Source organism: Corynebacterium epidermidicanis (assembly GCF_001021025.1).
GTDB classification, from domain to species: domain Bacteria; phylum Actinomycetota; class Actinomycetes; order Mycobacteriales; family Mycobacteriaceae; genus Corynebacterium; species Corynebacterium epidermidicanis.
Map to the genome: position 1 here is coordinate 2,302,021 of NZ_CP011541.1, position 113,904 is coordinate 2,415,924.

At 59.3% G+C, this 113,904-nt stretch carries 103 protein-coding genes, 1 tRNA gene and 1 pseudogene (2 of these 105 cut by a window edge); 49 read left to right on the top strand and 56 right to left on the bottom strand.

The features are described from left to right. The 6 genes in view from CEPID_RS10555 to CEPID_RS10580 are tightly spaced (each overlapping or abutting the next) and all read left to right on the top strand, a layout consistent with a single transcriptional unit that may run on beyond the window. Positions 1-2,009: the 3' portion of a Na+/H+ antiporter subunit A gene (locus tag CEPID_RS10555; protein WP_047240921.1), read on the top strand. It extends 886 nt beyond the left edge of the window; only the last 2,009 of its 2,895 coding nucleotides appear in the window; its start codon lies beyond the left edge, outside the window; its stop codon occupies positions 2,007-2,009. Further along, positions 1,999-2,490, top strand: a complete 492-nt coding sequence (locus CEPID_RS10560; protein WP_047240922.1) for a Na(+)/H(+) antiporter subunit C — start codon at positions 1,999-2,001, stop codon at positions 2,488-2,490. Before CEPID_RS10555 ends, CEPID_RS10560 begins: the two co-directional genes overlap by 11 nt. Further along, positions 2,483-4,186 (top strand): Na+/H+ antiporter subunit D, encoded by a 1,704-nt coding sequence (locus CEPID_RS10565; RefSeq protein ID WP_047240923.1) that lies wholly within the window; start codon positions 2,483-2,485, stop codon positions 4,184-4,186. The genes CEPID_RS10560 and CEPID_RS10565 overlap by 8 nt, the downstream gene beginning before the upstream one ends. Further along, positions 4,183-4,704 (top strand): Na+/H+ antiporter subunit E, encoded by a 522-nt coding sequence (locus tag CEPID_RS10570; protein WP_236684240.1) that lies wholly within the window; start codon positions 4,183-4,185, stop codon positions 4,702-4,704. The genes CEPID_RS10565 and CEPID_RS10570 overlap by 4 nt, the downstream gene beginning before the upstream one ends. Beyond that, positions 4,701-4,976 (top strand): monovalent cation/H+ antiporter complex subunit F, encoded by a 276-nt coding sequence (locus CEPID_RS10575; RefSeq protein ID WP_047240924.1) that lies wholly within the window; start codon positions 4,701-4,703, stop codon positions 4,974-4,976. Before CEPID_RS10570 ends, CEPID_RS10575 begins: the two co-directional genes overlap by 4 nt. Next, positions 4,973-5,320: a monovalent cation/H(+) antiporter subunit G gene (locus CEPID_RS10580; protein WP_047240925.1), complete on the top strand. Its 348-nt coding sequence runs from the start codon at positions 4,973-4,975 to the stop codon at positions 5,318-5,320. Before CEPID_RS10575 ends, CEPID_RS10580 begins: the two co-directional genes overlap by 4 nt. On the opposite strand, the gene CEPID_RS10585 is transcribed toward CEPID_RS10580, so the two are convergent. Genes CEPID_RS10585 through CEPID_RS10595 form a run of 3 tightly spaced genes read right to left on the bottom strand, consistent with a single transcriptional unit; the run spans position 5,317 to position 7,330 of the window. Beyond that, complete coding sequence (locus CEPID_RS10585; RefSeq protein ID WP_047240926.1) at positions 5,317-6,447, bottom strand: glutamate--cysteine ligase; 1,131 nt, start codon at positions 6,445-6,447, stop codon at positions 5,317-5,319. The two genes, CEPID_RS10580 and CEPID_RS10585, sit on opposite strands and share 4 nt — an antisense overlap. A gap of 9 nt (positions 6,448-6,456) precedes the next feature. Further along, entirely contained in the window at positions 6,457-7,071 is a 615-nt protein-coding gene (locus CEPID_RS10590; protein WP_047240927.1) for a LytR C-terminal domain-containing protein, read from the bottom strand. 40 nt (positions 7,072-7,111) lie between these two features. Beyond that, a complete protein-coding gene (locus CEPID_RS10595; protein ID WP_330217763.1) occupies positions 7,112-7,330 on the bottom strand; it encodes a DUF3263 domain-containing protein in 219 nt (72 codons plus the stop codon). Positions 7,331-7,358: 28 nt separating this feature from the next. Between CEPID_RS10595 and CEPID_RS10600 the strand changes: the two genes are divergently transcribed. Together CEPID_RS10600 and CEPID_RS10605 are read left to right on the top strand one after the other, a co-directional pair. Then, the gene (locus CEPID_RS10600; RefSeq protein WP_047241528.1) at positions 7,359-7,988 is read left to right on the top strand and encodes a peptide deformylase; all 630 of its coding nucleotides are present in this window, start codon (positions 7,359-7,361) and stop codon (positions 7,986-7,988) included. Positions 7,989-8,154: 166 nt separating this feature from the next. Further along, positions 8,155-9,099 (top strand): N-acetylglutamate synthase, CG3035 family, encoded by a 945-nt coding sequence (locus CEPID_RS10605; RefSeq protein WP_047241529.1) that lies wholly within the window; start codon positions 8,155-8,157, stop codon positions 9,097-9,099. A 25-nt stretch (positions 9,100-9,124) separates the two neighbouring features. On the opposite strand, the gene CEPID_RS10610 is transcribed toward CEPID_RS10605, so the two are convergent. After that, positions 9,125-9,715, bottom strand: a complete 591-nt coding sequence (locus tag CEPID_RS10610; RefSeq protein ID WP_047240929.1) for an RDD family protein — start codon at positions 9,713-9,715, stop codon at positions 9,125-9,127. A gap of 210 nt (positions 9,716-9,925) precedes the next feature. Between CEPID_RS10610 and CEPID_RS10615 the strand changes: the two genes are divergently transcribed. Genes CEPID_RS10615 through cls form a run of 3 tightly spaced genes read left to right on the top strand, consistent with a single transcriptional unit; the run spans position 9,926 to position 13,413 of the window. Beyond that, positions 9,926-11,059: an HNH endonuclease signature motif containing protein gene (locus tag CEPID_RS10615; protein WP_047240930.1), complete on the top strand. Its 1,134-nt coding sequence runs from the start codon at positions 9,926-9,928 to the stop codon at positions 11,057-11,059. 33 nt (positions 11,060-11,092) lie between these two features. After that, entirely contained in the window at positions 11,093-11,911 is an 819-nt protein-coding gene (locus tag CEPID_RS10620) for an exodeoxyribonuclease III (protein ID WP_047240931.1), read from the top strand. Positions 11,912-11,916: 5 nt separating this feature from the next. Then, complete coding sequence (cls, locus tag CEPID_RS10625; protein WP_047240932.1) at positions 11,917-13,413, top strand: cardiolipin synthase; 1,497 nt, start codon at positions 11,917-11,919, stop codon at positions 13,411-13,413. Here the strand turns inward: cls and CEPID_RS10630 are convergent. Continuing rightward, complete coding sequence (locus CEPID_RS10630) at positions 13,385-14,584, bottom strand: multidrug effflux MFS transporter (RefSeq protein ID WP_047240933.1); 1,200 nt, start codon at positions 14,582-14,584, stop codon at positions 13,385-13,387. The two genes, cls and CEPID_RS10630, sit on opposite strands and share 29 nt — an antisense overlap. 121 nt (positions 14,585-14,705) lie before the next feature. On the opposite strand from CEPID_RS10630, the gene CEPID_RS10635 reads away from it, so the two are divergent. Continuing rightward, complete coding sequence (locus CEPID_RS10635) at positions 14,706-15,932, top strand: Na/Pi symporter (protein WP_047240934.1); 1,227 nt, start codon at positions 14,706-14,708, stop codon at positions 15,930-15,932. Here CEPID_RS10635 and CEPID_RS10640 read toward each other — a convergent pair. Genes CEPID_RS10640 through CEPID_RS10650 form a run of 3 tightly spaced genes read right to left on the bottom strand, consistent with a single transcriptional unit; the run spans position 15,929 to position 18,175 of the window. Then, complete coding sequence (locus tag CEPID_RS10640) at positions 15,929-16,711, bottom strand: ABC transporter permease (RefSeq protein ID WP_047240935.1); 783 nt, start codon at positions 16,709-16,711, stop codon at positions 15,929-15,931. The genes CEPID_RS10635 and CEPID_RS10640 overlap by 4 nt on opposite strands. Next, positions 16,711-17,655, bottom strand: coding sequence for an ABC transporter ATP-binding protein (locus CEPID_RS10645; RefSeq protein ID WP_047240936.1), 945 nt, complete (start codon positions 17,653-17,655; stop codon positions 16,711-16,713). Before CEPID_RS10645 ends, CEPID_RS10640 begins: the two co-directional genes overlap by 1 nt. A gap of 25 nt (positions 17,656-17,680) precedes the next feature. Further along, positions 17,681-18,175 (bottom strand): NUDIX domain-containing protein, encoded by a 495-nt coding sequence (locus tag CEPID_RS10650; protein ID WP_047240937.1) that lies wholly within the window; start codon positions 18,173-18,175, stop codon positions 17,681-17,683. 106 nt (positions 18,176-18,281) lie between these two features. Here CEPID_RS10650 and CEPID_RS10655 point away from each other — a divergent pair, with 106 nt between their 5' ends. From CEPID_RS10655 to CEPID_RS10665, 3 genes are read left to right on the top strand one after another with little or no spacing between them, the layout of a single operon-like run. Beyond that, entirely contained in the window at positions 18,282-19,727 is a 1,446-nt protein-coding gene (locus CEPID_RS10655) for a hypothetical protein (protein WP_047240938.1), read from the top strand. Next, entirely contained in the window at positions 19,727-20,716 is a 990-nt protein-coding gene (locus tag CEPID_RS10660) for a glutamate ABC transporter substrate-binding protein (protein WP_047240939.1), read from the top strand. Before CEPID_RS10655 ends, CEPID_RS10660 begins: the two co-directional genes overlap by 1 nt. Positions 20,717-20,722: 6 nt before the next feature. Continuing rightward, positions 20,723-23,098, top strand: coding sequence for a serine/threonine protein kinase (locus CEPID_RS10665; protein ID WP_047240940.1), 2,376 nt, complete (start codon positions 20,723-20,725; stop codon positions 23,096-23,098). Positions 23,099-23,399: 301 nt separating this feature from the next. Here CEPID_RS10665 and ccsB read toward each other — a convergent pair whose 3' ends face one another. The 6 genes from ccsB to hemL form a co-directional block, all read right to left on the bottom strand. Next, entirely contained in the window at positions 23,400-24,371 is a 972-nt protein-coding gene (gene ccsB / locus CEPID_RS10670; RefSeq protein ID WP_047240941.1) for a c-type cytochrome biogenesis protein CcsB, read from the bottom strand. 95 nt (positions 24,372-24,466) lie between these two features. Beyond that, on the bottom strand, positions 24,467-26,053 hold the full coding sequence (locus tag CEPID_RS10675) for a cytochrome c biogenesis protein ResB (RefSeq protein ID WP_047240942.1): 1,587 nt from the start codon (positions 26,051-26,053) through the stop codon (positions 24,467-24,469). Between the two features lie 17 nt (positions 26,054-26,070). Next, positions 26,071-26,868 carry a cytochrome c biogenesis CcdA family protein gene (locus tag CEPID_RS10680; protein ID WP_047240943.1) on the bottom strand — a complete coding sequence of 266 codons (798 nt, stop codon included), beginning with the start codon at positions 26,866-26,868 and terminating at the stop codon, positions 26,071-26,073. A 13-nt stretch (positions 26,869-26,881) separates the two neighbouring features. After that, complete coding sequence (locus CEPID_RS10685) at positions 26,882-27,496, bottom strand: TlpA family protein disulfide reductase (RefSeq protein WP_047240944.1); 615 nt, start codon at positions 27,494-27,496, stop codon at positions 26,882-26,884. After that, positions 27,496-28,104 (bottom strand): histidine phosphatase family protein, encoded by a 609-nt coding sequence (locus CEPID_RS10690; protein ID WP_047240945.1) that lies wholly within the window; start codon positions 28,102-28,104, stop codon positions 27,496-27,498. The genes CEPID_RS10685 and CEPID_RS10690 overlap by 1 nt, the downstream gene beginning before the upstream one ends. Then, positions 28,105-29,427, bottom strand: coding sequence for a glutamate-1-semialdehyde 2,1-aminomutase (gene hemL, locus CEPID_RS10695; protein ID WP_407921599.1), 1,323 nt, complete (start codon positions 29,425-29,427; stop codon positions 28,105-28,107). 302 nt (positions 29,428-29,729) lie between these two features. Here hemL and CEPID_RS10700 point away from each other — a divergent pair, with 302 nt between their 5' ends. Then, positions 29,730-31,373, top strand: a complete 1,644-nt coding sequence (locus CEPID_RS10700; RefSeq protein WP_052843541.1) for an LGFP repeat-containing protein — start codon at positions 29,730-29,732, stop codon at positions 31,371-31,373. A 19-nt stretch (positions 31,374-31,392) separates the two neighbouring features. Then, on the top strand, positions 31,393-31,824 hold the full coding sequence (locus tag CEPID_RS10705) for a hypothetical protein (protein WP_047240947.1): 432 nt from the start codon (positions 31,393-31,395) through the stop codon (positions 31,822-31,824). 501 nt (positions 31,825-32,325) lie between these two features. On the opposite strand, the gene CEPID_RS10710 is transcribed toward CEPID_RS10705, so the two are convergent. The 10 genes from CEPID_RS10710 to CEPID_RS10755 all read right to left on the bottom strand — a co-directional run bounded on the left by CEPID_RS10710 (position 32,326) and on the right by CEPID_RS10755 (position 44,303). Beyond that, entirely contained in the window at positions 32,326-33,720 is a 1,395-nt protein-coding gene (locus CEPID_RS10710; protein WP_047240948.1) for a protoporphyrinogen oxidase, read from the bottom strand. A 10-nt stretch (positions 33,721-33,730) separates the two neighbouring features. After that, positions 33,731-34,810 (bottom strand): uroporphyrinogen decarboxylase, encoded by a 1,080-nt coding sequence (hemE, locus tag CEPID_RS10715; protein WP_047240949.1) that lies wholly within the window; start codon positions 34,808-34,810, stop codon positions 33,731-33,733. A 57-nt stretch (positions 34,811-34,867) separates the two neighbouring features. Then, positions 34,868-37,504, bottom strand: coding sequence for a heavy metal translocating P-type ATPase (locus tag CEPID_RS10720; protein ID WP_083984452.1), 2,637 nt, complete (start codon positions 37,502-37,504; stop codon positions 34,868-34,870). Then, a complete protein-coding gene (locus CEPID_RS10725) occupies positions 37,504-37,995 on the bottom strand; it encodes a hypothetical protein (protein ID WP_047240950.1) in 492 nt (163 codons plus the stop codon). The genes CEPID_RS10720 and CEPID_RS10725 overlap by 1 nt, the downstream gene beginning before the upstream one ends. Before the next feature lie 50 nt (positions 37,996-38,045). Then, a complete protein-coding gene (locus CEPID_RS10730) occupies positions 38,046-38,621 on the bottom strand; it encodes a hypothetical protein (RefSeq protein ID WP_047240951.1) in 576 nt (191 codons plus the stop codon). A gap of 49 nt (positions 38,622-38,670) precedes the next feature. After that, positions 38,671-39,693, bottom strand: coding sequence for a porphobilinogen synthase (gene hemB, locus CEPID_RS10735; RefSeq protein WP_047240952.1), 1,023 nt, complete (start codon positions 39,691-39,693; stop codon positions 38,671-38,673). Between the two features lie 41 nt (positions 39,694-39,734). Beyond that, entirely contained in the window at positions 39,735-41,486 is a 1,752-nt protein-coding gene (locus tag CEPID_RS10740) for a bifunctional uroporphyrinogen-III C-methyltransferase/uroporphyrinogen-III synthase (RefSeq protein WP_144413518.1), read from the bottom strand. Between the two features lie 200 nt (positions 41,487-41,686). Next, a complete protein-coding gene (gene hemC / locus CEPID_RS10745; protein WP_047240954.1) occupies positions 41,687-42,580 on the bottom strand; it encodes a hydroxymethylbilane synthase in 894 nt (297 codons plus the stop codon). Positions 42,581-42,588: 8 nt separating this feature from the next. Continuing rightward, on the bottom strand, positions 42,589-43,965 hold the full coding sequence (locus CEPID_RS10750) for a glutamyl-tRNA reductase (RefSeq protein WP_047241532.1): 1,377 nt from the start codon (positions 43,963-43,965) through the stop codon (positions 42,589-42,591). Positions 43,966-44,054: 89 nt separating this feature from the next. Beyond that, a complete protein-coding gene (locus CEPID_RS10755; protein ID WP_047240955.1) occupies positions 44,055-44,303 on the bottom strand; it encodes a glutaredoxin family protein in 249 nt (82 codons plus the stop codon). Positions 44,304-44,433: 130 nt separating this feature from the next. On the opposite strand from CEPID_RS10755, the gene CEPID_RS10760 reads away from it, so the two are divergent. After that, a complete protein-coding gene (locus tag CEPID_RS10760) occupies positions 44,434-45,483 on the top strand; it encodes an HAD-IB family hydrolase (protein WP_047240956.1) in 1,050 nt (349 codons plus the stop codon). A 415-nt stretch (positions 45,484-45,898) separates the two neighbouring features. Here the strand turns inward: CEPID_RS10760 and CEPID_RS12975 are convergent, their stop codons facing one another. The 5 genes from CEPID_RS12975 to CEPID_RS10780 all read right to left on the bottom strand — a co-directional run bounded on the left by CEPID_RS12975 (position 45,899) and on the right by CEPID_RS10780 (position 49,528). Further along, positions 45,899-46,000, bottom strand: coding sequence for a 30S ribosomal protein bS22 (locus tag CEPID_RS12975; protein ID WP_003855542.1), 102 nt, complete (start codon positions 45,998-46,000; stop codon positions 45,899-45,901). Between the two features lie 318 nt (positions 46,001-46,318). Then, the gene (locus tag CEPID_RS10765) at positions 46,319-46,510 is read right to left on the bottom strand and encodes a helix-turn-helix domain-containing protein (protein ID WP_047240957.1); all 192 of its coding nucleotides are present in this window, start codon (positions 46,508-46,510) and stop codon (positions 46,319-46,321) included. A 238-nt stretch (positions 46,511-46,748) separates the two neighbouring features. Then, a complete protein-coding gene (gene proC / locus CEPID_RS10770) occupies positions 46,749-47,621 on the bottom strand; it encodes a pyrroline-5-carboxylate reductase (RefSeq protein ID WP_083984453.1) in 873 nt (290 codons plus the stop codon). Between the two features lie 64 nt (positions 47,622-47,685). Further along, positions 47,686-48,585, bottom strand: a complete 900-nt coding sequence (locus tag CEPID_RS10775) for a hypothetical protein (RefSeq protein ID WP_047240958.1) — start codon at positions 48,583-48,585, stop codon at positions 47,686-47,688. 13 nt (positions 48,586-48,598) lie between these two features. Next, positions 48,599-49,528 carry a Ppx/GppA phosphatase family protein gene (locus CEPID_RS10780; RefSeq protein WP_047240959.1) on the bottom strand — a complete coding sequence of 310 codons (930 nt, stop codon included), beginning with the start codon at positions 49,526-49,528 and terminating at the stop codon, positions 48,599-48,601. Positions 49,529-49,562: 34 nt separating this feature from the next. On the opposite strand from CEPID_RS10780, the gene CEPID_RS10785 reads away from it, so the two are divergent. Then, positions 49,563-50,471, top strand: coding sequence for a hypothetical protein (locus tag CEPID_RS10785; RefSeq protein ID WP_047240960.1), 909 nt, complete (start codon positions 49,563-49,565; stop codon positions 50,469-50,471). On the opposite strand, the gene CEPID_RS10790 is transcribed toward CEPID_RS10785, so the two are convergent. The 4 genes and pseudogenes from CEPID_RS10790 to mshA form a co-directional block, all read right to left on the bottom strand. Further along, positions 50,468-51,157: a response regulator transcription factor gene (locus CEPID_RS10790; RefSeq protein WP_047240961.1), complete on the bottom strand. Its 690-nt coding sequence runs from the start codon at positions 51,155-51,157 to the stop codon at positions 50,468-50,470. The genes CEPID_RS10785 and CEPID_RS10790 overlap by 4 nt on opposite strands. Continuing rightward, positions 51,154-52,390: pseudogene (locus CEPID_RS10795) on the bottom strand (sensor histidine kinase). Before CEPID_RS10795 ends, CEPID_RS10790 begins: the two are co-directional and overlap by 4 nt. 42 nt (positions 52,391-52,432) lie before the next feature. Beyond that, positions 52,433-53,179, bottom strand: coding sequence for a phosphoglyceromutase (locus tag CEPID_RS10800; RefSeq protein WP_047241534.1), 747 nt, complete (start codon positions 53,177-53,179; stop codon positions 52,433-52,435). 68 nt (positions 53,180-53,247) lie between these two features. After that, positions 53,248-54,516, bottom strand: a complete 1,269-nt coding sequence (mshA, locus tag CEPID_RS10805; RefSeq protein ID WP_047240962.1) for a D-inositol-3-phosphate glycosyltransferase — start codon at positions 54,514-54,516, stop codon at positions 53,248-53,250. Between the two features lie 147 nt (positions 54,517-54,663). Between mshA and CEPID_RS10810 the strand changes: the two genes are divergently transcribed. Next, positions 54,664-56,379, top strand: a complete 1,716-nt coding sequence (locus tag CEPID_RS10810; protein ID WP_047240963.1) for a long-chain-fatty-acid--CoA ligase — start codon at positions 54,664-54,666, stop codon at positions 56,377-56,379. Positions 56,380-56,500: 121 nt separating this feature from the next. Beyond that, complete coding sequence (locus CEPID_RS10815; RefSeq protein WP_047240964.1) at positions 56,501-58,219, top strand: long-chain-fatty-acid--CoA ligase; 1,719 nt, start codon at positions 56,501-56,503, stop codon at positions 58,217-58,219. Positions 58,220-58,225: 6 nt separating this feature from the next. On the opposite strand, the gene CEPID_RS10820 is transcribed toward CEPID_RS10815, so the two are convergent. After that, positions 58,226-59,341, bottom strand: coding sequence for a UDP-N-acetylmuramate dehydrogenase (locus tag CEPID_RS10820; RefSeq protein WP_047240965.1), 1,116 nt, complete (start codon positions 59,339-59,341; stop codon positions 58,226-58,228). A 24-nt stretch (positions 59,342-59,365) separates the two neighbouring features. Between CEPID_RS10820 and CEPID_RS10825 the strand changes: the two genes are divergently transcribed. From CEPID_RS10825 to CEPID_RS10835, 3 genes are read left to right on the top strand one after another with little or no spacing between them, the layout of a single operon-like run. Then, a complete protein-coding gene (locus tag CEPID_RS10825) occupies positions 59,366-59,866 on the top strand; it encodes a DUF2505 domain-containing protein (RefSeq protein WP_047240966.1) in 501 nt (166 codons plus the stop codon). Between the two features lie 40 nt (positions 59,867-59,906). Beyond that, the gene (locus tag CEPID_RS10830) at positions 59,907-60,710 is read left to right on the top strand and encodes a class I SAM-dependent methyltransferase (protein ID WP_047240967.1); all 804 of its coding nucleotides are present in this window, start codon (positions 59,907-59,909) and stop codon (positions 60,708-60,710) included. Positions 60,711-60,737: 27 nt separating this feature from the next. Then, positions 60,738-61,541, top strand: coding sequence for an LmeA family phospholipid-binding protein (locus CEPID_RS10835; RefSeq protein ID WP_158408047.1), 804 nt, complete (start codon positions 60,738-60,740; stop codon positions 61,539-61,541). Here the strand turns inward: CEPID_RS10835 and deoC are convergent. From deoC to CEPID_RS10850, 3 genes are all read right to left on the bottom strand, one after another. Continuing rightward, positions 61,516-62,163 carry a deoxyribose-phosphate aldolase gene (gene deoC / locus CEPID_RS10840; protein WP_047240968.1) on the bottom strand — a complete coding sequence of 216 codons (648 nt, stop codon included), beginning with the start codon at positions 62,161-62,163 and terminating at the stop codon, positions 61,516-61,518. The two genes, CEPID_RS10835 and deoC, sit on opposite strands and share 26 nt — an antisense overlap. Before the next feature lie 50 nt (positions 62,164-62,213). Then, entirely contained in the window at positions 62,214-62,504 is a 291-nt protein-coding gene (locus CEPID_RS10845) for a DUF2516 family protein (RefSeq protein ID WP_047240969.1), read from the bottom strand. Between the two features lie 130 nt (positions 62,505-62,634). Beyond that, positions 62,635-63,894 carry a DUF445 domain-containing protein gene (locus CEPID_RS10850; RefSeq protein ID WP_047240970.1) on the bottom strand — a complete coding sequence of 420 codons (1,260 nt, stop codon included), beginning with the start codon at positions 63,892-63,894 and terminating at the stop codon, positions 62,635-62,637. Positions 63,895-63,916: 22 nt separating this feature from the next. Between CEPID_RS10850 and CEPID_RS13200 the strand changes: the two genes are divergently transcribed. Beyond that, a complete protein-coding gene (locus CEPID_RS13200) occupies positions 63,917-64,186 on the top strand; it encodes a hypothetical protein (RefSeq protein WP_144413520.1) in 270 nt (89 codons plus the stop codon). 9 nt (positions 64,187-64,195) lie between these two features. Here the strand turns inward: CEPID_RS13200 and CEPID_RS10855 are convergent, their stop codons facing one another. The 4 genes from CEPID_RS10855 to CEPID_RS10870 are packed head-to-tail and all read right to left on the bottom strand — an operon-like array spanning position 64,196 to position 68,117. Beyond that, positions 64,196-64,543: a membrane protein gene (locus CEPID_RS10855; RefSeq protein WP_047240971.1), complete on the bottom strand. Its 348-nt coding sequence runs from the start codon at positions 64,541-64,543 to the stop codon at positions 64,196-64,198. 42 nt (positions 64,544-64,585) lie between these two features. Beyond that, positions 64,586-65,335, bottom strand: coding sequence for a succinate dehydrogenase/fumarate reductase iron-sulfur subunit (locus CEPID_RS10860; RefSeq protein ID WP_047240972.1), 750 nt, complete (start codon positions 65,333-65,335; stop codon positions 64,586-64,588). Then, complete coding sequence (locus CEPID_RS10865; RefSeq protein ID WP_047240973.1) at positions 65,335-67,341, bottom strand: fumarate reductase/succinate dehydrogenase flavoprotein subunit; 2,007 nt, start codon at positions 67,339-67,341, stop codon at positions 65,335-65,337. Before CEPID_RS10865 ends, CEPID_RS10860 begins: the two co-directional genes overlap by 1 nt. A gap of 20 nt (positions 67,342-67,361) precedes the next feature. Next, the gene (locus CEPID_RS10870) at positions 67,362-68,117 is read right to left on the bottom strand and encodes a succinate dehydrogenase cytochrome b subunit (RefSeq protein WP_047240974.1); all 756 of its coding nucleotides are present in this window, start codon (positions 68,115-68,117) and stop codon (positions 67,362-67,364) included. Positions 68,118-68,646: 529 nt separating this feature from the next. Between CEPID_RS10870 and ramB the strand changes: the two genes are divergently transcribed. Further along, positions 68,647-70,074 (top strand): acetate metabolism transcriptional regulator RamB, encoded by a 1,428-nt coding sequence (gene ramB, locus CEPID_RS10875; RefSeq protein WP_047240975.1) that lies wholly within the window; start codon positions 68,647-68,649, stop codon positions 70,072-70,074. 105 nt (positions 70,075-70,179) lie between these two features. Here ramB and lpdA read toward each other — a convergent pair whose 3' ends face one another. Further along, on the bottom strand, positions 70,180-71,574 hold the full coding sequence (gene lpdA, locus CEPID_RS10880) for a dihydrolipoyl dehydrogenase (RefSeq protein WP_201775201.1): 1,395 nt from the start codon (positions 71,572-71,574) through the stop codon (positions 70,180-70,182). A gap of 569 nt (positions 71,575-72,143) precedes the next feature. Here lpdA and CEPID_RS10885 point away from each other — a divergent pair. From CEPID_RS10885 to CEPID_RS10905, 5 genes are all read left to right on the top strand, one after another. After that, the gene (locus CEPID_RS10885; protein ID WP_047240977.1) at positions 72,144-73,205 is read left to right on the top strand and encodes an alpha/beta hydrolase; all 1,062 of its coding nucleotides are present in this window, start codon (positions 72,144-72,146) and stop codon (positions 73,203-73,205) included. A gap of 442 nt (positions 73,206-73,647) precedes the next feature. Continuing rightward, positions 73,648-74,145, top strand: coding sequence for an SRPBCC domain-containing protein (locus CEPID_RS10890; RefSeq protein WP_158408048.1), 498 nt, complete (start codon positions 73,648-73,650; stop codon positions 74,143-74,145). A 49-nt stretch (positions 74,146-74,194) separates the two neighbouring features. Continuing rightward, entirely contained in the window at positions 74,195-76,195 is a 2,001-nt protein-coding gene (locus tag CEPID_RS10895; RefSeq protein WP_047240978.1) for a prolyl oligopeptidase family serine peptidase, read from the top strand. Next, entirely contained in the window at positions 76,192-77,601 is a 1,410-nt protein-coding gene (locus CEPID_RS10900; RefSeq protein WP_047240979.1) for a M1 family metallopeptidase, read from the top strand. The genes CEPID_RS10895 and CEPID_RS10900 overlap by 4 nt, the downstream gene beginning before the upstream one ends. Before the next feature lie 3 nt (positions 77,602-77,604). Continuing rightward, a complete protein-coding gene (locus CEPID_RS10905) occupies positions 77,605-78,816 on the top strand; it encodes a polysaccharide biosynthesis protein (protein ID WP_047240980.1) in 1,212 nt (403 codons plus the stop codon). Between the two features lie 6 nt (positions 78,817-78,822). On the opposite strand, the gene CEPID_RS10910 is transcribed toward CEPID_RS10905, so the two are convergent. Continuing rightward, positions 78,823-80,172, bottom strand: coding sequence for an HNH endonuclease signature motif containing protein (locus CEPID_RS10910; protein ID WP_047240981.1), 1,350 nt, complete (start codon positions 80,170-80,172; stop codon positions 78,823-78,825). 163 nt (positions 80,173-80,335) lie between these two features. On the opposite strand from CEPID_RS10910, the gene CEPID_RS10915 reads away from it, so the two are divergent. From CEPID_RS10915 to CEPID_RS10930, 4 genes are read left to right on the top strand one after another with little or no spacing between them, the layout of a single operon-like run. After that, entirely contained in the window at positions 80,336-81,154 is an 819-nt protein-coding gene (locus CEPID_RS10915) for a glycosyltransferase (protein ID WP_047240982.1), read from the top strand. A 28-nt stretch (positions 81,155-81,182) separates the two neighbouring features. Next, positions 81,183-81,893, top strand: a complete 711-nt coding sequence (locus CEPID_RS10920) for a glycosyltransferase family 2 protein (protein WP_047240983.1) — start codon at positions 81,183-81,185, stop codon at positions 81,891-81,893. Next, positions 81,890-82,246: a DUF2304 domain-containing protein gene (locus tag CEPID_RS10925; protein ID WP_047240984.1), complete on the top strand. Its 357-nt coding sequence runs from the start codon at positions 81,890-81,892 to the stop codon at positions 82,244-82,246. The genes CEPID_RS10920 and CEPID_RS10925 overlap by 4 nt, the downstream gene beginning before the upstream one ends. Further along, the gene (locus tag CEPID_RS10930) at positions 82,246-83,085 is read left to right on the top strand and encodes a DsbA family protein (protein ID WP_047240985.1); all 840 of its coding nucleotides are present in this window, start codon (positions 82,246-82,248) and stop codon (positions 83,083-83,085) included. Before CEPID_RS10925 ends, CEPID_RS10930 begins: the two co-directional genes overlap by 1 nt. Here CEPID_RS10930 and CEPID_RS10935 read toward each other — a convergent pair. The 6 genes from CEPID_RS10935 to dnaK all read right to left on the bottom strand — a co-directional run bounded on the left by CEPID_RS10935 (position 83,082) and on the right by dnaK (position 88,908). Then, positions 83,082-84,014: an NAD-dependent epimerase/dehydratase family protein gene (locus tag CEPID_RS10935; protein ID WP_047240986.1), complete on the bottom strand. Its 933-nt coding sequence runs from the start codon at positions 84,012-84,014 to the stop codon at positions 83,082-83,084. The two genes, CEPID_RS10930 and CEPID_RS10935, sit on opposite strands and share 4 nt — an antisense overlap. Positions 84,015-84,044: 30 nt before the next feature. Continuing rightward, on the bottom strand, positions 84,045-84,440 hold the full coding sequence (locus tag CEPID_RS10940; RefSeq protein ID WP_047240987.1) for a heat shock protein transcriptional repressor HspR: 396 nt from the start codon (positions 84,438-84,440) through the stop codon (positions 84,045-84,047). 70 nt (positions 84,441-84,510) lie between these two features. Beyond that, on the bottom strand, positions 84,511-85,695 hold the full coding sequence (gene dnaJ / locus CEPID_RS10945; protein ID WP_047240988.1) for a molecular chaperone DnaJ: 1,185 nt from the start codon (positions 85,693-85,695) through the stop codon (positions 84,511-84,513). Between the two features lie 195 nt (positions 85,696-85,890). After that, entirely contained in the window at positions 85,891-86,268 is a 378-nt protein-coding gene (locus tag CEPID_RS10950; RefSeq protein ID WP_047240989.1) for a YciI family protein, read from the bottom strand. 172 nt (positions 86,269-86,440) lie between these two features. Next, positions 86,441-87,073 carry a nucleotide exchange factor GrpE gene (grpE, locus tag CEPID_RS10955; RefSeq protein WP_047240990.1) on the bottom strand — a complete coding sequence of 211 codons (633 nt, stop codon included), beginning with the start codon at positions 87,071-87,073 and terminating at the stop codon, positions 86,441-86,443. Then, the gene (gene dnaK / locus CEPID_RS10960; protein WP_047240991.1) at positions 87,073-88,908 is read right to left on the bottom strand and encodes a molecular chaperone DnaK; all 1,836 of its coding nucleotides are present in this window, start codon (positions 88,906-88,908) and stop codon (positions 87,073-87,075) included. The genes grpE and dnaK overlap by 1 nt, the downstream gene beginning before the upstream one ends. A gap of 329 nt (positions 88,909-89,237) precedes the next feature. Between dnaK and CEPID_RS10965 the strand changes: the two genes are divergently transcribed. The 9 genes from CEPID_RS10965 to CEPID_RS13370 all read left to right on the top strand — a co-directional run bounded on the left by CEPID_RS10965 (position 89,238) and on the right by CEPID_RS13370 (position 101,059). After that, positions 89,238-90,617: an AI-2E family transporter gene (locus tag CEPID_RS10965; protein WP_047240992.1), complete on the top strand. Its 1,380-nt coding sequence runs from the start codon at positions 89,238-89,240 to the stop codon at positions 90,615-90,617. A gap of 104 nt (positions 90,618-90,721) precedes the next feature. Beyond that, positions 90,722-92,284, top strand: a complete 1,563-nt coding sequence (locus CEPID_RS10970; RefSeq protein ID WP_052843547.1) for a TIGR03773 family transporter-associated surface protein — start codon at positions 90,722-90,724, stop codon at positions 92,282-92,284. Positions 92,285-92,297: 13 nt separating this feature from the next. Continuing rightward, positions 92,298-93,806, top strand: coding sequence for an anchored repeat ABC transporter, substrate-binding protein (locus CEPID_RS10975; protein ID WP_047240993.1), 1,509 nt, complete (start codon positions 92,298-92,300; stop codon positions 93,804-93,806). Between the two features lie 41 nt (positions 93,807-93,847). Continuing rightward, positions 93,848-94,804 (top strand): choice-of-anchor M domain-containing protein, encoded by a 957-nt coding sequence (locus CEPID_RS10980; RefSeq protein WP_083984454.1) that lies wholly within the window; start codon positions 93,848-93,850, stop codon positions 94,802-94,804. Positions 94,805-94,806: 2 nt separating this feature from the next. Continuing rightward, complete coding sequence (locus tag CEPID_RS10985) at positions 94,807-95,553, top strand: anchored repeat-type ABC transporter ATP-binding subunit (protein ID WP_201775223.1); 747 nt, start codon at positions 94,807-94,809, stop codon at positions 95,551-95,553. Further along, positions 95,550-96,437 (top strand): anchored repeat-type ABC transporter permease subunit, encoded by an 888-nt coding sequence (locus CEPID_RS10990; protein WP_047240995.1) that lies wholly within the window; start codon positions 95,550-95,552, stop codon positions 96,435-96,437. The genes CEPID_RS10985 and CEPID_RS10990 overlap by 4 nt, the downstream gene beginning before the upstream one ends. A 2-nt stretch (positions 96,438-96,439) precedes the next feature. After that, a complete protein-coding gene (locus CEPID_RS10995) occupies positions 96,440-97,891 on the top strand; it encodes a choice-of-anchor M domain-containing protein (RefSeq protein WP_047240996.1) in 1,452 nt (483 codons plus the stop codon). Between the two features lie 95 nt (positions 97,892-97,986). After that, positions 97,987-100,677, top strand: a complete 2,691-nt coding sequence (locus CEPID_RS11000; protein WP_047240997.1) for a (Fe-S)-binding protein — start codon at positions 97,987-97,989, stop codon at positions 100,675-100,677. A gap of 241 nt (positions 100,678-100,918) precedes the next feature. Continuing rightward, positions 100,919-101,059, top strand: coding sequence for a hypothetical protein (locus CEPID_RS13370; protein WP_158408049.1), 141 nt, complete (start codon positions 100,919-100,921; stop codon positions 101,057-101,059). 25 nt (positions 101,060-101,084) lie between these two features. Here the strand turns inward: CEPID_RS13370 and CEPID_RS11005 are convergent, their stop codons facing one another. Beyond that, on the bottom strand, positions 101,085-101,693 hold the full coding sequence (locus tag CEPID_RS11005; protein ID WP_047240998.1) for a GNAT family N-acetyltransferase: 609 nt from the start codon (positions 101,691-101,693) through the stop codon (positions 101,085-101,087). Between the two features lie 104 nt (positions 101,694-101,797). On the opposite strand from CEPID_RS11005, the gene CEPID_RS11010 reads away from it, so the two are divergent. Continuing rightward, positions 101,798-103,060, top strand: a complete 1,263-nt coding sequence (locus CEPID_RS11010) for a pyridoxal phosphate-dependent aminotransferase (protein ID WP_047240999.1) — start codon at positions 101,798-101,800, stop codon at positions 103,058-103,060. 84 nt (positions 103,061-103,144) lie between these two features. Continuing rightward, complete coding sequence (locus tag CEPID_RS11015; RefSeq protein WP_047241000.1) at positions 103,145-104,365, top strand: YibE/F family protein; 1,221 nt, start codon at positions 103,145-103,147, stop codon at positions 104,363-104,365. Positions 104,366-104,423: 58 nt separating this feature from the next. Here the strand turns inward: CEPID_RS11015 and CEPID_RS11020 are convergent, their stop codons facing one another. Continuing rightward, positions 104,424-105,740: a UDP-glucose dehydrogenase family protein gene (locus CEPID_RS11020; protein WP_201775224.1), complete on the bottom strand. Its 1,317-nt coding sequence runs from the start codon at positions 105,738-105,740 to the stop codon at positions 104,424-104,426. 49 nt (positions 105,741-105,789) lie between these two features. Next, complete coding sequence (dcd, locus tag CEPID_RS11025; protein WP_047241539.1) at positions 105,790-106,353, bottom strand: dCTP deaminase; 564 nt, start codon at positions 106,351-106,353, stop codon at positions 105,790-105,792. Positions 106,354-106,495: 142 nt separating this feature from the next. On the opposite strand from dcd, the gene CEPID_RS11030 reads away from it, so the two are divergent. Next, positions 106,496-106,566, top strand: a tRNA-Gly gene (locus tag CEPID_RS11030). A 75-nt stretch (positions 106,567-106,641) separates the two neighbouring features. Here the strand turns inward: CEPID_RS11030 and CEPID_RS11035 are convergent. Continuing rightward, positions 106,642-107,382: a TatD family hydrolase gene (locus tag CEPID_RS11035; protein ID WP_052843548.1), complete on the bottom strand. Its 741-nt coding sequence runs from the start codon at positions 107,380-107,382 to the stop codon at positions 106,642-106,644. Then, positions 107,382-108,161: a tRNA threonylcarbamoyladenosine dehydratase gene (locus CEPID_RS11040; RefSeq protein WP_047241003.1), complete on the bottom strand. Its 780-nt coding sequence runs from the start codon at positions 108,159-108,161 to the stop codon at positions 107,382-107,384. Before CEPID_RS11040 ends, CEPID_RS11035 begins: the two co-directional genes overlap by 1 nt. Positions 108,162-108,475: 314 nt before the next feature. Between CEPID_RS11040 and CEPID_RS11045 the strand changes: the two genes are divergently transcribed. Both CEPID_RS11045 and CEPID_RS11050 read left to right on the top strand, forming a co-directional pair. Further along, positions 108,476-110,956 carry a GNAT family N-acetyltransferase gene (locus tag CEPID_RS11045; RefSeq protein WP_047241004.1) on the top strand — a complete coding sequence of 827 codons (2,481 nt, stop codon included), beginning with the start codon at positions 108,476-108,478 and terminating at the stop codon, positions 110,954-110,956. Positions 110,957-110,966: 10 nt separating this feature from the next. Further along, complete coding sequence (locus CEPID_RS11050; protein WP_047241005.1) at positions 110,967-112,109, top strand: arginase family protein; 1,143 nt, start codon at positions 110,967-110,969, stop codon at positions 112,107-112,109. A 33-nt stretch (positions 112,110-112,142) separates the two neighbouring features. Here CEPID_RS11050 and CEPID_RS11055 read toward each other — a convergent pair whose 3' ends face one another. Both CEPID_RS11055 and CEPID_RS11060 read right to left on the bottom strand, forming a co-directional pair. Further along, complete coding sequence (locus CEPID_RS11055; protein WP_047241006.1) at positions 112,143-112,889, bottom strand: SDR family NAD(P)-dependent oxidoreductase; 747 nt, start codon at positions 112,887-112,889, stop codon at positions 112,143-112,145. Between the two features lie 20 nt (positions 112,890-112,909). Then, a protein-coding gene (locus CEPID_RS11060; RefSeq protein WP_047241007.1) for an acyl-CoA dehydrogenase family protein crosses the window boundary here: on the bottom strand, positions 112,910-113,904 show its 3' portion. The gene runs 199 nt beyond the window's last position; the window shows 995 of its 1,194 coding nt (coding positions 200-1,194); its start codon lies beyond the right edge, outside the window; the stop codon is at positions 112,910-112,912.

Genomic DNA, 113,904 nt, shown 5'->3' on the forward strand with positions numbered 1-113,904 from the left:
TTCTGGCCTACGGCACGGTCTCCCAACTTGGTTTCATCATCGCGGTGGTGGGCATCGGGTCACCGGCGGCGCTCCAAGCTGGACTAGCGTTAACGTGTGCGCACGCCATGTTCAAAGCCACGCTGTTTATGCTGGTGGGCGCTATTGACCATGCTGCGGGCACGCGGGACAAGACCAAACTTTCCGGATTGGGCAGGAAGCAGCCCGGCCTGGCTGTCCTGGCGTTGGTGAGCGCGGGGTCGATGGCGGGGATTCCGCCACTCTTCGGGTTCGTCGCCAAGGAGACGGCACTGACGGCGGTGTGGAAAGAAGAAATGCTCATCGGCATGCCGTCGAAAATGATGTTGGCGGCGCTGGTTGCGGGCTCGATTCTCACCATGGCTTACAGCCTGTACTTCCTCCACTCGGCCTTCGCCACTAAGCCCGGCGGGATATCGGTAGCGGTCCGCGAGATGCACCCAGTTTCGCTGTGGCTGTGGCTTCCGCCGACGATTCTTACTGGATGTACGGTGCTGTTCGGCCTGTTCCCTGCGCTTATCGACGCCCCGATCAACACCCACATTTCGGCACAGTTTAGCCACCCGCATGTCTCACACCTGGCGCTTTGGCATGGGTTCACTCTGCCGTTGCTATTGTCGGCGGTGATAATCGTCGTTGGGTCGGTGTTGCATTGGCAACGCCGACTGCTCAGCAAGTTGTACTTTGAAAAGCCAGCCTTGGGCAGTGCGGATGCCGCCTATGACCGGGTGTTGGAAACCCTGCGCACGATTTCGCTGCGGATGACCGCGTCCACGCAGCGCGGTTCCCTCCCTATCAACGAGGCGGTCATTTTGGGCACGCTTGTGCTGGTGCCGCTCATTTCCCTGATTACTGGCGAACGGACTGCGGTTCGGATGCAGTTGTGGGATTCGCCAGTTCAGGGTTTCATCGGGGTGCTGGTGATCGTTGCTGCCCTAGCGGCCACCGTGTTGGACAATCGCATCTCGGCCCTGATCATGGTGGGGATGACTGGTTACGGGATCGCCACCATTTTCGCCCTCTATGGCGCCCCCGACCTGGCGCTCACGCAGCTGCTGGTGGAGACCATTTCGGTGGTGGTTTTTATGCTGGTGCTGCGCAAGCTGCCACCAACGACCGATCCGAAACAAGCCGGCGGATTCAAGCGGCTGCGGGCATGGCTGTCGGTAGCGGTTGGGGTGACTGTTGTCGTCGTCGCGACCTTCGCGATGAATGCCCGCCGCAGCCAACCCATTTCCCTCCATATTCCGCAGTTAGCCAAAGACATCGGCCACGGCGCGAACGCGGTGAACGTGCTACTCGTGGACATTCGTGCCTGGGATACCTTCGGCGAGATCTCGGTCCTGGTCGTGGTGGCCACCGGCGTGGCTTCCTTGGTCTACCGCACCCGGGACTTCCAGCGGGCGTCGAGACGCCCAACGCTGCAGTCAGAAGGTGGCCGGTGGCTGGCAACCTCGACGAATGACCGGGCCCGAAACCGCTCGCTGCTGGTCGACGTCGTCACCCGCCTCCTCTTCCCCTCCATGATGGCTCTGAGCTGCTACTTCTTCTTCGCCGGACATAACGGACCGGGCGGGGGCTTCGCGGGTGGCCTGGTCGCAGCACTTGCGTTGACCTTGCGCTACCTCGCGGCCGGGCGCGAAGAGCTTGAGGAGACCCTTCCCGTCGACCCTTCCAAGCTGCTCGGCACCGGCCTCGCCCTGGCTGCCCTGCCGACTTTCCTCCCGTTATTCTTCCACGCACCACCGCTGACCAGCACCTACCGCGAATTCCACCTTCCGCTCATCGGGGACCTCGCGGTAGTTTCCCCGCTGCTTTTCGACGCCGGGGTGTACCTCATCGTGCTGGGGCTAATCCTGCAGATCCTGCACAGCTTGGGCAGCCAGCTGGATCGAGATGAAGAAATCCGCAAGCAACGAGCCCGCGACCGCGTCCGAAGAATGCGACGCAAGCAGCAGGCAGCAAAGGAGGCAACTACTTATGGTCGCTAACCTATTTTTGCTGCTTACCTCGGCGGTTCTCATCAGTGCGGGTGTTTACCTGCTCCTGGAGCGCGCCATGACCAAGATGCTCATGGGTCTGCTGCTGATGGGCAACGGTACCAACTTGCTCATTCTCACCGCTGGGGGAGGCGCCGGCGCACCGCCGATTCAAGGGCGGGATTCGGCGGTCGTCGCTCAAGACGCTGACCCGCTGAGTCAAGCGATGATTCTTACTGCCATCGTGATCTCCATGGCGATGACCGCATTCATCCTGGCATTGGCGTTCCGCCAGTATCGTTACCGCACTGCTGACTTCCTGCAGGACGATACCGAAGATACGGCCGTCGCAAAGCGCCCGCCAACGGCGATCGCCGCACCAGACCACGATGCTTCAGACGATCCGGCTACCGGGCGCCCAACGTCCAGCGGTGACACTTTCGGTCCCCGCAGCTTCGAACAACCAGTGCAGGAGGGCAACAGCGATGATTAATTCACTCATCGACAGTGCCGTCCCAGCGCTGCCTTACCTGGTTGCGCTGCCGGTCATTTTGCCGGCGGTCGCGACGGCGCTCGCGTTGCTGAATGGTTCGCGTCCGCGTGTCCAACGCTCCATTGCCTTGGTCTCGCTGTTTGCCCTGATTGTGCTCTGCGTAGTGCTGGTGGTGGTCGTGGACCGCAACGGTATTCACACCCTGCAGGTCGGCGGTTGGGACTCCCCAATCGGCATCACGTTGGTGGCGGACCGGCTCGCTGCCGTGATGCTCGCGGTGAGTTCACTAGTGCTGTTCTGCGTCATGTGGTTCGCGATTGGCCAAGGCATGCGCGACGGCACCGAGGAAGAACCAGTCGCAGTCTTCCTACCGGCCTATTTGTTGCTCACGATGGGCGTGAACATGGCCTTTCTGGCCGGTGACCTGTTCAATCTTTATGTCGGGTTTGAGGTGCTGCTGGTCGCTTCCTACGTGCTACTGACTGTAGGAGCTTCCCCAGGTCGCGTGCGCGCGGGTGTGTCCTACGTGATGGTGTCCATGCTGTCTTCGGTGATCTTCCTGTTGGCGTTGGCGCTGGTCTACGCCTCGGTGGGAACTCTGAACATGGCGCATATTTCGGTGCGTATGGCCGAAGTTCCCTCCGGCACGCGCACAGCTATCTTCGCGGTATTGCTCGTGGCCTTCGGCATCAAAGCGGCCGTATTCCCACTCTATTCCTGGCTTCCGGACTCCTACCCCACGGCACCGTCGCTGGTCACGGCGGTTTTCGCAGGGTTGTTGACCAAGGTGGGCGTGTATTCCATCATTCGGGCCCGCACCATCCTCTTTATCGACGGCCGGTTGGACACCCTCCTCATGTGGGCGGCTGCGCTGACGATGATCCTCGGCATTCTAGGCGCCATGGCACAGAATGACATCAAGCGATTGTTGTCATTCACGCTGGTCAGCCACATCGGCTACATGATAATGGGGATTTCCTTTTACTCGATTCAGGGCATGTCTGGCGCGATCTTCTACGCAGTACACCACATCCTGGTGCAGACCGCCCTGTTCCTGGTCGTGGCCCTCATCGAACGCCAGGCCGGTTCTACCTCGCTGCGCCGGTTAGGCTCGCTTGCCTACGTTTCCCCGGTACTGGCGGCCCTCTACCTGGTGCCAGCCTTCAACTTGGGTGGAATCCCACCGTTTTCTGGGTTCCTCGGCAAGGTGGTGCTCATCGAAGCCGCCGCCGACCATGGTGGATTCATGGCGTGGCTGCTGGTGGGAGCGGCAGTGGTCACCTCCCTGCTGACGCTCTACACGATGGCAATCGTATGGTCCAAGGCGTTTTGGCGTGACCGCGCCGACGCTCCAGACGGCCACCTGGCGAATTCCCGGCCTACTCCGCTGACCGACATTAGTGATTCCGTCCTGCTGAGCGAGCGCGACGACGTTGGGCGGATGCCGCTGGGCATGGTCGCTCCCACGGCGCTGCTGGTCATGGCTTCTCTCGCCGTAACCCTGTTGGCTGGGCCACTTTCCGCGGTGACCACGCGGTCGGCGGAATCGATCACCAACGTGGAGATCTACCGCGAAGCGGTGCTGGGCGTGGGCTACCAAGCTGAGGTGCACGAGCCAGGGCGCTCCGAGACATTGAACCCCGCCTCTGGCGAACTTTCCCGCGACCATGCCGACATGATCGGAGAAGGCCAATGATGCTCCCTGGACTTCGTCGACGCCTACACCCCTGGTCTGTGGTGTGGATCGTGTTCATGTGGAACGTGCTCTCCGGAGAATTTAGCTGGGGAAACACCATTGCAGGTTTCTTGGTGGCTGTGGTGGTCATCCTCGGTTTGCCACTGCCTCAGCTACCTGTCTCCGCCTTGCGGATCCGCTGGTTGCCATTACTGCAGCTCGTGGTAATTTTCGCCTGGGACCTGCTTGTTTCCTCGCTGCGCGTGAGCTGGCTGGCGATCCGCCCACAACCACAACCCCCGAGCGCGATAGTCACCGTACCGATGCGGGTGCAGGAAGACCTCGTGTTCGCCTTCGCGGTCGCGCTGCTCAACCTGACTCCCGGAGGCACGGTCACCGATCTCGATATCGCAAACCGAATGCTCACGATGCATATCCTTGATGCACGTTCCACCGCTGTTCTTGATAAGACCATCGCAAGTATCGCCACCTTGGAACGACTGCTGATCCGCATTTTTGAAACGGAGGTCAAAGCATGAATCCCGCGCTCTACGAACTGCTCTTGCAGGTGGCCACCATCATTTTCGCCGTCGCGTTCTTGATCAACGGCTACCGTCTGTTAGCCGGCCCCAACTCGCTGGATCGACTGCTGAGTTTGGATGCCACCGTAGCGATGATCCAATGCGCCCTCGCGGTGTACATCTGCTGGTCGCTCGATACGACCGTGGCATACGCCATGCTCGTCGTGGCCTTGCTGGGCTTCATCGGCTCGGTGTCGGTGACGAAGTTCCGTAAGGCGGACGACGCATGAGCCTGCTTTGCGACATCATCTCGATTACGTGCATTTTCGCCGGGGCATTCCTAGTACTCGCCACGGCGATAGGCATGGCGCGGTTTAGGGACACCGTCTCCCGGCTCCACTCCGTCACCAAACCGCAGACTCTGGGCCTGATTCTCACCGTCATCGGCGCAATCGTGCGAATCCTTGGCCGTGGCGATCTCACCCCGGGGAACAAGGGTGATCTCGGCACCCTAGTCCTGGTCATTCTGTTCGCGCTCTGCACCGCGCCAGTCGTCGGCCAGCGCATCGGCCGCATCGCCCGTCGTGAGCAGCTTTACGACGCCACCCAGTTAGCTCGAAACGATCGCTCCTAGCGGGGCGGGCGCATGGTGGCCAGTTCCGCGCAGGTCTGGTCCACTACCTTCTCCCAGGAGCCGGTGTCTTCGTAGGTGCGACGCTGGCGTTGGTAGGCCGCACCGGAGCGCATGATCTCATTGACCAGCTCGATCTCGTCGACACAGTCCAACTCTTCAGCGATGGGTGCGAGCTCGGCTAGGAGTACCGGCAGTTCGTCGCGGAGTAGCACTTCGTCGGTGTCGCGGGTCGTGATGATGATGGCGTCCATGCCATAGCGAGCGGCTCGCCACTTGTTTTCGGTGTTGTGCCAATGCGGCAAGCTAGGCAACTCCTCACCGCGGTCTAGCTTGTGATCGTAGTAGACGACCAAGCAATGCGTGAGCGCTACCAGGGCCGACAGCTCGCGGAGGTTGGAAGGGGCATCAGAAATGCGCAGTTCGATCGTGCCGTACTTTTCGTTCGGGCGGATGTCGAAGTGCATGGCAGATTCTTCACTGATGACTCCGGACTTTCGCTGGTCTTCAATGTAGGAAGACCAATGATCCCAATCCTCAAACTCATAGGGGATGCCGGCGGTCGGCAGCTGCTGGTAGAGCATAGTGCGATTGGAGGCGTAGCCGGTGTCTTTACCCAACCAGCCTGGGGAGGATGCCGAGAGTGCGAGCAGGTGCGGGAATTTGGTCATCAGGGCGTTAATGATCGGCCAGACCCGGTCGCGCTCGATGATGCCGACGTGGATGTGGACGCCCCAAATGAGCATTTGGTGGCCCCAGTATTGGGTGCGCTCGATGATCTCGTTGTAGTGTTCTTTGTCCGAAATATCGGACTCTTCGGAGACCGCGAACGGGTGCGAGCCAGCTGCCCACACATTGGCCCCCAGGTCTTCGGCAGCTTGGCGCACCGCTGACAGGCCTGCCGAGATTTGCCCTACCGCTTCCCGAGCCGTGGTGCATACCCCGGTTACGATTTCCACGGTGTTACGCAACAATTCCCGTTCCAGGCGCACCGGAAGCGATTGTTGAGTTGCCTTATCAATAACTTCTTCGGCAAGCGGAACTAAATTGCGCGAAGCTGGGTCAACCAGCGCGACTTCCCACTCCACTCCAAGGGTGTGGTTATCAGTTCCGTTGTATGTAAGGGCCATGGGGCAAGTCTAGCGGTTTAGCTCCTCAGTGATAACTAGGACAACTCCGGCTGGGGTGTCCTTAACCGAGTCGTTACGTGGCTGCGCCTTAATGCCCAGGTTATAGGCAATTGCTTCTGCAGCTTTTTGCTCCGCGGCGTTTCCAGGCGTGTAAAAAACTACCGAATTGGGCAGTACCTCGTTCGGGAAATTGCCGGATTCCACTTGGGAGAAGCCCTGCTTCTTCAGCGTGTCTGCCACTCGGTTGGCCAAGCCTTGCACAGTGGAATTGTTCAGAGCATGGATCTTGACCGCCGTTGGATCGACATCATTGCCCGCAGCTGGAACAGCTGGATTCGCCGAAGCCTGAGCCTGGTTAGACGTGGCCGGGGTCGCGGGAGCTGGGGTGACTGGTGCCTGACCAGTCTGTGCCGGGTTTACCGGGGCCTGATTTGCTGGCGCTGGCGTGCCGGTGGCCTGCTGGGTCTGCACGCTCTTCGGCTTCGTCACTACGTTGTCACCAGAAGAATTAGTCATCGAGTACACACCCCAGGCCAACAACAGCACTGCCACAGCCAGCAGAATCATGGCGATGCCACGGATAGGGATACGGGAAGGTTCCGGAGCTTGAGGAGATTCATTCATAGACACGTTGCTAATCCTACGTACTTAGCTGCGCGTGATGTCAATCGGCGCGCTGCTGACGTAAACGACGCAAACGAGCAGTGAGCTGCGGGAATTCGCTTGCGGCCGCCGGGGCGTCGATAAGCAGGTTAAGCCGGTGATAATAGCGCAGGGGGCTCATCCCCAATTCACGACGGATCCGCTCCTCCTTCAGCCCAATGTTCCGAGGCGCTGACTGCTCGAAACGCAAAAGATCGCGGTCTAAGTCCGTTAATTCCATGGCTCTAAAGCGTATATGCTTAAGCACTATGACTGTGCGCCCCATCGTAATTCACGGCGACCCCGTGCTTCACCACCCCACCGAACCCGTCACGGAAAGCCCCGCGGAGCTCGCCGAGCTTATTGACGACATGTACGAAACGATGGATGTCGCGCACGGAGTCGGCTTGGCGGCGAACCAAGTGGGCGTCGGCAAGCGCCTGTTCGTATATAACTGCCCAGACGTCGAAGGCCCGGACGGTGCTCTCAAAACTGAAGAGGAAATCGAAGCTCAGGGCGGCGAGTACCGTCGTGGTTGCGTGATTAATCCCGTCCTGGAGACCTCGGAGATCCCGCAGACGATGCCACGTGTCGACGGTTCCGACGACGAAGGTTGCCTCTCGGTACCAGGGAAATCTTTCCCAACTGGCCGTGCCGACTGGGCTCGGGTAACCGGCACCGACGAACATGGCAACCCCGTCACTGTCGAAGGCTACGGCTTCTTCGCGCGCTGTCTCCAACACGAAGTAGGGCACCTCGACGGTTTCCTCTACACGGACGTGCTCATGGGGCGCTGGAAGCGAGCAGCCAAGAAGCATATTAAAGCGGAAGGCTGGCTAACCGGAGGACAAACCTGGCTCCCAGGTGTGGACGCAGACCCGTTTGGACACGACGATTAACGCTGGCTTTGATGGTGCAGGCTCCGGTGGGCGTGGTGGTGCTGGTTTGAGCGGTGGTGGGCGTGGCGGGCGTGGCTTTGGTGGGCGTGGCGGGCGTGGCTTTGGCGGGCGTGGCTTTGGCGGGCGTGGCTTTGGCGGGCGTGCGCCGCAGGTTGGGGACCGGGTCATTGTGCGTCGGCGTCTTCCCGACACCCCGGGACATCTCACCGATGTTATCGGCCACGTCGTTTCGTTAGATCCACTTGTGGTGCGTCCGCAATCCGTGGGCGGGTTTGTATCCGATGCGGAAACGGTGGAAATTCCCGCCGAGTTAATTCAGGTGGTGAAGGTCCTGCCACCGCGTCGCGTGCGTAATTCGGAAATCCGTGCCGTTGAGATCGCCACGGCGGCGGCTTTTCCCGGCATCGAGCATGTGGAGATTGACGGTTGGCTGCTGCGGGCCGGCGACGGAATTACTGAGAGGTCCAACTCGGCGGCTCCGCTGGGGGCGTCGGCAGGCTTTAGCCCGGTGCCGATCGCCGCTATCCAGGACTTTTATCAGCGTCACGGCCTGCCACCGAGTATTTTGGTCCCTGATCGCATCGCGCCGACTGCGCTGCAGTTCGCGCGGGCAAGCGGTTGGAGTTTCGGTCCGGAGATCGTTGTCATGACGCGCAGTTTGCAGCCCGCGCCGTCATTTTCTCCACCAGCGGGTTTTCATTTCGAGGTACTGGACGCCCCAACGCCGGACTGGCTCGACCTCTATCATTTCCGCGGTCAGCCGCTGCCCGAACATGCGTTACGTCTGTTGCAGCAAGAGATCGAGGGGCACCTGGGATTCGGCGCGATCCGATCCGACAGTGGCGAAATCGTGGCCATCACCCGCGCCACCATCACTGCAGGCGGCGACGAGCAATACCTGGGCTATTCGGCCGTGGAAGTTGCTGCTGCTTATCGACGCCGCGGCCTCGCCAGCGCGCTCGGCGCAGCAATGCTGTCCTGGGGAGCGCAGATGGGAGCTACCCAGGCATATCTGCAGGTCGTCGCTACCAACGAGGCTGGTCTTGGCCTCTACGACAAGTTAGGCTTCACCGAACACCATCGGCACCGATACGCACATAGCCCGCAATAGGTCGTCGTTTAGCGCTGCAGGTGGTTTAGCGCTGGACCACCCGGGTGCGGGCATGCCGGTCATGGGGCGCCACGCCAAAAGCGTCTGCCTTAGCGACGCCCGAGAACCACAAGCCAACGCCAACCGCAGCCACCGGCCCAGCAACCGGGATCAACGGCAGCAACAACCAGGCATTTCGCTTGGCTGCTTGCCCGAAATCCACCGGTGTGTGAGCGGGGCCAACTACACGCAGGCCCATCGTCCGCTTGCCGATCGTCCCGCCCGTGGCATCAAAAACTGACTGGCTTAAGAAGAATCCCAGTGGCAATGCGAGAATCAGGGCCAACAGCCACGGCTGCCCCAAGGCGATCGAAAACGCAACGATAATCGTCAACATCGAACCCAGGTAGATCGCCAAATCAATAGCTAGTGCGCCAATCCTGCGTACCACCGGCGCATTGTCTACTGACCTCAAACCGGTATTGCGCCCAGGAAGAAACGCCTGGTAGGTCTCCATTTCGCCGTATTGAATGGGAGGCTGGAGGGCGTCGTTAAGCTCGCTGCGCAGTTTCCGGCCAACCTTATGGACCGGGCGGGGTTCCGCGTGCGCCGGGCGTTGTGGCTGCGGGCTGGACATGTTACCTCCATGAAATGACGGCGCGTGGAATGGTCTCCATTGGGTCAACGGGCTGGGAGGAGTTTTGGTTCCCGCGGTGGGCTTGACGGTTTTCAACGTCGCACAAGTGTTTGTTTTTCTCATCTTTCACAGCTGTTTCAACTTTAGTTTTCGCTCTTGCGTTCTATTCCCTGTGGGGTAAAATAGTGGTTGTAGGGAGGAGGTGAAATCATGATTCAGGCAGCTAAAGACCTGCTCAAGCAGGCGCTTATCGACGGCCCGTTATTCCATGATTTCGCCTGCCTTCTGGAGATTAAAGAGCTGGTAGGGCGCCTAGAAACTGAGATGGCTCGCGATCATGAGCGCTTTGAGCTCGAAGAAGAGGGCGCTTCAGCTCGAACCGCGCGGATCATCAAGCGTCGCGCAGACCATGAATGGGACGATGCCGTATCTGTCGAACACCAGGACGCAATACTGTCTGCGCTCGAGCGTCTGACTAACACATCTGATCGACGCTCTGGCATTTATCGTTTGGGTGCCACCGCAGCCGCAGAGTCCTCGGTAAAACAGACGCACGAATATGTAAAGAAGCTAGTCCGGGAGGAGAACGAACGGCTGGCCAAAGACCCCTTCGAGGCCCATCACCAGCGCCGTTTCACCCTACGCTCCCAAGACGAACACGGCGGATGCAGCTTCTTCGGTTACGCTCCGGCGAAAACCGCTGCGCTGCTCAAGGCGATGCTCGATCGAGCTTTCCACGCCGAGAAAGACGAAGACACCCCGCATCGGACTGTCGCCCAGCGCAACCTCGACGCCTTCCATCAAGTACTCAAGTGGGCCTCGAGCGATCGCGTCGTCGCAACTGGACATGCCAGCCTCGTCATTTCCGTCACCGATGCCGATAATTTCGATTGGCGCACCAAATTTGGCACCAACGTTGGGATCGACCTGAACATCTTTGACATCGCCAACCTGGCCGGCGATCGCATTAGCGACTACATCGCTGTCCACGACCACAACGGCGCGATCATATCCCTCAGCACAGGCGAACGCTGCGCGAACTTTTACCAGCGAGTAGCGCTGCTGGCCCGAGACTTCGTCTGCCAGCACCCCGGATGCGGAGAGCCCGTCAGCCGATGCGACTCCCACCACGTCATCCCCTGGTCCCGAGGTGGCCCAACAAGCATCGACAATCTCGCACTCCTGTGCCCCAAACACCATCGAAGAAACGACGACAGTCACCAAAAACAACACCTAGAAATGCACGACGGAATCCCCATCTGGTTCAACAACCAACGGATCCCGAAACGCAACAACTCACCCGGAGCCAAACGCGCCGGTGGGCGAAGATCCAAACCCACCTAAACCACACCGCCCGCACACGCTAAGGTAGTGGTCATGCGCATTGCCACGTGGAACATCAACTCAGTCCGCACCCGAATCGACCGGGTAACGGACTTCCTCGCGCGCCATGACATCGACGTGCTCGCACTGCAAGAAACCAAAGTGTCCGACGACAAATTCCCACACCAAGCCTTCACCAACGCCGGCTACGAAGTTGCCTACCACGGACTCAACCAATGGAATGGCGTAGCCATCGCCTCCCGGGTAGGCCTCGAAGACGTCGAAAAACACTTCCCACAACAACCCGGCTTCGACAAAGACCTCACCAAACCACAAGCCCGCGAAGCACGCGCCATAGGTGCCACCTGCGACGGCGTGCGGATCTGGAGCCTCTACGTCCCCAACGGGCGCGAAATCGCCGACCCGCACTACGACTACAAACTGCGCTGGCTCGACACCCTCGCAAACGAAGTCGAAAACACCCTCGCCCACCAGCCAGAAAAACAACTACTCCTCCTCGGCGACTTCAACATCGCCCCCCTCGACGAAGACGTCTGGGACATCAGCTTCTTCGACGGAAAAACCCACGTCACCGAACCCGAACGCGCCGCCTTTGACAGCCTCCTCGAAGCAGGACTCACCGACGTCACCCGCAACCTCATCCCCACCGGCTACACCTACTGGGACTACACCGCCATGCGCTTCCAACGCGGACAAGGCATGCGCATCGACTTCCACCTCGCCTCCCGCACCCTCGCCACCGGCGCACAACGCGGCTGGATCGACACCGAAGAACGCGCCACCAAAGGCGCCTCCGACCACGCCCCCGTCATCGTCGACTACCACACCGCCCGCCTAGACGACGTCCGCTAAACCCCATGCTCGACTTCCTCGCACTACCGGACCCCGCCTGGCTCCAAACCACGTTCCTCATCCTCGACTACGCCATCAAAATTATCGCCGTCGGCACCGTGCCCGAGGGCCGAAAACCAGCCGCCTCCAGCGCATGGCTGCTCGCCATCCTGGTGATACCGCTCGTCGGCCTGCCACTCTTCCTCCTCATGGGCAGCCCCTACATCAACCGACGCCGCCACCGCATCCAACAAGAAGCCGACACTCACATCCGCGACGTCCAACGCGAAGCCCCCGACTTCCCCGACCACTGGACACTCACCCCCGAACTCGAATCCATCATCAAACTCAACCGACGGCTCACCCGCCTCCCCGCAGTCACCGGCCACAGCAAAGGCTTCTACACCAACTACCACGAAGCCATCGCAGCCATGACCGCAGCCGTCGACCGCGCCGAACACAGCGTCCACGTCGAGATCTACATCGTCAGCTGGGACACAACCACCGAGCCCTTTTTCCGAGCCCTCGAACGCGCCGTCCAGCGCGGCGTCAAAGTACGCCTACTCTTCGACCACGTCGGCTCCTGGAAATACCCCGGCTACTGGACCCTCGGCCGCAAACTCACCCGCATCGGCGTCGAATGGCACGTCATGCTCCCCCTCCAACCATGGAAGTGGCGCTTCCGCCGGCCAGACCTACGCAACCACCGAAAAATGCTGCTAATCGACGGCCACACCGGTTTCATCGGCAGCCAAAACCTCATCGACTCCTCCTACCTCCTCCGCGGGAACCGACGACGCGGCCTCAACTGGGTCGACCTCATGGTCGAACTCACCGGCCCCGTCGTCTCCTCCATGGAAATGATCTTCGCCACCGACTGGTTTGCCGAAACCAATGAAGCCCTCACCACCGAAGACATCATGGCTGGCCCACCCGTGCCACTCAACAGAGGATCCTCAACAAATGTGCTGCAGCTTGTCCCCTCCGGCCCCGGCTACACCACCGAACCCAACCTGCGCCTGTTCAACTCACTGGCCCACCACGCCAAAGAACGTCTCGTCCTATGCAGCCCGTACTTCATCCCCGACGAAACCCTCCTAGAGTCCGTCACCACCGCATGCTACCGGGGGGTTAGGGTGGAACTCTACGTCAACGAGAGCAGCGACCAGTTCATCGTCTCCCACGCCCAATCCAGCTACTACCGGGCACTTTTGGAAGCCGGAGTCCACATCTATCGCTACCCCGCCCCCGCCATCCTGCACTCCAAGTACATGCTGGCCGACCCCGACACCGACAACGCCGTAGGAGTACTCGGCTCCTCCAACATGGACATGCGAAGCTTCGGCCTAAACTACGAAGTTTCACTCCTCGTAGCCCACGGCGACCTCATCGAACAACTCGCCGAACTCACCACCCGCTACCAGGAACGCTCCACCCAACTCACCCTCGAACAGTGGAGCAAACGCAACATTGTGCTGCGCTACATCGACAACGTTATGCGACTGACTTCCGGCCTCCAATAGCAGCACCGAAATTAGCTAAGCTCGCGCACACCACCATGCCCAACGCCATGCTCAACGCCGTATTAGAGCCCAAAACCACCAGCGGGCTCACGAGGCTCGCCGTCAAAAACTGCGCAGCGCCCATCACCGCTGAACCAGTGCCCGCAATCCGACGCACCTGAGAAGTACCCAGCGCAGTCGCATTGCCCATCACAAAACCGATCTGCGAAACTGCCACAAAAAGCACCGGAATGACCACGAACAAATGCGGGCCAACGAGGGCGTCGATAAGCAAGGCCACGGCGCACAGCAACATGCCGAGCAGCGCACGTCGCAAAATGGCGTGCGGATCAGTCTTTTCTACCAGTCGGGCGTTAAGAAAGGAGGCGATCGTAATGCCGGCCGCATTCATTCCGAAGCACAATCCGTACTGCAGCGGCGACAACCCAAGTTCAGTCTGGAACAAGTACGCCGAAGCGGCAATGTAAGAAAACATGGTGCCAAACCCCGCGCCGAAAGCCAGGGTATAGCCCAAAAACGCCCGGTTGCCCAACGCGGTGCGGAAGTTGCGCCCCAGCTGCGCCAAACCGGACTGACTGCGCGCAGACACCGGCAACGACTCCCGAACCAACAGCACCGCCACGGCAAGTTGGGCCGCAGCGACCCCGGTTAGCACCCAAAACAGTCCTCGCCAACCAATAGGCTCCACCAAAACGCTGCCCACCACCGGAGCGAGAATAGGTGCCACACCCATGATCATCATCAACAGGGAAAACGCCTTGGCAGCCATTTTCCCCTCGGCAAGATCGGCAACCGACGCACGCGAAAGCACCACGCAGGCACCCATACCCAGCCCCAAGGCAGCGCGAGCCCCAATCAGCACGGCGATATTCGGCGCGAGCGCACAGGCTGCACTTGAAACCACCGCCAGCACCGCCGAAATTACGAGCAACTTATGCCTACCCAAGGAATCCGAAAGTGGCCCGATAAACACCTGGCCTGCAGCCATCCCCAGCATGAACGAGGACAACGTCAGCTGAACCGCCGCGTCCGAGGTCCCCAAATCAGCGGCAATACGAGGCAGACCCGGCAGATATAGGTCGGTGCCGAAAGGACCTCCAGCAGAAAGCAAAGCCAAGCCTGCAAGCAGTGGCCAGGTCAATGTTTGGCGTGGTTTTTCAGCTGAAGCCATCGCTTTACAAACTCCTCTTTTCCCGCAACGTCAAGCTCACTGCAGCTATCCTAGCCCAACACCCACCATTTGTTGAACTATCAACAAATATCAGTTTTGAAGGGTGCGATAAACTGGGACAATGTCCACCCCGCTTAATACGCGACCCAGCTTCCCCGGGACAATCCACTACATCAACCCCAAAGTAATCCCGGAAAGCGAAGACGAAGTCCTCATCTCCAGCTTCAACAAACTTGTCAGATGGATCGTGGTCTGCCTGGCAATTTACGTCGCAATCGTGGGCATTAACCTCATCATGGACGGGATTGCAGGACTCGGGTTCGCTAACCTCAGCGCACTCATGGAAAAGGCCCAAAACCCCTTGCTCTGCCTCATGGTCGGGATCCTGGCCACCTTCCTCGTCCAATCGTCCACAGCCTTTACGACCGTAACCGTCGCAGCCGTCGGCGGCGGACTCCTCCCCCTCGAAGCAGCCACTGCCTTGATCATGGGCGCCAACATCGGCACCTGCTTCACTGCACTCTTGGTGGCATTTGGCTACGTCAGCCGACAGGATGAACTCCCCAGAGCCCTTGCCGCCGGACTCACCCATTGGACATTCAACGTGCTCTCTGTGGCGATCCTCCTGCCCCTGGAGCTGGCTTTTCACCCCCTAACGAACACCGCCCGGTGGCTATCAACCACCTTGTTTGGCGAGTCCTCCCCCACCTTTTCCAGTGGCACCCTCGTAGCATGGTCCACCGGCCCGCTTGTCGACGCCTTCGGCACCCACACCATCGCCCGAGTCATCGATTCCCCCGTCGTCGTCGCCATACTCGCCGGGTTGATCGGGATTGCCTTCATTGCGATCGCCGTCCAGATCCTCACCGTACAGCTCCGCTCACTGATGGCTTTTCCATCGCAAGTGCTGCTCAAACGCTCCGTGAGCCCATCAAAGTCTATGGGGGCGGAATTCGGCGTCGGCCTCGGGCTCACCCTACTGACCCATTCATCTTCCGCCACCACCTGCGCAACCGTCCCCTTTGCCGGCGCAGGCACACTGAGCACCCGTAGCGCCCTAGGAGTGATTCTCGGCGCCAACCTTGGTACGACGTTCACCGCAGTCGCTGCCGCTTTTGCCATTCCGGGCGATCTAGGAACGATGGCGCTACAAACAGCGTTCGTGCACGTGCTTATCAACCTCATCGGCGCCATCGTCGTCTTGGCGTTGCGCCCCGCGGCAGACTTCATCATCTGGATCTCAGAAGTCTTAGCACGGAAAACCGCTAAGCGCCGCGCACTCGGATTGCTGCTGTGGCTCGCAACCTATCTAGCGGTGCCAGCTGCGTTTATCTTGTGGCTGAATTAGGCATCGCGGCGGCGCAGCAACACCATGCCGACCACAAACAAGCCAACCGCCCACGCCAGGAAGTAGAACAACGAACCGGTAGTGTCCCACGGGGTACCAGTCAAATCCTTGTCCCGGAAGAACGCGCCCAGGTTGGACAGCGGCCCATAAGGATGGATTTTCTCACCGACCTTAGGCAGCATCGGGATCACCATGATCTCCAGCACCATGTACCACACCAGCATGATGACGATGGAGCCCGCCGAGTTGCGCACAATCCAAGCCACTGCCTGCGCTAGCAATACCAACAGCACGGTGTACAGCGGCACAACCCACAGCATTCGGGTAAATGCGTCGTTGCTGAAATTGAAGTTTGCCGTCGCCTCAGCACCTGAAAATACTCGGTAACCCAAAACGCCAAGCCCGATTGCAATCAGGCTCAACACCACTGCTATCACCGCCATGAGCAGGAGTTTTGCTAACGCCACGCCCAGGCGGTTCGGCACTGCCTGAAAAGTCATAGCAGCGTACTTATGGCCGTACTCGGTTGTGACCGCAAGGATCGCCACAATGATGAGGATGAGGCCGCCGCCCTGGGCCACCATCTCCCCAACCATGCCGGTATCTGCCGGCATCTTCGGCAGGCCTTCGGATACTAGGTTCTTCTGCGCGTCGTTGTATGCGTAGATGTTGAGAGCTAAGAACCCCAGGACCAGGACGAAGTAGCAGACCAGATTCCACCACAGGCCCTTAGTGGTAGATAGTTTGGTCCACTCCGCCTTCAGTGAGTTGAGAAACATTAGTTGCCTTCCTGGTTCGAAGCGGCTGGCACTGCAGCATGGTATTGCACGGCATGCCCGGTCATCTGCAAGAATGCGTCCTCCAGGGAGGCGCGACGCTCGGAAAGCTCGTACAGCATGACCCCAGTGGAATAGGCGAGCGCGCCGATGTGATCAGTGGTGCTATCAGAGATAACCAGCACAGGTCGCTGTTCGGCGTCAGTCTCCATCTCGAAGCTAATCTGTTCTTCTTGCAACACCTTTTGAAACTCTGCAAGATGCCCAGTGCGCACCACGACAGAAGTGTGTGAGTTGTTTTTCACGAAGTCATAGGTCGGGGTATCTGCCACCAACTGGCCACGGCCAATCACGACGAGGTGGTCGGCCGTCATAGCCATTTCCGAGAGCAGGTGCGAGCTCACCAGAATGCTGCGGCCTTCGGCAGCCAACGCTTTAAGGAAATCACGCACCCACCGAATACCTTCGGGGTCCAAGCCATTCACTGGCTCATCGAGGATGAGGGTGTGGGGGTCCCCAAGCAGCGCCATCGCTAAGCCGAGGCGCTGCCCCATACCGAGTGAGAAGCCGCCGGCGCGTTTCTTCGCTACATCGGCCAAGCCCACCAACCCAAGTACTTCATCCACACGAGAGGTAGGGATGCCATTGGACTGCGCGATCCACTTCAGGTGGTTTCGGGCGCTGCGCGCCGGGTGGAGAGCTTTAGCGTCGAGAAGCGCCCCCACTTCTCGTAGGGGATTCTTTAGCTCGGAGTACTTCTTCCCGTCGATAAGCGCGGAACCCGCGGTCGGCTGGTCGAGACCGAGAATCATCCGCATAGTGGTGGATTTACCCGCGCCGTTCGGCCCTAGAAAACCGGTGACGATGCCCGGCTGCACGCTAAAAGATAAGTCCTCAACCGCGCGCACCGCCCCATAGTGCTTGGTTAATCCAGAAACTTCAATCATGCATTCCAGTGTGACACAGGATTAACTAACATGCTTTTCGACGACCTATTTCCCGACACAGCAAGTCCAGGTTTTCCGCTAGTGGCGGAATCAGATTCATCGAAGTCAGCGCGCCGAAGTCGACCCATCGCAACTCTAAAGATTCATTGTTGGCTGTAGTGGCCAACTCCTTGTCTGCGCGCGCGAGAACCGTAGTGTATGTCCACCCAGCTGCTAGCTCCGGCCGGAGCGGGTCTCCCGGGAATGGGCCGGATGTGCACAATTCGGCCAGGACGGTTACTTGGCTTGGCTTGATCCCCGTTTCTTCCTCTGCTTCCCTCAGCGCGGCTTCCGCGGCAGTTTCGTGTGAGTCTCGTGCCCCACCGGGCAGCCCCCACGTCCCGCCATTTGCGGTCCAATGCGCTCGATGCTGCAAAAGCAGCTTGTCCCCCGCAACCAAAAACAGCCCAGCTGCGCCATGGAGCCCCCACATGCGCGTACCCTGCGGTCCTGCCGCCCAACCATCGCCGTCACCGAACATATCCCCACCTTAAGCGAATCGCACAAAACTGGGTGAAACAATTGTGACGTAGCATACGATAAGCCATGCAGACGATGTTCACCTCAGAAAGAACTATCCTGGACCAATGACCCTTTCCAACTCCCGGAAGAACGCCGGTGGCGCTGCTACAGCAGCCCGCGACGACCTGTGGTTGGACGCACCCGAAGCAACAGAAGCGAACAGCGTAGGGTCAGTATTTCGCGGATCTTTCGGTCTCCCGGCACTCTGGTATCGGCGGACAGCCGTGTTCTTTGCCACCACCATTGGACAAATGACACTCTGGGCGTTTGTGCTCACCGTGGCGCTTTTGGCCGCCGGGGTGGCGATGGCGCAGTCCACACAGTCTCGTCAGGCTCAACTGGGCACGCTGATGAACAACACGGAACCGATGTCGGCCGCGGCGCAAGACATATACATGTCGCTCTCCCTCGCAGATACCACCGCCACCACGGGTTTTGTCCAAGCAGGCGTCGAACAGCCCCTCACCCGCGAGCGCTACCAGCGGGCTATCCAGCGTGCCTCGGCCGCGGCCACCCAATCAGCGGCCGGCGTGCAGTCCTCCCAGCAGCGCGAACTCGAGCTCATAGCGACAATCCAATCTCAACTGCCGAACTACACCGGCTTGGTTGAGACTGCCCGCACCAACAACCGCATGGGCAACCCCGTGGGTGTGGCCTATATGTCCGAAGCATCTGCGTTGATGCGTACCTCGATACTGCCCGCCGCAAACGAATTGCTCAGGCTGACCAATGCCCGGGTCAATGCAGAACAGCACGACCTCACTCGACCACAGTGGGTGCCCATCTCGGGCCTGGTCGCAGCTCTGCTCATGCTGGTAGCTGTCCAGCGCTGGCTCGCCCACAGAACGCGCCGACGACTCAACAAAGGCATGCTGGTAGCCACCGCATGCATGACCATCGCATTGCTGTGGGTAAGCACGTCCAACGCACTGACCTGGTACGCAGGCACCCGCGGTTTCGAGCAGGCAGCAGCGCCGCTCAACTCCCTAGCCAACGCACGCGTATTAGCGCAGCAGGCCCGTACCGCGGAAACGCTTGCGCTAGTGCGACGGGAAACGAATGCAGATGCCTTTGAAAGCTTTTCCGCAACCGCCGGTTCTATCGACCAGGCACTAACGAGCTACGACACCACCAGGCTCGCGGAAAGCCCCGCTAACGCACGCACAGTCGCTGATGTCCGGGCAGGGCTGACGCAGTGGCAAGTCGCGCATGAAGACCTAGCTAACTCGCTCAATCAGGGCGATTACCAACGCGCCACCAGAATCGCATTCGCCACCTCACAAAACACCGTCGGAGCAACTGCTGACACGGGAAGCGCTGCGCAGGCCTATGATGCCGTTGATGCCGGCCTAGCAGTATTGATCCTCGATACCCGTGGCACCCTGCGAGGCTTCATCGCCGATGGGCTTTCGGCCACCCATTTGTTGTCGCCCGTCGTACTGCTCCTTTCCGGACTCGCTGTCCTGTCGCTGTGGCTAGGAATCCGACCACGCCTACAGGAGTACCTCTAATGCGCAGACGACTCTTAAGCCTTATTCTGGCAGCCGTCCTCACCGCCAGCCTCAGCGCCTGTGCTGGCTCGCCAGAAACCGCGCCTTCGTTTGATGCCCGCAAGCAGAATTACCAAGCGGTACTGCCGGCCGGCACGCAGTTTGAAGCGGGAGGATCCCAACCGGCCGAAGTCCCCCAATTCGATAACCTCTTAGGCTCTTTGCGCCCCGACGACAAGAAACCAGAGGAGCGCGTGCCCGCCATCCTTAAGCGTGGTCGCATCATCATCGGCGTGGACCAATCCCAGAATCTACTGAGCTTCCGCGACCCCATCTCCGGCGAACTCAAAGGCTTCGAGATCGACCTAGCCCGCGAAATCTCCCAAGACATCTTCGGTTCCCCAGACCACGTAGATTTCCGGTTTATTGACACCGCGGACCGCGTGAGCGCGCTGGAATCCGGCGAAATCGATGTCCTGTTGCGGTCCCTATCCGTCACCCGCACCGCCCAAGACCTCGTCTTTTTCTCCACGCCGTACCTAACCACCAGCACCCGCATGTTGGTGCTGGAGTCCTCTGGTGTCAACACCATGGATGACCTCACCGGGCGGACCGCCTGCGCAGTCAACGGCTCGACCTCACTGCAACAAATCCGCGACAAGAACCCCCGCGCCAACATCATGCGCACCGCGGAGTGGGCCGACTGCCTCGTCCTCCTCCAGCAGGGCATTGTCGACGCCATCGTGGCCAACGACACCATCTTGGCCGGCATGGCCGAACAAGACCCCTACGCGCAGATCGTCGGCCCACGCCTCACTTACGAAAACTACGGCGCGGCGATTGCCTCGCCGAACGCGCAGCACGACACGGTCGGGTTGATCCGGCAGGTCAACTCCACAATCGAACGCCTCCAGCGCGATGGCACCTGGTGGAAGATGTATAACCAGTGGTTTTCGGAATACCAACTCGCGCAATCCCCGCCAGCATTGAATTATCGAAAGGAGAACTAGCGGATCATGGCTGATAACGATCACTCACTTGAGCCGACCAACGCCACCGAAGCCGTGGCGTTCAACCCTTTCGACGATGATGAGGACGAGCTCACCGCGCTAGTCAACGAGCTCGACTCCCTGCGCGAAAAGACCTCGGCAGCAGCGCGGTTCGACCCATTTGCAGATGACGAGGATGACGAGACCGGCCTTGATACCGCCGCGGTTTACGCCATTGCGGCCGACCAGTCCGAAGATGTCAACGACCGCTCGCGTCGAGAAGCCCTGAGCACCTTCCGTTCCCGGCGCGGCACCACCCGCGCGGGCCGCATGGTCGCCGACGGCATGGTGCAGCTGCCCTTTGTGCCGATCACGGACCCGCAAGCTGCGTTGATTACCCCGGGCCCCAATGTCGAACCCCCCACGCTCAAGCCGGGCGATATGGTGGCTGCGCAATACGAGGTGCTGGGGGTGATTGCGCACGGTGGCATGGGGTGGATTTACATCGCCAATGACCGCAATGTTTCCGGCCGGTGGGTGGTGCTCAAGGGCATGATTCCCGGAGGCAATCCGCGGGATCTCGGCACTGCGGTGGCCGAGCGGGAGTTCTTGGCGGATATTACGCACCCGGAAATCGTAAAGATTTACAACTTCATCGATGATGCCCGCGTCCCCGGCGGGTTCATCGTGATGGAGTTCGTGGGCGGGCCATCGCTTCTGGATCGGCGGCGCGCCCAACCCGATAATGTTCTGCCCGTGGACGTGGCTATCGCATACATCCTCGAAATTCTGCCTGCGCTGGAATATCTACACTCCCGGGGCGTGGTGTACAACGACCTCAAGCCTGACAACATTATTGTCACCGAAGACCAGGTCAAGCTCATCGACCTTGGTGCGGTGTCGGGTATCGGGGCTTTCGGCTACATTTACGGCACTAAGGGCTACCAGGCCCCGGAGGTTTCCACCGAAGGGCCGTCGGTTGCCTCAGACATCTACACCATCGGGCGCACGCTAGCGGCCCTGGTGTGCCGACTCCCCGTCGTTGATGGGCAGCTAGCTCCTGGGTTGCCTTCGCCTTTTGAAGAGCCGCTCTTTCGCAAGCACCTGTCGCTGTATCGACTACTCATCCGGGCCACCCACAGCAACCCGGCGCGGCGCTTTCGCGACGTCCACGAGCTGCGCACCCAGCTCTATGGGGTGCTGCGGGAAATCCTCGCGGTCCGCGACGGCAAACAGTTCCCCGCCCAGCACTCCCTGTTTTCCCCGCAGCGTACCACCTTTGGTACGAAACACCAGGTCTTTCGCACCGACCAGCTCATCGACGGCATCGAGCGCACCGTGCGAATTACCCCGCCCGAGGTCGTCGCGGCGCTGCCCGTGCCACTGATCGACCGCACCGATTCAGGATTCACCATGCTGACCGGCTCCTCGTACACAGAACCGTCTGAGGCGTTGGAAACGATGCGGCAAGCCCTGAACTCCGGCGAGTACACCGACTCTGTCGAACTGCCGCTAGGGATAGTGCGCACCCTGCTCGACCTCGGTTTCGTGGCGGAGGCCCACTCCTGGGTGGGCAGCCTCGCGGAGCGGCTCGAGCTTGACTGGCGCTATCAATGGTTGGCGGGCGTGACCAGCTTGCTGCTGGATCGCTTTATCGACGCCCAGGACCACTTCAATAACGTCCTGTCAATCCTGCCTGGAGAAGCCGCCCCGAAATTGGCTTTGGCGGCTGTCGACGAGCTGTTGTTGCAGCAAGCAGGGGTGGACGGACAAGCTCACCTTGCACCGGAGGTCACCCAAGCGGTAGCAGAGCTGGGTGGGTCGCTGACCGACCTGCCCCCGGAGTTCCTAGCCAAGTTGGAAAGCAACTGGTCCCACATCACGGCTGATCCGATGGCGCTGCGCTTCCACTCGATGCGCCTGTACCGACTCGTGTGGGTCACCAACCCGACAACAGTATCTGCAGCCTTCGGCCTGTCTCGACAGCTCATGGCGGAGGGTCACTCCGAACTTGCGATTGCCGCCCTCGATCGAGTATCCCAGAATTCCCGACACCACCGGATGGCGAAGCTGACCTCGATCCTGCAACTCATTTCCGGGGACCTCACGGAGTCCCGGATCCGCCGCGCCGCCCGACGCCTGGAAGAAATCCCCACCAACGAGCCCCGATTGTTGCAGATTCGCGTGGCCGTGCTCAATGCGGGTTTGCAGTGGTTGCGTTCGCACGATTTGTCGGCGGCCGCTTCCCCCAATGACCTGTTCGATTACCCGTTTACGCAACGAGGACTGCGCACGGGGCTGTCCGAAACGCTGCGGTTGCTCGCGCGTAGCGCACCATTCCCGCGGCACCGCTACGCGCTCGTCGATATGGCGAATGCGGTGCGCCCGACCACTTGGTTCTAGTGCAGTATCCTTTCGTTTCCTCTTGTGGATACTTTCGTATCCACCCTGCTGAAAACTATTGTTTGGGGTCCGGGCGGTGTCCTAAGTTGTGACTTGTCAGCAATTCACACCCCAACGATGAAAGGATCATCATGGAAATCGCTTCTGCAGTTCTCGACGGCCTCGGCGAGGTTTTCAAGGTCATCGGCCAAATCCTGGGCGGTGCCGCTAAGTAAGGCCCTGCTCGATTCTTGAGCCCCGTTGACACATAAGGCGCGCTCCCCTCGATTGCAATCTGAGGGGAGCGCGCCTTTATTGTTTGTTAGTTCAGCCCCGCGTAGGAGTGCAGGCCGGACACAACCATGTTAATGAAAAAGAGATTGAATACCATTGTTGCGAAGGCGGCGATGTTAATCCAGGCCGCAGCCGAGTTCTTCCAACCCGACGTCGCACGCGCGTGCAAGTAAGCGGCGTAGAGCATCCAAGTCACCAGGGAAATCGTCTCCTTTGGATCCCAGCCCCAGAAGCGACCCCACGCAGATTCCGCCCAGATAGCACCAAGCATGACGCCAAGACCGAAGATCGGGAGCGCCCAAATCGCCGCTTTGTAGGCCAGCGAGTCCAGACGCTGCGCCGAAGGAAGCGGACGAAGCACCGCGCCAAGCACACCGTGCTCCTTACCCACTGGCTGGCGCATGCGCAGTACGTACAACAGCGAAGCCATGCCCGAAATCAGGCCGATGCCGGCACCAATCGACACGGTGGAGACGTGAATCGGGAACCAGAAGGACTGCAAGGCGGGCACGACTGGCGCGGATGCCGCGTAGAGCTTCATGCCACCGTAAAACAGCAGCGCGATCACCGGGGTCAACACCCACGGCCACATCGCGCGCAGCTCACGACGCTGGATGACCCATGCGGAAATAACCATCGCCACGAACGTCACCATCGCGACATACTCATAGAGATTGCCGAACGGGAATCGCGACGCCGACAAGCCACGCAGCACCACCGACGCGCCATGAATGATGATCGCCAGCCAGATCATGGTTTGTGCCATGCCGGCGAACTTTTCCGCACTTGCTTCTCGACGCGCGAAGTCCGAATCGCTCGGAACCTCGACCACATTTGGCCCGCCAGCACCGACGAGTTCCTTCGCCTTGACGCGGGAATCAACCACACCGGTCTGCTTGACATAGAAAACAATGGAGAGGATCAGCGCAAAGCAGTAAATCACGAAGGCTGTCTTAAAGCTCAGGTCCGAAAAATTCGCGAGCGTCTGATTGACCGGCATGTTAATTAGGTTTCCTATCCCAGATCAAACTTTTGGTTGATAGAGACACTGTAGCGACCCGACTAGGGCCTGAGCAAGTCATCTGCTAGCCCCTGCTACTCATCCTCCGGCTCTGGCAGCCCGAGCAACTGACGGTGAATCCGCTCGTACTCGGCACCCCAGCCAGCGCGGTCGGTGCGGGACAGACCGGCGGTTTCTACCAGGGTGCCACCTTCAGCAGCTGGCGATATGCGCACCCAAATGCGGCGGCGCTTCACCGTCAACGAACCAACAAGGCCACCAAGCATGATCAGCGAAGTTACCAACACCCAGGCCTGGGTCGGGTCGTGGCTGATCTGCAGGTTGGCGAATTCGTTGGCGCCATCGAAGGTGACTTCGGTGCCGTCGTCAAGCGTGATCTTCTCCCCGACTTTCAGGTTCACGCGCTCCAGCTTTTGCAGCGCGCCAGTGTGCAGCAAAGATGGGTCTAGGGAGAAGATTGACTGACCGCGGCCGGAGTCGAGGCCGGCGTCGCCTCGGTAGATGTCGATCGCTACGGCCGGGTCACGCATCGCCGGGAATGCAGACTGTAGTAGCTGTCCCTTTTCGCCACTCCACGCCGCGGTTGGCGCGAATAGCCCTTGGATCGCGATGCCCTTCGTCCGGCGTTCCTGCAGGTCCGGGTACATTCCAGCGGGCGGATCGAAGCGCATGACGCCGGAGGAAAGGAAAAGTCGCGGGTCGTCGGGGCGGAACTGCACCATCTGGGTGCGGGTTTCACCATTAGGCCACTTCACCGTAAAACGTGGCGCGAAGCCATGTCCCTGCAGGTAGACGCGGGAACCTGCCAGGCGCAGCGGATGATTGACCTTGAGCTGATACTTCTGCCACTGCGAATGATCCTTGAACACGTCATCCCCGACGGCGTAATCGACATTCGAGGTGAACATTATCGCCTGGCCAGACGGGAGATAGTCAGCTGAGAAGTCGTTAACATGCACACAGAACGGGTCGAGCTGGGTGCCGTCGACAAGCGAGCCGGCGCGGAAAGAGTCGAAATTCGCGACCGCAGTATTGCAGAATTCGGCGTTTTCGGCGCCCGCCACCACGATGACCTGGCCTTCGTAGTAGACCATCTTGCCGAAACCGACCGTAAGCAAAACGCCAACCAAACCGAGGTGGAAAACCAAGTTGAAGAGCTCGCGGGCGTAGCCTTTTTCCGCAGCAAAGGAGTGCTTGCCCGCACGGTCGTCTTCGGGCTGGTATTCCGCGATCCGCCAGCCCTTCAAAGCCGAGCGTATCGACGCCTCAACCTGCGCCGAATCGCCTTCCACCACGCCACTGCCGTGCAGCGGGAGTCGTTCGAAGTTACGCGGGGCGCGCACGGGAGGCGTTTTCCAGGCCTGGTAGTGGTCCCAGGAGCGCGGGATGATGCAGCCGATGAGGGAGACGAACAGCAAGACGTAGATTGCGGTGAACCAGGTGGAGCTAAAGACGTCGAAAAGCTGCAGCTTGTCGTAGACCTCGGCGAGCTTGCCGTTGGCGGCGAGGTACTCATCCACCTTGGTTTCATTCAGCGAGCGCTGCGGCAACAGTGCGCCGGGGATCGCGCCCAGGGCAAGCAGGAACAGCAACATTAGCGCAGTGCGCATGCTGGTCAGCCAGCGCCACGCTAGCAGCGGTAGCCTCTTCACGTTCTTCATGGTCTCCCTATTTTTCGCTAAATCGCTGTGTAGCCAAAGTTCACGGTCCACTGGCGCACCACGTTGATAAACAGTGCCCATCCTCCGCTGGCCAGCGCCAACCCCACCGCGATCAGGGTAACGCCACCGATGATCTGAATGGTGCGGGAGTGTCTACGCAACCAGCCCACCGCGCTCATCGCCTTCGCCGAGCCCAACGCCACGATGATGAACGGCAAGCCCAGGCCGAAGCAGTACGCCACGATGAGTCCCACCCCACGCGCAGCAGTGCTGCCTGCGGTGCCCGCAGACACAGAAATAATTGCGGCCAAGGTCGGCCCCAAGCAGGGGGTCCATCCGAGCGCAAACACGCCACCCAAAAGTGGCGCTCCCAGCCACGTGGACAAGCGCTTGGGCTGCAGCCGAGTATCCCGATCAAGTGCCGGGATCAGGCCCAAGAAGGCCAACCCCATCACCACGGTGACGATTCCGCCCACCCGCTGCAAGATTTCTTGGTTCAGCGTGAGTGCGGAAATCGCGCCGAAAACCGTCGCCGTGGCCAGCACAAAAATCACGGTGAAACCGGCGACGAACAGCAACGCGGCACCGACAACCCGCCAACGCCCTTGCTTCGACACAACTGCCTCACCCTCGCGAAGCTCAAGGTCCGTACCCACCACCGATGCCAAATAGGACATGTATCCCGGCACCAACGGCACGACGCAGGGGCTCGCGAAGGATACTAGGCCCGCCATGGCCGCGGCGAGCACGGCGAGAAGAAGTGGCCCGCTAGCTGCGACTTCGGCAACTTGTGCACCAAATTCTGAAGCATTCATGTGTGTTCGTGGACTACTTTTCTGCTAGCAATGGCTCTGCTACTTGCAGGACATCATTCGCGGTGACCTCGCGCAAGAAAACCGCAGCTGGGCGGTGATGCTTGTCCAGCACGATCGTGGTGGGGATGACCGATGCTGGAATTCCGCCGAGCGCCGTCGCGGTCTTAAACGGTGGATCGTAGAGCGAAGGGTAGGTCAGGCCGTTGTCCTTTTGGAAGTCCCGGGAAATCTGTGGCTGGTAGTCCTTGACGTTAATGCCCAGCACCGTGCCTCCGGGCTTGCCGTCGGCAGTCTTCGCGGCCTGTAGTGTCTCGTGGATTTCTTGCATGTCGTCTGACTCGGACCGGCAGGGTCCACACCACTGTCCCCACGCATTGAGCACCACGACTTGGCCTTCGTAGTCCTGCAGCGAAATCTTTTCGCCGGCCACGAGCGAATCACCGGAAAACTGCTTGACCGGCTTGCGCTCTGATTCCGGGTAAGTGATGTCCGTCTTGCCTCCCGGCGCCACGAAGCTCCACGTCCCACCGATCGCGACCGCATCCTGACCTGCGGTATCGTCCTTACCGCACGCCGTCACCGTGAGCGCGAGCGTGGCGACGCCCAAAGCTGCAATCAATCGACGCATCAAATCTCCTGCGCTGGTTCACTATAGAAAATGTCGGTGATCTCGCGATCCTGGAACACCAAGGACGTCACGGAGGCCAGGTTGCACTGACGCGTGGCCGGGTTGTGCGCGAGCGATTTGCCCAGCACAGAGCGCTGCACCATGACAATGGGCAGCTGGTGGCTCACTAAGATCGCCTCGTGTCCCTCAGCCTTGCTCCGGGCGCGCTCGATCGCATCGAACATGCGCTTGGCGATCACGTCGTAGTGTTCGCCCCAGCTCGGCAGGGTCGGGTTCGCCATCAATGGCCAGCGCACCGGGTTCCACAACTGCGAGCGCCAACCCTTGGTCCGCAGGCCCTCAAAGCGGTTGCCCGCCTCCAGCAGGCCCTTATCGACGTCCACATCTAGGCCCGTCACCTTGCTGAATGGCAGTGCCGTCTCCTGGGCACGCTGCAGTGGCGACGCCGCCAAGTACGTCACGTCATGACCTGCAAAAGCCTTCGCGGCGGCAGCAGCCATCGAATGTCCGCGGGAGCTCAGGTGGTATCCCGGAAGCAGTCCGTAAAGGATCTTTTCCGGGTTGTAGACCTCGCCGTGACGAACGAGGTGCACGATGGTGGTTGTCATTTACGCGTCCTTCTTCGCAGCGGCAGCCGCCTGAGCTGCTGGTTTCACTGCGGCTGCAATCTTGTCAAAGTCCTGCTCCGTCAGCGCGCTAGAGACAAACCACGTCTCGAACACACTCGGGGAAATATACACGCCCCGATCCAGCAGCGCGTGGAAGAACGGCGGGAAGCGGAACGTATCCGCGTTCTGCATGTCTTTAAAGTTGTGCCCCTCGCCCTCGGCAAAGCGTACGGACAGCATGTTCGACGCGCGCTGGATGTGGTGCGCCACGCCTTCCTTGGCCAGCGCCTCGGTGACCAGCTGGGCCAGGCGATCGGCATTCGCGTTCACCGTCTCATAGACCTGCTCATTTGCCAGGCTTAGCGACGCCATACCGGCCGCCATCGCCACCGGGTTACCAGAAAGTGTGCCGGCCTGGTACACCGGGCCGTTCGGTGCCAAGTACTCCATAATGTCTTTGCGTCCACCGAACGCGGCCGCCGGGAGGCCACCGGAGATGACCTTGCCGAAGGTGGTGAGGTCGCCTGCCACGCCGTCGACGCCGTACCAACCGGAGTAGGAAGTGCGGAAGCCGGTCATAACCTCATCCATAATGAGCAGCGCACCGTTTTCATGTGCGACGTCCTTCAGAGCCTGGTTGAAGCCAGGTTTTGGCGCAACGGTACCCATGTTTCCGGCGGCGGCCTCGGTGATAATGGCGGCGATCTCGCCTGGGTGCTTGGCGAAGGCTTGTTTGACTGCCTCAATATTGTTGTATTCCACGACGATGGTGTCGCCAGCCGCAGCACCAGTCACGCCTGGGGAATCTGGCAGGCCAAAGGTGGCGACACCGGAGCCGGCAGACGCGAGCAGGGCATCAACGTGGCCGTGGTAGCAACCGTCAAACTTGATGATCTTCGGGCGACCAGTGAAACCACGAGCCAGGCGGACTGCGGACATCGTGGCCTCGGTGCCGGAGTTGACGAAGCGGACCTCTTCGACGCTGGTACGCTCCACAACAAGTTCGGCTAGTTCCACTTCTGCGGTGGTCGGCGCGCCATAGGAAAGACCCCGGGTGGTGGCGTCTTGGACGGCCTTCAGAATCTCCGGGTGAGCATTGCCCATGAGCATCGGGCCCCAAGAACAGAACAGATCGACGTATTCGTTGCCGTCGACGTCGACAAGCTTGCTGCCGTTGGCGAAAGCAATGAAGCGGGCCTGGCCACCGACACTGCCGAACGCGCGAACTGGCGAGTTCACGCCGCCCGGTGTGCGGCGCTGCGCTCGCTCGAACCAAGCTGCGGAATTGGCGGTATTCGATGAGGTGAGCTGCGACATTTTCATCCTTCGCGTGGTGGCTGGTGCTGCTTAGTTTATCCGCCCTACCCTATCCAAAAGTTGTAGATGTGGGCAAGCTTGCACTCCGGTGAAGAATACATAGTTTGAGCCGGAAGCTTAGCTACCTTGAGGCAGTAAACAGCTAGGTGCAAAAGACTCCCAAGGTTTTATCGCTCGATTATTCATTTCAATTGTCGAGACAAGCGGCACACCATACCTTAAGCTTCTTTACAGGTGCCTACTACACGATCCACAGCGCCTGACAGTTTCACCCAACCAGTTCCTCCTCACACAGGAAATCTTTGACGATGAAGCTCAGCATAAAAAAACTCGGGGCAGCATTAACAGTGATCGCCACTAGTGTGTTCCTGCCCGTCACCTCGCACGCGCAAACACTCGACGATCAACCAACGCTTGCGGAACAGCAGGTAGCAACAGATGCGTTCATCCCGCCCTACGAACCAGACCACTACCGTCAGGTTGATACCAGTGACTGGGACTTCAATGAACCCGGCATGAACAAAAACAACATCGACAACCACGAGTTGGAACGCACACTTCCCGCCGATCTCGGCGACCCGCAACCTGTGATCACCCCAGGCAAGATGCGCTCCGACCGCATCCCACTGCCCCAGGGAGTCACCAAAGAAGAAGCAGACCTGGCTGAAGTACAAGAAGCCCGCGAACAAGGCATCACCGCACCAGGACAACCACTCATGATCCGGACCTTTGCCGCCGATAACTGCCGCACCTACTGGCCCTCCAGCTTCCAAGTCTGTGGTGCCATCCGCGCGAAATACGAATCCATGGCCATCACCTGGGCCGGACAAACCCCCGTCTCCTTCCTCGGCCTACCAAAATCCAACGAGTTAACCAACCCTGACGGAGTGGGCAAACGCACCGAATTCCAAAACGGGTTTATCTACTGGCACCCAGACACCGGGGCATGGTCCGTGACCTCACATAATTCCATAGTGTGGGCCCGTAACGGGTGGGAACTCGGACGCCTCGGCTACCCCACATCCGATGAAATCGGCACCGGCGACGGCGTCGGCCGCAAACAATACTTCCAACGCGGCCGCATCTACGGCTCCCTGTCCGGCGTGGTGTCCATCGAAGGCAAAATCCTAGAAAAATGGGTAGAAACCGGTGAAGAACGTGGCCCACTCGGCTACCCAGCCACCGACGAAGAAGGCACCCCAGACGGCATAGGCCGCTACAACCGCTTCGCCCTCGGCATGATCTACTGGCACCCCAACCACGGCGCACACCCAATCACGGGCGACAAGCTGTTTCAATGGACTTATTCCGGATACGAACAAGGAGTTTGGGGCTACCCAACGGGTGACTCCACTCGTCAAAACGACGGATGGTTTAGGCAAGAATTCGAAAAAGGTCCAATTTATGGAGAGTGGGAAAACTGGATTTTTCAGCCTTACAATCCACTTATCGGCCTGGGCACCGATTCCAACTTGCGCGCAACATATTCAGTTGATGCAATTAAAGGAAACGATTACACAAACAAAATCGTTCTCCGAACTAAAGATAAATGCGGAACCGAACGAATTGTAAGGCGAGGGTACTGGAACGGATCATCTGGTTTTGGTTGGGACAAGCTTGTTCATAAGCACGGCCTTTTCAGTAAATATTCCTTACTTAAAATGATCCAAAACTCTTGCGAAAATCGATACGAAAACGATGGGATTCGTCCAGTCTATGAAACTTCCATCCATCGAGCTGAATGCTCGGCTCCTTTCATGTGCCAAGCTACTGGTGAATGGTTTGTTGCTCGAACTGTATTCGATTTGTCTCCCGTCGTTGATTCACACGACAATTTTGGCTTGGTCACATCGTACCCAATTACAGGCAGCGGATCCCCTTTGATCGAAGACCAGAAGTACCCTGAATGGTTCAGTACAGAATTACCGTTCGTTTACTCACTTGGCCTTTAAAGAATTGTGATTGCACAATATGCCTCCGAAGAACCTTAAGATCTTACTGTCGGAGCTCGAAAAGAAGCTCCCAGCTATTTCAGACGAATTTAGCGGTTGGTCTGTATCCCCAATTGCTGCATGGAACAATGAACAGCAGACTTTAGTTGTATTCTTGGCGGAGAAAAAGCAAGAGAGTCGGCTGTTCGGATTTATAACCTCACCAATTGAATGCCGAAATCCAACTGGTGGTCGAACCGAGTCGGATTTCGCCGGTGAGATAGTTTGGTACTACATAGCTGGCGACTTTCCACTGAGCCATCAGACTCCTAGTAGGGACGAAATCGATTGGAGAAATGCCCACAATGTTAGCTTACCCATTTCCTGGGGAGAAGTGCTTGAGCTATCCGAAGCGCAGCATGTGTCTTTCGCTTACTCTTTCGACGAACCTGGCAGTCAAAGAATGAAGTAAACTAAAGTTCAAAATTGCCCCAATCTCAGTACAACTTTTCCAACTAACTCGTTGCTGAGGAAGGGGCTGCCCGGATAGTAGGCACCGTATCAGGTTGACTTTCAGGGATGAGACACGCAAAACCGGGACGCAGTGAATCAAAGAGGGGCACAACCAAATCGCTCGCAAGAGCATCGCCCTAGACTCGTTCACACCCAAAATCACTCGATCAACTGTCCACTACTTGCGGGCAACCTGAAAACCCTAAGGCCACAATGCCAATATGAATTAGAACACCCCAAATGGACCAAGTCTCGGAGAGCTATTAATCTCTCGCGACCGGATTACGCTGTGGCCGTTTTCGAAAACGCTACATCCATCCAAATTCCGCTCAAGCATTTCACGCTGATGGAAAGAGATGAAGATCTCTTTTGGGGTCTTAGCAGCATCGTTCTCCTGCCTCCCCCACATTTCTCCGATCGGGGAATCAAGAACTTCGAAATTCGATGAGCCCGCACCAACTTACTTTGCTATTCGCCCCGCAGCAGCCCTCGCCCCGGCAATAACTGCCGGAACGCCCACGCCATCGGCCCAGGCACCAGCAACATCAATGCCATCCACCGCCGTCAACGCAGAGCGGACCGTGGCGACGGTGGCCAGGTGGGTGGCATCGTAACGCGGGAGGCCACCGAACCAGCGCTGGACAAAGATCTCTGCGAGACCTGCGGCGCGGCCATCAAAACCGGTGATCTTCTGCAGGTCATCGAGGGCGTAGTCGACGAGATCGTCTTCTTCAGCTCGGACCAGGGCATCATCGCCGAAGCGACCGAAAGAAGCTCGAACCAGGGCACCGCCGCGCTCGGCGAGGTGCGGCCACTTCTTGCTCGACAACGTGAAGGCCTTGGCATGCACACCTGGCTCGTCGGTGGCAATCAAGATGCCAGAGTTCTCCGGCAGGCCCTCGGCGGAGTCGAACTTCATGCCGACAACAGCCGAAGAAGCCAGCTTGACCTGCTTCAACGCCTTGGAAGCCTCTGGCGCGACCAAGCGGAGCTGAGCTGCTGCGGTTGGCGCCGGGGTGGTCACGAGGACCCGATCGAATTCGCCCTCACCACCCTTGAGCTGGAACTTCTCCCCCTTCTTCTCGATAGCAGAAATGAAGGAATCCAGGTGAATACGCGCGCCGGACTGTTCGGCAAGTTCTTCGTAGAGTTCGGCGTAGCCACCGCGGAACGCCGCGAAGACCGGCTTGGGTGCCTCATCTGAGCTCGCACGGGCTGCAGCGCGCTGCTTGTCCATCTTCGCAACGGCAGCCGACAACGTGACCTTCTCCCCGTCCGCCACCATCTGATCAAACACAGCCGCCAACGCAGGGATCGTCGCACGAATACCGAGGTCATCGGCACTGCAGGAGTACACGCCACCAAGCAGAGAAGACACGACGTGGTCAACGACGTCGTCACCGTAGCGCTCGCGAACTAGTGCGCCGACGGACAGGTCTGAAGCGGGATCCCAGTCGATACCGGGCTGGTTCGCCTCATCGTCGATACGCGCGGCGGTCTCGGGAGAAATCAAACCCTCTAGGGCAGCCGAAGTGGCGGGAATGCCCATCGCACCGCTCGCAGGCATCTGGTGGAGCTGGCCACCGGAATAAATGAGCGAGCGCAGGCCGGATGGGTACACGAGGGAATCCGCGAGGCCGAGCTTTTCGAAGAAAGCGCGGGCGTCGGCGCGGAAGTTGATGAACGCTTCCGCACCCATGTCCGTGCGGCCAGACTCAAAGGGGACGGTGAAGAGCTTGCCGCCGATGCGCTCTTCAGCTTCAAAGACGTCGATCTCGGCGTCCGGGGCCAGTTGGCGCAGCTCGTAGGCAGCAGTGAGGCCGGCAAGGCCGGCACCGATGATCGCGAACTTCATATCTGTTGACCTAGCTTTCGTGAATGATGGCAACGGCTTCAGTGATGGCTTCTGCCGGGGTGTTCGGCAGCACGCCATGCCCCAGGTTGAAGATGTGGCCCGTGGCGTGGCCTGCGTCGATGGCAGCGGCAGCCTCTGTCTTGATTCGTCGGGTCTCTTCGCGCACCACGTCATTTCCTGCGAAGAGTATCGCGGGATCCAAGTTGCCCTGCAGCACCTTCGCGCCCGAGGCTGCATGGATCCGCTGCGCGGCCTGGTCCAGAGGCACGCGCCAGTCCACGCCCATGACGTCCGAACCTGCTTCGCTCATGGCGCCGAGCAGCTCACCGGTGCCCACGCCGAAGTGGATGCGCGGAATTTCCGTAATCCCCGGGGTTTCCGCCAGGATCTCGGTGGAATAAGGCAGCACGAACTCGCGGTAGTCCCGCTCGGTCAGGAAGCCGGCCCAGGAGTCGAACAACTGCATCGCATCGATCCCAGCATCAATTTGCGACGCCAACCACGTCTTGATCGTCGGAGTCAGCCGCTGCATCAACTTGTGCCACACCTGTGGCTCAGCATGCATCATGGCCTTGGTCTTCTCGTGGTTCTTACTCGGCCCGCCCTCCACGAGGTAGCTTGCCAGCGTAAATGGCGCGCCAGCAAAACCAATCAGCGCCTGGTGTGGCTGCAACTCCGCCAGAATAATGCCAATGCCTTTCAGCACCTCCGGCACTTCCCCCTCGAGCACCGGCAGCTTATCGACGTCCGCCGCGGTACGAATCGGGTCGGCAAGCACCGGCCCTCGCCCCGGCACAATATCGATATCGAGACCAGCTGCCTTCAACGGCACCACGATGTCGGAGAACAAGATCGCGGCATCGACATCATGGCGACGCACCGGCTGCAAGGTGATCTCCGCCAGCAATTCCGGCATGAAGCAAGAATCCAGCATGGGAATTCCTTCGCGGGCAGCGCGGTACTCTGGCAGGCTACGGCCCGCTTGGCGCATGAACCACACTGGGGTGCGTCGAGGGGTTTTGCCGGTAGCGGCGTCGAGAAGCGGGGCGTCGATAAGGGCGCGACGCTTTGGCGAAGAAATAGCAGTCATGCCCACTATCATGCCTCAACTTGAAATCTAAGGGTAAACCGGGTTTTGGCGAGTCGATCAGAACTTGCGGACCGCGTTGGAACGCGCCTCGATGAACAGGGTAAAACCAATGGTCAATAGGGTGGCGGCCATGGGGTGAAGCACGCCTGCGACCGCCGCGGAAATCACCAGGGCGTTGTAGGCCCAAGAGAACCAGATATTACGGTCTACCAGCGCGGACACTCGCTTGGACAGGGTCATGAGCTCGGGGATGACCGAGACATCTTCGCGCAGCAGCACAACATCGGCTTCGTCGATATCGAGATGGAACTCGGGCTCCATGAGGATCCCGACATCGGCGACGCGCAGACACTCCCGCACGCTCAGCCCACCGACCATGGCGACGGTAGCGCCCTGAGTGTGCACGCCACGCACCGCCATCGCTTTACGTCCCAGTGCGATGCCTGCCAGGACTTTCGACATACCGAGCCGATCAGCGAACCGACGGGCCACCGGGTACATGTCCCGGGTGAGCATGATCGTTTCTAGGTCCATGCTCTCCAACTGCTGGATCGCATCAACCGCATCGTCCTTGCTGTCATACGTCAAGGTGATCACGCCCCGTGGTTTGCCCTTCCAACTCACCACGATGGGCACGCCTCCGCCAACCGCAGCGGTGGCCAGCCGCGATGGCAACCCGGACAGATCCCGCGGTCGGACGAGCTTCGCCTCTGTTTGGCGCAACTCGATTTCACCGTCGGAGTTCTTCATGGGGACTTCGATGCTGCCCACGAGGTCACCAGATTCCGTCATCCGCGGATGCGAGACCTCAATCCAGTGCGGAATTTCATCGCCGCCGGCTCCGGAGTCACGGGCCTCACGGGAAGCCCGTACCAGCGCCTTGCCCACCGGATGCTCGCTCTCCATCGACAACGCACCCGCCACGCGCATCACCAGCTCGGCGTTTTCGCCGTCGGCTGCGGTGAGGGTGGCCACCATCATGTCGGGCTTGGACAGCGTCCCCACCCGGTTGAACACCACGGTGTCCACCTCGTCGAGCTCCCGAATTTTCTCGGCGTCGCGCAGCAGCATTCCCTTCCGGGCCGTCTGCTCCACTCCGAGGCGCATCGCCACTTGAGTGGAGAGCGCCAGCGCTACCGGCCCGACGCCCGCGAGAATCGCCAGCGCGCTCGCAGTGGCCGAGTTGATGTTGCCGGTGATCAGCCACCACAGCACGAAATCCACCGCAGCGATCCCTAATGCCCACGGGACCAAGATCGAAGCCGTCTTGGTGGCCAAGAGCTCCGAGCGGTTTTGTGAGTTGGTCGCATCGGCGATCCAGCGATAGATCGCCGCCATCCGGGTTTGCGAGCCGGTCTTCATCACGCGAATCTTCAGCGGCCCGCCCTTGATCAGACCCCCCGCATGAACGATCGAATTCACCTTCGCCTGCTGGACTCCCCCCTGATAGTGAGAGAACAGGCCAGGTAGAATTTCAGCGGCACCACCGATGACTCGGCCATCCACCGGGATCTTGTAGCCACCGGGCACGATGATGTCGTCGCCCTCGCGGATTTCCTGCAGCGGAATGTCCACGTGAACGCTCTTCGCCGTCGCCGGATCCTTACGAACCACCGTCACCGAGGTCATATAGTCCCGGCGAGCCGACGCGGCGTCGTCGAGCAAGCCCCGGCGCGACCGTCGAATGAACAACCCACCGAACAACATGAACACGGTCACCCCGCAGGCGACATCGAGAAACAGCTCGCCGCTCGACATCGACGCGTAGTTGTACGCCAGCCACTGGGGGGCAAATCGCCAACCGGGCGCTCCCGCCGGGGTGAAACACAACAACACCAACGACCAGATATAGGCCGACAGCACGGCCACCGAACTGGCCGCATCCAGTGCCGACATACCACGACGCAAACCGGCAGCCAGCGCGCGGTGGAAGGGATAGGCACCCCACGTAACCACCGGCGTCGCGAGCGTCGCACACACCCACTGCCAGTACGGAAACTGCAAAGCAGGAATGTAGCACAACAAGAACACCGGCAAGCTCAGCAGCGCGCTCACAATGAGCCGCTTCCGGGTGAGCAGCTCCCGGGCAGTAAACAACACGTTGGTTGAGTCTTCATCCCGACGCTCCCGCAGCGCCGCACTGCCCAACCAGCCAGACGCCCTCGCCAGCTGCTCATCCCGCTGCAATGCTTCACGACGCCGCCTAGCCTGTGCACTCCCCCGTCGCAGCCCGGGCATCTTTCGCTTCCGCGTCGGGGCCACCGTCCGAGCCTGCTGTTCAAAGCGTTCAGCTCGACGCCGCAGCGAAGCATGGGTCAAAAAGGCCTTCACCCCATGAGCGGCGAACACTTCCGCGATCTGGTCGGGATTCACATCGTCCGGAGCGGTCACCCACGCGGTCTGCGACTCATAGACCACTGAGGCTTTCACCCCTTTGAGCGATTGCAACTCCGCCTCAATCGCCTTGACGTCGACCGCCGAGCGCAGGCCTTCCAACTCCAGCGTGAAGGAGGTATAGGCCCCGCCTTTTCGACGCGCCAACCTGAGCTGCGGTGATTCTTCACTATCACCAGTCCCCGTCACTCCGGCTTGCTTCGCGGCCTCCTTTGCAGCCGCGATGGCCGACTCCATCTGCTGCTCAGAACGACGCAGTTTAGAAGGGACCTCCGGAAGTGGCTGATCAGTATCTTGCATCAGCGCCGCTCCGAAAGATAATCCAGGTGCAGGGTCACGCTATCGCGGTACAAAAGCACTGCGGAGGTGGCCAGCATTACCGGGATCAGCGCCACGGCAAAACCGCCGGCCTTGATCAAAAACGCAATCATGTCAACCAGGACCACCAGCACTACGACGCCAACCACCCACGGACGTACCTTGCGGGCACCATTGCGCACCTGCACGCTCAGCAACACCAAAACCATCGCTGCGACGATATTGCAGATTCCCACGATCCGCTGGTTAAGCACCACAGCTTCCGCGAAACGCGGATCTACATTCGGATCACCGGTGTAGCCGGCGGTCGCGATGATCAGCCCTGCCACCAGCATGAACATGGTGGAAGCTAGCATCAACAAGTACCCCCAACGCAGCGCAGTCGGGGGACGCGCAACGTCATGATCGGAGTGCGAACGGTGATCGTCGGGATCCTGCCCGCCACGATACATCGTAGGAAACATGTTGGTCATGGTTATCTAGTGTCCTAGGAAGCGCGCAAAAGTGCTAATTGAAGCACAATCTAGGCTGCGGTGCTGGCACTGCGCGCCCATTCCACCGACTCCGGCTTGGAGCCCAAAATCGCAGCTAGGGTAGCGGCAATCGCCACGATGATGATGAGCACGCCGTCGAAAAGCACCACCCCGATGGGAACCGACCCCTGTGGCACCAACAGGAATGCCATCAAACCGCGCATCGCTAGGTAGATGCCGAAGAACAGCAACATTCGGCGCATGTTTTCCGCAAAGCGCTTTCGGTTGCGTAAGCGGTAGGCGCCGTAGGCCACAATCCCCATGATGGACATAGCGATGAGGCCGGAAAGCACCAATGAAAAGTACACCGCGAAGTTGAACTGCTGCTCGGTCGGGTTCATCCCTGGGAAACCAGACATCGACTCGTGCGCCTGCTGCTTCAGCTCAGAGGGGTCCAAGACGCCGATGACGATGTTCATCACCTGATGCAAGCACTCCACTGCCACTACCACCAGCCACAATCGGAAAGCCAACATGACCGACTCGGGAGCCTCACCCGGATTGGTCACGGGTTTCGGCGCCAACGCACCGCGGGCGGAATGCCCAGAAGGGCCAAGGGAAGTCACTGGTTCTCGCTACCTTTTCTCGTAGGGAAAGGGGTATCTCGCCGTGTGTCTAGGCGAATTCCGCCCGCAACAAGCGAGCCGCTTCGACGGCGAAATAGGTCAGAATCTGGTCCGCGCCAGCACGCTTGATAGACAACAACGATTCCATCATCACGGCCTGGCCATCCACCCAACCGTTCGCGGCTGCCGCCTGAATCATCGCATACTCGCCGGAGACTTGATAGGCAGCCACTGGGACGTCGGAAAGCTCTGCCACGGCACGCAGCACATCCAGATATGGCAGTGCTGGCTTGACCATCACGAAGTCCGCGCCCTCAGCGATGTCGAGCTCCACCTCCAATAAGGACTCGCGGAAATTTGCAGGATCCTGCTGGTAGGTACGACGGTCGCCTTCGAGGGAGGAGCCGACGGCGTCACGGAACGGCCCATAGAAAGCGGAGGCATACTTAGCGGAGTAGGCCATGATCGCCACGTCGCTAAAGCCGGCTTCGTCAAGGGCTTCGCGGATCGCAATGATTTGGCCATCCATCATCCCGGACGGGGACACAATATGCGCGCCCGCCTGAGCTTGTGCGACAGCCATCAAGCAATAGCGCTCCAGAGTGGCGTCATTATCCACCACTACGTTGCCGTGGTGGTCCTCCGCGAGCACACCACAGTGGCCATGGGAAGTAAATTCATCCAGGCAGGTATCGGCCATAACCAGGATCTCGTCGCCGAACTCAGCCCGCACGGCGGCGATGGCGCGGTTAAGGACACCATCTTTAGCCCAAGCCTGCGACCCTTCCGCATCCTTATCAGCATCTTTTGGCACGCCGAACAGGTCAATGCACTTAATGCCAAGATCTTTGGCCTCACGCACCGCTTCCAGCAAGGAGTCTAACGTGTGCTGCACAACGCCGGGCATCGAAGCTATAGGGTTGGGCTGTTCGAGCCCATCGGCGATGAACATCGGCAGAATCAGGTCTGCCGGGCGCAACGTGTTTTCGGCAACGAGCGCACGCATCGCTGGGTTAGTCCGCAAGCGTCGAGGACGGCGCACCGGGATCGGAGTGTGCTGGATATCTGCCATATTGTCCTCCTAGAAAATTTGCTTCTGTTAGTTGCTGTCCTCTAGTTGCTGTCCTCGGCAGCAGGCCCTGCCACAGCGTTCGATGCTACGCCGGTTTCGGCTGCCTTTGCCGTCCCGCGACGAGCACGACGCTTCTTCCGAGGCGGTGGCAACTGCCCGCTGGCCCGCAGACCGGCTACGTGTTCCGCGAGTGCGTCGACCAGCTCGGTGACGCCAGCTACCTCCGGCACCACGTCCACCCTAAGCCCAAGTTCCTTCGCGGTAGCAGCTGCCATCGGGCCAATGCAGGCGATGATGGTGCGTTGATGCGGCTTTCCGGCAATCCCTACAAGATTGGTCACCGTTGATGAGGAGGTGAAGCACACCGCATCAAACCCGCCGGTCTTGATCATGTCGCGGACCTCGGCCGATGGTGGAGCTGCGCGTACCGTGCGGTAGGCGACAATGTCATCTACTTCCCAACCCAAGCCGATCAGGCCGTCCACCAAGACATCAGTAGCAATGTCCGCCCGAGGAAGCAGCACTCGCCCAACCGGGTCGAGTTCCGCATCATACTCAGGGAAAACTTCCACCAAGCCCGCGGCATTTTGCGCCGAAGCGGCCGGCAGCAGCTCCGGCGTAATGCCGAGCTCGCGAACCGCCTCCGCAGTCTTATGCCCCACGCAGGCGATATGCACTCCAGCGAAGGAACGCGCATCCAGCCCAAATTCCGTCACCTTCGCCCACAGGGCCCGAACAGCGTTAACGCTGGTCAACGCTACCCACTGGTAGCGTCCTTCCACGATGCCCTTCACCGCGCGTTCCATTTGTGCTGGGTTGCGTGGCGGCTCCACGGAAATCGTTGGGACTTCCTGCGGGATCGCGCCATGCAAGGCCAAGCGCGTGGACATCGGCCCAGCTTGTTCCTTCGCGCGTGGCACCAGCACTCGCCAGCCATAGAGCGAACGATTTTCCCACCAGGAGTACTTGGAACGGGAATCGACGGCCTTGCCCAACGTCACGACGATCCGACCTGGCAATTCGCCGTCGATCTTGCCGAGGGTCCCCAAGGTGGTGTCATAGGTGCGCTGCAAGCGGGTGGTGCCGTTGACCGTTACGGTCGCAGGCAGGTCAGCGCGCAGCCCATGGGTGAGCAGCTCGGCCGAAATCGTGTGCAAATCGCCAGCTTCAGCTTGCAAAACTAGTGGTTGCGGAGCCTGAGCGAGCTGTTGCCAATCCACCTCACCGCTGGTGACATCCGTTTCGGTGTACGTCGACCCGAGGGCGATACCAGCAAACGAGGGCACCGTCGCTGGCAAGGACATACCGGGCACGACATGAAACTCCAGGCCAGCGGCAGCCACGGCAGAGATCTCCTGCAGCACTGCATCGTTGGAAAGCGGATTACCTGCTACCAGGCGGATGACATCCTGGCCGGTTGCAACAAACTCAGACAGCTGCTTGACGACGGCTGCTGGCCCGCCCGGCTCGACGTCGAAAAGCTCACCTGCGGTGGGCCCTGGTGGCTTTGGGGGCCGACGGCGCGCGCCGTTGGCCTTCGCCTCCGCGCAGAGCTGCTCGTAGGCATCGTCGAATGCCTTTTGCTTTTCGGCGGGAACGGGTAGGTCCTGGCCTACGACGTCTCGGACGCCGCGCAAGACCGCAGCATCAACGACTGCGCGAGCCGTGGTGGCTAAGACTTCCCTGGCCCGGATGGTCAACAAATCGGGGTTGCCGGGGCCGGCACCGACGAAGATCACCGTGCCGGTGGTCTGGTCGGATACATTCTCGTGTTGATCAGCCTGTTGGGCCATGCTCATTAATTATCTCTTCTAGTTACGTCGGGTAACCGGGCGGGGAAAATCGGGGTGTGCAGCGCGTCCAAACCTGCTTAAGCGCGGGTTCGAGCGTACATAACACGCATTAGGTCAACCCTAAAGCATAGGGGTGCCTTTTAGAAAAAATCGCCTTCGCCAAACCGGCCTGCGGGCAGACCGGTAGCCGCGGGTGTGGCCTAAGCCCTAGCCACCAGATCGCCGGCCCCGCGGGATAGCAATACGCGGGCTAGCTCAGCGCCCAGGGAGGCAGCTTCCCCAACGGGGCCAGTGATCTCCTCACGGAGCACTTCGCTACCGTCAAGCGCAAAAACACCCGCTAGCAGGTGAATGTGCCCATCGGCGACACTGGCGTAGGCCGCCACCGGGGCTGTGCAGCCAGCCTCGAGTGTGGAAAGCACCATGCGTTCAGCTTGTGCAGCCGCGGTGGCATCCTGGTCAGCGAGAGTATCGATCGCCTCGACCACAGCACTGTCTCCGGCTCTGCATTCCACTGCCAACGCGCCTTGTGCAGGCGCCGGGAGGAACTCCGCCGGATCGAAGATATCCGTCGCGCGACCTAGCTGGTCGATGCGTGCGAGCCCAGCTGCCGCCAGAATCACCGCGTCTAGTTCGCCGGTGGTCACCTTCCCCATGCGGGTATCGATGTTGCCACGCAGCGGTTGAATATCTAGGTCAGGGCGCTTCGCCCGCAGTTGAGAAACCCGTCGCGGCGCCGAGGTGCCCACGCGGGCCCCTTCGGGCAGCTCGGCGAGGGTCAACCCGTCCCGGGCGATGAGCACGTCCATCGGGTGCGCGCGCTCGGGTACCACGAGGTGGAAGCGCGGATCAGCGGCAGTCGGGAGATCCTTGAAGGAGTGCACGGCAATGTCACATTCACCGCGTTCCATTGCCTCACGCAGCGCTTGGGTAAACACGCCGACTCCGATCCGCTCTACGGGGGACATGTTGATGTCGCCCGGCGTGGTGATGATCGTCAGCTCGGCATCGTAGCCAGCTGCGATCAGCGCATCCCGGATGTGGCCGGCTTGGGTTGTAGCGAGCTTTGAGCCGCGCGTACCGATTTTTAGCATGGTGCTCCTTATGCTCCTTGATCCAGGTGGGTTTCCAGGACCGATCCAGCCACCTTTGGCACGTTTTCCTTAGGCAGCGCTGAAGCCTTCACGTCAACCGAACGAGGTTCCTCATCGAGGCCGAACAGCTCCTGCAGCGCCGATTCATAAGAGACCGTGCCTGAAGTGACTGCCAATTCCTTCACCCGGACGGTGGGGTTGTGCAGCAGCTTATCGACGACCCGTCGCATCGCCCGCTCGACTTCTTCCCGGTCAGACTCCGTCATCATCGGGGTTCGTGTGGTGAGCCGTTCCAGCTCGATATTGACTACCTCAGCAGCATGCCGGCGCAACGCCGCCACCGCTGGCACCACGTTGCGTACTCGCTGTTCGGAAATATAGGAGGTCAACTCATGATCGACAATTGCCCGGGCCTCCGCGCTCGCCCCGGAAGTCGCCGCGCCTTGTTCCTCGTGGAGTCGCTCAATATTGACTAATTGTACGTTGGGTTTTTCTGTCACGAGGTCGTCGATATCTCGCGGCAGGGAAAGGTCCACCAGCATTAACGGCTTGGTTAAGGCGGGGATGTCGGCGGCGGCGATCGTGAAGTTATCCGCGCCAGTGGCCGAAATCGCCAGGTCTACCTCATCCAACACGCTCGCGCGTTCCTCAAACGCCACCGCAGTCGCGTTAATCCCCAGCTCCCGCGAGCGCTCCGCGAGTACCTCGGCGCGCGAACGGGTGCGATTAGCAAAAATCAAAGTATCGATCCCGAGGCGTCCGAGGTGGGTAGCAGACAGCGAAGCCATGACACCAGCACCCATGACCAACGCGCTCTTGCCCGCGAGTGGACGCTCCGCGTCGCCGACCGAGCCCATCAACTCGATAGCCCTATCAACCGCGTAGCTCACCATCGAGGCCCCGGCATCATCGATCTCGGTTTCGGTATGCACCCGCTTGCCGGTATGCAACGCAACTTGGGTAAGCGAGTGCAGCGCCTTGCCGACGGTGCCGAGCTCACCAGCGCGTTGATATGCGGTACGAACCTGCCCGATGATCTGCTGTTCGCCAACCACCATCGAATCCAGGCCCGAAGCCACCACGAGCATGTGCTCGGCGGCGGCATCAGCGTAACGGACATACAAATGGTTGCGGAGGGTATCGATATCTACCCCCGAACGTTGATGCAGCACCTCAACTACTTCGTTGACGCCCGTATGGAAGCTATTGGTCACGGCGTAGACTTCCACCCGATTGCACGTGGACACAATCATCGCTTCCGACAGCGACGGTTGATCAACCAACGCCATCGCAGTCTCGTCGCGGACCGAGTCATCCATGCTGACCTGCTCCAACACCTTCACAGGTGCCGAGCGGTGCGACATCCCGACCACCAGCACGCTCACGCTAATCACTCACCGCTTCCTACGGACTCCAGGTAAGTCAAACTTTTGAATTACCCCACCGCCTAAATATTCAACCTCTCAGCGTAGTCCTAATGCCCAATCAAGGCCAATTCTTCCCGGAGCTCCGCGTTGTCCACTTCCCAACAAGCGAACTCGTCACCGTCGATCACGACCACCGGCACGCGATCGCCATATTCCATGGCGAGGCCGGCCTTATCGACGTCGACAAGCTTGAGCTCCGCGCCCGCCTCAGCAACGACCGGGGCGATTTGCTCGGCGACCCGCGCGCACGACCCACACGTCGCACGCACCATCAATTCCACCAACACGGCACTCATGCCTCCTATTCCACCCAGACAACCCAGCGCAGCGCCGCCACTGTGGCTTACGATGGACTATCGTAGTTGTTCCTACCGACTAGGCAGTAAAAGAACTAGGCAGTTAAAGAAAAGGTCCCACAACGTGAGCATGTCTGGCTTCGATGGCTTCGCCGCCACGCCCGAGGAATTCCTGGCAAGCTGGAGTGCCTCCCGAGGCAACCTGCGCCGATTCTTGGAGGAAAAAGCGCTGCCACCTGTCGATGACGAAAGCCAGCGAGCAGCAGGTGAAGCTGCCGTCGCAGCCGCTGTTTCCGAGGTTTTCGACCTCGAACTCCACGACTTCACCTCTGGTGTCGACGCCGTGGCAGGCGCCTTCGAAGCAGCCGGCGGCCGACTGCTGACTAACCCAGACCCAGACATCCCACAAGACCACGGGACGGCGGCCTTCTTTGATGTCGACAACACCCTCATTCAGGGTGCTTCCATCATCGTTTTCGCGTTTGGGCTTTTTCGACGCCGCTACTTCCGCATGCGCGAAATCGCACCCGTGGTGTGGAAACAAATCAAGTTCCGCGTCACCGGCTCCGAAAACCCCGACGATGTCGCCGCTGGCCGACAGCAAGCCCTCGCCTTCGTCAAAGGTCGCTCGGTGGAAGAACTCATCGACCTCTGCGAAGAAATTTTCGACTCCAACCTCGCCGAGAAAATCTGGCCCGGCACCCGCGAACTAGCCCAAATGCATATCCAAGCCGGACAGCAGGTCTGGCTGGTATCGGCAACCCCGGTACAGATCGCGCAGATCATCGCCCGGAGGCTCGGGTTTACCGGCGCGCTCGGCACCGTCGCAGAGGTGGAAAATGGCCGGTTCACGGGCCGTCTGGTGGGCGACATCCTCCACGGCCCAGGCAAGCGCCACGCCGTGGCGGCCCTAGCCTCGGTGGAGTCCCTGGATCTCTCGCGGTGCACGGCCTACTCCGACTCCATTAACGACGTCCCGATGCTCTCAATGGTCGGCACCGCTGTCGCCGTAAACCCAGACGCGAAGCTCCGGCGCGTCGCCGCACTGCACGGCTGGGCGATCCGCGACTACCGATCCGTGCGCAAAGCAGTCCGAAAATTCGGCATCCCTGCGCTGGTCACCGCGGGTTTTTCCATCCTTGGTGTGCGCGCTTATCGACGCCCCGCTGCCGCCGAGTAGTTTGGTCGGACGCCGCTTCTACAACACCGCGAAATTCCTTCGAAGTTGCTCACTCTTGACGGCGCATTTCTGGGGTTAAGTATAGAAAAGTGTGTCTCTGATGCGTGATTTCCGCAGCGTAGTGGGCCTGAAGCCAGTATTTACTGCTGTCTGGGAGCTTTATACCTTTAGCCCGCTCGATGTCGTCCCTTCGGTGTAGTCAGACTACCGCTGCGGGATTATATTCATTAAAAAACGCTGCTCTACGTAGTCGGACTACGCCGAAGCGACGACATAGCACTTGTGCAGCGCACCCGCACGGTCGGCGACACCCCGACCGGACACACTTTTCTTTACTTGACCCCATAGAACGGCTATCTACGACACGAACCCCGCGCTGCGTGATGCAGGCGGGGTTCGGGAAAGCTGAAAAAGCTTACTTGCCGAGCTTACGACGCTGAACGCGAGTACGGCGCAGCATCTTGCGGTGCTTCTTCTTGGACATGCGCTTGCGACGCTTCTTAATAACGGAACCCATAGGGTTTACCTCACTTAGCTAGACGATGTATGTACATACCTGCCAGCACTGCCGGCGCAAAACACGACGGTCGAGTGCACTTCGTCCTGACGTTACGCAGCCACATGAATCATCCTTCGAGTAAAAGATTCCACGCATGGCAAACGTTGCGCGACACAGGAGCGCTGACACGAATGGTCTAGATATTACCGCCTAGCGCGTTGGGATCAAAAAACGGGCCGGAAAACGACCTGGGGGCCTGTGGAGTCCGCCGTCATTGCGACGCACTCTACAGGCCCCCAGGGGCACCAGAATTCCGCTTACTCGATTGCCCCAAACTTACATGGCCTTGTAGTAAGAGGAATTCAGGTATTCGTTAACCGCGGTCTCGTGAACGCGGAAAGAACGGCCCACGCGTACCGCTGGAAGCTCGCCGGAGTGCACGAGACGGTAAACCGTCATCTTTGACACTCGCATTATGTCTGCAACTTCCGCGACAGTCAGGAACGTGCCATTTTCTTCATTAGCCATTAACTTAAACCAACCCTTCACACACACCGCGCGCTGTAGGCTTCCCCTCCCACAGAAAGGACACGCAAGTGCTTGCCCTAGCTTACCGTGAAGCATGTGACTGTTGCGACATGAGTGCTAAAAAATGTCAGCAGGTTTTAAATAACACTGATGGGAATAAGACGTTTACCCAGGTAGATCCGAACTGGACCTGAGTAAGAATCCGAAATTATTTTTCGCCACACCAGCCACAACAGGCCTAGTCGTCTTCAGTTTCCCCATTAGCAGTCGGAGAAAGAACCGAATGCTTTGGAGCCGGACGTGGAGCACCGAGTTGCGCATTCCGCTCGGCACACTTCGACGTAGCCCGATAGATCGCGCCCCGCAACCCCGATTCCTCCAGCTCACGAATCGCCGCGATCGTCGTACCGCCGGGCGAAGAAACATTTGCCCGCAGCAGGCTTGGCTCTTCTCCTGTTTCCTTCATCAACAAGGCAGCGCCATGAGCCGAGCTGACAGCCAAGTCCCGGGCCAAATCCCGAGGCAGGCCAAGGCTAATTCCAGCATCGATCATCGCCTCAACGAATAAGAAATAGTAAGCGGGAGAAGAACCAGACATTGCGACGACCGCGTCCATCTGTGACTCCTCCACCACAAAAACATCACCGACGGCGCGCAACAATTCCTCGATGTCCGCTAGCTCCTCAGCACCCACGAAGCGCCCCACTGAGACCGCAAGCGTGCCGGAACGCACCAGCATCGGCGTGTTCGGCATGACTCGCACCACCGGAGTACCTGCGGACACCACTTCCTCCATGGCGCGCAACGTGATGCCAGCTGCCATGGAAATCACCGTGGTGTCTTGGGCGTTGTTGTCAAGTGTTTCGGACATCTCCGCCAGGACCGACACAATGTCCTTAGGCTTCACGCAGAGGAAGACCGTATCGACATCATCTACCGCCTGTGTCACATCGGTGTAATCGACGATCCCATAAGCGTCGAAAAGCTCTTTGCCGCGCTCGGGTCGTCGATTAGCCACGTGGATATCCTTTGGATTCACCCCGCTGCTCACCAGGCCCGAAATCAGCGCCTCGCCGATTTTCCCGCCACCAATAATCGAGATTTTAGTCATGCACCTACACTAACGGGCTTCGCGAAGATCCGCGAAGCCCGGGCGCAATGAACCAGTGTGCTCGTTACAGCTGAGCCACCAGCATCGGTCCAAAAGTGACAGCAAGGCCAGTAAGACCAGCCAAAACCATCGACAAGCCATCCTTCTCGGTGCGCAATGCATGCACCACGCCGACCAGCCCCAAGGTCATAGCGATGGCGAGTGCAGCGACCAACAGCGGTGCCACCGACGCCCACAGCACCTTAAATCCGATGAACAGGCCGACCCCTACGGCAACCCCCACAAGCGCCATGACGACGACGCTGACCAGCGAGATCTTGTCGTCTTCAGCTTCTTCCAACTCTTCGACAACATCAGTTGCGACCACGTCTCGGACGCTAGAGTCCGAAACTGGTTCGACTACAACTTCTTCCGAACTCGTGATTACCGGAGCTACCTGTTGTGCCTCGGAAGGCTCTACCACGGGCAGCACCGTGGTTTCTTCGGCGTCCTGGGCAGACTTCTGCTTCGCTGGGGCTGGCGCGTCAAGCGTCGCAGCTGACTGGGCCGGGAAAGAATCCGTGGTTAAGCGAACCGGGTCAGACTCGTCCACCACCGAGATTGGCACGCCGGTTGGGAGGGCATCTGGTTGGGCTTCCACCACTGGCGCAGCTTCCGGCTGCGTGGCCACCACCTCAGCTTGAACTTCATTTTTAGCAGGGGTTTGCGGCTCGACAGCAGCGGGCTTTGCCGGCTGCTGGGCAGCAATGTCCGTGCGCGTAGGTGCGTCGATTGGTACGGCAGTGTGACGAGCCTCGATCGGCTTCGCAGTGACCTTAGGAATAGAGCCAGTAAACTCCGCGACCGAAACGCCACCTTCCTCCAAGCTGCGTCGACGTCGACGACGCGGCGCGTCGGAGCTTCGACCGCCTTCTTTGGCGGCCCGAGCCATCAGCTCGGCAACCGTTAGCTGCTGGTCACTCATCTAACCACTCTTCCTATTCCAGGCCCTTATCGATCCGTCGCAAAATCACGCCTTCGCGCAATGCCCACGGGCAAATTTGGATCTGTTCCAAACCTAGTGCACGCATGCTAGCTTCCGCGACTAATGCACCAGCAACAATCTGGTGCGATCGGTCTGCGCTAATCCCCTCCAGCTCGGCGCGATCGGCTGCAGTCATCCGCGAAATGAACGCGATCAACTGGCGTAAACCCGGCGCTGTAAGGGTACGAGTCACCCGGGGACCTGCGGAAGAAGGTGCAGCGCCAGTCAAGCGAGCCAGCGTCCGGAAGGTCTTCGAGGTGGCCACCGCCAAGTCGGCCGTGCCGGAGGCACGCAGTACGCGCGCTGGGTTCGCCAATTCCGCGTCGATGTAGTCGCGGAGAATATTAATCTTCTTGCGCTCAGGAGGATCAGTGTCAAACCACTGGTGTGTCAACCGACCCGCACCCAAGTCGAGCGAAAAAGCAGCATCTGGGGTCTCGTCGGTTCCGGTGGATAACTCCAAGGAGCCACCGCCGATGTCTAGGTTGATGATGCGCCCAGCAGACCAGCCGTACCAACGTCGTACCGCCAAGAACGTCAGACGAGCTTCGTCTTCACCGGAGATCACCTCGAGGTGAACGCCAGTTTCCTTCTCAACGAGGTCGATGATCTGATCCCCATTCGTGGCCGAACGGATCGCAGACGTCGCGAAAGGAATGAGCTCCTGACAGCCCAACTGATCGGCGAGTTCCCTCGCCTCTCCGACCGCTTTGACTAACTTACGGACACCCTTGTCATCAATGTTGCCCTCACCATCGAGGTGCTCAACAAGTCGCATGGTGGTCTTCCAATCGGACATCGGAGTTGGGTGTCCGCCCGCATGGGCATCGACGCCAACCAGATGAACCGTATTGCTTCCCACGTCCAATACACCTAATCGCACACCTTCAAATGTAGACGGTCTACGCTAGCAAAGTGTGAATCCCCCTGTATTTCTCGGCTTTCCGGCGAATTCTCCGGCAGCGGCGTCGATAAGCGCAGGCGCCGAACTGGCCCCTGATTTTGCCCGGGACTGGTACGAATTCACCAACCCCAGCGACCCGCTACACACCATCGTGGTCGACCTGACCTGGCTCGAATCCCACTGGCACTGCACCTTCGGCACGCCTGCTTGCCACGGCATCGACGCGACGAACCCCGCCGTGGGTTGCTGCGGCCACGGCGCCTTCCTAGTCGACGAACAAGACCGCGACCAGCTTGCCGACGCCGTTCGTCGCATGCCGCCACGCTTTTGGCAGCTCCGCCCAGTAAACCTCCCCGAGCACTTCGAGCCCGAAGAACTGGAACCTTGGCTCGAATGGGACGAACTCGACGACGAAGACGGCAACCCGGAACCAGCGCTCAAAACCGTCGTCGTGGATGGGGCTTGCATTTTTGCTAATCGGCCCGGGCACCCAACCGGCGCGGGCTGCGCCCTCCACCAATGGGGAGCAGACGCCGGTGAGGATCTAACGATCGTGAAACCGGAGGTGTGCTGGCAATTGCCGCTGCGTCGCCTTGAGGCCTACGAAGATCGCGCGGACGGCGTGGAAATCCTCCGCACCACAATTACCGAATACGATCGTCGGGGCTGGGGAAACGGCGGCGAAGACTTCGACTGGTACTGCACCACCGCGCCCGGATGCCACACGGCTTCGGCACCAATCTGGAAAACACTAGAAACCGAGCTGCGCGCTCTCATCGGCGACGAATGCTACGACATCGTCGCGCAGCACTGCGCCTCCCGAGCAGCAGCAAAAGCGCAGCTCCGTGGCAGTGGGGCTGACCCCTTTGCGACACACCCGGCCACCGCAGCGGGCCAACCGCGCAACTACGGTCAGTCCTAGGCTTCGAACTTATACCCCAAGCCTCGGACCGTAAGGAGCTGCTTCGGGCGCGAAGGCTCTAGCTCGATCTTGGAACGCAAACGCTTGACATGCACGTCGAGCGTCTTGGTGTCCCCCACGTAGTCCGCACCCCACACTCGATCAATGAGCTGACCTCGGGTGAGCACTCGGCCCGCATTACGCAACAGGTACTCAAGGAGGTCAAACTCCTTCAACGGCATAGGCACGTTAACCCCATCAACACTCACAGTGTGGCGTTCCACATCCATGCGAACCCGACCCCCAGTGAGGATCTGTTCGTCTTCATCTTCCATTACTTCCGGCTCCCCGCCACGGCGCAGCACCGCCCGGATGCGGGCGATGAGCTCGCGGGAGGAATACGGCTTGGTCACGTAGTCGTCGGCGCCCAGCTCCAGGCCAACCACCTTGTCGATCTCCGAATCCCTGGCCGTCACCATGATGATGGGCACCGAGGACACGCCACGGATCTGCTTGCACACGTCGGTGCCAGACATCCCTGGAAGCATGAGGTCAAGCAAGACGATGTCGAAATCGCTTCGCTCAAACTCCACCAACGCTTGCTGCCCATCGGCCGCCCAGGTGGTGTCGAAACCCTCTTTGCGCAGTAGGAACGCCAGTGGGTCCGCCAAAGATTCTTCGTCTTCGACAATCAGGATGCTCGTCATTGTGCTTTATTCCTTTCGCCGCGTTGGAGTACGCGACCATGCCTTGCTGTGGGTAATTCGGGAGCCAATTCGGGCGCATGGGGCACACCAGAATTGGGAGTATAAAGTGGCAATTCCAGCGTAAACGTTGACCCAGTGCCAAGCCTAGACCACAACTTGATCTCGCCACCGTGGTTTGCCGCCACGTGCTTGACAATAGCCAAACCTAGCCCAGTACCACCGGTCGTGCGCGATCTAGCCTTATCGACGCGGAAAAACCGCTCGAAAACGCGAGCCTGGTCGTCGGGAGCTATCCCGATACCTCGATCGGTGACGCGGATTTGGACCGTGTTTTCACCCGTAATCTTCTGAGTGATTGTCACTGGAGTTGAATCCGGCGAATAGTTAATTGCGTTGCTTATGAGGTTCGCCACTGCGGTGACTAGGAGCGAGTGGTCGCCGTTGACAAACTTGCCGGAACTGCGTCCAGAAGTGAGACGAATGTTGGCATTGTCAGCCGAGAGCTGCACGCGCGAAATAGCCTCATTGACCACATCATCAACGCTGATTGGTTCCATGTCTGGCAGCGCTTCAGCACCTTGCAGTTTCGACAAAGAGATCAGTTCGTTGATCATGTCTGCCATGCGGTGCGCCTCTTTGTGCAGGCGCGCGCCGAAGTATTCCACCGAGTCTTGATCATCAGCCGACTCAAGTAGGGCTTCGGCGAGCAGCGCCATTGCCCCCCACCGGGGTCTTCAACTCGTGCGAAACATTTGCCACAAAATCACGCCTTGCCGATTCCATCCGGACGTTTTCGGATTCGTCGGTGGAATAAATCACCATAAAGCGACTATCTACCAGCGTGAGGGGCTTCACTACCGCCTGAATGGCAGTGACGCGCGACCCCGCTCTTCTCCTGGGAAGTTGGAGATCCACCGCACGGGTCTCCAGATCCTCGAAAACTTCCTCTACCACCCGCCACACCTGGTCATTGAGGGTGTGCTCATGCACAATCCCCATCTCGTGTGCACGACCGTTTGACAGGATCACCTCAGCGGCACGATCCACCACCACCATGCCCGTCGGTGAGCCCTGCATCGCCAGGTGTAATACCTGGCTGACGGTGGTGACTTCCGCGGTGGTGAGCGTGGCCGCGGCGCGCCGCCGTTTGACGCTCTTGCGCAGGAAATCTGCAGCCGGAAAAGCGAGCGCGGCACAAACCACGCCCGCTCCGAATGCGAGGGTCGCTGACATTTACGTGACGTTGATGGTCAGTAACTTAGTAATAACGGACAGTTACTTGCCACCCTGAGCTGCGACAGCAGCCGCGCCAGCGGCAGCCGCTTCTGGGTCCAAGTACGTGCCACCTGGGTTGAGCACCTGGCCATCTTCATCGAATTCGTACACCAGCGGAATGCCGGTTGGAATGTTGAGAGCCGCGATATCTTCGTCGGAAATGCCGTCGAGATGCTTAACTAGCGCGCGCAGGGAGTTGCCGTGGGCTGCAACCATGACATTTTCGCCGTTCTTCAAGCGAGGCAAGATTTCTTCTTCGAAGTAAGGCACGAATCGCTTCACCACGTCCAACAGGCACTCAGTCGCCGGGACCTTATCCAGGTTGGCGTAGCGAACGTCGCCGACCTGGGAGTACTCAGAATCATCGGCCAGGGCAGGTGGCGGGGTGTCATAGGAACGTCGCCAAGCCATGAACTGTTCTTCGCCGTACTTTTCCTTGGTTTCAGCCTTATTCAGGCCCTGAAGTGCGCCGTAGTGACGCTCGTTGAGGCGCCAGTCACGAACGACTGGGATCCAGTGGCGATCTGCTTCATTCAGCGCAATGTTGGCGGTGCGGATCGCGCGACGCAGCAAGGACGTGTAGAGCACATCCGGGAGAATGCCCTGTTCCTTCAGCATTTGTCCACCGCGCTTAGCCTCTGCTTCACCCTTTTCGGTCAGGTTGACATCAACCCAACCGGTGAATTGGTTAGAAGCATTCCACTCACTTTGTCCGTGGCGCAGCAAAATTAGCTTTCCAGTAGTCATGCGATCCATTTTGCCAGCTTCCCATGCCTCCCGCTGGGCATTACCCACCTTTGACACCTCCTAATGGCTCACACCCCTTCGGCATGGCGCCGGAAACAAGGTTCTACTCCTTCGGAGACCAACACATCGTTGTATACCGAGACCAAGCGTTCTGCAGTGTTAGTCCACGAAAAGGCTGCAGCATGCTCCACCGCGTCCTCGCCCATCCGAATGCGCGTCTCATCATCGTCGAGCATTGCTTCTAGGGCATCGGCCCAGTCTGACGGGTCGTGGCCGTCGACAAGCGTGCCGGTCTCCCCCTCCGCCACCGCGATAGGCAAGCCGCCCACGCGCGCTGCTATCACGGGCGTTCCGGTAGCTTGTGCTTCCATTGCCACCAAGCCGAAGGATTCGTTGTAGCTCGGTACCGCAACTATGTCAGCTGCGCGGTATATAGTGACGAGTTCCTCTGGTGGTCGCGGATGCAGGAACCGAATATGCCGGTCAACCCCCAACTCCCGAGCCAGTTCAATATAGTGATCCGGCCGGGTAGATGCGCCAGAAGGACCACCACAGATGATCACACTCACATTGCGATATGGTTGGCGTCGCAATAGTTCGGCGACCGCGTGAATGAGCACGTCCGGGCCTTTAAACACCTGCAATCGGCCGACAAACGCCACCACCTTGGCATGTAGTGGAATTCCTAGATAGCGTCGTGAGCGTTCCGTAGCGCGATCACTACCGGGGTTGAACAGCTCAATGTCGACGCCCGGAGGCACCACGGCCACCTTGGTGACATCGGTGTCATAGTGAGTCACCAAGTCACGGCACTCCTCATGGGTATTAACCACCAACCGGTCCGCATTATCGACGATCTGCTGCTCACAAATCCGCCGAGCCTCCGACTCGGCGCTGTCATGCGCCGCACGATGAGAATTCTTCACCGCCGCGAGAGTATGCGCGGTATGAACGAGCGGGACCTGCCAGACGTCGCGAAGCAGCCAACCCACCTGGCCGGACAGCCAGTAGTGCGAATGCACCAGGTCGTAGGAGAGATCTTGGCACCTCGCGAACACCAAAATCCCACCCGCAAACGCTGCCAGCTGCGTGGAGAGATCCTCTTTTTCCAGACCTTCATAGGGCCCCGCCACCACGTTGATTACCCGCAGCCGGGGTGCGACCTCAACAACTTCCCCTTGGCTTGGACGCGTCGCCCGAGTGTAAACATCCACGTCGATGCCTTGCTCCGCCAACTTCTTCGCCGAGTTCAGCACATAGACATTCATGCCACCGGCATCACCCTGGCCCGGCTGCTGCAGCGGAGAGGTGTGCATGGAAATCATCGCGATACGCATAGCCACCAGTGTAATTGCGCTTTTCGACGCCCGTCACAGCAGACCTACCCCAAAAAGCTACGAAATCAATAGGCATATACTAGCTATCGAAGAACATAACTTACGCAGACGTAACTAACATTCATCGAATCAGGAGCACAGTCTTTCATGTCGGCAGCGGATACCAAAGCATGGCTCAAGCACTACCCTGAGTGGGTTCCTCACAACCTGGATTACCGAAACCTCACGATCCTGGATGCCTACGACAACAATCTCGCCTTCAACGCCGACCGAACCGCGTTGAACTTCTTCGGCCGGACCCAGACTTATGCTGAGCTCGATGCCCAAGTACGCCGCGCAGCAGCCGGCCTCCGTGCCTTCGGCGTCCGCCCCGGCGACCGCGTAGCCATCCTGCTACCCAACTGCCCACAACACATCATCGCCTTCTACGCCATCCTCAAACTCGGCGCCACCGTCGTCGAACACAACCCCCTCTACACCGCACACGAACTCACCCACCCCTTCCAAGACCACGCAGCCCGCGTCGCCATCTGCTGGGACAAATCCGCACCCATGCTCGAAAAACTCCGCGAAACCACCCCACTGGAGACGATTATTTCGGTGGATATGACGGAAGCGATGCCACGGCTGCAACGACTGGCCCTGCGCTTGCCGGTCCCGCAGCTGCGGAAGACTCGGGCCAAGTTAACTGGCGAGGCTCCCAACACCGTGCCTTGGGAAGTGCTGATCGGCTCCGCACTTGGTGGATCTGGTCGCGACATCGAAACCCCGGAGTCTGTCACTCCGGAGACCATCGCCCTGATTCTCTACACCTCCGGCACCACCGGTGCCCCCAAAGGCGCGCAGCTCAGCCACGGCAACATGACCGCAAACATGATCCAAGGCAAACACTGGGTCCCCAACCTGGGCGAACAAAAAGAAGTCTTTTTGGCCGCGCTTCCGATGTTCCACGCCTACGGGCTGACGATGGTCGCGCTGGAAGGCGTCTACTGCGGTGCCGAAATCGTCCTGCTACCAGCACCCGATATGAAGCTCATCATGCAAGTGATGAAGAAATACAAACCCACTTGGATCCCAGGCGTACCCGCACTGTACGAAAAGATCGTGGAAGCCGCGGTAGAAAGCAATTTGGACATCTCCTCCGTGCGCGCAGCCTTTTCTGGCGCGTCTTCACTGCCGGTATCGACGGTGGAGAAATGGGAACGCCTCACCGGCGGACGCCTCGTCGAAGGCTACGGCCTCACCGAATGCTCCCCCATCCTCGTCGGCAACCCCATGGACGGCAACCGACGCCCCGGCTACATCGGCATCCCCTTCCCCGACACCGACATCCGCATCGCCAACCCAGATAACCTCGACGAAGCCCAACCAGACGGCACCGAAGGCGAAGTACTCGCCCGCGGACCACAAGTCTTCAAAGGCTACCTCAACCAACCAGAAGCCACCGCCAACTCCTTCCACAACGGCTGGTACCGCACCGGAGACATCGGCGTCATGGAAGAAGACGGCTTCATCCGGCTTGTCGCCCGCATCAAAGAAATTATCATCACCGGCGGCTTCAATGTCTACCCGTCGGAGGTGGAGGAGGTTTTGCTTGCCCACCCCGATATTAAGGAATGCGCCGTCGTCGGCATGCCCCGCGCAGACGGCTCCGAAAACGTCTGCGCAGCAATCACTCTCGTCGAAGGAGCCGCGCTCGACCCAGAAGGACTAAAAGAATACTGCCGGGAGCAGCTCACCCGGTACAAGGTGCCACGCAAGTTCTACCACTTCGAACAGCTGCCACAAGACCAGATGGGCAAGATCCGACGTCGGGAAGTCCAAGCCCAACTGATTGCCCGCTACGGAGGCAACCCAAGTTAGTTTGAGCGACATAACTTACATGTCGCATTGACGCCGACAGGTTGTCGACCTCGCTATACTTTTGCAAAAGAAAACAACGGCCAAAGATCAACGCGAAAGAAAACGAGGTTCGACAGCTCCGATGTCTGCATTTGAAACCAAGGCCTGGCTCAATGAGTACGCTGAGTGGACCCCACCCCACCTCGACTACGGTGATCTCACACTGCTCGATTCCTACGACAACACCTTGGCCATCCACGGCGACCGCGTGGCTACCACCTTCTTTGGCCGTTCGCAGACTTATGCTGAGCTCGATGCCCAAGTACGCCGCGCAGCAGCCGGCCTCCGTGCCTTCGGCGTCCGCCCCGGCGACCGCGTAGCCATCCTGCTACCCAACTGCCCACAACACATCATCGCCTTCTACGCCATCCTCAAACTCGGCGCCACCGTCGTCGAACACAACCCCCTCTACACCGCACACGAACTCACCCACCCCTTCCAAGACCACGCAGCCCGCGTCGCCATCTGCTGGGACAAATCCGCACCCATGCTCGAAAAACTCCGCGAAACCACCCCGCTAGAGACGATCGTGTCTGTCAACATGATCAACGCTATGCCTACCGTGCAGCGTGCCGCATTGCGGCTACCTATTCCGCAGTTGCAGAAGGCCCGCACGAAGCTCAGCGGTGAAGCCCCCAACACGGTGCCTTGGGAATTGTTGCTCGGTCATGCGCTTGGCGGGACCGGCCAAGACATCGAAACACCCGAGTTTGTCACCAAAGACACAGTAGCTGTGATTCTCTACACCTCCGGCACCACCGGTGCCCCCAAAGGCGCGCAGCTCAGCCACGGCAACATCGTTGCCAACCTCGTACATGGTCTGGCGTGGGTGCCCGGACTCGGCGAAAGCAAGGAAAAGTTCCTCTCCGCCTTGCCGATGTTCCACGCCTACGGCATGACCATGGCAGTGCTCATTGGTATCCACTGTGGCGCAGAACTGATCTTGTTGCCTGCCCCAGATATCAAACTCATCATGAAGATCATGCGGAAGAACACCCCGACCTGGCTACCGGGCGTGCCGACGCTCTACGAGAAAATCGCCGAAACCGCTGAGGAACTCGGGGTAAACATCACTGGAGTTCGCAACTCTTTCTCCGGCGCATCTACCCTGCCGGTATCGACGGTGGAGAAATGGGAACGCCTCACCGGCGGACGCCTCGTCGAAGGCTACGGCCTCACCGAATGCTCCCCCATCCTCGTCGGCAACCCCATGGACGGCAACCGACGCCCCGGCTACATCGGCATCCCCTTCCCCGACACCGACATCCGCATCGCCAACCCAGATAACCTCGACAAAACCCAACCAGACGGCACCGAAGGCGAAGTACTCGCCCGCGGACCACAAGTCTTCAAAGGCTACCTCAACCAACCAGAAGCCACCGCCAACTCCTTCCACAACGGCTGGTACCGCACCGGAGACATCGGCGTCATGGAAGAAGACGGCTTCATCCGGCTTGTCGCCCGCATCAAAGAAATTATCATCACCGGCGGCTTCAATGTCTACCCATCGGAGGTGGAGGAAGTGCTCCGCGCGCACCCAGACGTGGTGGGATGTGCGGTCGTCGGCATGCCCCGCGCAGACGGCTCCGAAAACGTCTGCGCAGCAGTAACACTTAGCGAGGGCGCCACCATGGACCCGGAGGCGCTGAAGGAATACTGTCGTACCAAGCTCACCCGGTACAAGGTGCCTCGCAAGTTCTACCACTTCGAACAGCTGCCACAAGACCAGATGGGCAAGATCCGACGTCGGGAAGTGCGCGACCAGCTCGTAGAGCGCTACGGCATCAGTGAAACGAGCTAGCTTCTGCTAAATCTCGATCCCGATCCACACGGGTTCGGGCTCGAGCAGGACCCCAAATTCCGCTGCCACGCCGGCGCGTACGTGGCGGGCAAGGTCAACTATGTCGGCGGTCGTGGCCTCGCCACGGTTGGTGAGTGCCAGGGTGTGCTTGGTTGACAGCCCGGCGCGACCGGGTGGCAGTGTAAACCCTTTGTCAAAGCCCGCGTGTTGGATCAGCCAAGCAGCTGACATTTTCACTTCTTCGGTGCCTGCCACCGGGTAACGCGGAACTTGCTGGTCTGGGAAGCGTGCTGCGATTTGCTCGGCACGTTCGGCGTCTACGACCGGGTTGGTGAAGAAGGATCCCGCGGACCAGGTGTCGTGGTCGGTCACGTCGTAGACCATGCCTTTGGCACGCCTTAATGCCAGCACTGCTTCCCGGACCTGGGTGGCTGGTTGGCGCTGCCCCCCAGCGGTGGCACCGAGGCTGCGGGCAAGTTCGCCATAGCGCAGCGGGGCAGAAAGACCGTCCGGGTTTAGCTGCATCTCAATGGCCAGCACGACCGCACGGGAGGTGAATTTGAGGTTGGAGTATCGATACGCCAACTCGAGTTCGCTGGCAGGGACCCACTCATCAATGCCTGTGTCGCGGTGCAGCAAGCGCACCCGGGTGAGCACATCGGAGACTTCCGCGCCATAGGCGCCAACGTTTTGCACGGGAACCGCCCCGGCGGATCCGGGGATTCCCGAAAGGCACTCGATGCCACCGAGTCCAGAGGCGACCGCTAGTTCCACGACTTCATCCCAGACCGCCCCTGCTTCGGCTTGCACCAGCCCGGTGGCGAGGTTCACGGTAATTTCATCGCACGCCACAAGCACAGCCACGCAGTCCACAGTGCCGTCTGCGATGACTAAATTCGAGCCGCCGCCCACGATCAGCACTGGGATGTGATTGGCATCGCAAGTGGTTACTACCGCAACGATCGCCTCGATAGAAGTGCAGGTCACAGTGGCAATCGGTTGTCCGCCAACGTGCAGCGTCGTGCGCTGCGACAACGGCTCATCGCTCATCGTCACGCCGGCGACAGCAACAAGCTCCGGGTAAATCTCGGCGAATTTCTGGGTCAGAGATAGGTCACGCACCCCTCTAACGGTAGTCTGTAGCTTATGGCAACGCGTAGCGAGAACACCGTAACGATCAATTTCCCACCAGCAAAGGTGCTGGAGGCCTACTCCAGCGCTGAATACTGGGCGTACAACGTAGCAAACCTCTCCACCGAACCAGGTGAAGTGAACTCCTTCAACAAGGATGACAACGGCGCAGAGGCAGTGCTCTTTGAGGTCCTGCCACAAGACCTGCTGCCAGAGGCAGTCCAGGCAATGATTTCGCAGGCGCTGAAGGTTAAGCGCGTGGTGAAGGTGGGCTCTCTCATCGGCGACACCGCGCAGGCTTCCTACACTGCAGACGTTAAAGGCACCCCTGTCGACTTCAAAGGCGACATCACTATTTCCGGTGCAGACACCACCACCTTGGCTTACAACAACGAGGTTTCGGTGAACATCCCATTCATGGGCCCAGCTATCGAGCCAAAGGTTGCCGATGCCCTCGGCGAGCTTTTCGCTAACGAAGCTGCGCTGACCGAAAAGTGGATCGCGGAAAACCTGTAGCAAGACCCGCTTAGCCCGCTAGCCCCAGATACGCGTCACAATGGCCGACCACGCTCATAACCTCCGGTTTACCGCGAGCAGTGGTCGGCCATTGGGCGTTATTACCCGGGGGACCACGAATATCAACCGCCTGAGGCGCTGCGACCGCTGGATGCACTACGATCCCAACATCCGCGCGGCACTAGCACTCCCTCGCCCACTGGCGCTCGACGTAGGCTACGGCGCCTCGCACACCACCACTGTCGAATGGGCCGGGTGGTTGCGACGCATCGCCCCAGACATCCAAGTCACCGGCCTGGAGATTAACCCGGAGCGGGTATTGCCACCTCGGGACGGCGTCACCTTCGAGTTAGGTGGCTTTGAATTATCCGGTTACACCCCCAACTTGGTCCGTGCGTTCAACGTGCTCCGCCAGTATGACGTCGCCCAGGTGGAGGACGCCTGGCGAGAAGTCTGTAGCCGACTCGCCCCCGGTGGGTACTTCGTGGAGGGCACCTGCGACGAGCTGGGGCGTCGCTCCTGCTGGGTGCTTCTCGACCGCACCGGCCCTAAGTCCCTCACAATGGCATGGGACCCGATGGACGTCGATAAGCCCAGCGACCTAGCCGAGCGACTGCCCAAGCGCTTGATCCATGACAATGTGCCCGGAACCCCGATCAATCGCCTGCTCACGGCTATGGACGACGCCTGGGCGCGCACCGCCGGGTGGTCGCCCTACGGGCCACGGGTGCGGTGGCGCAAGGCCCGAGAGCTGCTGCTTAACGACGCCTGGCCTCTCACCCCCATTCGCCGTCGTATCCGCGACAACATCATCACCGTGCCCTGGGATCTGGTGGCGAACTAGCGGGCACTTCTGCAACACTGGTTTCTTGTGAGTACTCGAAGTAAAGGTTCCTTGGTTTGGAAAGTCCTGATCAGTGTGGCGCTTGTCGTCGTGATCCTGATGATCGTCGCCGAGTTCGGTCTGCGTTGGTACATCAGTGATTCGATGAAGAAGCAGCTGGTCGCGGACAGTGGTAGTCAGGCAAGCGCACAAAGCGTTGCGGACGCGTCGATTTCCTTCGGCCCAACACCGTTGCTGCTTTCGGCGCTCACTAAGAACATCCCGAGCGTTGACATCGACACCCCGTCCACATTGAACATTAGCGAGGGCAACCCGCCGTCCGTGGTGGGCACGCCAGCAGCTCAGTTGCAGATCAGCGACCTGGATACCGCTGATCCCAACAATCCGATTGCTGGCCATCTCGTGGTGCACACCCAGTTGCCCGAGAAGTACCTTCTCGCCCAAATCCAGCTCGCCATGGCGCAGCAACAGGCCTCGCAGGGTAATGACATCGCGTCACAACTGATGGCTAACTTTGTGCGGGTCACCGACGTGCAAGCAAACGGCGAGAAGGGAACTATCGACGTTACCTTTACCGATGGCGCCGCCAACTTGAGCATTCGACCTACTTCGCGCGACGGATCCGTCACTTTCGAAGCGGAAAACGCGCAACTGTTCGGTTTCAATCTGCCTCAGCAAGCGACTGCTGCCATCACTGACGCTCTAGATAAGCAGGCGGCCAATGCCGGCGGCAATCTTTCAGTGGACGAAATCCGGGTGCAAAACGACATCCTGGATATCGCATTCTCCGGCAACGACGTGCCACTTAGCGAAGCACAGCAGCAGCGTTAGACACGCCTAGGCGGCTGGCTCCCGCCTCAATCATCGCGCATGCGGTGTCGTAATCCCTGATCCCTCCCGATGCCTTCACGCCCACGCTAGCGGGTACGCTGTCCCGCAAGATCCGCACTGCTTCGATACTCGCGCCACCGGCCGGATGAAAACCCGTGGAGGTCTTGACGAAGTTCGCGCCCGCTTTCGCGCAGGTGCGTGCGGCAAATTCGATGGTCTCCCGATCGAAGGCAGCGGTTTCCAGGATTACTTTGAGCAGCACCTGATCGGTGATCGCTTCCCGGATCGCCACGAGCTCGGAAAGCAGTGCGTACTCATCTTTCGTGGCCACGCTGCCAAGATCGGCAACCACGTCGATTTCCACTGCGCCATTTTGCACTGCGAAGCGCGCCTCAGTCGCCTTAATCAGCGGGTGATGTTTGCCCGAGGGGAAGCCACATACCGTTGCCACCCGCAGCTCCGTATCGGACGTCGCATGCAGTAGCGACGGCGAGACGCACACCGTGGGCACTCCCAAGCGCTTCGCATCTGCCAGCAGAGCTGCCACATCCTCCGCGGTAGCAGTCGGTTGGAGCAGGGTGTAGTCGATGAGCATGGCGAGGTCCGCCCGGTCAATGTGCATGGTGAGTAATACCTGTCGAGATGAGTTGAATAGGGAAGCTAGACGGTGTGTTACCAGCCGTAATTGCCACTGAGGATGTCTTTGATCTGTGGGCGGACATCGAACCAATAGACGCCGATCGCGACAATGCCAATCCAAGACAGGAATGGAAAACGCAGTAGCACTACCAGCGCAGCTGCCACCAAAATGCCCACCCACACCATCTTCGGCTGCCGATCAGCGGCCGTGAAGGCATCTTCGCGGGTCATTCCGGCGAGCACCGCCCCGACGATCCCGGCCAGGGCGATCGCAAAGTAAAACACCATGGTCGCGTAGCTGATCGTTGCGACAAAGACCGTCATTCGAACTCCTTGGGTGTGTGATTCCCGGTTGAACCCGGGTTTTTCCCGGTAGCATTTGCCCAGATGGGGGCCAGAATGTCATCCTAGCAGCCCCGAAGAACAACATCGCTTGCGTCAGGCTGGGCCCGCACTAGAACAACAGCTGAGACACGGTGTAGATCGCCAATCCGGCCAGCGAGCCGACCACGGTGCCGTTGACGCGAATGTACTGCAGGTCTTTGCCCACCATGAGCTCGATCTTGTCGGAAGCTTCATCCGTATCCCAGCGGGCGACGGTTTCCGAGATAATTTCTGCCACTGCGGGTGCGTAATTGTCTGCCAGGAATTTCGTTGCCTTTGTGATCTTTCGGTCCAAGCTGGTGCGGAGCTCGGCGTCGTCGGCTAGGTTGCGCCCCCAGGTAAGGGATAGCTCGGTGATTTTGGTCCTGAGCAGGGACTCCGGGTTACCGGCGGCTTCGATGAGTGAGGCCGAGCCTGCGGCCCACAGGGTGGCAGGTAGTTCCTGCACTGCGCGGGCAGCCATGATTTCTTGCTTCCACTCCTCAACACGGGTAATCATCACGCCGTCGAACTGCAGGTCCTGCGCCAGGTTGTTGATAAACCGCCGGATTGCCTGTCGTGCTTCGTGATTGGGTTCGGCGGCCACCGCTCCGGTAAAAGCAACGATTTCACGATAGACCTTATCGCCCACCAAGTCGTTGACGAACCTGGGCGCCCAGGTGGGCATCCGCTCGTCGATCATCGCTACGATGCTGGCCTCAGACTCGCGAGCTTTCGTGTTGACCCATCCGGCGATTTCCTCGACCAGGGGCTCGGTCTTACCGTCTGCGATGAGTTGTTCCAGCAAGCGTCCCAGCGGTGGTCCCCAGATCGGTGCCGTGGCCTTGTCCAACACCATCGTTTGGATAACTTGCTCGGCATCTGCCGGATCGAGCGCGCGCACCACGTTTGCGGTCAATTGACCCGCTTCCCGCGATACTTTTTGTGCGTTTTCTGGCTCACTCAGCCAGTTCGCTATGTGGTTTGGAATGCCTGCTTCGCGAACCTTTTGCGTAATAAGCTCGGCATTGAGAAAGTTCGTGCTGATAAAGTCGGCCATCGCCACGCCGACCTGGTCTTTCTTGTTCTTTACGATCGCCGTATGGGGGATCTTCAACCCCAACGGGTGCCGAAACAGAGCAGTCACCGCGAACCAGTCCGCCAACCCGCCGACCATTCCGGCCTCCGCAGCTGCCCGCACATAGCCGAGCCAGCTTGCGTCGTTGCCTCGGCTCTGCAACCACTGGCAGCCAAGGTATACCAGCGCAGCCAGCACTAACAGGCCGGTAGCCAGCAGCTTGTGCTGCCGCAACGTTTTTCGACGCGCAATTTCATCACTGGGAGTGGGCATCGGAGAGGGTAAAGGCACAGACATGCGCACCAGTGTATTACTTTCCCCTTTCGGGGACTCATCTGCCCTGTTGCAGCAAGTGGATACCTTCTACCCCAAACTGGATAGCTATCAGGAGCGTCATGATCCCAGTGAGGATCAACAACAACGTGCGGTACTTCAAGAAACGACCTCCTTTCTCCCCTGTGTCTACCGGCTCGGCAATGGATGCGAAAGCCTACGGCCCGTCGAAAAGCAGCGATATTGCTTTTCGACGGGCCGTTGCGATCTCAATGAGCTGGCGGAAGCCTAACTTGCGGGACTAGTCCTTACGACCAGTGCGGGCGCGCCACTCACGCAGGTTGCGGCGACCAACATAGATCGCTGCAAAGCCAACCACGAGCATGCCGACACCAAGCACGGCGCCGATCATGGCATACATGTCCCAATTGCTCTGCGAACCGACGGTGTTGGAGGCCAGTCCGAAAAGCAAGGTACCAAAACCAGCCAGTGACGCCAGCACCAGGCCCATTCCGATCCACGTGATGGAGCGGACGAGGGAGGAATGCGGTGCTTCGTAGCTCACCGGGACGTAACCGTCGACGTAGTTAGCCTCGAGGGAGTTCTCGTACACAGGAAATTCCTGGTACTCACGCTTGGTGTCGTTCATCACGATGGTGTCGCCTTTCTTACAGCTGCAGTTACCTACAGCTTAGTTGTCCTTTGCCGAGAAGAAAGCACGAGCCCTCTCCTTGTTGATCGCAGCCACTGCGGTCAACGGGATACCAGCCGGGCAAACGTCAGCACACTCACCGTACAGCGAGCAAGGTCCGAAGTTCGTCTCGAGTTCATCCACCATCTGGCGAGCACGCTTACCGCGCTCTTCCTTGCCCATTGGCATGAGCTTGAGGTGGGTGAGCTTAGCGCCGGTGAACAGGTGAGCTGCGCCGTTAGGGCAGGCAGCAACACAAGCGCCACAGCCGATGCAGGCAGCGTGGTCCAGTGCGAGCTCAGCGGTCTGGTGGTTCATGTGCAGGGTGTCTGCATCCGGGGCGGTGCCAGCGTCAACGGAGACGTAGCCCCCCTGCTGCATGACGCGGTCCAGCGCAGAACGGTCAACGACCATGTCCTTGATGACCGGGAACGCTGCGGAACGCAGTGGCTCAATCTTCAGGGTGTCGCCGTCTTTGTAGTTGTACATGCGCTGCTGGCAGGCAGGCTTGTTCTTGTCAGCGCCGTGCGGGCGACCGTTGACGTTTAGACCACAGGTGCCACAGATGCCTTCGCGGCAGTCTGAAGCGAATGCGAATGGTTCCTTGCCGGCTTCAATCATGCCTTCGTTGACATGGTCGAGAAGCTCGAGGATGGACATCTGCTCAACTGCATCAGGTACCTGGACGGTCTCGAAGTGACCTTCGGTGTTTGGTCCAGCCTGACGCCAAATTTCAAGAGTCAGTTTCATTACTTGTAATTCCTTGTCATCAGCGGGACGGCTTCGAAGTAGAGAGGTTCAGCGTGGCGAACAAACTTGTCTTCGCCAGCTGGCTCCCAGGCAGAAACGAAGCACCAGTTTTCATCGTCGCGCTCTGCTTCGCCTTCTTCCGAGAGGTGGTCATCACGGAAGTGAGCACCACAGGACTCATCGCGGTCGAGGGCGTCGACGCACATGAGCTCACCGAGGTCGATGTAGTCTGCAACGCGGTTTGCGTACTCGAGAACCTGGTTCATTTCTTCTGGGGAACCAGTGATACGCAGGTTGGACCAGAAGTCCTTGCGCAGCTTGCGAATATCCTCGATGCCCTTCTTGAGGTCCTCGATGTTTCGGGACACACCACAAGAGAAGTAGAGGATATCGCCGAGCTGGCGGTGGAAGTACTCTGGGCCATGCTCGCCCTGGATGCTCATCAGCTTGTCGATGCGCGCTTGAGCTTCCTGAAGCGCCTTTACTGCAGCGGGTGAGTCCTCTTCGAGGCGAGCCTCGCCGAGGTGCTCTGCCAGGTAGTTCGGCACCGAGAATGGGAGGGTGAACCAGCCGTCGACAGATGCAGACAGCAGCGAGTTAGCACCAAGGCGGTTTGCACCGTGGTAGGTCCAAGAGGACTCGCCGGCACAGAACAGACCTGGGATGGAGGTCATCTCGTTGAAGTCAGTCCACAGGCCACCCATGGTGAAGTGGCAGGTAGGCGCGATACGCATCGGAGTCTTGTATGGGTTTTCACCAATGGCGTCCTCGTACATTTCGAAAAGGTTCGAGTAGCGCTCACGGATGGTGTCTTCACCGAGGCGCTCGATCGCATCGCGGAAGTCCAAGTAGACGGAGTTGTGCATCGGGCCGACACCGAGACCAGCATTGATCTGCTGCGAAATACCACGGGAAGCAACGTCGCGCGGCACCAAGTTACCGAATGCAGGGTAACGACGCTCGAGGAAGTAGTCGCGCTCCTCTTCCGGAATGGTGTTCGGATCGCGATCATCCTTTGGCTGCAGTGGGGACCAGATACGGCCGTCGTTACGCAGCGACTCAGACATCAGGATGGTCTTGGACTGCCATTCAGAGTTGACCGGCAGGCCGGTTGGGTGGAACTGAATGAAGGAAGGCGACGCCAGGTAAGCACCGCGCTCGTAGGCGCGCATGATTGCCGATGCGTTGGAGTTCTTCGCCAGCGTGGACATGTAGTACACGTTGCCGTAGCCACCGGTAGCCAGGATCACTGCGTGGCCCGTGTGAGCCTTGAGCTCGCCGGTGATCAGGTTACGCATGATAACGCCCTGGCAAACCTTCTTGCCATCAACTTCGTTGATGATGAGGTCGACCATTTCGTTGTGGGTGAAGATCTCCACAGACTTCTTGTGGATCTGACGCTGCAGAGCTGCTGCTGCCGAGAGCTGCAGCTGCTGGCCGGTCTGGCCACGAGTGTAGTAGGTACGGGAGACCTGCACACCACCGAAGGAACGGGTAGCCAAGGTGCCACCGTACTCGCGGGCGAATGGCGCGCCGATGGCGTTCATGTGGTCGATGACGCGCACGGACTCGACAGCCAAACGCCAGCAGTCAGCTTCGCGGGAGCGGTAGTCGCCGCCCTTGACGGTGTCCTTGACGTGGCGGTAAGCACCGTCGTTGTCCACCTTCTTGCCGCGAGCGGAGTTCACGCCACCCTGCGCAGCGATGGAGTGCGCACGGCGTGGAGCGTCGTGGTACGTGAAGGACTTCACGTCGTAGCCCAGCTCACCCAGAGCGGCAGCTGCGCCTGCGCCGGCCAGGCCGGTGCCGACGACGAGGATGCGGAACTTGCGACGGTTCAGTGGGGAAACCAGGTTGTAGTGGTCTTTCTGGTACTCCCATGCGTCCTTGTAGGACACGCCGACTGGCAAGTGAGATTCAAGTACGGAGCCCACGGATACGCCTGCCACAGCAGACTGTGGAGCGGTGAACTCAGGCTTGGTCGAAGTTTCAGGGTTAATGCTCATTAGATTTTTTACCTTCCGTCCTAGCTCAGGATGCCAAGCATGATGGACAGTGGGATCAGGCTGTTGCCCACCATGACGGCGGCTGGGACCAGGTATGCGATGAACAGCAGCACTGCACGCCAGCGCTTGCCGGTGATACCAAGGTCGCTCACAGCGGTCCAGATACCGTGGGACAGGTGCAGGAACAGCACGACCATCGCGATGATGTAGAAGATTGCAACGGCAGGGCGGCTAAAGGATGCAACCAGGTTTGCGTAAGCAGCGCCGTGTGCAAAGGTATCGGAAGCGATAGGAGTCGCACCGATGGTCAGGTCCAGGATGTGGAAGATAATGAAGGCCAGCAGAACGACACCGGTGACCAGCATGGACCGGGTCGTAAAGGTGTTCAAGCCACCCATCATTCCGGTGCGTTTGAACTTACCGCGAGACTGCGCAGCACGTGCCTTGATAGCGAATGCGCCGTAGACGTGCAGCACGAGGCAGATCAGCAGAACGATACGGAAAATCCACAGGACACCGCCGTATGGGAACAGTGGCATCAGCATGGTGCGCAGGAATTCTGCGTACTCATCGATGTGGTGAACGCCGTCATGAGCCGGCATAAAGATCTTCAAGTTACCGATCATATGGACCAGCACGAAAAGACCGAAGATAACGCCCGTGACCGCCATGGTCAGCTTGAGCGCCCAAGTAGGAACGGATGGCCGCTCACGTAGCGGCTTTTCAGTAATTTTGCCGTGAGCTACTGCGTCACGGTCATCAAATTTAACAGTCATGGCACCTCCAGTGTCGCTATTACTTTACGGCCCATTGGTGTGCACTCACTAGTCAAGAGTCAAGCCAGTGACATGGCTCACATAATGGAACTAATCGCAGGTTTCCAGTGTTAGATAAGCCTTACCTAACACTTTCTCGCCACTCCCGCATGGTTTACCCGCTGACGTGGGCAAACCATAATGCTCAACAAATCTTTCCCTATTTTCATCCTTTAACCCCCCCTCCCTAATCGGGTGCCCCCGTTTATTGTCAATCGAAAGGATTAGAATGCAATTCGTTGCAAAATTTTAGCCCTTCCGCGCCCCATTTTTCGCTCGGAACAAAACCGCAAAAACTGGCTTTAACCGGCAACTTTCCTGGCCATCAATAGCTCAATTCCGCAACATTAGTTTTGCGTAAATAGCACATAAACCCATCACTGCAACCAAACTCTCGCCAGGTTTGCAAATCTTGTAAATCTGCTAAATTTTGCGAAATTTTGCGAAAACTCGCTGCAAAGGTGACAGTGATCACGCTAAGTTGGTCTGCATGGGAAAGACGTATGTGGGCTCTCGCCTTCGCCAGCTGCGGCGCGAACGCGACTTGAGCCAAGCTTCACTGGCCGCCACCCTTGGTCTGTCTGCAAGTTATGTGAATCAGATTGAGCACGATGTTCGCCCGCTCACCGTGCCAGTGTTGCTGCGTATTACCGAGTCATTCGGCGTGGACGCAACCTTCTTCTCGCGTGACGACGACTCCCGCTTGCTCGCGGAAGTCCAAGACGTGGTTCTCGACAAGGAGATTTGTCCCACCACTGTCGAGCTGCAAGAAATATCCGAAATGGTGTACAACCACCCCACGCTAGCTCGCGCGATGGTGGACATGCACCGGCGTTACCGCAATGTGCGAGATAAGTTGAGCCTGGCCGTCGATACGCGCAATTCTCTCACCCCAGACGCACCCGCACCCGCGAACCAAGCCCTGTCCATGCCGCACGAGGAGGTCCGAGACTTCTTCTACGCGAGGCAAAACTACCTCGGGCACGTCGATACGGCGGCGGAGCGATTGGCCAAGAAGCTGAGCATCGAACCAGGCGACGTCCGCGCTACCGAAGATGCGATCCTGCGCAAGCTTGTCGACGACCACGGGGTAACCGTCAGCCTCACACAAGATGTCGACGGCACCCTGCACCGCTTCGACCGAGACACTCGGCAGCTTGTCGTTTCTACGCGTCTGCACCCCGGCCAGCGGGCGTTTCGCATGGCAGCCGAGCTGGGCTATTTGGAAGCAGGAAAAGAGATCCACGCCTGTGTGGATGAAGCACGGTTTACCTCTGAAGAGTCTCACCAGCTTGCGCTACGTGGCGTAGCCTCGTACTTCGCAGCCGCGCTTATGCTGCCTTACCGCAGCTTCCACGCCGACTCCGAGAAGTCCCGGTACGACATCGAATACCTCGGCCAGATTTATGGCGTGGGCTATGAGACGATCTGCCACCGGCTCTCCACCTTGCAGCGCCCGAACCTACGCGGAATTCCGTTCACCTTCGTCCGTGTGGACCGTGCTGGCAACATGTCCAAACGGCAGTCGGCGACCGGCTTCCACTTCACCCATAGTGGCGGAACCTGTCCGCTCTGGAACGTCTACGAAACTTTCACTAACCCAGGCCACATCATGCGCCAGCTCGCCCAGATGCCGGACGGCCGCAACTACCTGTGGATTTCGCGGACCGTGCGTCATCACCGCGGGCGGTACGGCGAGCCCGGCAAGCTCTTCGCCATCGGTTTAGGTTGTGAGGCGCGCCACGCGGATCGTACCGTGTACGCCGAGGGGCTCGACATCGAGGACCTCTCCTCCGCCACCCCAATTGGGGCCGGCTGTCGCGTGTGCACCCGGGAAAATTGCGCGCAACGAGCCTTCCCGCCGGTCCACCGCGCGCTGCGTATCGACGCCCACGAGTCCACCGTCGCGCCGTACTAACCTTCCCAATCACTGTAAAACCCGCGACGTTTCCTTGCTTGGTCTTAGCCAGGCAAGGCGCGTCGCGGGTTTTTGTTGCTTGGCGCTGGGCGCCAGGAGCAGCAGTTACAGGTTGATCATGTGGCCCATGATGCCTTCGGCGGCTTCCTTCATTGCCTCAGACAGCGTTGGGTGGGTGTGGACGTTGCGGCCGATTTCCTCAGCGGTGAGATCGAACCGCTGCGCCAGGGTGAGCTCTGGGAGCATCTCGGAAACGCCAGCACCGACCATGTGTGCACCGAGCAGCTCGCCAAATTCGCCGTCGGCGACGATCTTGACAAAGCCAGCGGTCTCGGCGAGGCCCTGAGCCTTACCGTTTGCCGAGAACGGGAAGGTAGCGACCTTGATCTCGCGGTCTGCCCACTTGGAACGAGCTTGTTCCTCGGTGTAGCCAAAGGAGGCGACCTGTGGGTTACAGAAGGTAGCGCGCGGCATCATCATGTAGTCGCCGAGCTCCATGGTTTCCGCACCGGCGATGGTCTCAGCAGCGACAACTCCCTGAGCTTCTGCCACGTGGGCGAGCTGGAGCTTCGCGGTGACATCGCCGATGGCGTAGATGCCGTCAACGTTGGTACGCATGCGATCGTCGATGTCGATTGCACCGCGTTCGGTGAGCTTCACACCGGTGTTTTCCAGGCCGAAGCCTTCAACGCGAGGCGCGAAGCCGATGGAGATCATCACGCGGTCGACGGTGAGGGTGTCCTTCTTCTTGCCGTCCTTGGACTCGACATCAACCTCAACAGAGGAGCCGTTGTCACGAACTGCGGTGGTCTTGTAGCCGGTGAGCAAGTTGACACCGAGCTTCTTGTATTCTTTGGCAACAGCCTTGGAGACGTCTGCATCCTCGTTCGGCAGAACGCGGTCCATGAATTCGACGATGGTGACGTCTACGCCGTAGTTAGCGAGGACGTATGCGAATTCCATGCCGATGGCGCCTGCGCCAACGATGACCATCTTGTTAGGTGCTTCTGGGTTGAGGATCTGCTCCTCAAAGGAAACAACATTCTTGGAAAGCTCTACGCCCGGCAGGGAGCGGACCACGGAACCGGTGGCAATGATGCAGTTATCGAAGGTGATGGTCTTGCCGTCAACCTCGATGGTCTTGGCATCCTTGAAGCTGCCCCAGCCGTCGATTTCGGTGATGCCGTTCTTCTTCATCAGGTAGTGAACGCCCTTGACGATGCCCTCAGAAACCTTGCGGGAGCGCGCGTGCGCGACCCCGAAGTCGAAGGAAACATCGCCGGAAATTCCGAAGGTCTTCGCCTCATGGTTGAAGATATGAGCTACTTCAGCATTCTTGAGCAGCGCCTTGGAAGGGATGCAGCCAACGTTGAGGCAGACACCGCCCCAGTACTGCTTCTCGATAACAGCAACCTTCTTGCCTAGCTGGGCTGCGCGGATGGCGGCGACATAGCCACCAGGGCCAGCGCCGAGAACTACTACGTCATAATGTTCAGTCACGCGTTCCAGGATACGTGCCCCACGCCAATCTGTCGCGGACATGGTGGCAGATATGACAAAAGGGCGTCGACAAGCCAGTGCTTATCGACGCCCCGATGCCCGTTTTAGAAGGCGCCCATCATGGAGGAGAGCTGCGAAGATGCCGAAGAACCGGCGTGGATGCCAGCACCCAAGATGTTGTTGATGAACAGCAAGATTTGTTCGAAGATCTGCATGGTAATTCCTTTGGTAATTGGAGTTATCTGACGTTTAGGCAAGCGGTTGGTGGTCCACTTTCGTTACACCGGCGGCGGTGCGTCTGTACAGCGAAACACTACGGTGACCACAACTCACTTTTGTAACAATAGTTTACTTTAGTCACACGCGCCACATAATTCCTGGTATTTTCTTTCATGCAGGCGTTTTGAGGCTAAACATTGCGCATTGTTAACGTTTGCGCAATGATTACCGACAGAAGAGTCGGAACCGTATTGCGTTTGCACGGTACACTCAAGAAGTTCGCATCATGTTGCTGGCACCCGGTGCCACGGCGACTGCGTATTTAATACAACTAGAGAAAGCTTGCGTTTATGAAGAATCTCCGTCGCATCGTCGCGACCGTGGCCGCTGCGTCTATCGCCCTGTCAGCAGCACAGGTCGCCCCAATGGCAGTAGCCGGCACGCCAGCTGCCGACATCGCAGCTGGAACCCAACTCTCCACGATCGAGGAAGGCCCGAAGGGTGACACCGTCCCACGTTGGCGCGCCGCCATCGAAGGCCGCAGCGATGTCAAAGAAATGTGGGCCTACTCCCCATCCATGGACCGTTGGGTTCCGATGGTGGTCCTGCCAGCTTCCAACCCAGGACGTCCAATCGTTTACGCCTTGAACGGTGGTGACGGTGGCGAGGGGCGCGCAAACTGGATCATGCAGACTGACATCCTCGACTTCTACAAGGACAAGGACGTTAACGTCGTCGTTCCGATGTCCGGAGCATTCTCCTACTACACCGACTGGCAGGAGGAAGCTCCACAGCTCGGTGGCAAGCAAATGTGGGAGACCTTCTTGACGAAGGAACTGCCAGGCGCAATCGAAAACCACCTGAACGCTAGCAGCAAGCGCGCAATCATCGGCATGTCGATGTCCGCAACCACCACCCTGCTCTACGCCGAGCACAACCCAGGTTTCTACGACGCTGTCGGCTCTTTCTCCGGCATGGCAGAAACCTCCAGCCCACTCGGCTTGTTTGCCATCGACCAGACACTGAACCGCGGTGGCGTAAACAAGAACATGATGTGGGGCCCACTGGGCACCGCAACCTGGCACTACAACGACGCGCTGATCAACTCCGACAAGCTGCGTGGCACCAACCTGTATGTCTCTAACGCCACCGGACTGCTCGGTGAACACGACGTGTGGAGCGCACCACGGGTGCAGTACAACTCCGCGAACGTTGCCATCCTCGGCATCGAAGGCGGCGTGATCGAAGGCGCGACCAACCTCGCCACTCACAACCTGAAGGCAAAGCTCGACCGTGAAGGCATCCCAGCCCACTTCGAGTTCCGCAACACCGGCACCCACTCGTGGGCTTGGTGGCAGGACGATCTGCACAAGTCTTGGGACGTTACCTTCAACGCTGCGTTGAACGGCTAAGTTCTACTCGCTCTATGCCCGGCCTCTCTTTACCTTTAGAGGCCGGGCTTTTTGTTCGTTATCGGGTTGATCAGGCAACCCCGGGGTTAAGTAGGCGAAAGCATGTCTCTCATTCATGTTTTCCGCAGTGTTGAGGGCCTGAAGCCAGTATTTACTGTGGTGTGGGAGCCGTAGCTCGCTCGATGTCGTCCCTTCGGTGTAGTCGGACTACCGCTGTGGGATTTTATTCATTAAAAAACGCTGTTCTACGTAGTCGGACTACGCCGAGGCGACGACATAGCACTTGTGCAGCACACCCGCACGGCCGGCGACACGCCGGCGAGACACACTTTTCTTTACTTAACCCCAAACCCCGCCAAGGACACAAAAATGGAGGTCAACCGCGATGCTGTTGAATCCTTCCCGCGACACTGTTTGCGAGCGGAAACTGTGCTTTGTATTCATGAACCCGGAATTCCGTTACGAAACCTACATTTTCACCACTCCACAACTAGTCTTTGAAGCTCTGACCAGCGACGAGATTCAGGCCCGCTTCATGAACAACACCGGCGCCCGCTCTACGTGGCAAGTCGGCGACAAGGTCCTGTGGAAGTCGGATCCGAACGGCGAATACGAAGACCTCGACCAGGAAGTACTTGAGGTCATTCCGGACGAAAAGCTCTCCTACACGTGGCATCGCTTACAGGACTTTCACCGGGACCTCTTTGACTCCGAGGCGGCCCTCAAGGTTGCTCAACAGGAACAGAGCCGGGTGACTTGGCTCATCGAAGATGCCAGCGTTTACCACATGGGGACGAAGGTAACCTTGGTCCACGACGGGTTTGATTCGGCTGAGTCCGAAATGCTCAAGGGCGTCTCTATGGGGTGGACAATGATCATTGCAGCGATGAAAACTTACCTAGAAACCGGAACGGGCCTTCGCCCAGAACCAACAGCGTAACCCGGGGATTTTTCCACGCCAGCACTTCCTGGCCACTACGGTGGAGGTTATGTTCCTTGAAGGAATTGACGGCGAAGAAGCATTGGCTTGGGCAAAAGAGCGCTCGCAACGGTGCGTCGACAAGCTAGACCCGGCCACCCTGTCCGCGTTGACCACGCGGCTTCAGGACGGGCTCGATACGGACGCGCGGATTCCCATGCCCCGGCGCCGTGGGGAGCGCTTGTTCAATTTTTGGCGCGACGCCGCACACCCGCGGGGTGTGTGGCGGACCTGCACCTTTTCCGAATACAGCAGCGATACCCCGGACTGGCAGGTACTCATTGACCTCGACGAGCTCGCTGAGACCGAACAGGAAAACTGGGTATGGAAGGGTGCACACGTCCGCTCCCCAGAATATGACCGCGCGCTCATCCGGCTCTCCCGGGGCGGCGCGGACGCGACGGTCATCCGCGAGTTCGATCTGGGCACTGGTCAGTTCGTGCGCGACGGCTTCCACATTCCGGAGGCAAAGACTGACGTGAGCTGGGTAGACATCGACACCTTGCTGGTCGGTACTGACATGGGCGCAGACACGCTGACCGACTCCGGCTACCCCGCTCATGTCTACCGCTGGCGACGCGGAACCAACCTGGGCGAGGCCACCCTGGAATTCTCCGGCGAACGCAGCGACGTCGCCGTCGGCGGCTGGCACGACACCATGCCTGGGTACGAGCGCACCTTCTACCACCGATCGATCGACTTCTACCGCAGCGACACCTTCCTCGCCACACCGACCGGCCCCGTCCGCCTCGACGTCCCGGAGGACTGCTCGGTATCGATTTTCCGGCAGTGGATCTTCCTCAATCCCCGGACCAGCTGCTTCGACATCCCCGCTGGTGGCTTAGGCTGCCAGCTTTTCGACGCCTTCCTCAGCGGCGACCGCAACTTCCACCAGGTCTTCACCCCCACCGCACGCACTTCACTGCAGGGTCTCAACTTCACCCACAACTACCTGGTGCTCACCGTGCTCGACAACGTGACCACCCGCATCAGCTACGCGCCCATCGACACGCCGTGGGCACCACAACGCCCACTCAAGGACATCGGCGCGTCGACCGCCCGGGTCGCAGGCACCTCGCCACTACGCGACGACGAAATCTGGCTCACCTACGAAACCTTCACTGAACCCACGCAGCTCCTCCACGGGCAAGTCGGCGGGGACATCACCCCCATCAAGACCGCACCGGAGCTTTTCGACGCCCGAGGCATCGAAACTCGACAGCATTGGGCTACCTCGTCGGACGGCACCGCAATTCCGTATTTCATCACCGGCCGGTTCCCAGAAGAAGGCGAACTTGCCCGCCCGACCCTGGTCCATGCCTACGGAGGTTTCGAGGTCAGCCTTTTGCCCGGCTACTACGCGACCAGGGGAATCAGCTGGTTAGAAGCCGGTAACTACTTCGTCGAGGCCAACCTGCGCGGCGGTGGCGAGTTCGGTCCCGACTGGCACGCGCAAGTAGTGAAGACGAATCGCTACAAAGTATGGGAGGATCACCGCGCGGTGCTCGAAGACCTAACCCAGCGCGGCTACACAACTCGCGAGCAGCTCGGCATCCGTGGCGGTTCCAACGGTGGGCTACTCACGGCTGGCGCACTCGTGCAGTATCCCGAACTGTTCGGGGCAGCTGTGATTCAGGTTCCACTCACCGACATGCTGCGTTACCACACCATGAGCGCGGGAGCTTCATGGATGGCGGAATACGGCAACCCGGACGACCCGCAAGAACGTGCTGCGATCATGACGTGGTCGCCGCTGCACAACGTCGATAAGCAGCGCACGTACCCGCCTGCCCTGGTGACCACATCCACCCGCGACGACCGGGTACACCCCGCCCACGCCCGCTTGTTCGCGGCGGCGCTGGAGGATGCTTTGCAGCCAGTGGACTACTTTGAGAACACCGAAGGGGGTCACGCTGGGGCTGCGAACAATGCGCAAGTCGCGAAGATGGAGGCGTTGATCTACACGTGGTTAGGCCAACAGCTGCAAGCGAGTACCCTAAGTAACCGATGACTACGCACAGACTCCGTTCCACACCGATCCCGGGTACGCGCGATTCCTACACGGACATCGACTTTAACCTCGGGTTTCATGTCAGCCACTACACGCTGGACCTCGACTATCGGGTGCTGCCCAACCGGCTGGACGCGGTAGCAAAGCTGCGTATCGAGTCCTACGAACCGCTCGACCACATGACCCTTGACCTGGTCGACAACCTCCGGGTGTCCAAGGTGCAGGTGGAATCAGCGCCCGTGGGACTTGCCCGCTACAAGCACTCCGGAGGGAAGCTACGCCTGACTTTTAGCGAGACCTTACCCGCCGACAACGCATTCGAGCTGGTCATCCGGTACGCAGGCAACCCGCGCCCACTGCGCAGCAAATGGGGTCACATCGGCTGGGAGGAACTTTCCTCCGGGTCACTCGTAGCCTCGCAGCCCTGCGGCGCGCCGTCGTGGTTCCCCTGCGACGACACCCCCGACGAGAAGGCCACCTATGACTTTCACGTGACTGTCGACAACCCGTTCACCGCGGTGTGCAACGGGACGCTCGTTGGCGAACAGCGACGCGGCTCCCACACCACCTTTAGCTGGCACATGGAACGGCCGATGGCGACCTACCTAGCGACCGTCATGGTTGGCGAATACGAGCGGGTGGTGCTCAGCAAAGCTCCGGTACCCATCATTGGCTACGTTCCCCGCAGCCTGGTAGCAGACTTCCAACGCACCTTCGCCCGCCAGGCCGACATGCTCGCTCTCTACGTAGAGCTGTTCGGTGAATACCCGTTCCCTTCCTACACGGTGGTGGTCACCGAAGACAATCTCGAAATCCCACTGGAAGCTGCCGGTCTTTCGATTTTTGGGGCCAATCACGCCCGCGAAGACCGCTGGGAACGGCTAATCGCACACGAATTGTCCCACCAATGGTTCGGCAACTCCATGGGGCTGGCTCAGTGGAACGACATCTGGCTTAACGAGGGATTCGCATGCTACGCAGAATGGTTGTGGTTTGAACACTCCACGAATACTCCAGCGGCCGACGCAGCCGCACACCATTACCGCGTGCTGGCTGGCAAACCCCAAGACCTCCTCTTGTCAGATCCCGGACCCCGCGACATGTTTGACGACCGCGTGTACAAGCGTGGAGCACTGATGGTCCACGGACTGCGCACGCTGCTCGGCGACGTGGCCTTTTTCGCTATGTTACGTCGCTATGTCGAAACCGGACGCCACAGCGTGGTCGAGCCCCACGACCTGCGCAACGAAGCACTCCGCGCCTGTGCCGACAATGACCTAGGCGCAGCCAACTTGGACGCGTTGTGGCAGTCCTGGCTAAACCGACTGCCACTGCCCGAGTTTCCGGGCGCTGCGCGTCCGGACGCTGCTGGTGGCGCTGGCCGTAAACCCCACGCGAAGGTATAACCAGTGCGCTTTCTCAGCCTGGCGACAGTTTTTGCTGCACTCTCTGGCTTTGCCATCATCATTCTCGCGCCACGAATCCTCAGCGAGGCGCTCACTGTCCAATTCATGGCGCTGTGGGGCTTATTCTTCGCCTGCACCGGAATTATCGACGGCCTCACGCAGGAAACCACCAGAGCGATCTCCGCTGCCGAAGAATCAGGACGCGTCGGCAATGCCCGACCAATACGCTTTGCGGTTGCCGTAGGTCTGGTGATGGCGCTCGCTATCATCGCGAGTTCACCGCTGTGGATGCCCCACTTGGTGGACACGCATCATGCGACCGCGACCGTGCTCCTCGCCTGTGGCTTGGGTCTCTACGCGTGCCAAGCGTTGTTATCCGGCGTACTTTCCGGCCTGAAGCTGTGGAGTGAGTACGCGGGGTTGTTGGCGCTCGACTCCGGAATCCGCATCCTCCTTTTGATACCTGCGTGGCTTCTGGGCTGGGGCCTGCCCGCGTTCATCCTGATCACGGTTATCGGCGCCCTGAGTTGGTGCTTTATCCTCGCCGCTTCACCACGTGCCAGGCAAGCCCTCAACAAACCCACCGACGTGTCCGCGCGAACCTTTAGATCAAACGCGCTACAAGCCATGCTGGCTACCGGAGCAACTGCCGTTTTGATCACCGGTTTCCCCACGATCATGAAAGCCCTGCTTTCCGACGCCCCCACCAATGGCGTAACTATGGGCGGGCTGGTCATGGCGGTGACGCTCACCCGCGCACCGATTTTGGTACCACTTCAGCGTTTTCAGTCTGCGCTGATCGTGTTTTTTGTGGAACACCGTGGGCAGATTTTGAGCGCACTTGCGAAACCGATCTGCGGTGTTTTCGCAGTCGGTGGGGTGGGAGCTGTCGCCGCCTGGCTGTTGGGCCCTACTATCATGCGGTTGGTGTTTCCCCCCGAATTTGTGGTCCCGGGCCCACACCTAGCTGTTTTGACTTTCGCTTCAGCCTGCGCGGGCGCACTCATGATTACGAGCACAGCCGCGGTCGCAGCTGAGTTGCATCGTCTCTATATCCTGGGCTGGGTAGTTGCCAGCATCGTTGCTATCGGGGTGGTGTTACTGCCACTCGGGTTGGTCCCCGCAGTATGCATCGCGTTGTTTCTCGGTCCAACGGCAGGCATTCTGGTGCAAGTACTCGGCCTCCTTTCTGCGCGTACCGGAGAGGACGCATAGGTCACATCATCTAGCCGTTTGGTACTGGTGGCCGGGAATGAACCACGTCGCCGGGTGCGCGTTACGACAATACGTCCGCTGTGGATCCAACTGCTCCGGCGGGCAAATGACTTGGAACCCACCGGGTAGGACGTGGGTCCACCACTTGTTTTTGTTGCGGTGATAATCATCGACATTGCGGTGCGTCCGGTGCCCTAACAACATGAGGTTGTTCGGTTCGGTTCGGCCACCGCGGACCCAAGCACGGATATGGTGAATTTCGCACCAGGCCGCGGGCAAGTCCGACCCCGGAGTTTGATCGACCCCTTGCGATGCGACCAGCCCTAGGTAGTGATAGACATCTGCACCTCGCTTGAACTTGCCGAGCTCCAAAAGGTTCCCAGTCTCGGAATCTAGCACTGCGCAAAAGGCGTCCCGGTCCGCGCCAAGCCGCAGGAGGTCACGCATTGGCAAAAGCGTCCCCACATCGGTGGCGACCACCCCAGTGCCCTCAATAAGCTGTTCCCTCGTCATCGTGGCTACCACAGTTGAGCACCCCCGCGTTGGAGGCATGGGCCCCTTTCGGTGCAATGCGTACTTCAGTGCTGCCACCAATGCATCGTGTTGGCGCTGGGTCGAGGTCCTTTTGTCATCCTCTTTTTCACCTGGGCTTAATAGGTCGCCAGGGCCGGCGTAGTCAGCGAATAGTCTGCTAAGTAGGGCGTGTAATTCTGGCGTCGCGGTGACGCATAGCCGTGCCATGAGATTAGAGTCTTGCTTACTTAAGGCTGCCCCGCGTCGCTTTCTTCGCATGGCATCGGCGGCTTTGTCATCGAGTGCAAGACCCTGCAATATCTTGTGTGCCGCCTTGCGCAGATCTTCGATGCACAGGGACGTAGCTAAGTCCCCAAGCGTAGTTTCGACGTATTCAAAGACCTCTCCAGCAAGCACTTTAGGGAGGGTATCCAAGGTGGATCCGATGACTTCAGCCGCGCCAATTTCTGCTTCTCCGGCAGCGCAGTGCCTGGCTAAGGTCGGCAATTGGGGCAACCTCGGCTGAGGTGAAGAGAGACTGACTCTTTCAGAAAATAGCCGTTGCGCTGCGCATATATAGTTATTCAACTGTCTTCGGGTGATGCGCAGGTCATGCAAGATGGCATTGCGCTGGTTACGCGACTCAGCGCGCAGCAGCCCGGCCTCGATAAGTTGATGAATCATGCAAACAGAGGCGTATTCCGCCTTGCGGATCGTAACCCGCTGCTCGCTGAGCAAGTGTCTAAGGCGAACTGGTTCGGCTCGATCGATGGCATCGGTGAATTCGTTGAGAAGTTCGTCTATGTGAGTGAGTAGGTTGTGGATGTGCTCGTGTCTGTGCATGTCTTCACCTAATCAGAACCCCTGGACAACAATCCCCCATAAGTTCGAAAGCACTCGTGCAGCCAGCAATTCAACTGCGGATTTAACCGAATACATTAGAACACCTGTTCCCCACCCGGCCCTTATTGAGCCACGCTGGCCCGAACCGGCTAATATCAAAACCATGCCGACGCTAGCCGCCCTCGTCACCGTGTATCACCGCATTGACCCCACCGAATTACACCAGTGCCTCGATTCATTAGCCCGTCAAACCCGGCGCGCTGATGAGATTGTGATCGTGGAAGATGGCCCCGTCGGCACCGCGCTTCGGAAGGTCATCGATGAGTTTGTGCAGCTCAACCCCGAAGCGCGCACCGTGGTACTGTCCCGAAACCAGGGTGCGGGGCCCGCCTCGCAAGCTGGCCTCAACACCATCCACACCGATTTCGTCGCGCGCCTCGATGCTGACGACATCGCTGACCCGACGCGCTTCGCCAAGCAACTGGATTTCTTCGCAAATCACCCCCACCTGGACGTTTTAGGCACTGCGTTGGCGGAATTTGCCGGCAGCACCGACAACATCGTGGGCGTTCGGACGCTTCCGGAGCAACACACACAGATCGCGAAGTACGCGCTCATCAACTCCCCCATCAACAACCCAAGCGTGATGATCCGTACTGCAGCCATCAAAGAAGCCGGAGGCTATCGCGCCGTCCATCTCATGGAGGACTACGACCTCTACGCACGTCTGCTGGCCTGCGGAAAGAAATTCCATAACTTACCAGAGCCACTGACATTCTTCCGCATCTCTGACGCCGTCTTCCAACGCCGCACCGGCAAAGGCATGTTGGAGGCCGAGCGTCAGATCCAGCGCAACCTAACAAGTTACGGTCTGATCTCCAAGAAGCGCGCGATGGCCAATTTCCTCATCCGTACCGCCTACCGACTTCTGCCCAGCACAGCTCTAAAAGCTGCTTACGGCACGTTGTTCCACCGTAGATAATCCCGAGTGCGTTAGGCTACCTAACATCATGGAAAACTCATCTCCTGCCAGCTACCACGACACGTGGCTAGTGATCCCGTGCTACAACGAAGGCGCGGTGATCCACGATGTTATCGAAAACGCTCGACAGACCTTCCCTAACATCGTCGCCGTCAACGATGGCTCTGCCGATGATTCCGCCACCCAAATTCACGCCTCGGGCGCCCACTTGGTGAACCACCCGGTAAACCTCGGCCAAGGGGCCGCGATCCAAACGGGCGTCGAATATGCCCGCTCCCAGCCGGGGGCACAGTACTTTGTCACCTTCGACGCAGACGGCCAGCACCAGGTCAAGGACGTGGTGAACATGCTGGCGCGTTTGCGTCAGGAGCCGGTAGACATCATCGTCGGCACCCGTTTCGGCAGGCCGCGAAAAGAAGACGACCAGGTGCCTTTGATTAAGCGCATCGTGCTGAAGACCGTCGTTATGCTCTCGCCACGCACCCGACGCCTGGGACTTACCGACGCGCATAACGGCCTGCGTGTTTTCAACAAGAAGGTCGCTGACGAGCTGAACCTGCGCATGAATGGCATGAGCCACGCCTCGGAATTTGTCTCCCTGATGGACGAGATGAAGTGGCGCGTCAGCGAAGAACCAGTCGACATTTTGTACACCGAATACTCCATGAGCAAGGGCCAATCGCTCATCAACGGTGTCAACATTCTCGCTGACGGCCTACTCGCAAGGAAACTGCCATGATCGGACAAACCCTCATCCAACTCTTGCTCCTGGTAGCGACAGCCTTCCTCGTGGTGTACTTCCTCGGGAACCGTCGTAAAGCGCGCGCTAAGGCAGGCGTGAAGCTCGGTTTCGTCGTCTTCGTTATCGCCTGCATCTGGGCAGTGCTGCGCCCCGACGACCTCACCATCGTCGCCAACTGGGTCGGCGTCTCGCGTGGCACCGACCTGCTGCTTTACGCCCTGGTCGTGGCCTTCATGTTTACCACGCTCTCGTCTTACGTGCGTTTCCGTGAGCAAGAACTGCGCTACGCCCGCCTGGCCCGTGCGATCGCGCTGAAGAACGCCGTCAAGCCCGAAGACGAACTGCGCTAATGGCTGCTTCTCGACGCACTATCGCGCTGCTGGCGATCAATGGCCTTTTGCTCACCGCCATCGGCGGACTCGGTGGCTATGTCCTAGGCGAACGAGCAGCTACTGCCGAATTCATCGCGGCAAATCCGGACTCGCCGACTGCTATCGAAGCTGGTGTCGCCAAGGCTAAAGCTGGTGGCAACGGCACCCGAGGACCAGGACCCGTCGCAAAGGCCGACGGCACATACGATGCACTGATTTTTGGTTCCTCCGGGGCGATCCAGTCTCAGGAGGACCTGCCGAAAGTGCACCGGCGTAACGAGGCCGACCCATTTGCGATCGGCCCCACCGATGCTCCAGTAGTCATCGCCGAGTTTTCCGACTTCGAATGCCCCTTCTGCGCACGCTACACCACGCAAACCGAAGATGCATTGATCAAAGACTACGTGGACCGTGGACTCCTCCGCATCGAGTGGAATGACATGCCAATCAACGGTCCCAAGGCCCTAGCCGGCGCCAAAGCTGGCCGGGCAGCCGCCGAACAGGGCAAGTTCTACGAGTTCAAACATGCCCTCTACCAGGAAGCAGCCACCAAGAACGGGCATCCGGAATTCGGCATCGCGGACTACGAACGATTCGCTGCCGCCGCCGGGGTCCCCGACCTGGCGAAGTTCACAGCCGACGCGACGAGCACCAAATACGACGCCGTGCTCCAGCAAGCGCAACAATACGGTGGCTCGCTTGGTGTCAATGGCACGCCGGGGTTCCTCATCGGCACCAAGTTCGTCTCCGGTGCTCAGCCAACCGATGTGTTCAAGAAAACCATCGATCAGCAGTTGGCACAGTCAGCCCGAGGTTAGTCGCGGAAGTAATCCACGGTGCGACGCACACCCTCCTCGATAGCGACTTCCGGCTCCCAGCCCAGGACTTCCTTCGCTCGAGCGTAGGAAAGCGCAGAGCGCGGAACGTCGCCCAGGCGGGCCGGGGCGTCTTCCGGCTGGTCAGGTGCCCCGGCAGCGGCAGCGACGAGGCTGTGGAGTTCACGGTCCGTCGTCTCCACGGACGTTCCGATATTGAACCGCATTCCGCCACCCTTAGAGCCACTGGCGAGGTAGAACGCGCGGACAACATCGCCAACATAGACGTAGTCACGGGTATTGCCACCACCGCCGAAAACACGCGTCGGCTGTCCGGCGAGCAATCGCTGGGAAAAGATAGCTACTACCCCAGCCTCACCGTGCGGGTCCTGCCGTGGCCCATACACATTCGCGGGTGCGATGTGAGAGCAATCCAGCTGGTAGAGATGGCGGAAGGTGTTGAGGTAGATTTCGCCCGAGACCTTAGATGCCGCGTAGGGCGAGTGTGGGTCCACCGGCACGGTTTCATCGACTGGGTAGTTTTCCGGCACGCCGTAAATGGAACCTCCTGAGGAGGTGAATACGATTTTGCGCACGTGGTTCTGCCGAGCGGCGTCGGCAATGCGGATGGTGGAGAGAATGTTCGTCTCGGCGTCGTGGAGCGGGTCCGCTACTGAGTTGCGGACGTCGATTTGCGCTGCGAGGTGGAAAATAACCTCGGGGCGGTGCTCGGCCAGGAAAGCATTGAAGTCGAGCTCGAGGATATCGGCTTCTACAAAGTGCATCCGGCCAGTTTGCTCAGCTTGTTGCAGATTCTCGCGTCGACCTCGACTGAGGTTATCGACCACGACCACGTCGTGTCCTTCAGCGAGCAGGAGATCTACGAGATGGGAGCCGATGAAACCGGCGCCGCCTGTAACTAGTGTGCGCATGGCACTAGATTACCGCGGTGGACGCTGATTTCACCCCCGCTTGCGGTTCCGGCGTGGCTCCCACATGACCACCGCAGTGGAGCGAGGCACGTGTACCAACTCCCCTTGAGGTCGCTGGGTGCGCCGTTGCGCGGACTCTAGTTCCTTTTTGAGCTGGTCGTTTTCGGCGCGTAGTTGCTCATTTTCCCGCGTGAGCTCGATTATCGACTTGATGCCTGCTAGGTTCACGCCTTCCTCTTGGGAAAGTCGTTGGATTTCCCGGAGCAGATCGACGTCCCGACGCGAATAACGCCGTCCGCCACCCCGCGTGCGTTGCGGGATAACGAGCCCCATGCGGTCATAGGTTCTTAATGTTTGCGCGTGCATTCCCGCAAGCTGAGCCGCCACCGAGATCACGAAGACTTCTTTGCTTTCGTCAGCTGCCATGTCACGCACCTCCTTGAACATCTCTTAGTTATTGATGGTTGCTGAGTTGGGGCCAAGTTGAGAGGCGAAGCTAGCTCAGCCCTGCCCAGCCTGCTCGTGGGTTGTAGCCGGCATCTTTGGCTGCCTGTGCATAGGTGCGCAGTGCGGATGCCTCTGCAGCGCTGATGTCCTTAGGCACGTGCACTTCAACCTTGACCAATAGGTCGCCCTTCACTCCGGAGCTTCGGGTGATGCCACGGCCTCGGACCCGGAGGATTCTCCCGCTCGGTGTCCCGGCTGGCACTTTCACCCGGACTGGGGCTTCGAGGGTAGGAACGGTGATGGTGTCGCCGAGGGCAAGTTCTGTAAATGACACCGGGACTGTCACTTCGAGGTCATCGCCCTTGCGGGTGAACACCGCGTCCTTCTTGACTGACACCGTGACAAATAGGTCACCGGCCGGCTTCCCATTTGGTCCAGCCTCACCTTGCCCGGCGAGTCGTACCTTTTGCCCATCTTCTACCCCGGCAGGAATGCGCACTGTAATGGAGCGAGTTCGCCGAACCGTGCCGGTTCCCGAACAGGTAGCACAAGGGTCGGTGATGACCTGCCCTGTCCCGCCACAGGTGGTGCAGGGAGCGGAGAAACCGAAGGCACCCTTGTTTTCCGATTTGAAACCGGTGCCGTTGCAGTCACCGCAGGTCGATGGGTTACCCGACCGAGATCCCGAACCGTGACAGTCAGTACATGGCGCGTCTCCGCTGAGCTGGATTGGCAGGGTGGTGCCCTTGGCGGCCTCTCGGAACTCTAACGTGATGTGCGTTTCGACGTCCGCCCCGCGAGTCGGCGTCGCTGCGTGGCGGCCAGCGCCACCGCGGTTGAAAAGGCCACCGAAGATATCCCCAAGGCCACCGTCGCCAGCAAATCGGCCTTCTCCGAAAAGGTCCGACGCGTCGAAGTTTTGCGACGTCCGAAACCCTCCCGAAAATCCGGGACCTCCGTTCCCGCCGAAGCCACCCAATCCTCCGAATCCGCCGGAGGCGAGGAGGGCCTTGAGCTCGTCGTATTCTTTGCGCTTCTTGTCGTCACCAAGCACGCTGTAGGCCTCGGCTGCCTTCTTAAAGCGCTCCTCAGCTGCCGAGTCACCTGGGTTTTTGTCTGGGTGGTTGTCTCGGGCTAACTTGCGATAGGCCTTTTTGATTTCGTCCGCACCTGCGGAGGAAGATACTCCGAGGTCACGGTAGTAATCCTTCTCGGCCCACTCATTGTGCGCCATAGTCTTCTCTCCTTGATTAATGAATTTCTACATTTAGTTTTGTTTTAGGGCCGACATCCCCGCCGTTGGGGGTCGGCAATTTGTAGTGGTACTGCACGGACGAATGCTAACTTGAGTCTACCGGACTGAACTTTGGGAAGCTACTACCTATAACGCGTACGTTCGGCGTTTATTCCTCCCACTGATCGCTGCAAACTATCCCTGCAGTCGACGCAACTCAACACCCTGGCCACACGCTTCGCTTGCCGCACGCGCCAGGTCCTCCGCTGCCTCATGATCAGGGGCCTCGATGACCCAAAAACCGCCCACGAATGGTCCCGAACCCACCGGCCCATCAGCTACGGAATACGCCGTGACAACCGCGCCGTCATGTTCGCTTACGACTTTTTCTACGCGACGAGCATCTTCCGGAGGAGTCAATCCACAAGCGAACACAAAAGCATCCTTTTCCATGAGTTTCTTGTTGAACATCTCCACTCTGGTGATCGCTTCAGCCTGCTGGGCTGGGCTTTCGTACGCGCCGGCTGCGTGGACGCCGGGATCATGGAAAACGGAAATTATATATTGCGCCATGGGTTTTCCTTAAGTTAGGTGCGGTGGGTTGAGATGGTCGAGAAGGGAGCATGGAAAGCAGCTACCGCACTCCAGTTTAGAGAAAGAGGAGGTCTCCAATACTTTTTGGAGACCTCCTCTTTGCGCAGGCAAACCGGCCAACCATTAGAAGGTGTGCCGTGTCAGTGCGCCACTATTCGGCGGACTGCGCCTCAGGGTTTGCAGGGTCGGCAATAATCACCATGGCGTTGCGCACGAGGCGATCTCCCACCGAGTAACCCTTACGCAGCACGGTTCCGATCACTTTCTCATCACCTTCAGAAAGGTCTTGCACTGCCTCGTGACGCTCTGGGTCGAAGGCATCTCCTTCCTCGCCGTATGCTTCAAGTCCTAGGCCGGTGATGGTGTTTCGGAACTTGTCCGCAAAGGCTTTGAGGGGGCCTTCAGCGAGGTCGCCGTGCTGTTCAGCCAATTCGAGGTCGTCGAGGATGGCGATGAACTTCTCCAACACGTTGGCCTTGGTGGTGGCGATAGTGGTGGTCCGATCACGCTCAGTTCGACGCCGGTAGTTGGCATATTCCGCAGTGACTCGCAGGAGGTCCTCGGTGCGCTCGGCTAGTTCAGCCTCAGCATCGGTGACAGTGTCGTCGCTGTCGAGGTCGACATCGGCGAGTGCCTCGTTGACCTCTGCTTCGAGATCAGCTTCTGCTTGGGCCTCCTCCGCGGCAGCCGCTTCAGCTTCGGCAGCCTCCGGGGTGGTGCCTTCGGTGTCGGTTGCGTCCGGGTCGCCAGGGTTTTCTGGCATGTCGCGGTTCGGCTCAGTCATTACTTCTTCTCTTCTTCCTCGTCGATAACCTCTGCGTCAACGACAGTGTCGTCGGCAGTCGCGTTGGCGGCGCCTTCTGCACCTGCTTCGGCAGCTTGAGCTTCGTAGATAGCCTTGCCCATCTCCTGGGATTCGGTGTTCAGCTTCTCGACGGCGCTCTTAATAGCCTCGATGTCGTCGCCCTTGAGGGCTTCATCGACGCCCTTTGCTGCTTCCTCCACCTTGTTCTTCAACTCATCGGAGACCTTGTCAGAGTTCTCTTCCATGAACTTGCGGGTCTGGTAAGCCATAGACTCAGCGGAGTTGCGAACTTCCTGCTCTTCGCGACGCTTCTTGTCTTCTTCGGCGTGAGCTTCGGCGTCCTTGATCATGCGGTCGATTTCTTCCTGGGACAGGCCGGAACCATCCTGGATCTTGATGGTGTTTTCCTTACCGGTGCCCTTATCCTTCGCGGTGACGTGCACGATGCCGTTGGCGTCAATGTCGAAGGTCACCTCAATCTGAGGAACGCCTCGAGGTGCAGGTGCGATACCGCCGAGTTCGAAGGAACCGAGCAGCTTGTTGGCGGAAGCCATTTCACGTTCGCCCTGGAAAACCTGGATTTGCACGGAAGGTTGGTTGTCTTCCGCGGTGGTAAAGGTCTCGGAACGCTTGGTTGGGATCGTGGTGTTGCGCTCGATGAGCTTGGTCATCACGCCACCCTTGGTTTCAATGCCCAGGGAGAGCGGGGTGACGTCGAGAAGCAGCACGTCCTTGACCTCGCCGCGGAGCACGCCGGCCTGCAGTGCAGCTCCCACTGCGACGACCTCGTCTGGGTTCACGCCCTTGTTTGGCTCACGGCCACCGGTGAGCTCCTTGACCAGGTCGGTCACGGCTGGCATACGGGTGGAGCCACCAACGAGAACCACGTGATCGATCTCAGAAATGGAGAGCTCAGCGTCCTTGATGACCTGGTTGAATGGCGCCTTGGTGCGGTCGAGCAGGTCCTGAGTGATCTTCTGGAACTCGGTGCGGGACAAAGTCTCGTCCAGGAAGAGCGGGTTCTTGTCCGCATCAACCGTGATGTAAGGCAGGTTGATGTTTGCAGACTGGGAGGAAGACAGCTCAATCTTTGCCTTTTCGGCAGCCTCGCGCAGACGCTGCAGGGCCATCTTGTCCTTGGTCAGGTCGATGCCATTGGCAGCCTTAAACTTCTCTACCAACCAGTCAACGATGCGCTGATCCCAGTCATCGCCACCCAGCTCGTTGTCGCCGGAGGTTGCGCGAACTTCGACGACGCCGTCGCCAATTTCCAGCAGGGAGACGTCGAAGGTTCCGCCACCGAGGTCGAAAACCAAGATGGTCTGTTCCTTGTCACCCTTCTCCAAGCCGTAGGCGAGCGCAGCTGCGGTTGGCTCGTTGACGATACGCAGGACGTTGAGGCCTGCGATCTGGCCGGCTTCCTTGGTTGCCTGGCGCTGGGAGTCCTCAAAGTAAGCAGGGACGGTGATGACTGCGTCGGTGACTTCCTCACCGAGGTAAGCCTCAGCGTCGCGCTTGAGCTTCATCAGCGTGCGAGCCGAAATCTCCTGCGGGGTGTACTTCTTGCCGTCGATATCTACGGTCCAGTCAGTGCCGATGTGGCGCTTGACGGAGCGGATAGTGCGGTCAACGTTGGTGACAGCCTGGTTCTTGGCGGACTGACCAACCAGAACTTCACCGTTCTTTGCGAATGCAACAACGGATGGAGTGGTGCGAGAGCCTTCAGAGTTAGCGATAACTACTGGCTCGCCGCCTTCCAATACGGATACGACCGAGTTGGTGGTTCCGAGGTCGATACCTACTGCACGTCCCATAATGTGTTCCTCCTGTGTTTATGTAACAAACTCAATTGCGTTCAACTAAACGAGCTTGCCACCGGTAATGTGGCTCATCCTATCGGCGTTGACTGAAGCTCGCTCAACTTTGTTTGCAACTATATCACGGTCTGCAACTTACCTTGAGCCAGGATCACTCAACCTGACACCCTACACAACGGCACATGACCCAAACTTGTTCCCAGTCGACTCAACTTTTCATCGTGTTCTAGGTCACACCAGCTACTGTGTTGAAAAGTTTCCCAACGATAACAATGTTCCCGGCACCTCTACTTACCCCAGTCAAGTCTGGCAAGATGGTTGTTCTAATGAATACCAACAACACCCCCAACCAGACCGGTGACCAGCAGCGCTACTCTTCACTCACCGACATCATCGAAAACGACACCACGGCGTCGCCCGCACCCCCACGCGCAACATCACAATCAACTAGTCACGACAGCGAAGGCTCGCCCGACCGAGCGATCATCTTAGGCCAAGACGGCCGCTGGTTAGCTGGGTGGGCATTGCGTTTTATCGTGCTCACCATTGCCGCCTTCATCGCCTGGAAAGGCTTGGGGAAACTCTGGACCGGCCTGCTCCCCCTACTTCTCGCCCTCTTACTGAGCACCGTCCTATGGCCACCCGTAAAGTGGCTGCGCGACCATAAGTTTCCTAAGACCCTCGCTGTCCTCACTGTCTTACTTGGCAGCATCGCAGCCATAACCGGAATTTTCGCCGCGATGGCCCCAAGCATCGCTGGCCAATCCAAAGAACTTTTCCAAAAAGCTTCAGAGGGCATCACCAAGCTGGAAACTTGGGTGCAGGGTCCGCCACTAAACATCAAGGTCGACCAGATTTCCAGCACTCTCGATAAATTCGTCGCGAAGCTACAGGAACAGGCCGGCCAGATCACCAGTGGTGTTCTTGAAGGTGTGTCTACTGCGTCGTCAGTAGCGGTCACCCTCGCGATCATGCTGGTCCTCACCTTCTTCTTCCTGAAAGACGGCGAAAACTTTCTACCCTGGGTTCGTCGCAGCACCGGCCCCAAAGCGGGCTGGCACCTCACTGAAGTGCTGACCCGAACTTGGAACACCCTCGCCGGCTACATCCGCGCGCAGGCGATTGTCTCGCTTATCGACGCCGTGATCATCGGCCTCGGCCTGGTCATCCTCGGCGTACCACTGGCTTTCGTGCTCGCGATCCTAACTTTCTTCGCTGGATTCATCCCCATTGTCGGTGCGGTGACCGCGGGCGCACTTGCCGTCTTGGTGGCGCTCGTCTCTAACGGCCTCACCACGGCAATCATCGTCCTGGTCTTGGTCGTGGCGGTACAGCAGCTGGAAGGAAACGTCCTTTCTCCGATGCTGCAGTCCAAGGCGATGGACCTCCATCCGGCCATCGTGCTGCTTTCGGTGACCGTCGGATCGAGTTTGTTCGGCATCGTCGGCGCCTTCCTCGCAGTGCCCATCGCTGCTTCCATCGCGGTGTGGCTGCGCTACCACAGCGATCTCGTCTCGCTGCGATCCGGCGAGCTCACCGCTGATGAGATCAAGATTGAAACTGCTTCAGCTGCGGGAAGTACCGCAACTGCATCCGATGCATTTGAGGCGCTGCGCGCCAGCTTCCTCTCGCTGGGGCGTCGCAAAACCTCCCATGATGCAGCACCTGCCGACACCCTGGCAGTGAAGGCCGAAAAAGAAAACTAACCCACCCCGCCCGACAGTCCAGGTTTGTTGACAGCTTTTACCAGTAACGGTAATTTACTGAAGTTGGATATTACTTGCAACAAAACTGAACTGAAAGGCCCTCGATGCTACTTCATCGGGCACGCACTCACGGTGCGCTCCTCACTATCTTGTTGATTCTCTGCGCGTGGGCCTGGATTCCTCCCGTCGCTCACGCGCAACAACTAACGCTCAACGACGGCCATGTCGACGCATTCCACGTCACCGTCGAAGGTGGAGAACTCTCCCTTAACCTGCAAGAAGACGTCACCGGTAGCCACGTCCAGCACGCCGCAGAAGATGTCGTTCTAGGCGTTTCCGACCAGGCTTACACCGATGCAACCACGCAGGTTCCCGAAATTGGGGCACCTACCTACTTCCTCCCACAAACCCAGCAGCAGGGGATTCTCTGGCCCGGCTGGGATACCCAAGAAGTACGCAATGGTGGTTACTCCACCGTCCAGCTGCACTTTCTCTCTGTCAGTGGCCCCGGCTCGGTCTATGTTTTCGAACAATCGGGGCTGGGCGGCACCAGCGCTGTCACCGATGATGGTGAGCTGACCCTCGCCACTGGCAGCGTTATCACCCAAGAAATGCCTGCACATCGCCACGCTAACTGGGCGTTTTCCGCTCCCGGGACCTACCGCATGCAGGTACAAGCCACCGCGGACGGTGCAGCTTCCAACACCGCCACCTACACCTGGGTGGTCGGCGAAGGCACAGTGGCGGAAGACGCGGACGCAAGCGCACCCGATGTAACCCCCGCTGCCCCTGGCGCGGGACCAGCAGGCACCACCGACGAGACATCCGACCCAGTGAGCGGAAGCACCGGCAGCAGCTCAGGCACCACTCGTTACGCGGCGAACGCACAGTCAGGTGCCCCGGCAACTCAGTCCAAAGAGTGCACCAAGCTGATTCCTCGGATCAAGGACGACCGCCAGTCGCCCGCTAGTTGGATCGACCCCGCGTCGATAAGCTTTGCGCTCACCGATGCCGCCCGCACCTCGCTGCCGCAGGCGCTCGGGCCGATCCCGGCAGGCGACGCTTACATGATCGGCGCCACCCAGGTTTCCGGTGTGCCCTGGCTCGGCGTGAACACCATGCACCCTTCCCTACTCAAGCACACCACAGGCGATGTGACCTGGGAAATTACCGGATTCGACGGCCCTGGCTCGCTCTACGTCTTTACCCAAGGCAGCTTGGGGCAGGTCATTGGCGAAGAATGGTTTAGGGGCCAGGGTGGAGTAGCGGAAGGAACGACCGTGGTCAAGCGGAACTCCCATGTGCACCCCAACTGGGTGTTCTCCGGACCGGGTACCTACCATGTCCAGCTCACGCAAAGCTCGCAGCTTAGCGACGGCACCCCGGTCTCCGGCACCGCCACCCTCACTTTCGAGGTAGGAACTGGCGCCGGGGACGCCAATGACGGACACTTTGACTTCGGCTCCGAGATCGCTCAGGGCGCCTGCGGTGAGGTAGCCAACCCTGGTGGCGCAGGAACACGAACCGTCGCAGCAAAATCGCAAGGCGGTAAGCTGCCCAACACCGGAAGTAGCGTGCTGACCCTCCCCATCGCAATCCTGGGCCTCGGGGTGTTGTCCTTAGGCGCTGGATTGATCTTCACCGCCCGAAAAGCACGGTGGATCTAGCTGCCCATCCGCAATGACCATTTCACTTCGTCAGCTGGGTAGCGCAGTTCTGCTCAGCGCCTTCGCTAGTTGGTCACTCGGTGGCTGCAGCACCTCAGCGGTGCCACAGCGCGATGATTCAACCCTGGATGTCGTTACCACCACCCCGATCATCTATGACCTCGCCAAGAACGTGGCTGGGGATCGTGCTCGCGTCACGTCGCTGCTCCCGCTGGGCGCTGACCCGCACTCTTACGAGCCGACGCTGCGCGATGTCCGAAACGTCGCAAACGCTGACCTCGCCTTTACCAACGGCCTACTCCTCGAGCAGCAGTCACTGCTCCGTACCGTGGAGAGCTCGGTCCGTCCCGGCACCGAAATTGTCCCGTTGGCGGAGGAAGCGAACAGGTACGGCGGAAATGTGATTCCCCTCGTGGAAGATGTCACCTTGGACTCCATCTGGTTAGGTTTGCGGGTGCTTGGCGACGGCACCAATCTCGGCGCAACGCGCGCCTCGGAGGTTCGCCTTTCCGTCACTGGTGTTCGCGGACCAGGAACAATGACTGGATTCGTCACCTCCACCTTCGGCACCCCGGAATTGTTCTTCAATTCCGCCGACGGCTTCGGAGATGACTCGACCACGCTCCCCGTCGATGCCCACACCCACATGAGCTGGTCTTTTTCAGAAGCAGGCCAGTATGAACTAGATGTACAGGCCACTTTGGACGGCACGCACCCTATCGCGGAGGAAACCATTGTTTTCGCTGTTGGCACCCCGGTGGAAGACAGTACCCTCAAGGTGTTGGACCACGGCCACGAGGACATCACAGTCGATCTCAATCGGGCGTCGATTAGCGTGCACGGAGACGCTGGCGATTCCGACCCGCACCGCACGGTCATTTCGGTTCCCAACCACGCGGTACAGCAAATACCGCCGACGCCGGAGTTCCGCTTTTTGGGCCGGCCTGGCACGGAAGTTTTCCTATTACCCCAGGCGGTGCTGGGCAAACACGTCCACGGCGAGCTCGACCCGCACCTCTGGCACAACGTGGCCAACGCGATCGCTTACGTGAAGATTATCCGCGACGAGCTCAGCACCATCGACCCCGCCGGAGCTAGCGAATACCGCGCGAACGCTGATCGCTATCTCGCTCAGCTCGCGGACCTCGATAGTTACGTCGCACAACAAATAGCTAGCATCCCAAAGCAGAAGCGCCAACTTGTCACCACCCACGACGGCTACCGGTATCTAGGCGCCGCCTACCAGCTGAACATCGCGGGATTTGTCACCCCGAACCCGGCCGTGGAGGCATCTACGCGGGACCTCATTGCCCTGACCCACACCCTGGAGAACCTTCAGGTACCGGCAGTATTCCTGGAACCTCAACTCGCCCGGCGCGCCACCACACTGAGTGAAACAGCTGGGCGGTTAAACATCGCAGTGTGTCGGATTTACGGCGATGCCTTCGACCCGGAGGTGCAGACATATCTCGACCTCATGCGGTTTAATGCGGACTCCCTACGCAGGTGCCTTGGCACCTAACTTTCACCTCTTATCCATGCAACAAACGTTTAAGGAAACTCATGCTTAATCGTCGCTTCACGGGCGCGTGCCTGGTCACGGCCATGCTGACCACCTCATTGTTCACCACCGGCCCTGCCGTCGCTCAAGCGCCTTTGACGGACCCCAAGTTGGCTCAAGTGGTAACCGCCGGGGAGTCCATCGCTTCGCTGGGCACTCCCGCGGTGCTCGATCATGGGCACGCCGACTTGGGCCCTGTGAAAACGGATAACAATCTTGATTTCTTGGTCCGCGACGACTCCGCCGAGACCCCTACTTGGCGACACCTGGAAGATGTAGTTTTCCAGGTCCATGACCGCGCCCAACTAGCGTTGCCCGAAGGTAAAGAGTTTAATTTCACTGGTGCTCGCCCCGGTGACCCAGTGTGGGTAGTCCCGCAGACCGAAGCACAAGGCGTCGTGTGGCTGGGGTGGAACACCCAGCACCCATCTATCACCACGGCAGCGGATCGAGGCGTGACGTTGGAGTTCCTGGGTGCACAGGGGCCAGGCAAATTTTCGCTGTTCTTGCAGGCTGGTGGCTTCGCGCAGCCACAGGTGCTGTGGAATTCGGAGAACCCGAACGTGCAGCAAATGTGGGCAGAGCTCAACACGCACACCCATGCCAACTGGGTTTTCACTCAGCCCGGTGTGTATCAAGTGGCAGTTCGTGCCCGCGTCAAACAGCTCGATGGTTCGGCCTCCGAGTCCACGAAAATCCTGAAGTTCGCAGTTGGTGACGGCACTTCCACCGCAGAGGCCGCCACCGCCCAGTGGGCCGGTACGCCGCCCGAGCAGCGCACCACCGCAGACCAGACTTCCCAAGAAAAGCCTGCTCAGCAATCTAATCGGGTCCTTGTGCCGATCGCAGTGGGCTTAGGTGTCCTAGCCGTCGTACTCATTGGGGCGAGCGTCTGGTTGCGTCGCAGTGCGCAATCGCGCAGGCAGCAGGCGACAAGACGCGTGAGTGGGGCGAAATGACCGTGGCAACCACGTTGGAGATCTCTGACCTGCACGTAAGCCTGGCTGGGCGCCCGGTTTTGGATCAGCTTTCGCTGCGCGTTGAACCGGGCGAATTCCTGGGCCTCATCGGCCCCAATGGCGCTGGTAAAACCACCTTGTTCCGTTCGATTCTTGGCTTGATCCGGCCAGTGGCGGGGCAGATCACTGTGGCCGGGACGCGCGTCGATAAGGCGCGGGGTGCGCTGGGTTATGTGCCGCAGCGCCATGATTTCGCGTGGGACTTCCCCATCAGCGTGCACGACACGGTGTTGACCGGCCGGACCCGCAGCATAGGTTGGCTGCGGCGCCCGAAGCTCGCGGACTTCGAGGCCGTGGCCACCGCTTTGGACCTCGTGCGGCTCACGGAACTTGCGGATCGGCCCATCGGCGAGTTGTCCGGCGGGCAACGGCAGCGGGTGCTGGTGGCGCGTGCCCTGACCACAGACCCAAGCTTGTTGCTTCTCGACGAACCGTTCACCGGACTCGACATCCCGAGCACCGAACTGTTGCTCGACCTGTTTGCGCAGTTGGCTGCGCAAGGTGTCTCGATCATAATGTCTACGCACAATTTGGCGGAGGCGATGGAAGTGTGCAACCGGGTGGTATTACTCAATGGGCGGATCGTGGCGGACGGGCCACCTGAGCAGCTCCGTGACCCGGCACTTTGGCAGAAAGTCTTCGGAGTGTCCGCAACTTCACCATTGTTAAAAGTTGTGGGTGCAGCATGATTACCTTGCATCAATTCTTCCTTGATCTCACCAACCCTGCCCTGGCTTTCCTTCCGAAGGCGCTGTTAATCTCGGTGCTGAGCTCATTTGTCTGCGCGGTGGTTGGCACCCACGTGGTGCTGCGTGGGATGGCGTTTATCGGTGACGCCGTTGCGCACGCAGTGTTCCCTGGTATTGCGATCGCCTTTGCTCTTGGCGGATCGGTACTCCTCGGTGGTGCGGTGGCAGGGACGGCGATTGCACTGCTCATCGCTGTGTTTTCGCAGCGACGCCGAGTGAAAGAAGACACCCTCATTGGCATCTTCTATGCGGCGGCGTTCGCGCTTGGTTTGGTGATTATCTCCCGAATTGACGGCTACACCGCCTCACTGACCAGCTTCCTGTTCGGTTCGATCACGGGTGTGCCGGACTCCGACCTCCTCTTAGTGTTCGGCGTCGGCTCCCTCGTAGTAGCAATTCTGCTGCTACTTGGCAAAGAGTTGGTTACGGTGGCCCTCGATCGCGAATCCGCCCGCGCGCAAGGGCTGCCTGTGTTCCTTCTCGACATCGTGATGTACGTAGCGGTTACCGCGGCGGTGGTCATTTCGGTCCGCACCATCGGCAACATCTTAGTGCTTGCCCTACTCATCACTCCACCGGCCACGGCACGACTGTTCACCGACCGTCTCGACCGGATGATGCTGCTCTCCGCCCTTTTCGGCTGCCTGGGCAGCGTCGGCGGCGTGTACTTTTCCTGGGCCTGGAATTTCCCCACGGGCGCCACCATCGTCCTCACCACCACGGCCATGTTCCTGTTTTCGTGGCTGATTAGCCCAAAAGTTGGAGTGCTGCGCATGCCGTCACGACGCCCCCATGCCTCCACATCTGCATTGGAAGGAAACTGACTATGTCTCGTGTTCGTCGTCTAGCCGCGTGGGCTACCGCTGCGTCGCTTGCCTGCTGCGCCAGCCCAGTCATATCGACCCCGATGGTGCCCGCATTCGCAGCGTCGTCCACCACCCAATCGAGTGCCAACAACGCGAATATCGCAGGGCAAGTCAAACAAATCCTCAGCGCAACAAACCCAAGCACAATCATCCGTTCTGGACACCAGGACATGGCGCTGATCGGCAACAGTGATTCACCGCAGGTGCTCATGCGTAACGACGACGATCAGCAGGAGTACTCCTCTGGCAGTTTCGCCTACGCGGTCGCAGACTCCGCTTTGATCCCGGACCCCCTCGATATTCCGGAACTGCACAGCTCTACCGATGGCCAGGTGTGGCTATTGCCCCAAACCCAAGATGAAAACCTCCCTTGGCAGGGCTTTTCCACTGAGAGTTTTGACTACGGTTCGCTAGGTGCCGAGGGCGTCCGGGTCCGCATCAGCGAGTTCGCAGGTCCAGGCCAGATGCTGAGCGCACACCAAAACCTCGGGTCGCTTACGGTCAACCTCGATTCTTCCGACCCGAGCAGCAGCCTGCACTACCCCGCAACTGCGCACGATCACATGAACTTCTTCTTCACCGCGCCTGGGGCCTACCGCGTCACCTATCGGTTTAGCGCCACCGGGATCTCCGGGGCCTCCCTCGAGCAGGACTTGGTGGCTTACTACCTCGTGGGCGATGAAGCCATTGTCGCGGCGGCTGATGTCATGGCTGCTGGTGGTGCCACACATTCAGACCCGGGTGCCGAAAGGATTGGCTTGCTGCTCGGTGGCGGAATGCTGGCCTGGAAAGTAGCGCAATTACTCGGCAACCATTCTGAGCCCAAGCCTGAAAACCCCAAGGTCGAAAGCCCAGCTGGGAAAATGAAGGCGACGGCTGAAACGCCGTCCGCTTCCGGTTCCCCTTCGCGTGTCCAAGTCCAACAGGATTCCAAGCCAGTGGCTGGGAGTGATCCGGCCGAAGCCACGCAGCCTGCAGGCGGTGCCCCAGGAGCGCCAACAGCAGGTCCACGGTCGAGTGGTGCGCAGCAAGCCGCGGGAGCAAAGCCAGCGCAAGGCACCACTGCCGGGAAGACGCAGGCCGAGGGGCAGAAGAAGGCGGTCAAGGGGGCGTCGACAAGCACCCCAAAGCCTGCGCCCAAGGGCTCGATCCCGGATGCGACGACGCAGCCCTTGGCAGCTGTGGCACCTCAGCCGGAACCCGCTCGGGCTAGCTCGGATGTCGCACCGGCTTCGCTCACCGAACAGCTCACTGCGGGTGGTTGGCTGGCAGGTTTTGTGTTGGGGATCGGTGTGATGGCCCTGCTGGGTGGCCTGGGGTTGTTTATCGCCACGGCGGTCACGCTGCGTCGATTCCCGCGCCCAGCCGACGAATCCGTCTCAGATGATCCGGCAGCAGACGAGGTGAGTTAGCCCGGCGATGCCTAATGCGAGTGGTTAAGGCCCTATGGTGGTTATGTACTTTAAGGCTGGAACTTAAAAACTAGTGATCTAGAGGATTCATCTTCATGACCCCCTTTTCCACCGCGCTTGGCATTTTCGGTGTTGTCGCCTCGCTCCCCGCCTGGTTGTTCTTCCTGCGGGGCGTGTGGCGTCTCTACCGTTTTATTCGCTCGGGTCGGCCTGCTCCTGGGAGAGTGGACCAGCCGGGGCGTCGCCTGCTCACGCTAGTTAAGGAAGTAGTCTTCCACTCTGAAATGGCACGGAAACCGGTGGTTGCGGTAGCGCACTGGTTCGTCATGGTTGGATTCTTGATTGGATCCATCTTCTGGTTCGAGGCTTACATCCAAATCTTTCGGCCGGATGGCGGCTGGCCGATAGTCTCCAAGTGGCCGATCTACCACCTTGCCGACGAAGTTCTTGGCTGGGGCACGGTTCTGGGTATTTGTACGCTCATCGGGATCAGGATTAAAGAAGGCAAAGACAACCGTCTGGATCGCTTCTACGGTGCAAATGCCCGGGCCGCGCATTTCGTTGAAGGCGTGGTGTTGCTGGAGGGCGTCGGCATGCTGCTGGTCAAGGCAGCCAAAATCGCCACTTACGGGGGTGGATCGGCCTGGGCCGATTTCGGGACGCGCTTCATCGCGCAACTATTGCCAGCTTCGCCGCTGCTCGTCAGCGTGTTCGCACTGGTCAAGCTCCTCACAGGTATGGTGTGGCTCTTCGTCGTCGGGCGACAGTTGCAGTGGGGTGTAGCGTGGCACCGATTCCTGGCGTTCTTCAATATTTTCTTCCAGCGCAACGCTGACGGGAGCAACGCCCTCGGGGAGCTGCCACCGATGCGCTCCGGCGAAAAGACCCTCACTCTGGACAACACCGACCCGGAGGAAGACACCCTGGGCGTGGGAACGCTCGCGGATGCGTCGTGGAAAATGCTTCTCGACGTCACCTCCTGCACCGAATGCGGCCGCTGCCAGGAACAATGTCCGGCGTGGCATACCGAGAAGCCGCTGTCGCCGAAGCTGCTCATCACCTCACTTCGCGATGCCGCCTTGCCCGAATTTGATCGCTCGCACGAAGGCGTGGACGTGCTCAAGCTCGTCGGGGCTGGCGCCCCAGTGGAACCTGACGTGCTGTGGAGCTGCACCAACTGTGGCGCCTGCGTGGAGCAGTGCCCGGTAGACATCGAACACATCGACCACGTAGCCAACCTGCGACGCTTCCAAGTGCTCGCCGAATCCGAATTCCCATCCGAACTCACCGGCATGTTCAAGAACTTGGAAACCAAAGGCAACCCCTGGGGACGCAACTCACGCGAACGCTTCACCTGGATCGAAGAGGCACGCCGCGACGGTATCAACGTGCCAGTTTTCGGCGAAGACGTGGACAGCTTCGATGACATCGAATACCTCCTCTGGGTCGGCTGCGCCGGATCCTTCGACGACAATGGCCGCAAGACTTCCCGCGCCATCGCCGAGCTGCTCAACGTCGCGGGCGTCAAGTTCGCCACCCTCGCGCAGGGCGAGACCTGCACCGGTGACCCCGCACGACGGGCCGGGAATGAGTTCCTATTCCAGATGCTGGCAGCCGAAAACGTTGAGACGCTCAACAACACGTTTGAAGGCGTACCCGCTGGTCAGCGCCGCATTATCACCTCGTGCGCGCACTGCTTCAACACACTCAGCCGTGAGTACCCTGATTTCGGCGGGCATTTCGACGTCCTCCATCACACCCAGCTTTTGAACCGCTTGGTCCGCGACGGACTCATCACCCCAGTCCCGCGTGGCCCAGAAAACCGCAAGCCGATCACCTACCACGACCCTTGCTTCCTCGGCAGACATAACAAGATCTTCGATCCACCGCGTGACCTGCTGCAAGCAACTGGCGCCCAAGTCAACGAGATGCCCCGCAACCGCAACGAAGGCTTCTGCTGTGGTGCCGGCGGTGCACGCATGTTCATGGAAGAAAAGCTGGGCACCCGCATCAACGAAAACCGCACCGCCGAAGCACTCGCAACGGGCGCCGAAGAAATCGCCACCGGCTGCCCCTTCTGCAACACGATGCTGGGTGGCGGCGTGAAGTCCCTCAGCAGCAACGCCAAGGTTAATGACGTAGCAGTCATGCTCCGCAACTCCGTGCTTGTCGACGGCCAACTGCCACCCTTCCGCGAACCAGCCTTCCTCCAAGATCCGGTGCGCAAGACGAAAGATGAAACAGACTCGACCGACAAGCAAAACCAAGGCTCTGAAGCTGCGGCAGCGCCAGTTTCCGATGGTGTTAGCGGACCTGGCGTAGCCTTGCCTACAAGCGGTGCAGTAAATCGACCTGCCCCCAGCGCTGCGGTTCCCGGCGCTGCAGTTCCGGGCGCTGCAGTTCCAGGCGCGGCTGCCCCTGGGGTTGCAACGCCTGGCGCTGCAATTCCGGCTGTGCCAGTTGCTTCCCCGCCGGTCGCGACCCCTCCTGCAGCAGCGCCACCCGTTGCCAAACCACCCATAGCTGCACCACCCGCGACTAAGCCACCTGTCGCGACACCACCGGTTGCAGCGCCACCGGTTGCAACACCGCCAGCAGCTAAGCCACCTGTCGCGGCACCACCAAGCAAAGCGCCATCCGCCTCGCCGGTTCCGAAGGTGCCGTCACCTCCGGCAGCTGCGCCTCCGGTCGCTCAGCCACCAGTTGCAGCGCCACCGGCAGCTAAACCTCCAACAGCAGCGCCACCCGTTGCGAAGCCCCCGACTGCGCGCCCTCCACAGTCGTAGCTACCTGAGCAGGATTACTCAAAGCTAAGCAAAACCTCCATCGCCTACAGCGGTGGAGGTTTTTTGTATATTCGGTTAACCAGCGGTCCATTGGGTTTAAGCCACTCTGGCAACAATCCAACGTTGGACGTAGCGCAAAGGAACATAGCCACCGAGTGACAGTTTCAACAATTGAAAGTAATGTCGGTTAAAACGCACAAGGAAGCAACCGATAGCCAACGGCGTCTTAAGGTGAGATTCCGTGAATTTCAACATTGTTGAACTAGTGAGCATTGTGGGATCTGCAGCATTGCTCCTGGCAGGACCGGCGCTCGTTATCCTCGTGATCTGGAATGTGATCAAGGGGTATCGGTCAAGAGACGACGCACAAAGGCGACAATAACAAACGCACGGTGATCAACTGCTGTCTAGGTGGCACCTAAACCTTCCACTCCCAAAAAGTTCAAGAGTAGTGGCGAGATCCCGGAGATCTCCACGTCGGGGCGTGGTGAGGCCAGGTAGTCGTCGATAAGCAAGCTTCGATCCTTATACCCCAGCTTTTCACTGACCCGCGCCGAGGCGAGATTGTCGGGGTGCCAATCGGTGGTGGCTGTGGTCATCGTAAGTTCCGTGAAAGCTAGCGTGACCACTGCGTGCCGCATCAACGTTGCGTAGCCCTTACCCTGATGTTGGGCGAGAACAAAGCTTCCGGTGTCACCGGTTGTCGGTCCGGTTTTGCGCAGGTCGATCTTGCCAACGATCTCCGCTCCCCGGCGCACCACGAACGGCAAAGTCCATTTCTCCGGGGTATGCGAGGCCCGCATCGACCAGTGGAACGCCGCCGTACTTCGGTAGCGCTGCGGGGCGGGGACTGTTGCCCAGTCGAATACCCAGGAACACGTTGGATCTACGAAGATCTCGGCAGCGCTGATCGCCGCAATTTCAAGAAGGTCATCGTCGTTGATGACGTTGAGCTCAAGCCCCGCGCAGCGCATCCGCAGCGCGAACGGTGGGTAAAGATCTTGCTGGGTAATCATTGCAATAGTTTAGCGTTCGTGAGACGGGCCGTACACCTGGCAATTTCCTGAAATAACCACCGGTTCTTCCCGCGCCACGCCCCAGCAGTGGCAAGATGGGAAAGATGAACACTGCCGATTCCCCGCAACAGCCCGTCGTCAAGCGTGCCCCGCGCGTCTTTGACCAATCCGACAAACTCAAAGGCGTCCTTTATGAAATCCGTGGGCCGGTGTCCGCCGAGGCTGAGCGCCTGGAAAACGACGGTCACCGCATTCTCAGGCTCAACACCGGCAACCCCGCGATCTTCGGCTTCGACGCCCCCGATGTTATTGTGCAAGATATGGTGGCCGCCTTGCCGACCTCGCAGGGCTACTCCACGTCCAAGGGCATCATCCCGGCACGCCGCGCGATCGTCACCCGGTACGAGCTAGTGGACGGCTTCCCAGAATTCGACATCGAGGATGTCTACCTCGGCAACGGCGTTTCGGAACTCATCTCTATGGTCACCCAGGCACTGCTTAACGACGGCGATGAGGTCCTCATCCCCATGCCGGATTACCCACTCTGGACTGCGGCCACCTCACTCGCCGGCGGAAAACCAGTGCATTATCTCTGCGATGAGGCCGACGATTGGAACCCATCGATCGAGGATATCCGGGCGAAAGTAACGGACAAGACCAAGGCGATCGTCGTCATCAACCCAAACAACCCAACCGGGGCGGTCTATTCCAAGGAGACACTTGAGAAGATCGTGCAGGTGGCGCGGGAGTATGAACTGCTGATCCTGGCCGATGAGATCTATGACCGCATCCTCTACGACGATGCCGAGCATATCTCGATCGCTTCGCTGTGCCCTGACCTACTGTGCATCACATTCAATGGCCTCTCCAAGGCATACCGCGTGGCTGGCTACCGCGCAGGGTGGATGGTCATCACCGGGCCGAAGCATCATGCGGAGGGATTCATCGAAGGAATCGAGCTGCTGTCCGGCACGCGCCTGTGCGCAAACGTCCCAGCTCAGCACGCCATCCAGGTGGCACTCGGCGGGCGCCAATCGATCTACGGGCTCACTGGCGAAGGCGGACGCCTGCTCAAACAGCGCAACGCCGCTTACGACGCGCTCAACGAGATCCCAGGCGTCAGCTGTGTGAAGCCGATGGGTGCCCTTTATGCATTCCCGAAGATCGACTTGGACATGTACCCGATCCACGACGATGCGAAATTCATGTTTGACCTGCTCCGTGCGGAAAAGATCCTCCTGGTGCACGGCACCGGTTTCAACTGGGATAAACCAGACCACTTCCGCGTGGTCACACTTCCGCACGCCACTGAACTCACCGAGGCGATCGGACGCTTGGGGCGGTTCCTGCAGCACTACAAGCAGTAACTGAAAATAGTGGCAAGTTGGTACCTTGCCGCTCCGAGGACTAACCTCACATTCAACTAACAATTTGAATGTGAGGTTTTGGTTATGGCTCGGCACGCACTTCCCGCCCAGCGGCGACCCAGCCGCTCTGCCTCGTTCACGATCCCACAATGGGCGCTGCTTGTTTTCCTCATTCTTGCTGCACTAGCAACGCTAGCAGGGCTTATTGGCCAGTGGCCAGGCAAACAGGCGCCGCGCATCAGCCCCGATTTCGCTGCCACCTCCGGGGTAGCCACCCCACTCGTTTCAGGGGAGGTAACTGAGCGGGAGGAAGGGTTGTGCGATTCGCCGTCGATAGGCACAGCTTTTGATGGGGCACCGAAAACGACGGTGAACTTTGAAAACCGGACTTGCCCTCGCGCCATCGTGCGCCTCGAATCAGGGCCCAACGCCGACAAGAACACCCTCATCATGCTGGGGACACAGCCAGGCGACCCGACGCTTAAGACCGGCGAAAAGATCTGGCTCACAGAAACCGCAGCGAATGGCACCTATACCTACTCATTTGCTGATGTCCACCGCACCTCCACCCTAACTTGGTGGCTCATCGCCGTAACCGTTTTGATTGTCGCAGTCGGGATGCACCGGGGCGTTCTTTCTCTGGTCGGGCTCGGCACGACCATGGCGATGGTCGGTTTCTTCCTCCTCCCCGCGCTCCTGCGCGGTGGCTCCCCCATCGGCCTGGCCGTGACTGGTGGCGCAGCTGTTTTATTTCTCGTCCTTTTCCTCGTCCACGGCATCAGTTGGAAAACTGCCTCCGCGTTAGGAGGCACACTCATTGCCCTGGGCTTGGCCGCAGTCCTGGCCCGCTTCGCGATCCACGGGGCCTCACTGCGCGGCCTCGGGCACGAAGACAACCTCCACATCCAGCTCTACCTTCCCGACGTCTCCGTCACCGGCCTCATGCTCTGCGGGTTCATCATCGGCGCCCTCGGTGTGCTTAACGACGTCACCGTGGCCCAAGCATCCACAGTGCAAGAACTCGTACATGCGGATGCTTCCGCACCCGCATGGTCCATCTTCACCTCCGCGATGCGCGTAGGCCGCGACCATATTGCATCGATGGTCTACACCTTGGTGCTTTCCTACACAGGTGCTGCGTTGCCCTCATTGTTGCTGCTCAGCGTATCCGGGCGCCCGCTAGGCCAGATGCTAACGGGAGACATCATGGCCACAGAATTCCTCCGTTCCGCGGTAGGCGCGATGGCTCTGGTACTTGCCGTACCGATCACGACAGCCGTGGCTGCGGTAACGGTGCGTAAGTAGCTCGGAAATCCTGAATTCTCAGGTAAGCAATGTTCAGAGCGGCCCTCAGCGCACGAAACTACAAACTCCGCCCCAGCGCCTGAATCTCCCAACCCGCTTCCTGCCATTTTTCTACCGGCAGGACATTGCGCCCGTCGAGGATCTTCTTCGAGCGCACGAGCGTAGCAGCATGCACTGGATCGAGCTCCTTGAACTCTTGCCATTCGGTAGCCAACACCACTACGTCGGCACCGCGGAGGGCATCGTCAGTGGAGGTTGCATAGTTGAGCGTCGGGAAGACACGACGTGCGTTTTCCATGCCTTGCGGGTCGTATACCGTCACCTGCGCTCCGGCCAGCGAGAGAGAGCCTGCCACCGAAAGAGCGGGAGAGTCGCGCACGTCGTCCGAGTTCGGCTTGAATGCTGCGCCCAGCACAGTGACATTGTGGCCGAGCAGATTGCCGCCGCAAGCCTCGCGAGCCAGCAGGACCATGCGATCGCGACGACGCATGTTAATCGCATCAACCTCACGCAAGAAGGTTAGCGCCTGATCAGCACCCAATTCGCCGGCGCGAGCCATGAATGCACGAATGTCTTTCGGGAGGCAGCCACCGCCGAAACCAAGTCCGGCACCGAGGAATTTGCGACCAATGCGATCGTCGTGCCCAATGGCGTCGGCAAGCTTGACGACGTCCGCCCCCACCAACTCGCACACTTCAGACACTGCGTTAATGAAGGAAATCTTCGTGGCCAGGAAAGCATTGGCGGAGACCTTGACCAGCTCGGCGGTCTGCAGGTCGGTGACGATAAAAGGGGTGCCGGTAGATAACGGCGTGGCATAGATTTCCCGCGCGAGTTCCTCGGCCTGAGAATCCTCGGCACGAGTACCCAACACAATGCGATCTGGAGTGATCGTGTCCTGCACCGCGTAGCCTTCTCGCAGGAACTCCGGGTTCCACGCGATCTCCACCTCGGTGCCTTCAGGAGCGAGTTGATTAGCTTTCTTTTGCAATTCGGCAGCCGTGCCGACTGGGACGGTCGACTTTCCGAAAATCACGTGCTTGCCCTTGAGCTTCGGCACGAGGTCCTCGATAACCGCGTGGACATACTTCAAGTCCGCCGCATATGAACCGCGCTGTTGCGGCGTACCGACGCCCAAAAAGTGGACATTCGCGAAGGCTGCGGCCTCGTCATAGTTGGTTGTGAAATCGAGGCGACCTGCCTCAATATTGCGCTGCAGTACCTCAGGCAGACCTGGTTCGTAGAACGGCACTGTGCTGTTCTTCAACGATTCGATCTTCTTGTCGTCGACATCCACGCCGAGGACGTCGTGGCCAAGTTCCGCCATGCAGGCGGCATGGGTTGCACCCAGGTATCCGGTTCCAATGACTGTCATACGCATAACAGCCCAATGTAGTCGCGGATAAACTACAGCGCTGAGTTTGTTACCTAAAGTTCAGATACGCCTTGCTTGGGGTGGGGCCACGTTGTCCCTGGTACTTGCTGCCAAGCTTGCCGGTGCCATAAGGAGTCTCAGCAGGCGAGCTCATCTTGAACAGTGCGAGCTGCCCCACCTTCATCCCCGGCCAGAGCGTGATAGGGAGGTTTGCCACATTTGACAGCTCCAGCGTGATGTGGCCGGAAAAGCCCGGGTCGATAAAACCAGCGGTGGAGTGCGTGAGCAGACCCAAGCGCCCCAGGCTCGACTTTCCTTCTAGACGCCCGGCGAGGTCAGCGGGGAGAGTAAATTTCTCGAAGGTCGCAGCCAACACAAACTCGCCCGGGTGCAGCACGAATGGTTCGTCCTCTTGCACCTCAATTTCGTTGGTCAGCTCATCCTGCTGCAGCTTCGGATCGATGTGGGTGTATTTCGAGTTGTTGAAAACTCGGAAGAAACGATCCATGCGGACGTCGATCGACGACGGCTGAATCATTTCCGGGTCGAACGGTTCAATGCCCAGGTGACCCTCATCGATGGCGGCGCGGATGTCCCGATCTGAAAGCAGCATGCCTTTTAGTGTAGTTCCCACAACTTCCCCCTGCGTAGTTCCCACCCGCTTACCAGCCGATCGGGCCACCTGACTGTTGCCGACCCAGTTTTCATCACAAGCAACCGGCATGATAAACTTCGTTGCAGGTCGCTTGACCAGCGCCGATGTAATTCAATGGTAGAATGTCAGCTTCCCAAGCTGAATACGCGGGTTCGATTCCCGTCATCGGCTCAAGATTTACGTTTGCCTTTCAGATGGCTCAAGTTTTCGTATTTTGAGCATTCTGGAAGGCATTCTTTTTTTGTTTCAGCTGGCAGGGTCTCCGTAGAGTCGCCGTTGATTCATTTCAATCTGGTCCCTGACCTCATCATCGCGCAGTTCCACCAGCGTGCCCAGAGTTTCCGCGAGCGCGCGTGTCACCGCATCAGCGACCTGTTGCCCTACGTCTCCGTCCGCAGTGCTAGTTTGCGCTGGCAAGTCGGTCTCCAACAGCAAACGCGCAGCTGGAACTTGACGTGCGTATGCCCGCCCCCGCTTTGTCTCTAACATCCTGGGATTAATGGAAATGTAGCCACCCAGATCGATCAGCCGGGTGAGTTCGTCGCTGCTGCCGGAAAACCAATGAAACACTGGGGTCCCTGGCATTTCGGCCTGTTCCAGGAGATCCAGGACCGTGCTCGCTGCCCGGACCGCGTGAATAGACATGACGAAATCACGACCGTCGGCACGCAACAGTTCCAGGATGTGGGTGAGTACCGCTACCTGAAGTTCGGCGGTGCCCTGGTGACGAGGTGCGAAATCCAGCCCGATTTCGCCGATGAAGGTGGTGCTGGGCAGGTGCGTCGCAAAGCGAGCTAGCTCTACTTCGTGGTCCTCACCCACCCACCACGGATGGAAGCCCAAACTCGCGCGATCATAAGTGGCGACCTCACCAAAAGTCGACGGCAGCACCGTCTGCGGTACCACGGAAATGCCAGGCAGTGAGAGGACAGAGGCGCGTTGGTCGGCCGGGAGGAAGTCCAGGTGGAAGTGCGTATCGAGCAGCATCAGCTTTGTTCCAGTGCAAGCGCCTCTTCGCGGGTACGAAACAGCCGAGGTGGGCGAGGCATGGGCTCCAAGCCCGCTAATCGACGGATCACCTTCCCCGCAATCATCTGCCCCATGATCGGCGGCATGTAGCTCATCGACCCCAAGCTAGCTGACTTTTCGCGCCCGGCCCCCAGCTTGCGCGGAACCTCCGTGGAATACAGCACCTCGATGCCCTTGATTCGACGCTTCCGGGTTTCAATCCGCATTACCTTAGCCAGCGGGCAAATCTGGGTCTTGCGGAGGTTCGCGAACTGCAAATGAGCCGGATCCAGACGGTTGCCCGCCCCCATCGACGACAACAAAGGCAGCCCCTGTGAGGCACACCAGTGTGCAATTGCGAGTTTTTGGGAGATGGTGTCGATGCAGTCAAGCACATAATCCGGGCGAGGAAACTTCTCTAACCTCTCCGCGACATTGTCCGGCGTGAGGAATACTTGCTGTGCGTGAATGGTGCAATCTGGGTTGATTTCGTGGATCATTGCGCTCATCACGTCCGCCTTCTTCATACCTAACGTGGAAGTAAAGGCGATGGCCTGACGGTTGATGTTGCTTTCCTCGACCACGTCTCGATCCAGCACAATCAGCGTTCCCACTCCCCCTCGAGCCAAAGCTTCCGCGCAGGCGGACCCCACTCCGCCGAGGCCAATGACCATCACCGTGGCATTGCCTAGGTTCTGCAAACCGTCGTCGCCAAGCAGCAGGCGAAGGCGGGCGTGGCGCTGATGGGGCTGGGTCATAACTCTCCTGACGTGGCTCATTAGGACACGTCATTATATCGCCCGGCCCCTAGGGTTGCCCCTCACAGTTCTGAACAAGATGTTATTCCTGAATCCCGAGGTATTGAGCCAAACCGCCAGTAGAGCAGCACAGCTGAGCGAGCTGATTTCAAATCTGATGTTAGGCAACTTTCGCCTCCGAGATCCGTCCGAGTTTTCCGATCACCTCGCGAAAGTGCGCTAGCAAGCCCGGTGAGAACACCAATCGGTAGCTGCGCTATCCAATTGACATAATTCTGCCAAAAGTTGCGCGCCAAGCTTGTAAGCTCGGTCACATGAAGCCTGAGCTGCGCTGGGAAGCTGATGTCATCTTGAACGATGGTGGGATCGCCACGCTCCGACCCGTGCAGCCCACAGATCGAGATGCCCTCATCGAGTTCTACTCCCGAGTCTCCGACAAGTCGAAGTACCTACGGTTCTTCACCACCCACCCCGAGTTGACGGCCCAAGACCTCACCGAATGGGTCGAGGTGGATCAGCGTGATCAGGTCACCCTCGTGCTCATCGAACGGGAGGACATCGTCGCCACCGCTCGCTACGCACTCGTTTCTGGCCACGAGCAACGCACCGCCGACGTCTCATTCCTCGTCCAGGACGACCATCACGGTCGCGGAATCGCCAACATCTTGCTCGAGCACCTCGCCCAGATTGGCCGGGAAAACGACGTCAAGCGGTTCTTCGCTGAAATGCTGACCCAGAATCGCTCCATGGTCCAGACTTTCATTCGCGCAGGATACAGCGTGAAACCGGAACTGGAAGACGGCTACATCACTGTTGATTTCCCCATCGACCCCACCGATATTTCCCGCGAAGTCATGGAACGACGCGAGCTGCGCGCCGAGGCGACGTCGATTAGGCGCCTGCTGAACCCCGCCCAAGACACCGACCTCGTCATCGCGACCTACAACCCGGATACCTTCGATGAGGTGCTGGATCAAGCCGCCCAGCAGGGCGCCCGCGGCATCATTTCGCTTGCCGACGGCCACAACCCCGCCCTCACTGCGCAAGATCTGCGCGACTTCGTCGCTCAGGCCCGCGAGCACGGACTTCGTGCGCTGGGCCCGGCCTCGCTGGGCATTATTAACACCCGTGGCGGACTCAACACTACCCCCGCCCCGATGCCACGCACAGGCAATGTCGGACTGTTCACCCAGTCCGCGGGAATTTCTACGCTTGCGCTGTCTCACGCCATTGAACGGGGCGTTGGTATCTCTACTTTCATCTCCGCCGGAGCGTTCGCAGATGTCACTGGCAACGATGTCATCCAGTTCTGGGCCGACGACCCAGACACCAACATTTGTCTGTTGTCCCTGGACACAGTAGGTAACCCTCGAAAATTCTTCCGGGTGCTGCGACGATTAGCCCTGGAAAAACAAGTGGTGGTGTTCATTCCTTCTCGAGCTTTAAAATCTGCGCGATACCTCGACGACCCCGGCATTTCGACGCTGAACAACGCGGACCCCAGCGCGCTCGACGCGGTGATTCGAAGTTCCGGGGCGATGGTGGTCACCCGGCGCGACACCATGTTTGACCTCGCGCAACTGTTGGCGCGCCAGCCGGTACCAGCCGGCAGGCGCGTTGCGGTGATCTCCAATTCTGCGGGGCTCAGCGAGCAAATGGCACAAAGCGCCCAACGTTTTGGCCTCAATCCGCGAGCGATCACCGTGACTGGAGACCCAGTTTCCGGCCTACTGGAAGTAACCACCGCCGCGCTCGCGGATGACTCGATTGATGCGGTACTCAGTGGACTGGTAGAAATTTCCACCGCAGGCCAGGTGGCTGCTGCTCATCGGGGACTGAGCGAACTTGCCACCACAACCGTGCACAAGCCATTGATCGGGACCTTCGTCGGCTTCGGTGACCTACCAGAGGATGACGCCGATACCGAACATCTTGGACAATTGCCGGTTTTTGGCAACTACGCAGATGCACTAGAGGCTTTGTCCCTCATCGTTTCCAACGAGGAAGCCCGTGCTGCTGCCCGCCCACAGCCGGAAGATGAGGTTGGTAGTGGCCGACGCAGTGCTGCCCGAGAATTTGTAGCTAGCCTACTCAGCAGCAGCCCTGCTGGCCGCGAACTTAGCGACGTTGAAACCGCGCATGTACTGCGACTATACGGCATTAATCTCATCCCCTGGCAGCCAGTGTCTACCCTGGCAGAAGCGATCGTGGCGGCAGAAGAGTACGGCTGGGATGTGGTGCTGAAGAACGTCCATCCGGCGCTTCGGGGTCGCCCCGAATTATCCGCTGTGGTGCGCCACATCGGCGACTCCGCCGAACTCGCCACTGCCTGGAACACCTTGGAACGCATGAGCGCAGACCTAGGATTGGATGCCTTCTCCCCCGTGGTCCAACCGACAGTTCCTCCGGGAACCACGCTGACGATTCGCGCAATTGAAGACCCGGTGTTGGGTCCGATCTCCTCCGTCGGGATCGCGGGGCCGATCTCGGAGCTGCTGAAGGATAAGTCTTATGGAGTGCCACCGCTGCGGCGTCGCGACGCGCACCGAATGCTTACCTCCCTGGCTGCCAGCGAACTATTGCGCGGACATCGCGGCACGCCGCCGGCGCTGCTGGAACCAGCGGAATATGTGATTATGCAGGTCAATGCGCTGAAAGATGACGTACCCGCCTTGGTGGAAATCGAACTCACCCCAGTGATCGTGGGTGCGATGGACACTGCAGTGGTCGGTGCCCGCATGCGGATCGCAGACATCGATACCGAACGCGACCCGCTGGCTCGCCGACTGCGCTAAGGAAATTGCGATGAAACCCCTGCTTGTCCACCATGAGGACCTCTTCGGCTACTGCTTGGGCGACACCCACCCGATGGGCCCTGACCGAGTCCGGCTCACAATGTGCCTGGCTGAGCACTTCGGCCTCCTCAATCTTTTCGACATCGAACAACCCGCCGCCCTTACCCCCGGAACGTTGGAAAAAGTCCACACTCCTGCCTATCTAGCAGCGCTTTTCGACGGCCAGGCGCACCCCGAGCACGGGATCGGCACCGAAGATAACCCCCTCAACCTCGCGATTCCGCCAGTTGCCCTGCAGATCGTGGCCGCCACGGTGCACGCCACCCGCGCGGTATGGAACGGCGACCGGCAGCGTGCAGTGAATGTTGCCGGTGGTCTCCACCATGCCCAGGCGGACGCGATGCACGGCTTCTGCATGCTCAATGATGCCGCTGTCGCTATCGCCTGGCTTTTGGAAAACGGAGCACAGCGCGTGGCATACCTCGATTTGGATGCCCATCATGGCGACGGAGTAGAACAACTATTCTGGGACGACCCCCGAGTGCTCACGGTCTCCGCCCATGAATCCGGACTGTATCTCTTTCCGGGGACCGGCTTCGCCCATGATATTGGCGGACCGTCCGCAGCTGGCACCGCGGTCAATATCGCGCTGGATCGCGGTACCGCTGATTTGGCGTGGCTCCGGACAATCCATGGGATTATCCCGCCGATCCTGGAGCGCTTTCGGCCGGAAATCCTCATAACTCAACACGGTGCCGACCCACACCGCACTGATCCTTTGGCGGATCTTGATCTCTCGCTCGACGCGCTGGCCTTGGCATATCGCTCCGTTCGCAGTTGGGCTGAGCGGTACGCACAGGGGCGGTGGGTCGCGCTAGGTGGTGGCGGCTACGAACGCGATACCGCCGCCCGCGTCTGGACAGCGCTGCTAGGTGCGGTTGCCGACGTCGAGTTCGCCCCCACCTGGGCCATGCCCACCCATTGGCGCGCATTGGTCCGTGGGAAGGCTAGCAGGACTTTTGGTGATCCCGGCGCCGCGGAGGGCCTTCGTGATTTCCACCCTGAAGCCCGCGTGGAGGCCCGACGCGAAGCCCCCATGATTGCCACTTCGCGGGCCGTATTCCCCTATTGGGGCCTGCCACCGTATACCTAGGGTGGTGGGGCTGTCTTTAGCTGGCGCGGGCGATTAGCGCGGTGGCATCCTGAGGCCGCCGTCGAGGCGGATGGTTTCACCGTTGAGGTAGTTGTTCTCAGCGATGTGCTGCACCAACTGTGCATATTCCGCTGGCTGAGCCATGCGTGCTGGGAACTGCACGCGCGATTCCAACTCGGTCCGGAACTCCTCAGAAATCGCCGCCATCATCGGCGTATTCACCACCCCTGGCGCAATAGAGCACACCCGAATGCCCTGAGATGCGAGATCCCGGGCAGCCGTAATCGTCAGGGCATAGATTCCGCCCTTCGACGCCGCGTAGGCGGCCTGGCCAACCTGGCCTTCGAAGGCAGCTACGGAAGCCGTCATCACGACCACACCGCGTTGCCCCTCGTCGTCGACCGGTTCGAGTTGTGAGACCACCTCTGCAAACGAGGTCAGGACGTGGAAAGTACCGATCAGGTTCACGCCGATGGTCTTGGCAAACAGTCCAGCATCGTGAGGCCCCTTGCGGCCCATGATGCGCTGCGAAGGGCAAATCCCTGCACAGGCTACCAGCAGGCGCACTTCACCCAGCTCAGTAGCCTTCTGCACCGCTGCGCGGACAGCCTCAGCATCAGTGACATCGACCTGGAAATAGGTCAGGCCATCAACTGCAGGTCCTTCTTGGAGGTCAAAACCGGCGACTACCGCCCCGGCGTCGATAAGGCGGGCAGCGGTGGCAGCACCGAGCCCAGAGGCCGCCCCGGTGACGATGGCAACTTTTCCGGTGAGATCCATGGGTTATCCTTTCGCGTTTCTTAGACGAATGCCGAGACGCCGGTGACGGCGCGTCCGACGATGAGGGAGTTGATGTCGTAGGTGCCTTCATAGGTGAAGATGATTTCGGCGTCGGCCATGAACTTCGAGAGGTCATGGTCAGTCAGAATGCCATTGCCACCGGCTACTTGACGGCCGAGCGCAGCCGACTCTCGGGCAAGCCTGGTAGTAGTGGCCTTGGCGAGAGCGGCATGGACCATATCCATCTGGCCGACCTGCTGAATTCTGGCCACCTGGGTCATCATGCCGAGCGACGCCGTGGCGTTGCCAAGGATCCGCACGAGAGGTTCCTGCACTAGCTGAAACTTAGCGATTGGCTTGCCGAATTGCTCACGCTCGAGCACGTACTTGCGGGCGGCGTCGAAAATGCCCAGCTGGATGCCGGCGCCCTGCCAACCGACCCACGCCCGCGAGTTGCGCAGGAGGATGTTGGTGGCCTTGAATGAGGCCGCTCCGGGCAAGAGGTTTTCTTCCGGAATCAGAACGTTGTCAAAGCGCATGTCCGCGTTCTGCATGATTCGCAGCCCCATCTTGCGGGAGATTTTGCTCGCGGAAGCCCCAGGGCGGTCCATCTCAACGATGAATCCCTTAATTTCGTTATCGGCGACATCGCGGGCGAACACCAGGGCAAAGTCGCAGAAGGTGCCTCCGCCGATCCAACGCTTCTCGCCGTTGATGATCCAGCCCTTGTCGGTCAGCTTCGCGGTGGTAGCCAGGCCACCGGCGATGTCAGAGCCGTGATCGGGTTCGGTCAACGCGAAACAACCGATCTTCTCAAATTGTCGAAGCCCAGGAAGCCAATGGTCTTTCTGAGCCTGCGAACCCATCTCGTTGATGAAGTCCACAATGAGCTCATTATGAATGCCTACCAGGGCGGACAGGGACACATCCGCTCGGGTGACTTCGGCATACACGAGGCCTTTAAATAGGCGACTATCGCTGACAAACTCAAGCTCACCTAGTCCCTGAGCTGCCA

What these genes read in the sequence shown, in the direction of transcription:
- CEPID_RS11005 (WP_047240998.1), bottom strand. Translation starts at nt 101,693, where the DNA reads ATGATTACCCAGCAAGATCTTTACCCACCGTTCGCGCTGCGGATGCGC.
- CEPID_RS10930 (WP_047240985.1), top strand. Translation starts at nt 82,246, where the DNA reads ATGGCTGCTTCTCGACGCACTATCGCGCTGCTGGCGATCAATGGCCTT.
- CEPID_RS10680 (WP_047240943.1), bottom strand. Translation starts at nt 26,868, where the DNA reads ATGAATGCTTCAGAATTTGGTGCACAAGTTGCCGAAGTCGCAGCTAGC.
- CEPID_RS10890 (WP_158408048.1), top strand. Translation starts at nt 73,648, where the DNA reads ATGAACCCGGAATTCCGTTACGAAACCTACATTTTCACCACTCCACAA.
- hemC (WP_047240954.1), bottom strand. Translation starts at nt 42,580, where the DNA reads ATGCTAAAAATCGGTACGCGCGGCTCAAAGCTCGCTACAACCCAAGCC.
- CEPID_RS10965 (WP_047240992.1), top strand. Translation starts at nt 89,238, where the DNA reads ATGAATACCAACAACACCCCCAACCAGACCGGTGACCAGCAGCGCTAC.
- CEPID_RS10700 (WP_052843541.1), top strand. Translation starts at nt 29,730, where the DNA reads ATGAAGCTCAGCATAAAAAAACTCGGGGCAGCATTAACAGTGATCGCC.
- CEPID_RS10845 (WP_047240969.1), bottom strand. Translation starts at nt 62,504, where the DNA reads ATGACGGTCTTTGTCGCAACGATCAGCTACGCGACCATGGTGTTTTAC.
- CEPID_RS10615 (WP_047240930.1), top strand. Translation starts at nt 9,926, where the DNA reads ATGATTCAGGCAGCTAAAGACCTGCTCAAGCAGGCGCTTATCGACGGC.
- CEPID_RS10595 (WP_330217763.1), bottom strand. Translation starts at nt 7,330, where the DNA reads ATGGAATTAACGGACTTAGACCGCGATCTTTTGCGTTTCGAGCAGTCA.
- CEPID_RS10640 (WP_047240935.1), bottom strand. Translation starts at nt 16,711, where the DNA reads ATGTTTCTCAACTCACTGAAGGCGGAGTGGACCAAACTATCTACCACT.
- CEPID_RS11055 (WP_047241006.1), bottom strand. Translation starts at nt 112,889, where the DNA reads ATGGATCTCACCGGAAAAGTTGCCATCGTCACCGGGGCGGCCTCTGGG.
- CEPID_RS10620 (WP_047240931.1), top strand. Translation starts at nt 11,093, where the DNA reads ATGCGCATTGCCACGTGGAACATCAACTCAGTCCGCACCCGAATCGAC.
- CEPID_RS10765 (WP_047240957.1), bottom strand. Translation starts at nt 46,510, where the DNA reads ATGGCTAATGAAGAAAATGGCACGTTCCTGACTGTCGCGGAAGTTGCA.
- CEPID_RS10610 (WP_047240929.1), bottom strand. Translation starts at nt 9,715, where the DNA reads ATGTCCAGCCCGCAGCCACAACGCCCGGCGCACGCGGAACCCCGCCCG.
- CEPID_RS10810 (WP_047240963.1), top strand. Translation starts at nt 54,664, where the DNA reads ATGTCGGCAGCGGATACCAAAGCATGGCTCAAGCACTACCCTGAGTGG.
- CEPID_RS10755 (WP_047240955.1), bottom strand. Translation starts at nt 44,303, where the DNA reads ATGAGTGCCGTGTTGGTGGAATTGATGGTGCGTGCGACGTGTGGGTCG.
- CEPID_RS10740 (WP_144413518.1), bottom strand. Translation starts at nt 41,486, where the DNA reads ATGGCCCAACAGGCTGATCAACACGAGAATGTATCCGACCAGACCACC.
- CEPID_RS10585 (WP_047240926.1), bottom strand. Translation starts at nt 6,447, where the DNA reads ATGGCCCTTACATACAACGGAACTGATAACCACACCCTTGGAGTGGAG.
- dnaJ (WP_047240988.1), bottom strand. Translation starts at nt 85,695, where the DNA reads ATGGCGCACAATGAGTGGGCCGAGAAGGATTACTACCGTGACCTCGGA.
- CEPID_RS13200 (WP_144413520.1), top strand. Translation starts at nt 63,917, where the DNA reads ATGCGCACCAGTGTATTACTTTCCCCTTTCGGGGACTCATCTGCCCTG.
- CEPID_RS11050 (WP_047241005.1), top strand. Translation starts at nt 110,967, where the DNA reads ATGAAACCCCTGCTTGTCCACCATGAGGACCTCTTCGGCTACTGCTTG.
- cls (WP_047240932.1), top strand. Translation starts at nt 11,917, where the DNA reads ATGCTCGACTTCCTCGCACTACCGGACCCCGCCTGGCTCCAAACCACG.
- CEPID_RS10725 (WP_047240950.1), bottom strand. Translation starts at nt 37,995, where the DNA reads ATGACCAACATGTTTCCTACGATGTATCGTGGCGGGCAGGATCCCGAC.
- CEPID_RS11000 (WP_047240997.1), top strand. Translation starts at nt 97,987, where the DNA reads ATGACCCCCTTTTCCACCGCGCTTGGCATTTTCGGTGTTGTCGCCTCG.
- CEPID_RS12975 (WP_003855542.1), bottom strand. Translation starts at nt 46,000, where the DNA reads ATGGGTTCCGTTATTAAGAAGCGTCGCAAGCGCATGTCCAAGAAGAAG.
- CEPID_RS10560 (WP_047240922.1), top strand. Translation starts at nt 1,999, where the DNA reads ATGGTCGCTAACCTATTTTTGCTGCTTACCTCGGCGGTTCTCATCAGT.
- hemL (WP_407921599.1), bottom strand. Translation starts at nt 29,427, where the DNA reads ATGAAAATGTCGCAGCTCACCTCATCGAATACCGCCAATTCCGCAGCT.
- CEPID_RS10635 (WP_047240934.1), top strand. Translation starts at nt 14,706, where the DNA reads ATGTCCACCCCGCTTAATACGCGACCCAGCTTCCCCGGGACAATCCAC.
- CEPID_RS11035 (WP_052843548.1), bottom strand. Translation starts at nt 107,382, where the DNA reads ATGCTGCTCGATACGCACTTCCACCTGGACTTCCTCCCGGCCGACCAA.
- CEPID_RS10855 (WP_047240971.1), bottom strand. Translation starts at nt 64,543, where the DNA reads ATGAACGACACCAAGCGTGAGTACCAGGAATTTCCTGTGTACGAGAAC.
- grpE (WP_047240990.1), bottom strand. Translation starts at nt 87,073, where the DNA reads ATGACTGAGCCGAACCGCGACATGCCAGAAAACCCTGGCGACCCGGAC.
- ccsB (WP_047240941.1), bottom strand. Translation starts at nt 24,371, where the DNA reads ATGCCGGTCAATCAGACGCTCGCGAATTTTTCGGACCTGAGCTTTAAG.
- CEPID_RS11040 (WP_047241003.1), bottom strand. Translation starts at nt 108,161, where the DNA reads ATGACCCAGCCCCATCAGCGCCACGCCCGCCTTCGCCTGCTGCTTGGC.
- CEPID_RS10565 (WP_047240923.1), top strand. Translation starts at nt 2,483, where the DNA reads ATGATTAATTCACTCATCGACAGTGCCGTCCCAGCGCTGCCTTACCTG.
- CEPID_RS10895 (WP_047240978.1), top strand. Translation starts at nt 74,195, where the DNA reads ATGTTCCTTGAAGGAATTGACGGCGAAGAAGCATTGGCTTGGGCAAAA.
- CEPID_RS11010 (WP_047240999.1), top strand. Translation starts at nt 101,798, where the DNA reads ATGAACACTGCCGATTCCCCGCAACAGCCCGTCGTCAAGCGTGCCCCG.
- CEPID_RS10710 (WP_047240948.1), bottom strand. Translation starts at nt 33,720, where the DNA reads ATGAAGTTCGCGATCATCGGTGCCGGCCTTGCCGGCCTCACTGCTGCC.
- CEPID_RS10775 (WP_047240958.1), bottom strand. Translation starts at nt 48,585, where the DNA reads ATGAGTGACCAGCAGCTAACGGTTGCCGAGCTGATGGCTCGGGCCGCC.
- CEPID_RS10920 (WP_047240983.1), top strand. Translation starts at nt 81,183, where the DNA reads ATGGAAAACTCATCTCCTGCCAGCTACCACGACACGTGGCTAGTGATC.
- CEPID_RS10720 (WP_083984452.1), bottom strand. Translation starts at nt 37,504, where the DNA reads ATGCAAGATACTGATCAGCCACTTCCGGAGGTCCCTTCTAAACTGCGT.
- CEPID_RS10815 (WP_047240964.1), top strand. Translation starts at nt 56,501, where the DNA reads ATGTCTGCATTTGAAACCAAGGCCTGGCTCAATGAGTACGCTGAGTGG.
- mshA (WP_047240962.1), bottom strand. Translation starts at nt 54,516, where the DNA reads ATGCGTATCGCGATGATTTCCATGCACACCTCTCCGCTGCAGCAGCCG.
- dnaK (WP_047240991.1), bottom strand. Translation starts at nt 88,908, where the DNA reads ATGGGACGTGCAGTAGGTATCGACCTCGGAACCACCAACTCGGTCGTA.
- CEPID_RS10570 (WP_236684240.1), top strand. Translation starts at nt 4,183, where the DNA reads ATGATGCTCCCTGGACTTCGTCGACGCCTACACCCCTGGTCTGTGGTG.
- CEPID_RS10990 (WP_047240995.1), top strand. Translation starts at nt 95,550, where the DNA reads ATGATTACCTTGCATCAATTCTTCCTTGATCTCACCAACCCTGCCCTG.
- CEPID_RS11020 (WP_201775224.1), bottom strand. Translation starts at nt 105,740, where the DNA reads ATGACAGTCATTGGAACCGGATACCTGGGTGCAACCCATGCCGCCTGC.
- CEPID_RS10935 (WP_047240986.1), bottom strand. Translation starts at nt 84,014, where the DNA reads ATGCGCACACTAGTTACAGGCGGCGCCGGTTTCATCGGCTCCCATCTC.
- CEPID_RS10995 (WP_047240996.1), top strand. Translation starts at nt 96,440, where the DNA reads ATGTCTCGTGTTCGTCGTCTAGCCGCGTGGGCTACCGCTGCGTCGCTT.
- CEPID_RS10850 (WP_047240970.1), bottom strand. Translation starts at nt 63,894, where the DNA reads ATGCCCACTCCCAGTGATGAAATTGCGCGTCGAAAAACGTTGCGGCAG.
- hemE (WP_047240949.1), bottom strand. Translation starts at nt 34,810, where the DNA reads ATGACTGCTATTTCTTCGCCAAAGCGTCGCGCCCTTATCGACGCCCCG.
- CEPID_RS10580 (WP_047240925.1), top strand. Translation starts at nt 4,973, where the DNA reads ATGAGCCTGCTTTGCGACATCATCTCGATTACGTGCATTTTCGCCGGG.
- ramB (WP_047240975.1), top strand. Translation starts at nt 68,647, where the DNA reads ATGGGAAAGACGTATGTGGGCTCTCGCCTTCGCCAGCTGCGGCGCGAA.
- CEPID_RS10825 (WP_047240966.1), top strand. Translation starts at nt 59,366, where the DNA reads ATGGCAACGCGTAGCGAGAACACCGTAACGATCAATTTCCCACCAGCA.
- CEPID_RS10685 (WP_047240944.1), bottom strand. Translation starts at nt 27,496, where the DNA reads ATGCGTCGATTGATTGCAGCTTTGGGCGTCGCCACGCTCGCGCTCACG.
- CEPID_RS10600 (WP_047241528.1), top strand. Translation starts at nt 7,359, where the DNA reads ATGACTGTGCGCCCCATCGTAATTCACGGCGACCCCGTGCTTCACCAC.
- CEPID_RS10645 (WP_047240936.1), bottom strand. Translation starts at nt 17,655, where the DNA reads ATGATTGAAGTTTCTGGATTAACCAAGCACTATGGGGCGGTGCGCGCG.
- CEPID_RS10860 (WP_047240972.1), bottom strand. Translation starts at nt 65,335, where the DNA reads ATGAAACTGACTCTTGAAATTTGGCGTCAGGCTGGACCAAACACCGAA.
- deoC (WP_047240968.1), bottom strand. Translation starts at nt 62,163, where the DNA reads ATGCACATTGACCGGGCGGACCTCGCCATGCTCATCGACTACACCCTG.
- CEPID_RS10885 (WP_047240977.1), top strand. Translation starts at nt 72,144, where the DNA reads ATGAAGAATCTCCGTCGCATCGTCGCGACCGTGGCCGCTGCGTCTATC.
- CEPID_RS10675 (WP_047240942.1), bottom strand. Translation starts at nt 26,053, where the DNA reads ATGAAGAACGTGAAGAGGCTACCGCTGCTAGCGTGGCGCTGGCTGACC.
- CEPID_RS10900 (WP_047240979.1), top strand. Translation starts at nt 76,192, where the DNA reads ATGACTACGCACAGACTCCGTTCCACACCGATCCCGGGTACGCGCGAT.
- CEPID_RS11015 (WP_047241000.1), top strand. Translation starts at nt 103,145, where the DNA reads ATGGCTCGGCACGCACTTCCCGCCCAGCGGCGACCCAGCCGCTCTGCC.
- CEPID_RS10665 (WP_047240940.1), top strand. Translation starts at nt 20,723, where the DNA reads ATGGCTGATAACGATCACTCACTTGAGCCGACCAACGCCACCGAAGCC.
- CEPID_RS10760 (WP_047240956.1), top strand. Translation starts at nt 44,434, where the DNA reads ATGTCTGGCTTCGATGGCTTCGCCGCCACGCCCGAGGAATTCCTGGCA.
- CEPID_RS10630 (WP_047240933.1), bottom strand. Translation starts at nt 14,584, where the DNA reads ATGGCTTCAGCTGAAAAACCACGCCAAACATTGACCTGGCCACTGCTT.
- CEPID_RS10950 (WP_047240989.1), bottom strand. Translation starts at nt 86,268, where the DNA reads ATGGCGCAATATATAATTTCCGTTTTCCATGATCCCGGCGTCCACGCA.
- CEPID_RS10590 (WP_047240927.1), bottom strand. Translation starts at nt 7,071, where the DNA reads ATGAATGAATCTCCTCAAGCTCCGGAACCTTCCCGTATCCCTATCCGT.
- CEPID_RS10925 (WP_047240984.1), top strand. Translation starts at nt 81,890, where the DNA reads ATGATCGGACAAACCCTCATCCAACTCTTGCTCCTGGTAGCGACAGCC.
- CEPID_RS10575 (WP_047240924.1), top strand. Translation starts at nt 4,701, where the DNA reads ATGAATCCCGCGCTCTACGAACTGCTCTTGCAGGTGGCCACCATCATT.
- CEPID_RS10970 (WP_052843547.1), top strand. Translation starts at nt 90,722, where the DNA reads ATGCTACTTCATCGGGCACGCACTCACGGTGCGCTCCTCACTATCTTG.
- CEPID_RS10800 (WP_047241534.1), bottom strand. Translation starts at nt 53,179, where the DNA reads ATGACTACTGGAAAGCTAATTTTGCTGCGCCACGGACAAAGTGAGTGG.
- CEPID_RS10870 (WP_047240974.1), bottom strand. Translation starts at nt 68,117, where the DNA reads ATGACTGTTAAATTTGATGACCGTGACGCAGTAGCTCACGGCAAAATT.
- CEPID_RS10940 (WP_047240987.1), bottom strand. Translation starts at nt 84,440, where the DNA reads ATGGCAGCTGACGAAAGCAAAGAAGTCTTCGTGATCTCGGTGGCGGCT.
- CEPID_RS10910 (WP_047240981.1), bottom strand. Translation starts at nt 80,172, where the DNA reads ATGCACAGACACGAGCACATCCACAACCTACTCACTCACATAGACGAA.
- CEPID_RS10980 (WP_083984454.1), top strand. Translation starts at nt 93,848, where the DNA reads ATGCTTAATCGTCGCTTCACGGGCGCGTGCCTGGTCACGGCCATGCTG.
- hemB (WP_047240952.1), bottom strand. Translation starts at nt 39,693, where the DNA reads ATGGCAGATATCCAGCACACTCCGATCCCGGTGCGCCGTCCTCGACGC.
- CEPID_RS10650 (WP_047240937.1), bottom strand. Translation starts at nt 18,175, where the DNA reads ATGTTCGGTGACGGCGATGGTTGGGCGGCAGGACCGCAGGGTACGCGC.
- CEPID_RS10865 (WP_047240973.1), bottom strand. Translation starts at nt 67,341, where the DNA reads ATGAGCATTAACCCTGAAACTTCGACCAAGCCTGAGTTCACCGCTCCA.
- CEPID_RS10690 (WP_047240945.1), bottom strand. Translation starts at nt 28,104, where the DNA reads ATGACAACCACCATCGTGCACCTCGTTCGTCACGGCGAGGTCTACAAC.
- CEPID_RS10830 (WP_047240967.1), top strand. Translation starts at nt 59,907, where the DNA reads ATGGCCGACCACGCTCATAACCTCCGGTTTACCGCGAGCAGTGGTCGG.
- CEPID_RS10660 (WP_047240939.1), top strand. Translation starts at nt 19,727, where the DNA reads ATGCGCAGACGACTCTTAAGCCTTATTCTGGCAGCCGTCCTCACCGCC.
- CEPID_RS10790 (WP_047240961.1), bottom strand. Translation starts at nt 51,157, where the DNA reads ATGACGAGCATCCTGATTGTCGAAGACGAAGAATCTTTGGCGGACCCA.
- CEPID_RS10705 (WP_047240947.1), top strand. Translation starts at nt 31,393, where the DNA reads ATGCCTCCGAAGAACCTTAAGATCTTACTGTCGGAGCTCGAAAAGAAG.
- CEPID_RS10655 (WP_047240938.1), top strand. Translation starts at nt 18,282, where the DNA reads ATGACCCTTTCCAACTCCCGGAAGAACGCCGGTGGCGCTGCTACAGCA.
- CEPID_RS11045 (WP_047241004.1), top strand. Translation starts at nt 108,476, where the DNA reads ATGAAGCCTGAGCTGCGCTGGGAAGCTGATGTCATCTTGAACGATGGT.
- CEPID_RS10915 (WP_047240982.1), top strand. Translation starts at nt 80,336, where the DNA reads ATGCCGACGCTAGCCGCCCTCGTCACCGTGTATCACCGCATTGACCCC.
- proC (WP_083984453.1), bottom strand. Translation starts at nt 47,621, where the DNA reads ATGACTAAAATCTCGATTATTGGTGGCGGGAAAATCGGCGAGGCGCTG.
- dcd (WP_047241539.1), bottom strand. Translation starts at nt 106,353, where the DNA reads ATGCTGCTTTCAGATCGGGACATCCGCGCCGCCATCGATGAGGGTCAC.
- CEPID_RS10975 (WP_047240993.1), top strand. Translation starts at nt 92,298, where the DNA reads ATGACCATTTCACTTCGTCAGCTGGGTAGCGCAGTTCTGCTCAGCGCC.